This is a genomic window from Geobacillus sp. PLS 41 (assembly GCF_056494105.1).
Genome location: NZ_CM151395.1, coordinates 2,987,113 through 3,101,307 on the forward strand (window position 1 = coordinate 2,987,113; position 114,195 = coordinate 3,101,307).

General features: G+C 53.2%; 108 protein-coding genes, 11 pseudogenes and 2 riboswitches (2 of these 121 cut by a window edge). Of the genes and pseudogenes, 35 read left to right on the plus strand and 84 right to left on the minus strand.

All coding sequences use genetic code 11. From position 1 onward, the window contains the following. The 8 genes from ACVX3G_RS14930 to cyoE form a co-directional block, all read right to left on the minus strand. Positions 1 to 62, minus strand: partial view of an Asp23/Gls24 family envelope stress response protein gene (locus tag ACVX3G_RS14930; protein WP_011230588.1) — the start only. The gene continues 244 nt to the left of window position 1, outside the view; 62 of the gene's 306 nt are visible here — the first part of the coding sequence; it begins with the start codon at positions 60 to 62; its stop codon lies beyond the left edge, outside the window. 93 nt (positions 63 to 155) lie between these two features. Then, entirely contained in the window at positions 156 to 611 is a 456-nt protein-coding gene (locus ACVX3G_RS14935; RefSeq protein WP_011230587.1) for a DUF420 domain-containing protein, read from the minus strand. Between the two features lie 48 nt (positions 612 to 659). Beyond that, complete coding sequence (ctaG, locus tag ACVX3G_RS14940) at positions 660 to 1,562, minus strand: cytochrome c oxidase assembly factor CtaG (RefSeq protein ID WP_011230586.1); 903 nt, start codon at positions 1,560 to 1,562, stop codon at positions 660 to 662. Between the two features lie 102 nt (positions 1,563 to 1,664). Then, positions 1,665 to 1,997, minus strand: coding sequence for a cytochrome c oxidase subunit IVB (ctaF, locus tag ACVX3G_RS14945; RefSeq protein WP_011230585.1), 333 nt, complete (start codon positions 1,995 to 1,997; stop codon positions 1,665 to 1,667). Positions 1,998 to 2,001: 4 nt separating this feature from the next. Continuing rightward, the gene (gene ctaE / locus ACVX3G_RS14950) at positions 2,002 to 2,622 is read right to left on the minus strand and encodes a cytochrome c oxidase subunit III (protein WP_011230584.1); all 621 of its coding nucleotides are present in this window, start codon (positions 2,620 to 2,622) and stop codon (positions 2,002 to 2,004) included. Beyond that, on the minus strand, positions 2,622 to 4,493 hold the full coding sequence (ctaD, locus tag ACVX3G_RS14955) for a cytochrome c oxidase subunit I (protein WP_014195356.1): 1,872 nt from the start codon (positions 4,491 to 4,493) through the stop codon (positions 2,622 to 2,624). The genes ctaE and ctaD overlap by 1 nt, the downstream gene beginning before the upstream one ends. Positions 4,494 to 4,515: 22 nt before the next feature. Then, a complete protein-coding gene (gene coxB / locus ACVX3G_RS14960) occupies positions 4,516 to 5,586 on the minus strand; it encodes a cytochrome c oxidase subunit II (RefSeq protein WP_031205763.1) in 1,071 nt (356 codons plus the stop codon). Between the two features lie 77 nt (positions 5,587 to 5,663). Continuing rightward, positions 5,664 to 6,593: a heme o synthase gene (gene cyoE, locus ACVX3G_RS14965; protein WP_011230581.1), complete on the minus strand. Its 930-nt coding sequence runs from the start codon at positions 6,591 to 6,593 to the stop codon at positions 5,664 to 5,666. Positions 6,594 to 6,973: 380 nt separating this feature from the next. Between cyoE and ACVX3G_RS14970 the strand changes: the two genes are divergently transcribed. Beyond that, positions 6,974 to 7,927 carry a COX15/CtaA family protein gene (locus tag ACVX3G_RS14970; protein ID WP_011230580.1) on the plus strand — a complete coding sequence of 318 codons (954 nt, stop codon included), beginning with the start codon at positions 6,974 to 6,976 and terminating at the stop codon, positions 7,925 to 7,927. A gap of 165 nt (positions 7,928 to 8,092) precedes the next feature. On the opposite strand, the gene pyc is transcribed toward ACVX3G_RS14970, so the two are convergent. The 3 genes from pyc to ACVX3G_RS14985 form a co-directional block, all read right to left on the minus strand. After that, positions 8,093 to 11,536, minus strand: coding sequence for a pyruvate carboxylase (gene pyc / locus ACVX3G_RS14975; protein ID WP_014195352.1), 3,444 nt, complete (start codon positions 11,534 to 11,536; stop codon positions 8,093 to 8,095). Between the two features lie 62 nt (positions 11,537 to 11,598). Beyond that, the gene (gene ftsW / locus ACVX3G_RS14980) at positions 11,599 to 12,810 is read right to left on the minus strand and encodes a putative lipid II flippase FtsW (RefSeq protein ID WP_011230578.1); all 1,212 of its coding nucleotides are present in this window, start codon (positions 12,808 to 12,810) and stop codon (positions 11,599 to 11,601) included. A 125-nt stretch (positions 12,811 to 12,935) separates the two neighbouring features. Beyond that, positions 12,936 to 13,223, minus strand: a complete 288-nt coding sequence (locus ACVX3G_RS14985) for an Fpa/YlaN family protein (RefSeq protein ID WP_011230577.1) — start codon at positions 13,221 to 13,223, stop codon at positions 12,936 to 12,938. A gap of 162 nt (positions 13,224 to 13,385) precedes the next feature. Between ACVX3G_RS14985 and ACVX3G_RS14990 the strand changes: the two genes are divergently transcribed. Beyond that, complete coding sequence (locus tag ACVX3G_RS14990) at positions 13,386 to 13,892, plus strand: molybdopterin-binding protein (RefSeq protein WP_011230576.1); 507 nt, start codon at positions 13,386 to 13,388, stop codon at positions 13,890 to 13,892. 185 nt (positions 13,893 to 14,077) lie between these two features. Here the strand turns inward: ACVX3G_RS14990 and ACVX3G_RS14995 are convergent, their stop codons facing one another. Continuing rightward, complete coding sequence (locus ACVX3G_RS14995) at positions 14,078 to 15,409, minus strand: PhoH family protein (RefSeq protein ID WP_011230575.1); 1,332 nt, start codon at positions 15,407 to 15,409, stop codon at positions 14,078 to 14,080. A gap of 133 nt (positions 15,410 to 15,542) precedes the next feature. Between ACVX3G_RS14995 and ACVX3G_RS15000 the strand changes: the two genes are divergently transcribed. Together ACVX3G_RS15000 and ACVX3G_RS15005 are read left to right on the plus strand one after the other, a co-directional pair. Further along, a complete protein-coding gene (locus ACVX3G_RS15000) occupies positions 15,543 to 16,142 on the plus strand; it encodes a YhcN/YlaJ family sporulation lipoprotein (RefSeq protein ID WP_011230574.1) in 600 nt (199 codons plus the stop codon). Between the two features lie 161 nt (positions 16,143 to 16,303). Then, entirely contained in the window at positions 16,304 to 16,504 is a 201-nt protein-coding gene (locus ACVX3G_RS15005) for a YlaI family protein (protein ID WP_011230573.1), read from the plus strand. 60 nt (positions 16,505 to 16,564) lie between these two features. Here ACVX3G_RS15005 and ACVX3G_RS15010 read toward each other — a convergent pair whose 3' ends face one another. The 3 genes and pseudogenes from ACVX3G_RS15010 to typA all read right to left on the minus strand — a co-directional run. Further along, complete coding sequence (locus ACVX3G_RS15010) at positions 16,565 to 16,846, minus strand: hypothetical protein (RefSeq protein WP_011230572.1); 282 nt, start codon at positions 16,844 to 16,846, stop codon at positions 16,565 to 16,567. Then, positions 16,843 to 17,151 (minus strand): YlaH-like family protein, encoded by a 309-nt coding sequence (locus ACVX3G_RS15015; RefSeq protein WP_014195349.1) that lies wholly within the window; start codon positions 17,149 to 17,151, stop codon positions 16,843 to 16,845. The genes ACVX3G_RS15010 and ACVX3G_RS15015 overlap by 4 nt, the downstream gene beginning before the upstream one ends. A 189-nt stretch (positions 17,152 to 17,340) precedes the next feature. After that, positions 17,341 to 19,085, minus strand: a pseudogene (gene typA, locus ACVX3G_RS15020) (translational GTPase TypA); the annotation flags it as partial. Between the two features lie 521 nt (positions 19,086 to 19,606). Here typA and ACVX3G_RS15025 point away from each other — a divergent pair. Continuing rightward, on the plus strand, positions 19,607 to 19,777 hold the full coding sequence (locus ACVX3G_RS15025) for a DUF5325 family protein (protein WP_014195347.1): 171 nt from the start codon (positions 19,607 to 19,609) through the stop codon (positions 19,775 to 19,777). Between the two features lie 50 nt (positions 19,778 to 19,827). Here the strand turns inward: ACVX3G_RS15025 and ACVX3G_RS15030 are convergent, their stop codons facing one another. The 3 genes from ACVX3G_RS15030 to ACVX3G_RS15040 form a co-directional block, all read right to left on the minus strand. Next, on the minus strand, positions 19,828 to 20,622 hold the full coding sequence (locus tag ACVX3G_RS15030) for an inositol monophosphatase family protein (RefSeq protein ID WP_011230568.1): 795 nt from the start codon (positions 20,620 to 20,622) through the stop codon (positions 19,828 to 19,830). A 105-nt stretch (positions 20,623 to 20,727) separates the two neighbouring features. Next, positions 20,728 to 20,916: a hypothetical protein gene (locus tag ACVX3G_RS15035; protein ID WP_011230567.1), complete on the minus strand. Its 189-nt coding sequence runs from the start codon at positions 20,914 to 20,916 to the stop codon at positions 20,728 to 20,730. 259 nt (positions 20,917 to 21,175) lie between these two features. Continuing rightward, on the minus strand, positions 21,176 to 22,135 hold the full coding sequence (locus ACVX3G_RS15040; protein WP_011230566.1) for an NAD(P)H-dependent flavin oxidoreductase: 960 nt from the start codon (positions 22,133 to 22,135) through the stop codon (positions 21,176 to 21,178). A 157-nt stretch (positions 22,136 to 22,292) separates the two neighbouring features. Here ACVX3G_RS15040 and ACVX3G_RS15045 point away from each other — a divergent pair, with 157 nt between their 5' ends. Beyond that, the gene (locus tag ACVX3G_RS15045; RefSeq protein ID WP_011230565.1) at positions 22,293 to 23,765 is read left to right on the plus strand and encodes an aminotransferase class I/II-fold pyridoxal phosphate-dependent enzyme; all 1,473 of its coding nucleotides are present in this window, start codon (positions 22,293 to 22,295) and stop codon (positions 23,763 to 23,765) included. A 114-nt stretch (positions 23,766 to 23,879) separates the two neighbouring features. On the opposite strand, the gene ACVX3G_RS15050 is transcribed toward ACVX3G_RS15045, so the two are convergent. Further along, positions 23,880 to 24,005 carry a GapA-binding peptide SR1P gene (locus ACVX3G_RS15050; RefSeq protein ID WP_011230564.1) on the minus strand — a complete coding sequence of 42 codons (126 nt, stop codon included), beginning with the start codon at positions 24,003 to 24,005 and terminating at the stop codon, positions 23,880 to 23,882. 197 nt (positions 24,006 to 24,202) lie between these two features. Here ACVX3G_RS15050 and ACVX3G_RS15055 point away from each other — a divergent pair, with 197 nt between their 5' ends. Continuing rightward, a complete protein-coding gene (locus tag ACVX3G_RS15055; RefSeq protein WP_013145895.1) occupies positions 24,203 to 24,583 on the plus strand; it encodes a DUF1885 family protein in 381 nt (126 codons plus the stop codon). A gap of 25 nt (positions 24,584 to 24,608) precedes the next feature. Here the strand turns inward: ACVX3G_RS15055 and ACVX3G_RS15060 are convergent, their stop codons facing one another. The 5 genes from ACVX3G_RS15060 to pdhA all read right to left on the minus strand — a co-directional run bounded on the left by ACVX3G_RS15060 (position 24,609) and on the right by pdhA (position 29,998). Continuing rightward, the gene (locus ACVX3G_RS15060) at positions 24,609 to 24,851 is read right to left on the minus strand and encodes a hypothetical protein (RefSeq protein WP_011230562.1); all 243 of its coding nucleotides are present in this window, start codon (positions 24,849 to 24,851) and stop codon (positions 24,609 to 24,611) included. Between the two features lie 262 nt (positions 24,852 to 25,113). Continuing rightward, positions 25,114 to 26,526 carry a dihydrolipoyl dehydrogenase gene (gene lpdA / locus ACVX3G_RS15065; protein ID WP_011230561.1) on the minus strand — a complete coding sequence of 471 codons (1,413 nt, stop codon included), beginning with the start codon at positions 26,524 to 26,526 and terminating at the stop codon, positions 25,114 to 25,116. A 4-nt stretch (positions 26,527 to 26,530) separates the two neighbouring features. Further along, a complete protein-coding gene (locus ACVX3G_RS15070; protein ID WP_013145897.1) occupies positions 26,531 to 27,835 on the minus strand; it encodes a dihydrolipoamide acetyltransferase family protein in 1,305 nt (434 codons plus the stop codon). Between the two features lie 72 nt (positions 27,836 to 27,907). After that, on the minus strand, positions 27,908 to 28,885 hold the full coding sequence (gene pdhB, locus ACVX3G_RS15075; RefSeq protein WP_011230559.1) for a pyruvate dehydrogenase complex E1 component subunit beta: 978 nt from the start codon (positions 28,883 to 28,885) through the stop codon (positions 27,908 to 27,910). Between the two features lie 3 nt (positions 28,886 to 28,888). Beyond that, positions 28,889 to 29,998: a pyruvate dehydrogenase (acetyl-transferring) E1 component subunit alpha gene (gene pdhA, locus ACVX3G_RS15080; protein WP_014195342.1), complete on the minus strand. Its 1,110-nt coding sequence runs from the start codon at positions 29,996 to 29,998 to the stop codon at positions 28,889 to 28,891. A gap of 527 nt (positions 29,999 to 30,525) precedes the next feature. Between pdhA and def the strand changes: the two genes are divergently transcribed. Beyond that, complete coding sequence (gene def, locus ACVX3G_RS15085) at positions 30,526 to 31,080, plus strand: peptide deformylase (protein WP_014195340.1); 555 nt, start codon at positions 30,526 to 30,528, stop codon at positions 31,078 to 31,080. Between the two features lie 52 nt (positions 31,081 to 31,132). On the opposite strand, the gene ACVX3G_RS15090 is transcribed toward def, so the two are convergent. Next, on the minus strand, positions 31,133 to 31,915 hold the full coding sequence (locus ACVX3G_RS15090) for a Cof-type HAD-IIB family hydrolase (protein ID WP_020278630.1): 783 nt from the start codon (positions 31,913 to 31,915) through the stop codon (positions 31,133 to 31,135). Between the two features lie 176 nt (positions 31,916 to 32,091). On the opposite strand from ACVX3G_RS15090, the gene ACVX3G_RS15095 reads away from it, so the two are divergent. From ACVX3G_RS15095 to rnjA, 3 genes are all read left to right on the plus strand, one after another. Continuing rightward, positions 32,092 to 32,226: a hypothetical protein gene (locus ACVX3G_RS15095; RefSeq protein WP_014195339.1), complete on the plus strand. Its 135-nt coding sequence runs from the start codon at positions 32,092 to 32,094 to the stop codon at positions 32,224 to 32,226. A 146-nt stretch (positions 32,227 to 32,372) separates the two neighbouring features. Further along, on the plus strand, positions 32,373 to 32,588 hold the full coding sequence (locus ACVX3G_RS15100) for a DNA-dependent RNA polymerase subunit epsilon (protein WP_011230554.1): 216 nt from the start codon (positions 32,373 to 32,375) through the stop codon (positions 32,586 to 32,588). After that, positions 32,585 to 34,252, plus strand: a complete 1,668-nt coding sequence (rnjA, locus tag ACVX3G_RS15105; RefSeq protein ID WP_011230553.1) for a ribonuclease J1 — start codon at positions 32,585 to 32,587, stop codon at positions 34,250 to 34,252. Before ACVX3G_RS15100 ends, rnjA begins: the two co-directional genes overlap by 4 nt. Before the next feature lie 71 nt (positions 34,253 to 34,323). On the opposite strand, the gene ACVX3G_RS15110 is transcribed toward rnjA, so the two are convergent. The 9 genes from ACVX3G_RS15110 to fadH all read right to left on the minus strand — a co-directional run bounded on the left by ACVX3G_RS15110 (position 34,324) and on the right by fadH (position 40,941). Next, positions 34,324 to 34,986 carry a potassium channel family protein gene (locus tag ACVX3G_RS15110; RefSeq protein WP_011230552.1) on the minus strand — a complete coding sequence of 221 codons (663 nt, stop codon included), beginning with the start codon at positions 34,984 to 34,986 and terminating at the stop codon, positions 34,324 to 34,326. Between the two features lie 168 nt (positions 34,987 to 35,154). Continuing rightward, positions 35,155 to 35,397: a YkuS family protein gene (locus ACVX3G_RS15115; protein WP_011230551.1), complete on the minus strand. Its 243-nt coding sequence runs from the start codon at positions 35,395 to 35,397 to the stop codon at positions 35,155 to 35,157. A 55-nt stretch (positions 35,398 to 35,452) separates the two neighbouring features. Beyond that, entirely contained in the window at positions 35,453 to 36,586 is a 1,134-nt protein-coding gene (locus ACVX3G_RS15120) for an N-acetyldiaminopimelate deacetylase (protein ID WP_011230550.1), read from the minus strand. A 59-nt stretch (positions 36,587 to 36,645) separates the two neighbouring features. Then, positions 36,646 to 37,356 (minus strand): 2,3,4,5-tetrahydropyridine-2,6-dicarboxylate N-acetyltransferase, encoded by a 711-nt coding sequence (gene dapD / locus ACVX3G_RS15125; RefSeq protein ID WP_011230549.1) that lies wholly within the window; start codon positions 37,354 to 37,356, stop codon positions 36,646 to 36,648. A 196-nt stretch (positions 37,357 to 37,552) separates the two neighbouring features. Then, positions 37,553 to 38,026 (minus strand): cyclic-di-AMP-binding protein CbpB, encoded by a 474-nt coding sequence (gene cbpB, locus ACVX3G_RS15130; RefSeq protein WP_011230548.1) that lies wholly within the window; start codon positions 38,024 to 38,026, stop codon positions 37,553 to 37,555. Positions 38,027 to 38,128: 102 nt separating this feature from the next. Beyond that, on the minus strand, positions 38,129 to 38,332 hold the full coding sequence (gene abbA / locus ACVX3G_RS15135) for an antirepressor AbbA (RefSeq protein WP_013145903.1): 204 nt from the start codon (positions 38,330 to 38,332) through the stop codon (positions 38,129 to 38,131). Between the two features lie 125 nt (positions 38,333 to 38,457). Beyond that, positions 38,458 to 38,691, minus strand: coding sequence for a hypothetical protein (locus tag ACVX3G_RS15140; protein WP_011230546.1), 234 nt, complete (start codon positions 38,689 to 38,691; stop codon positions 38,458 to 38,460). 48 nt (positions 38,692 to 38,739) lie between these two features. Beyond that, positions 38,740 to 39,957 carry an EAL domain-containing protein gene (locus ACVX3G_RS15145; protein WP_025039139.1) on the minus strand — a complete coding sequence of 406 codons (1,218 nt, stop codon included), beginning with the start codon at positions 39,955 to 39,957 and terminating at the stop codon, positions 38,740 to 38,742. Between the two features lie 216 nt (positions 39,958 to 40,173). After that, the gene (gene fadH / locus ACVX3G_RS15150; protein WP_011230544.1) at positions 40,174 to 40,941 is read right to left on the minus strand and encodes a 2,4-dienoyl-CoA reductase; all 768 of its coding nucleotides are present in this window, start codon (positions 40,939 to 40,941) and stop codon (positions 40,174 to 40,176) included. A gap of 143 nt (positions 40,942 to 41,084) precedes the next feature. Between fadH and ACVX3G_RS15155 the strand changes: the two genes are divergently transcribed. Next, positions 41,085 to 41,954: a metallophosphoesterase gene (locus ACVX3G_RS15155; protein ID WP_011230543.1), complete on the plus strand. Its 870-nt coding sequence runs from the start codon at positions 41,085 to 41,087 to the stop codon at positions 41,952 to 41,954. 68 nt (positions 41,955 to 42,022) lie between these two features. Beyond that, positions 42,023 to 42,457 (plus strand): YkyB family protein, encoded by a 435-nt coding sequence (locus ACVX3G_RS15160; protein WP_014195334.1) that lies wholly within the window; start codon positions 42,023 to 42,025, stop codon positions 42,455 to 42,457. 151 nt (positions 42,458 to 42,608) lie between these two features. Here the strand turns inward: ACVX3G_RS15160 and ACVX3G_RS15165 are convergent, their stop codons facing one another. The 5 genes from ACVX3G_RS15165 to corA form a co-directional block, all read right to left on the minus strand. Further along, positions 42,609 to 44,015 carry a glycosyltransferase family 2 protein gene (locus ACVX3G_RS15165; protein WP_033007559.1) on the minus strand — a complete coding sequence of 469 codons (1,407 nt, stop codon included), beginning with the start codon at positions 44,013 to 44,015 and terminating at the stop codon, positions 42,609 to 42,611. Then, positions 44,015 to 45,040 carry a HEAT repeat domain-containing protein gene (locus ACVX3G_RS15170; protein WP_014195332.1) on the minus strand — a complete coding sequence of 342 codons (1,026 nt, stop codon included), beginning with the start codon at positions 45,038 to 45,040 and terminating at the stop codon, positions 44,015 to 44,017. Before ACVX3G_RS15170 ends, ACVX3G_RS15165 begins: the two co-directional genes overlap by 1 nt. Further along, entirely contained in the window at positions 45,037 to 46,665 is a 1,629-nt protein-coding gene (locus ACVX3G_RS15175; protein ID WP_479454553.1) for a diguanylate cyclase, read from the minus strand. Before ACVX3G_RS15175 ends, ACVX3G_RS15170 begins: the two co-directional genes overlap by 4 nt. Positions 46,666 to 46,838: 173 nt before the next feature. Next, positions 46,839 to 47,489 (minus strand): glycoside hydrolase domain-containing protein, encoded by a 651-nt coding sequence (locus ACVX3G_RS15180; protein ID WP_011230538.1) that lies wholly within the window; start codon positions 47,487 to 47,489, stop codon positions 46,839 to 46,841. 76 nt (positions 47,490 to 47,565) lie between these two features. Beyond that, positions 47,566 to 48,564, minus strand: coding sequence for a magnesium/cobalt transporter CorA (gene corA / locus ACVX3G_RS15185; protein ID WP_020278637.1), 999 nt, complete (start codon positions 48,562 to 48,564; stop codon positions 47,566 to 47,568). Between the two features lie 189 nt (positions 48,565 to 48,753). Between corA and ACVX3G_RS15190 the strand changes: the two genes are divergently transcribed. Further along, positions 48,754 to 48,981, plus strand: coding sequence for an IDEAL domain-containing protein (locus ACVX3G_RS15190; protein ID WP_011230536.1), 228 nt, complete (start codon positions 48,754 to 48,756; stop codon positions 48,979 to 48,981). A gap of 155 nt (positions 48,982 to 49,136) precedes the next feature. Further along, positions 49,137 to 50,294, plus strand: a complete 1,158-nt coding sequence (locus ACVX3G_RS15195) for an aminotransferase A (protein ID WP_014195330.1) — start codon at positions 49,137 to 49,139, stop codon at positions 50,292 to 50,294. 300 nt (positions 50,295 to 50,594) lie between these two features. Here the strand turns inward: ACVX3G_RS15195 and ACVX3G_RS15200 are convergent, their stop codons facing one another. The 13 genes and pseudogenes from ACVX3G_RS15200 to ACVX3G_RS15260 all read right to left on the minus strand — a co-directional run bounded on the left by ACVX3G_RS15200 (position 50,595) and on the right by ACVX3G_RS15260 (position 66,871). Next, the gene (locus ACVX3G_RS15200) at positions 50,595 to 51,569 is read right to left on the minus strand and encodes a quinone oxidoreductase family protein (protein ID WP_014195329.1); all 975 of its coding nucleotides are present in this window, start codon (positions 51,567 to 51,569) and stop codon (positions 50,595 to 50,597) included. Then, complete coding sequence (locus tag ACVX3G_RS15205) at positions 51,566 to 52,348, minus strand: 2-phosphosulfolactate phosphatase (RefSeq protein ID WP_014195328.1); 783 nt, start codon at positions 52,346 to 52,348, stop codon at positions 51,566 to 51,568. The genes ACVX3G_RS15200 and ACVX3G_RS15205 overlap by 4 nt, the downstream gene beginning before the upstream one ends. A 9-nt stretch (positions 52,349 to 52,357) precedes the next feature. After that, positions 52,358 to 53,416, minus strand: a complete 1,059-nt coding sequence (locus ACVX3G_RS15210) for a phosphotransferase family protein (RefSeq protein WP_011230532.1) — start codon at positions 53,414 to 53,416, stop codon at positions 52,358 to 52,360. A gap of 97 nt (positions 53,417 to 53,513) precedes the next feature. Beyond that, entirely contained in the window at positions 53,514 to 54,098 is a 585-nt protein-coding gene (locus ACVX3G_RS15215) for a TetR/AcrR family transcriptional regulator (RefSeq protein ID WP_014195326.1), read from the minus strand. 93 nt (positions 54,099 to 54,191) lie between these two features. Continuing rightward, positions 54,192 to 55,811 carry a long-chain-fatty-acid--CoA ligase gene (locus ACVX3G_RS15220; protein WP_014195325.1) on the minus strand — a complete coding sequence of 540 codons (1,620 nt, stop codon included), beginning with the start codon at positions 55,809 to 55,811 and terminating at the stop codon, positions 54,192 to 54,194. A gap of 22 nt (positions 55,812 to 55,833) precedes the next feature. Further along, positions 55,834 to 56,616: an SDR family oxidoreductase gene (locus ACVX3G_RS15225; RefSeq protein ID WP_011230529.1), complete on the minus strand. Its 783-nt coding sequence runs from the start codon at positions 56,614 to 56,616 to the stop codon at positions 55,834 to 55,836. An 18-nt stretch (positions 56,617 to 56,634) separates the two neighbouring features. Next, on the minus strand, positions 56,635 to 57,846 hold the full coding sequence (locus ACVX3G_RS15230; protein ID WP_011230528.1) for an acyl-CoA dehydrogenase: 1,212 nt from the start codon (positions 57,844 to 57,846) through the stop codon (positions 56,635 to 56,637). 174 nt (positions 57,847 to 58,020) lie between these two features. After that, a pseudogene (locus tag ACVX3G_RS15235) lies at positions 58,021 to 58,896 on the minus strand (NAD(P)-dependent oxidoreductase); the annotation flags it as partial. 17 nt (positions 58,897 to 58,913) lie between these two features. Continuing rightward, on the minus strand, positions 58,914 to 59,699 hold the full coding sequence (locus tag ACVX3G_RS15240; protein ID WP_011230526.1) for an SDR family oxidoreductase: 786 nt from the start codon (positions 59,697 to 59,699) through the stop codon (positions 58,914 to 58,916). Positions 59,700 to 59,802: 103 nt separating this feature from the next. Next, positions 59,803 to 60,021, minus strand: a complete 219-nt coding sequence (locus ACVX3G_RS15245) for a hypothetical protein (protein WP_014195324.1) — start codon at positions 60,019 to 60,021, stop codon at positions 59,803 to 59,805. Positions 60,022 to 60,139: 118 nt separating this feature from the next. Beyond that, complete coding sequence (odhB, locus tag ACVX3G_RS15250) at positions 60,140 to 61,408, minus strand: 2-oxoglutarate dehydrogenase complex dihydrolipoyllysine-residue succinyltransferase (RefSeq protein WP_014195323.1); 1,269 nt, start codon at positions 61,406 to 61,408, stop codon at positions 60,140 to 60,142. Between the two features lie 31 nt (positions 61,409 to 61,439). Then, positions 61,440 to 64,292, minus strand: a complete 2,853-nt coding sequence (locus ACVX3G_RS15255; RefSeq protein WP_020278644.1) for a 2-oxoglutarate dehydrogenase E1 component — start codon at positions 64,290 to 64,292, stop codon at positions 61,440 to 61,442. A gap of 602 nt (positions 64,293 to 64,894) precedes the next feature. Next, positions 64,895 to 66,871, minus strand: a complete 1,977-nt coding sequence (locus ACVX3G_RS15260) for a methyl-accepting chemotaxis protein (RefSeq protein ID WP_014195320.1) — start codon at positions 66,869 to 66,871, stop codon at positions 64,895 to 64,897. A gap of 151 nt (positions 66,872 to 67,022) precedes the next feature. Between ACVX3G_RS15260 and ACVX3G_RS15265 the strand changes: the two genes are divergently transcribed. The 3 genes and pseudogenes from ACVX3G_RS15265 to yyaC all read left to right on the plus strand — a co-directional run bounded on the left by ACVX3G_RS15265 (position 67,023) and on the right by yyaC (position 68,609). Further along, a complete protein-coding gene (locus ACVX3G_RS15265) occupies positions 67,023 to 67,220 on the plus strand; it encodes a YbxH family protein (protein ID WP_011230519.1) in 198 nt (65 codons plus the stop codon). A gap of 75 nt (positions 67,221 to 67,295) precedes the next feature. Continuing rightward, positions 67,296 to 67,976: a GNAT family N-acetyltransferase gene (locus tag ACVX3G_RS15270; protein ID WP_020278646.1), complete on the plus strand. Its 681-nt coding sequence runs from the start codon at positions 67,296 to 67,298 to the stop codon at positions 67,974 to 67,976. 80 nt (positions 67,977 to 68,056) lie between these two features. After that, positions 68,057 to 68,609: pseudogene (yyaC, locus tag ACVX3G_RS15275) on the plus strand (spore protease YyaC). An 84-nt stretch (positions 68,610 to 68,693) separates the two neighbouring features. Here the strand turns inward: yyaC and ptsP are convergent. The 4 genes and pseudogenes from ptsP to glcT all read right to left on the minus strand — a co-directional run bounded on the left by ptsP (position 68,694) and on the right by glcT (position 73,895). Next, positions 68,694 to 70,415, minus strand: coding sequence for a phosphoenolpyruvate--protein phosphotransferase (ptsP, locus tag ACVX3G_RS15280; RefSeq protein WP_020278647.1), 1,722 nt, complete (start codon positions 70,413 to 70,415; stop codon positions 68,694 to 68,696). Beyond that, positions 70,415 to 70,681 carry a phosphocarrier protein HPr gene (locus tag ACVX3G_RS15285; protein ID WP_033012410.1) on the minus strand — a complete coding sequence of 89 codons (267 nt, stop codon included), beginning with the start codon at positions 70,679 to 70,681 and terminating at the stop codon, positions 70,415 to 70,417. The genes ptsP and ACVX3G_RS15285 overlap by 1 nt, the downstream gene beginning before the upstream one ends. Before the next feature lie 106 nt (positions 70,682 to 70,787). Further along, positions 70,788 to 72,806, minus strand: a complete 2,019-nt coding sequence (gene ptsG / locus ACVX3G_RS15290; protein ID WP_033012411.1) for a glucose-specific PTS transporter subunit IIBC — start codon at positions 72,804 to 72,806, stop codon at positions 70,788 to 70,790. 232 nt (positions 72,807 to 73,038) lie between these two features. Further along, a pseudogene (gene glcT / locus ACVX3G_RS15295) lies at positions 73,039 to 73,895 on the minus strand (glucose PTS transporter transcription antiterminator GlcT). Positions 73,896 to 74,037: 142 nt separating this feature from the next. On the opposite strand from glcT, the gene ACVX3G_RS15300 reads away from it, so the two are divergent. Next, positions 74,038 to 74,859, plus strand: a complete 822-nt coding sequence (locus ACVX3G_RS15300; protein WP_014195305.1) for an alpha/beta fold hydrolase — start codon at positions 74,038 to 74,040, stop codon at positions 74,857 to 74,859. A gap of 188 nt (positions 74,860 to 75,047) precedes the next feature. On the opposite strand, the gene ACVX3G_RS15305 is transcribed toward ACVX3G_RS15300, so the two are convergent. The 5 genes from ACVX3G_RS15305 to ACVX3G_RS15325 form a co-directional block, all read right to left on the minus strand. Then, positions 75,048 to 76,196, minus strand: coding sequence for a cation:proton antiporter (locus ACVX3G_RS15305; protein WP_014195304.1), 1,149 nt, complete (start codon positions 76,194 to 76,196; stop codon positions 75,048 to 75,050). A 319-nt stretch (positions 76,197 to 76,515) separates the two neighbouring features. Then, positions 76,516 to 77,808, minus strand: a complete 1,293-nt coding sequence (locus tag ACVX3G_RS15310; protein WP_011230487.1) for an ATP-binding protein — start codon at positions 77,806 to 77,808, stop codon at positions 76,516 to 76,518. Between the two features lie 55 nt (positions 77,809 to 77,863). Continuing rightward, positions 77,864 to 78,109 (minus strand): YueH family protein, encoded by a 246-nt coding sequence (locus ACVX3G_RS15315; RefSeq protein ID WP_011230486.1) that lies wholly within the window; start codon positions 78,107 to 78,109, stop codon positions 77,864 to 77,866. Between the two features lie 65 nt (positions 78,110 to 78,174). Then, entirely contained in the window at positions 78,175 to 78,924 is a 750-nt protein-coding gene (locus ACVX3G_RS15320) for an SDR family NAD(P)-dependent oxidoreductase (protein ID WP_014195303.1), read from the minus strand. A gap of 269 nt (positions 78,925 to 79,193) precedes the next feature. Then, positions 79,194 to 79,868, minus strand: a complete 675-nt coding sequence (locus ACVX3G_RS15325) for a hypothetical protein (RefSeq protein WP_014195302.1) — start codon at positions 79,866 to 79,868, stop codon at positions 79,194 to 79,196. A 171-nt stretch (positions 79,869 to 80,039) separates the two neighbouring features. Between ACVX3G_RS15325 and ACVX3G_RS15330 the strand changes: the two genes are divergently transcribed. The 3 genes from ACVX3G_RS15330 to ACVX3G_RS15340 all read left to right on the plus strand — a co-directional run bounded on the left by ACVX3G_RS15330 (position 80,040) and on the right by ACVX3G_RS15340 (position 81,500). Next, entirely contained in the window at positions 80,040 to 80,234 is a 195-nt protein-coding gene (locus ACVX3G_RS15330) for a hypothetical protein (RefSeq protein ID WP_011230483.1), read from the plus strand. Between the two features lie 200 nt (positions 80,235 to 80,434). Next, positions 80,435 to 81,019 carry a cell wall hydrolase gene (locus ACVX3G_RS15335; RefSeq protein ID WP_014195301.1) on the plus strand — a complete coding sequence of 195 codons (585 nt, stop codon included), beginning with the start codon at positions 80,435 to 80,437 and terminating at the stop codon, positions 81,017 to 81,019. Between the two features lie 301 nt (positions 81,020 to 81,320). Then, on the plus strand, positions 81,321 to 81,500 hold the full coding sequence (locus tag ACVX3G_RS15340; protein WP_013145942.1) for a YkvS family protein: 180 nt from the start codon (positions 81,321 to 81,323) through the stop codon (positions 81,498 to 81,500). A gap of 30 nt (positions 81,501 to 81,530) precedes the next feature. Here ACVX3G_RS15340 and ACVX3G_RS15345 read toward each other — a convergent pair whose 3' ends face one another. The 8 genes from ACVX3G_RS15345 to ACVX3G_RS15380 form a co-directional block, all read right to left on the minus strand. Continuing rightward, positions 81,531 to 82,214: an NAD-dependent epimerase/dehydratase family protein gene (locus ACVX3G_RS15345; RefSeq protein WP_014195299.1), complete on the minus strand. Its 684-nt coding sequence runs from the start codon at positions 82,212 to 82,214 to the stop codon at positions 81,531 to 81,533. Between the two features lie 53 nt (positions 82,215 to 82,267). Then, positions 82,268 to 82,765, minus strand: coding sequence for a preQ(1) synthase (gene queF / locus ACVX3G_RS15350; protein ID WP_011230479.1), 498 nt, complete (start codon positions 82,763 to 82,765; stop codon positions 82,268 to 82,270). Between the two features lie 52 nt (positions 82,766 to 82,817). After that, positions 82,818 to 83,552 (minus strand): 7-carboxy-7-deazaguanine synthase QueE, encoded by a 735-nt coding sequence (gene queE, locus ACVX3G_RS15355; RefSeq protein WP_011230478.1) that lies wholly within the window; start codon positions 83,550 to 83,552, stop codon positions 82,818 to 82,820. Then, complete coding sequence (gene queD, locus ACVX3G_RS15360; protein ID WP_011230477.1) at positions 83,552 to 83,989, minus strand: 6-carboxytetrahydropterin synthase QueD; 438 nt, start codon at positions 83,987 to 83,989, stop codon at positions 83,552 to 83,554. Before queD ends, queE begins: the two co-directional genes overlap by 1 nt. Continuing rightward, positions 83,986 to 84,651, minus strand: a complete 666-nt coding sequence (gene queC / locus ACVX3G_RS15365; RefSeq protein WP_025039182.1) for a 7-cyano-7-deazaguanine synthase QueC — start codon at positions 84,649 to 84,651, stop codon at positions 83,986 to 83,988. The genes queD and queC overlap by 4 nt, the downstream gene beginning before the upstream one ends. A 178-nt stretch (positions 84,652 to 84,829) precedes the next feature. Further along, positions 84,830 to 85,942, minus strand: a complete 1,113-nt coding sequence (locus ACVX3G_RS15370; protein WP_014195298.1) for a GerAB/ArcD/ProY family transporter — start codon at positions 85,940 to 85,942, stop codon at positions 84,830 to 84,832. Positions 85,943 to 85,968: 26 nt separating this feature from the next. Further along, positions 85,969 to 87,054: a Ger(x)C family spore germination protein gene (locus ACVX3G_RS15375; RefSeq protein ID WP_033012412.1), complete on the minus strand. Its 1,086-nt coding sequence runs from the start codon at positions 87,052 to 87,054 to the stop codon at positions 85,969 to 85,971. Between the two features lie 11 nt (positions 87,055 to 87,065). Then, entirely contained in the window at positions 87,066 to 88,580 is a 1,515-nt protein-coding gene (locus tag ACVX3G_RS15380; RefSeq protein WP_014195296.1) for a spore germination protein, read from the minus strand. Between the two features lie 140 nt (positions 88,581 to 88,720). Between ACVX3G_RS15380 and ACVX3G_RS15385 the strand changes: the two genes are divergently transcribed. After that, positions 88,721 to 90,331, plus strand: coding sequence for a methyl-accepting chemotaxis protein (locus ACVX3G_RS15385; protein WP_014195295.1), 1,611 nt, complete (start codon positions 88,721 to 88,723; stop codon positions 90,329 to 90,331). A 59-nt stretch (positions 90,332 to 90,390) separates the two neighbouring features. Here the strand turns inward: ACVX3G_RS15385 and ACVX3G_RS15390 are convergent, their stop codons facing one another. Together ACVX3G_RS15390 and ACVX3G_RS15395 are read right to left on the minus strand one after the other, a co-directional pair. Next, the gene (locus tag ACVX3G_RS15390; protein WP_014195294.1) at positions 90,391 to 91,431 is read right to left on the minus strand and encodes a YkvI family membrane protein; all 1,041 of its coding nucleotides are present in this window, start codon (positions 91,429 to 91,431) and stop codon (positions 90,391 to 90,393) included. 107 nt (positions 91,432 to 91,538) lie between these two features. Beyond that, positions 91,539 to 92,285, minus strand: coding sequence for a FixH family protein (locus ACVX3G_RS15395; RefSeq protein WP_025039183.1), 747 nt, complete (start codon positions 92,283 to 92,285; stop codon positions 91,539 to 91,541). A gap of 267 nt (positions 92,286 to 92,552) precedes the next feature. On the opposite strand from ACVX3G_RS15395, the gene ACVX3G_RS15400 reads away from it, so the two are divergent. The 3 genes from ACVX3G_RS15400 (at position 92,553) to hepT (ending at position 95,782) form a co-directional block, all read left to right on the plus strand. After that, positions 92,553 to 94,685, plus strand: coding sequence for an ATP-dependent Clp protease ATP-binding subunit (locus tag ACVX3G_RS15400; protein WP_014195292.1), 2,133 nt, complete (start codon positions 92,553 to 92,555; stop codon positions 94,683 to 94,685). A gap of 280 nt (positions 94,686 to 94,965) precedes the next feature. Beyond that, positions 94,966 to 95,373 (plus strand): type VII toxin-antitoxin system MntA family adenylyltransferase antitoxin, encoded by a 408-nt coding sequence (gene mntA, locus ACVX3G_RS15405; RefSeq protein WP_014195291.1) that lies wholly within the window; start codon positions 94,966 to 94,968, stop codon positions 95,371 to 95,373. Beyond that, positions 95,363 to 95,782 carry a type VII toxin-antitoxin system HepT family RNase toxin gene (hepT, locus tag ACVX3G_RS15410; RefSeq protein WP_014195290.1) on the plus strand — a complete coding sequence of 140 codons (420 nt, stop codon included), beginning with the start codon at positions 95,363 to 95,365 and terminating at the stop codon, positions 95,780 to 95,782. Before mntA ends, hepT begins: the two co-directional genes overlap by 11 nt. 27 nt (positions 95,783 to 95,809) lie before the next feature. On the opposite strand, the gene ACVX3G_RS15415 is transcribed toward hepT, so the two are convergent. The 6 genes and pseudogenes from ACVX3G_RS15415 to ACVX3G_RS15440 all read right to left on the minus strand — a co-directional run bounded on the left by ACVX3G_RS15415 (position 95,810) and on the right by ACVX3G_RS15440 (position 100,922). Next, positions 95,810 to 96,463, minus strand: coding sequence for a TetR/AcrR family transcriptional regulator (locus tag ACVX3G_RS15415; protein WP_014195289.1), 654 nt, complete (start codon positions 96,461 to 96,463; stop codon positions 95,810 to 95,812). Between the two features lie 11 nt (positions 96,464 to 96,474). Next, a pseudogene (locus tag ACVX3G_RS15420) lies at positions 96,475 to 96,945 on the minus strand (ABC transporter permease); the annotation flags it as partial. Beyond that, positions 96,945 to 97,124 (minus strand): annotated as a pseudogene (locus ACVX3G_RS15425) (ATP-binding cassette domain-containing protein); the annotation flags it as partial. The pseudogenes ACVX3G_RS15425 and ACVX3G_RS15420, both read right to left, overlap by 1 nt. Before the next feature lie 24 nt (positions 97,125 to 97,148). Continuing rightward, the gene (locus ACVX3G_RS15430; protein ID WP_014195286.1) at positions 97,149 to 98,354 is read right to left on the minus strand and encodes a YhgE/Pip domain-containing protein; all 1,206 of its coding nucleotides are present in this window, start codon (positions 98,352 to 98,354) and stop codon (positions 97,149 to 97,151) included. Between the two features lie 137 nt (positions 98,355 to 98,491). Beyond that, on the minus strand, positions 98,492 to 99,007 hold the full coding sequence (locus tag ACVX3G_RS15435) for a GNAT family N-acetyltransferase (RefSeq protein ID WP_014195285.1): 516 nt from the start codon (positions 99,005 to 99,007) through the stop codon (positions 98,492 to 98,494). 220 nt (positions 99,008 to 99,227) lie between these two features. Then, on the minus strand, positions 99,228 to 100,922 hold the full coding sequence (locus tag ACVX3G_RS15440) for a M3 family oligoendopeptidase (RefSeq protein WP_021321685.1): 1,695 nt from the start codon (positions 100,920 to 100,922) through the stop codon (positions 99,228 to 99,230). Positions 100,923 to 101,221: 299 nt separating this feature from the next. Between ACVX3G_RS15440 and ACVX3G_RS15445 the strand changes: the two are divergent. The 7 genes and pseudogenes from ACVX3G_RS15445 to ACVX3G_RS15475 form a co-directional block, all read left to right on the plus strand. Further along, positions 101,222 to 101,473: pseudogene (locus tag ACVX3G_RS15445) on the plus strand (transposase); the annotation flags it as partial. Between the two features lie 288 nt (positions 101,474 to 101,761). Continuing rightward, positions 101,762 to 101,942, plus strand: a riboswitch (Lysine riboswitch). Positions 101,943 to 102,018: 76 nt separating this feature from the next. Then, the gene (locus tag ACVX3G_RS15450; protein WP_014195281.1) at positions 102,019 to 103,443 is read left to right on the plus strand and encodes an amino acid permease; all 1,425 of its coding nucleotides are present in this window, start codon (positions 102,019 to 102,021) and stop codon (positions 103,441 to 103,443) included. A 122-nt stretch (positions 103,444 to 103,565) separates the two neighbouring features. Further along, positions 103,566 to 104,870: pseudogene (locus tag ACVX3G_RS15455) on the plus strand (TolB family protein); the annotation flags it as partial. Positions 104,871 to 105,253: 383 nt separating this feature from the next. Next, positions 105,254 to 105,619: pseudogene (locus ACVX3G_RS15460) on the plus strand (prolyl oligopeptidase family serine peptidase); the annotation flags it as partial. Positions 105,620 to 105,788: 169 nt separating this feature from the next. Further along, positions 105,789 to 105,971: pseudogene (locus ACVX3G_RS15465) on the plus strand (IS1634 family transposase); the annotation flags it as partial. A gap of 284 nt (positions 105,972 to 106,255) precedes the next feature. After that, positions 106,256 to 106,627: pseudogene (locus ACVX3G_RS15470) on the plus strand (alpha/beta hydrolase family protein); the annotation flags it as partial. Between the two features lie 18 nt (positions 106,628 to 106,645). After that, positions 106,646 to 107,194, plus strand: coding sequence for a short-chain dehydrogenase (locus tag ACVX3G_RS15475; protein ID WP_014195275.1), 549 nt, complete (start codon positions 106,646 to 106,648; stop codon positions 107,192 to 107,194). 61 nt (positions 107,195 to 107,255) lie between these two features. Here ACVX3G_RS15475 and ACVX3G_RS15480 read toward each other — a convergent pair whose 3' ends face one another. Next, positions 107,256 to 107,822 (minus strand): phosphate propanoyltransferase, encoded by a 567-nt coding sequence (locus tag ACVX3G_RS15480; protein ID WP_021321403.1) that lies wholly within the window; start codon positions 107,820 to 107,822, stop codon positions 107,256 to 107,258. An 89-nt stretch (positions 107,823 to 107,911) separates the two neighbouring features. Next, positions 107,912 to 108,361 carry a MarR family winged helix-turn-helix transcriptional regulator gene (locus tag ACVX3G_RS15485; protein ID WP_014195273.1) on the minus strand — a complete coding sequence of 150 codons (450 nt, stop codon included), beginning with the start codon at positions 108,359 to 108,361 and terminating at the stop codon, positions 107,912 to 107,914. Positions 108,362 to 108,577: 216 nt separating this feature from the next. Here ACVX3G_RS15485 and ACVX3G_RS15490 point away from each other — a divergent pair, with 216 nt between their 5' ends. Beyond that, positions 108,578 to 109,312, plus strand: a complete 735-nt coding sequence (locus ACVX3G_RS15490) for a ZIP family metal transporter (protein WP_014195272.1) — start codon at positions 108,578 to 108,580, stop codon at positions 109,310 to 109,312. Between the two features lie 46 nt (positions 109,313 to 109,358). Here ACVX3G_RS15490 and ACVX3G_RS15495 read toward each other — a convergent pair whose 3' ends face one another. From ACVX3G_RS15495 to ACVX3G_RS15515, 5 genes are all read right to left on the minus strand, one after another. Next, positions 109,359 to 109,901 (minus strand): 1,2-dihydroxy-3-keto-5-methylthiopentene dioxygenase, encoded by a 543-nt coding sequence (locus tag ACVX3G_RS15495; protein WP_011230457.1) that lies wholly within the window; start codon positions 109,899 to 109,901, stop codon positions 109,359 to 109,361. Between the two features lie 34 nt (positions 109,902 to 109,935). Then, entirely contained in the window at positions 109,936 to 110,568 is a 633-nt protein-coding gene (locus tag ACVX3G_RS15500; RefSeq protein ID WP_013145967.1) for a methylthioribulose 1-phosphate dehydratase, read from the minus strand. Further along, on the minus strand, positions 110,565 to 111,227 hold the full coding sequence (gene mtnX, locus ACVX3G_RS15505; protein WP_014195271.1) for a 2-hydroxy-3-keto-5-methylthiopentenyl-1-phosphate phosphatase: 663 nt from the start codon (positions 111,225 to 111,227) through the stop codon (positions 110,565 to 110,567). Before mtnX ends, ACVX3G_RS15500 begins: the two co-directional genes overlap by 4 nt. Beyond that, a complete protein-coding gene (gene mtnW / locus ACVX3G_RS15510) occupies positions 111,224 to 112,465 on the minus strand; it encodes a 2,3-diketo-5-methylthiopentyl-1-phosphate enolase (protein WP_025039214.1) in 1,242 nt (413 codons plus the stop codon). The genes mtnX and mtnW overlap by 4 nt, the downstream gene beginning before the upstream one ends. A 71-nt stretch (positions 112,466 to 112,536) precedes the next feature. Next, a riboswitch (SAM riboswitch) is annotated at positions 112,537 to 112,645 on the minus strand. Between the two features lie 84 nt (positions 112,646 to 112,729). Next, entirely contained in the window at positions 112,730 to 113,917 is a 1,188-nt protein-coding gene (locus tag ACVX3G_RS15515; RefSeq protein WP_025039213.1) for a pyridoxal phosphate-dependent aminotransferase, read from the minus strand. A gap of 97 nt (positions 113,918 to 114,014) precedes the next feature. Between ACVX3G_RS15515 and ACVX3G_RS15520 the strand changes: the two genes are divergently transcribed. Beyond that, positions 114,015 to 114,195, plus strand: partial view of a carbon-nitrogen family hydrolase gene (locus ACVX3G_RS15520; protein WP_014195268.1) — the beginning only. It continues 632 nt past the right edge of the window; 181 of the gene's 813 nt are visible here — the first part of the coding sequence; its start codon is at positions 114,015 to 114,017; its stop codon lies off the right edge, out of view.

Genomic DNA, 114,195 nt, shown 5'->3' on the forward strand with positions numbered 1-114,195 from the left:
ATGACAATTGTCAATAGCGTCGCCTCTACGGCGCTCCGTTTCCGATAGCGAAACGTGTTCACCGCCTTCCCCCCCGCTGCACAAAATCACGTCTATATAGGCGTGTTGTATTCTATGCTATGCAACCGCCGCTGCCCTTGCTCCTTGCCCGCCGGTTAAAAACCGAGCACCGCCTTGATGAGCGACGTCGTTTGGCCCCCTGGATAGAGGACATAAAGCAGCCAATAGACGACGACCCCGGTTGAGGCGCTGCCAAACCAAATGATGCTGGTGATCGGCCCAAGCCGACGATGGCGGGCCCTCTTGTCTTTCAATCCCGTCCAAATCGTGACAAGGCCAAATACGGCGCCAACTGTCGCCAGCACAATATGGAAAATAAGAAACAGCGTATAGTACACTTTGACGTTCTCCGGCCCGCCAAAGCTCGTATTGCCGATAAACAACGTCCGCGACATGTAAATGGTGAAAAACAGCAAAGCAAACACCGCTGCCGTCAGCATCACCTTTTTATGCGCTTCGATCCGCCTGCGGCTGATCAAATACCACCCATAAGCAACAAGCAAAGCGCTGATCACGATGCAGCTCGTGCTGATTGTCGGTAAAACGGCCATCGCTTCTCTCCCTTTCTTCTTTGTTCATCGTTGGCGGCCAACCGCGCTTTACAGTTTGGTCGGCCGCGGCTCCATATCCATGCTTGGCTCTTTCTCCCGCTCCTTCCGATACCATTCGGTGAAGATGAAGAACAGCATCGTCCCGTACACGATTTCCTGGATGATTTTCATCAACACTCCGCCGAGCTGCTGATCATGGAGCGGCGACATCGATAAAAACATTTGCGGCCCGGTCAAATCAAGCGAAGCCAGCGTCCCTTGAGGAACGCATAGAGCCAGCGCGGCCATCCATGCTTTCGGGTCAGTATACGTCGCATAAAGCGGCGTATCGGTAAAAATGATGAGCGCGCAAGCCGGGGTCAACAGCATGCCGTCAGCGAAAATGTAACCCATTTTTTTTAGGCCGGACAACGTTTGCCAATCGGGCAGCTTGTTGACAAGCGGCCACCACATGCAAAACGCGGCAACGAAAATGACCGAGGTAACAAACGCATGCAGCCACATATTCATTTTCACAGCGTCAAAAATGAATGGAACGTGATAAAGCGAAAACAAGCCGTTAAACAGCAGCAACGCCACAATTGGCTTTGTCAACAGCCGAAACACGCGGCGCACTGCTGTGATGCGGAATGCGCGCTCATAAAGCGGCGCCGGAATGCCTAAAATAAAACATTGCGGCACGATCAAATACAGCACTGCCATTTGCACCATATGGGCGGTGAACGTCAAATGGCCCATCAAATCCAACGGAGACCCTTTGCATATATAAAGAAGCGCAATCCCGGTCAAAAAATACGCTTTCTGCTTCTCCGAAACGGCATCACCGAGGCCGAAACGCTGCCGCCATGGCCCGGTGATCCCAATGTACAGCAACGCAACCGCCGCTAACATAAGCAAAAAAAACGGACTCCAAAGGGCAACGGGGCCAAACATTTGCAGCGATTGAAACATACGAATCCCCTCCTGATTTGTCCTTTCCCATTATACTATACGACGCCGCGCCAAGGCTATTGAAAAAGGGGAAACCGGTGCAAAAACCGATTCCCCCTTTTCTTACCACCAAACGACTGTTGTAAACGCCCAAACAAGTAGAAGCATAACCGCCACACCGCCGTAAATAAACATCGCCGGGAATTCGTGGCCTTTATGGCTCATGTGCATGAAATAATACAGCTGAAATGCGACCTGCACGGCGGCTAAAAGCAAAATAAACGGAACGACAAACCAATGGGAAAACTCTTCGTAACCAACGGCGGCGAAGGCAATGAGCGTCAACAAAATCATCAAAACGAATGCAATCATTTGATGGCGCATTTCTTCCGCATTTTTCCGGCGGCGATACGCTAAGTCGATGCGCTCATTTCCTGAATTCGTTTGGTTCGCCATACGTTCACCCCACCATTCCCATCAAGTATACAACGGTAAAAATGAACACCCAGACAACATCGATGAAGTGCCAATAAAGGCTCGCGACGTAAAACTTCGGGGCGTTGTATAAATTCAACCCACGCTTAGCGTTGCGAATCATGAGCGTCAAAATCCAAAGCAACCCGAACGCGACGTGGCTTCCGTGCGTGCCAACGAGCGTGTAGAACGCTGAAGCGAAAGCGCTGGTCGTAAACTTATGGCCTTCATGCACATATTCATTGAACTCGTAAATTTCCAAGCCCAAAAAGCCGGCGCCAAGCAAAACGGTAATGCCAAACCAGAGCTGCATCTTTTTAAAGTCAAAGTTTTTCATATGATAAATGGCATACACGCTCGTCAAGCTGCTGGTTAGCAGCAGCATCGTCGCCATGAACACGACCGGCATTTGGAACAGTTCTTCCGCCGAAGGGCCGCCGTTCGTTTTATCTTTGAGCGCCAAATAGGTGGCGAAGAGAGAGGCGAACAGCACCGTCTCTCCGCCTAAAAAGAGCCAGAAGCCAAGAAACTTATTTTTCCCCTCAAGGGTGGCGCGTTCCGGCGCGGCCGGAAACGTCTCGGCCGTCAATTTTTCCTCTGCATGCATCAGGCGTTCGCCCCCTTCTTCTCAAGTTCAAGCACTTCTTCTTTATGGATGTGGAAGCCGTGATCATCGATCACCGAGCGCAAGAACATCGAACCGAGCGTAATGAGCAGGCCAAGAATGCCGACCGGCAAGCCCCATCCAGCATCGTTATGATACGTAAAGCCGAAGGCGGCGACAAACAGACCGAACGCAATGACAAACGGCAGGAACGACGAATTCGGCATATGGATGTCGCCAAGCGGTTCGGCTGGCGTCAATTCGTTTTTGCCTTCCATTTTTTCGAGCCAGAAAGCGTCCAGCCCGCGGACGAGCGGCAGTTGGGCAAAATTGTACACCGGCGGCGGCGAAGCGATCGCCCATTCGAGCGTGCGGCCGTCGCCCCACGCATCGCCCGCCACTTTTTCTCCTTTTGCGGTTGTAATCACGATGTTAATGAGCAAAATGACCGTGGCGGCCGCCATAAAGAACGCGCCGATCGTACTGATCAAGTTGCCAGTCTCCCATCCTTGATGCGGCAAATACGTAAACACGCGCCGCGGCATCCCTGTCAAACCAAGGAAGTGCTGAATAAAGAACGTTAAATGGAACCCGATAAAGAACAGCCAGAACGTAATTTTGCCGAGCGTTTCATTCAGCATGCGGCCAAACATTTTCGGCCACCAATAATGCGTGCCCGCGAGCAAAGCGAACACAACCCCGCCGACGATGACGTAATGGAAGTGCGCAACGACGAAATAGCTGTCATGGTATTGATAGTCCGCCGCCGCCGACGCCAACATGACCCCGGTCACCCCGCCCATGACGAACGACGGGATGAAGGCGACGGCATAATGCATCGGCGTTGTGAATTTGATGCTTCCGCCCCACATCGTAAACAGCCAGTTGAAAATTTTGACTCCTGTCGGAACGGCGATCGTCATCGTCGCGACGGCAAAGATGGCGTTCGCAATCGGCCCCATCCCGACCGTGAACATATGGTGCGCCCATACCATGAACCCTAAGAAAGCAATAAGCACCGTCGCAAACACCATTGACGAATAACCGAATAGGCGTTTGCGCGAGAACGTCGCGAAAATTTCCGAGAAAATGCCGAACGCCGGCAAGACAAGGATGTATACTTCCGGATGGCCGAACACCCAGAACAAGTGCTCCCAGATGATCGTATTGCCGCCGGCAGCGGGGTTAAAGAAGTTGCCGCCAAACAATCGATCCATCATCATGAAAATCAAGCCGACCGTAAGCGGCGGAAACGCAAACAAGATGAGCGCCGACGTCACAAACGTCGCCCATGTGAACATCGGCATGCGCATAAACGTCATGCCCGGAGCGCGCATGTTGATGATCGTCACAAGAAAGTTAATGGCACCCATGATCGTTCCGAAGCCGGAAATTTGCAGCCCGAGCGTATAAAAGTCGATGCCATGATGCGCTTTTGAGTCAAGCGACAGCGACGCATACGACGTCCAACCAGCGTCCGGTGCGCCGCCTAAAAACCATGAACAGTTCAAAAACAAACCACCGAAGAAAAACATCCAGAATCCAAGAGCGTTCAAAAACGGGAACGCGACGTCGCGCGCGCCGATCTGCAGCGGCACGACTGCGTTCATAAAGGCGAAAACAAGCGGCATCGCAGCCAAGAAAATCATCGTCGTCCCATGCATCGTCAACACTTCGTTATACAACCCGCCGACAAGGAAATCGTTGTTCGGCTTGGCGAGCTGAATGCGGATGAACAACGCCTCGAGACCGCCGAGCAGGAAGAAAAACCCGCCGGCAATCAAGTACAGATGGGCGATTTTTTTATGGTCGACCGTTGTCAAATAATCCCACAAAACGGCGCCAACACCCTTTTTGCGCGCGATTGTACTCACGGTGAAACCTCCTTCTCATGCTTTATTCCACTTTTAAGCTCATCAAATATTTCGTCAATGCATCAATTTGCTCTTCCGTCAAGTGGCCATATGTACCCGCCATTTTATTTCCAGGCTTCACGCTGTTCGGGTCTCTCAGCCATTTTTTCAGATTTTCTTCATTATGCTCCAAAATACCGGCGATTCGTTCGCGATCGCCAAAGTTCGCCAAGTTCGGCGCCGTGCGCGCTTGCACCGGACGCTTGTCCACAGGCGTCACCGCATGGCAGCCAATACAGCTTTTATTGAAAATCGCTTCCCCTTCTTTGGCGACCGGATCGGTGACAACCGGTTTTTTCGCATTTTGCATCTTTTTCACCCAGGCGTCAAATTGGTCGCGCGGCAACGGCCGAACTTTAAAATCCATCAGCGCATGGGACGGACCGCAAAGCTCCGCACATTTGCCGTAAAAGACGCCGCCGGCTTTATCGGTCGCCTTTTGGTCAAAAACAAGCCAAAATTGGTTTTTGTTGTCGGTGTTCGTATCCATTTTGCCGCCGACCGCCGGAATCCAGAACGAATGTTTGACATCCGACGCAATCAAGTTGAAATACACTTTTTCATTCGTCGGCACGACCAAATCTTGGCTCGTGATAATGCCGTAATCCGGATATTCAAACTCCCACCAGTATTGGTTGGCGCGAACATTGACGACAACTGTATCCTTATCTCGTTTTTTGTCGTTCATCGCCTTGACATCGGCCAGTTTAAACGTGGTTGATACCGTCGGCACGGCCAAAATGAGCAAGAGGATGATCGGAATGACAGTCCAGATAATTTCCAGTTTATGGTTCCCTTCCACTTGCTTCGGGATTTTATTTTCTTCCCCCTTGCGCCGCCGGAAGCGGATGACAACGTAAACGAAGATGATCGCCACGACGACAATGACGAGCACCATGATCGATGTGCTCAACAGCATGAGCGAATACTGCATGTCCGCTACTTCACCGGCGGGCTGGAGCGTCGATAAAAACGGTTTGCCGCAACCGGCGAGCAACAGCGCCATCATCCCGAACAGGGAAAATAAGCGCCAGTTACAGAGCCCCTTGTTCATAGCCTAATCAAACCCCTCTTTCTTTGATGGATAAATGTATATAAATTCTTTCACTAAAGAAAGAATTTTATCTTAATTCACCAAAGCGTCGCGATGATCATCGCCACGAACAAAATCGTCAAGTAATTGAGCGAATAGACGAACATCCACTTCGCCCATTTGATGTCATCTTTCATTTTCAAACCTGCCAATCCCAGCAGCAGCCAGCCGACATTGAGCAGCGTGGCCACGATTAAAAATGGAACGCCAAGCGAGAACAAGTAAAACGGCAACGGCAGCAAACATGCCACCCAAACGATGATTTGCCGCTTCGTCATGGCGAATCCATGGACGACCGGCAGCATCGGGATGCCGGCTGCACGGTATTCTTCGCATCGCTTCATCGCCAACGCCAAAAAGTGCGGCGGCTGCCATAAAAACATGATCAAAAACAAGATGAGCGGAACAATATGAAACTCCGGATCGACCGCCGTCCAGCCGATAACCGGCGGCACCGCGCCGGAAATGCTGCCGACAACGGTGTTGATCGTGTAATGGCGCTTCGTCCAAAGGGTGTATAAAAAGACGTACGTCGCCATACCGATCAATCCAACGACGGCAGCCGTAACCGTTGTCATAAGCAGGCCCATCTCGCCGATTGCGACAAGACCAATCCCAAGCCAAAGCACCCGCCGCGGATCCATCGTCCCGGTGACGGTCGGGCGTGCTTTCGTCCGCTCCATATATTGATCAATGTCGCGGTCAATGTAGTTGTTGATGGCGCATGAACCCGCAATGACAAGCGCTGCTCCAAACAGTGTGAAAAAGACAAGATGCAGGTTCTCCAAAAAGTGTTCCCCAGTAAAATAAAACGCCAGCCACATTCCGGCGAACGTCGTAATCAAATTGGAATTGACGATTCCGATTTTCACAACAGACGACAACTCTCTCCAAACTGCCTTGACGCTCACATGCGAGCGATGCCCGGCATCGGCCGCATCCTGGTGCACCGCTTTCAATTCGGCCATGTCTCCTGTTCCTCCTCGCTGCGCCGCTCCTTGCCCGGCCGGCGCCGTGATGTTGCCTGAAATTCTTTCCAACGCCAAATAGCAAAAACGGGCTGTTTCCTCTTTATATTAAATCACATTTTTTCCTCATCATGTGAACTTTTTTTGAATAATTTGTGTCAAATTTTTGAATCCGTATGCCCCAAACGGTTCATTCGCTTGTCCCATTAATATTTCTAGCAAACTTAATCGACTTATTCAATATGCAAACGTCATTTTGTGTTTCCCGGCGCCATCGTGTAAAATAGACTTGGCTTAGCGACACGGTTGGCTGCAATAAAATCCATCACTTTACTAATATGGACAAAATCACAATTTCTCAATACAAGAAGGTGAAGATTTTGCAACGTTCACTGAAATGGTTTGCCTCGGCAACCACGTTGGCAATGTTGTTTGTTTTAATTGGCGGAGCGCTTGTGACCAAAACCGGCTCCGGCATGGGGTGCGGCCGATCATGGCCGCTGTGCAACGGCCAATGGGTGCCGGATCACATTACGCCTGAGCTCATCATCGAGCTGAGCCATCGACTCGTTTCCGGCCTTGCCGGCATCATGGTGCTCATCCTTTCCATCTGGGCATGGAGAGCCATTGGCCATGTGCAGGAGACGAAGTTTTTAGCGGTCATATCGTTTGTCTTTCTCGTCTTGCAAGGGCTGATCGGCGCCGCCGCGGTCGTGTGGGGGCAGTCCGATTTCGTCCTCGCCTTGCATTTCGGCATTTCGCTCATTTCGTTTGCCGCTGTGCTGCTATTGACGCTATTGATTTTTGAAATCGACAAAACGTTTTCCGCCGCTTCGCTTTCGCTTGACGGCAAAATGCGGTTTCATATTTACGGCATCACCATATACTCATACATCGTCGTCTACACCGGAGCGCTCGTGCGCCATACGAACGCCAGCCTCGCTTGTCCGAGCTGGCCGCTTTGCGCGAAAACGCGCCTCCTCCCGGTTCAGTTTCATGAATGGGTGCAGATGGGCCATCGATTGGCCGCTGCTGTCATCATCATTTGGATCGCCGCCGCCGCGATACATGCCGTCCGCCATTACCGCAGGCAGCCGGTCATCTACTACGGATGGCTCATCGCCCTTTTGCTCGTGCTCGCGCAAATGACGACTGGAGCGCTTGTCGTTTTTACGCAGCTGAATTTATACATTGCCTTGGCGCATGCCTTTTTCATTTCCTGCCTGTTCGGTGTGCTCAGCTATTTATTGCTTTTGGCGCTCCGCACCCGCCGCGCGCCGGTAAAAGCCGCCGACCATTCAGCTGGGGAAGCGGCGCCGGCGACGTTGAAATGACGTTCGTCGGTCAGCAAACCAAAAGGGGCTGACCCAAAAGGTTGTCTGTCTTCAAGATAGGCACAACCTATCGTGCAGCAGAAGCAGTCAGCACGTATATAGAGCAACGAAAGAGGGTATCCCGATCCTTTTGGGACACCCTCTTTTTGCGCGCGATGGACAGTTTCATTTGGACAGCTCAATTAGCAAATCCCCCGCTTGAATGGCATCGCCGCTTTTGACGTAAATATCTTTGACAATGCCGGCAAACGGCGCCTGCACCGTCGTTTCCATCTTCATCGCTTCCGTAACCATCAAATGGTCGCCTTTGTCAACTTTTTCCCCTTTCTCCACGAGCACTTTCACAACCGTGCCCGGCATCGTGGCGGCAATGTGGTTCGGATTCGTCCGATCGGCCTTGATGCGCTCAGCGACAGCGGCTTTGATGCTTTCATCGCGGATGATGACTTCGCGCGGCTGGCCGTTCAGCTCGAAGTAAACGACGCGCGTGCCGTCCGCCTGCGGCTGGCCGATGGAGACGAGTTTGACGATGAGCGTTTTCCCGCGCTCAATCTCCACTTCGATCTCTTCGCCGAGGCGCATGCCGTACAGGAACGTCGGTGTATCGAGCACTGAAATATCGCCGTATTTTTCGACCGTTTCGGCATATTCCAAAAACACTTTCGGATAAAGCGCATAGGCAATGGCGTCAAAGTCGGTCACTTCGCGGCCGAGCTTGTCATACAGCTCCCGCTTGATTTGCTCGAAATCAACCGGCTCAAGCAGCTCGCCCGGACGAACGGTGATCGGTTCACGCCCTTTCAAAATAATGCGCTGCAGCTCTTTCGGGAACCCGCCGTGCGGCTGGCCTAAATAGCCTTCGAAAAACTCCACGACCGAGTCTGGGAAATTGAGCGTTTCGCCGCGTTCAAAAATGTCTTGCTCCGTCAAGTTGTTTTGCACCATGTAAAGCGCCATGTCGCCGACAACTTTCGATGATGGCGTCACTTTGACGATGTCGCCGAACAAGTCGTTGACGCGGCGGTACATTTCTTTCACTTCATCCCACCGATCGCCGAGGCCGACCGCTTTCGCCTGCTGCTGCAAGTTGCTGTACTGGCCGCCTGGCATCTCATGCATATATACTTCCGTATGCGGGGCGTTCATACCGCTTTCAAACTCCTGATAAAATTTGCGCACGTCTTCCCAATAGCGGGCCAACTGCTCCAAGCTGTAAATATCGACCTCCGGCGCCCGCTCCGTTCCTTCAAAGGCATAGTAGAGCGTATTGGCGCTCGGCTGCGACGTCAAGCCGGCCATCGAGCTGACGGCGACATCGACGATATCGACGCCGGCTTCGATCGCTTTGGCGTACGTGTAAATGCCGTTGCCGCTCGTATCGTGCGTATGCAAATGGATCGGAATGTCGACCGTTTCCTTGAGCGCGGAAATGAGCACGTACGCCGCCTGCGGCTTCAACAGGCCGGCCATATCCTTAATGCCTAAAATGTGCGCACCGGCTTGCTCGAGCTCTTTCGCCAAGGCTTTGTAATAATCCAAATTGTACTTCGGCCGGTTCGGGTCCAAAATATCGCCTGTATAGCAAATAGCCGCCTCGGCGATTTTGCCGCTTTGCCGGACGGCATCGATCGCCACCGTCATCCCTTTCACCCAGTTTAGGCTGTCGAAAATGCGGAACACATCAATGCCGGCTTGCGCCGATTTTTCAACGAACTCGCGGATGACGTTGTCGGGATAGTTTTTATACCCCACGGCGTTGGCCGAGCGAAGAAGCATCTGGAACAGCACGTTCGGGATGCGCTCGCGCAGCTTGAGCAGCCGGTCCCACGGATCTTCTTTCAAAAAGCGGTACGCCACATCAAACGTCGCCCCGCCCCACATCTCAAGCGAGAATAAGTTGGGCAGCAAACGCGCCGTCGGCTCAGCGATCCGCAACAAGTCGATCGTGCGGACGCGGGTCGCCAACAACGACTGATGAGCGTCACGGAACGTCGTATCGGTCAAGAGCACGCGCGGCTGCTCTTGGATCCAGCGAACAAGCCCTTCAGGTCCGCGTTCATCCAAAATTTGCTTCGTTCCCGCTGGGATCGGTTCCGTTTGGCTCACCTTCGGCACGCGCGGTTTGTCAAACACCGGCTTTTTCTTTTTGCCGATGCCAGGGAAGCCGTTGACCGTCACGGTGCCGATGTACGTAAGCATTTTCGTCCCGCGGTCTTTTCGGCGCGGGAATACAAACAATTCCGGCGTCGTATCGATAAATGACGTATCGTATTCCCCCGACAAAAATTTCGGATGCTGCACGACGTTTTCCAAAAACGGAATGTTCGTTTTAATGCCGCGGATGCGGAATTCGCGCAAGTTGCGCAACATTTTTCTTGCCGCCTGCTCAAACGTCAACGCCCATGTCGACACTTTCACGAGCAGCGAATCGTAATACGGCGTAATGACCGCCCCTTGGAAGCCATTGCCGGCGTCCAAGCGCACGCCAAAACCGCCGCCGGAACGGTACGCCATAATTTTTCCCGTATCCGGCATAAAGTTGTTGAGCGGGTCTTCCGTCGTCACCCGCGACTGAATGGCGTAGCCGTTGATGCGGATGTCCTCCTGCTTGGGAATGCCGACTTCCGGGCTGTGGAGCGAAAATCCGTCGGCGATTAAAATTTGCGACTGGACGATGTCAATCCCGGTGATCATTTCGGTGATCGTATGCTCAACTTGAATGCGCGGATTGACTTCGATGAAATAAAACTCATCTCCGGAGACGAGAAACTCAACCGTGCCAGCGTTGACGTAGCCGACGCTTCTCATGAGCCGGACCGCCGCCTCGCAAATGCGCTCGCGCAGCTCGTCCGACAACGAGACGCTCGGCGCGACTTCCACGACTTTTTGATGGCGGCGCTGCACCGAGCAGTCGCGTTCATAAAGGTGAACGATGTTTCCTTCGTGGTCGCCCAAAATTTGCACTTCAATATGCTTCGGCTTTTCAATCAGCTTTTCGACATAAACGTCATCGCTGCCAAACGCCGCTTTCGCTTCCGACTTAGCCCGCTCAAACGCTTCCTTCACTTCCGACTTTGAGCGGACGATGCGCATGCCCCGGCCGCCGCCGCCAAGCGCCGCTTTAATGATGATCGGGTATCCGTGCGTCTCGGCAAAGCGGACGACATCCTCAAGGCCGCCGACCGGTCCGTCGCTGCCCGGGATGACCGGAATGCCCGCCTTCATGGCCGCATGCCGCGCTTTCACTTTATCGCCGAACATATCCAAATGTTCTTCATTCGGGCCGATGAAAATAATCCCCTCTTCGCGGCACCGTTTGGCAAATTGAATGTTTTCCGACAAAAACCCATATCCCGGGTGGATGGCATCAACATCGTGGGCTTTGGCGATCTCAATGATGCCTTCGATGTCCAAGTACGCTTCGATCGGTTTTTTCCCTTCCCCGACTAAATACGCCTCATCCGCTTTGTAGCGGTGGTACGATCCGGCGTCTTCCTTCGAATAAATCGCCACGGTGCGGATATCAAGCTCCGTGCAGGCGCGGAAAACGCGAATGGCGATCTCTCCGCGGTTGGCTACCAGCACTTTGCGAATTCGTCTTGTCCTCATTCTGTCCCTCCTCCTTTATTTAATAAAAGTATAAAAGTTTTGCCGATTTGTAAATACACTTTCTAAAAAGTCAGACCTCTTTTCTGTTTGCTGACCATCGTTTTTTCCGCTTTTTTATACCGTTGTTCGTACTTTGCAAACATAGAAATGTTCACAAGCAGACCGAGCGAAGCCATGGTCAGGACAAGCGACGTTCCCCCATAGCTGACGAGCGGCAGCGGCACCCCTGTAATCGGAATAAGGCCAACGACCCCACCAACGTTAATGAACGTTTGAAAGCCGATCATGACGGAGATGCCGATCGCAAGCAGGCTCCCAAACGCATCGTGGGAGCGGCGGGCAATCCAAAGCCCGCGCAGCACGATAAACGCCAATAACCCAAGCGTGAACGCTACACCAAATAAGCCGAGCTCTTCGGCGATGACCGCCATAATAAAATCGGTGTGCGACTCTGGCAGGTAGCCGTATTTTTGAATGCCTTTGCCAAGTCCCACTCCTTTCAGCCCGCCAAGCCCGATCGCCAAATACGAATTCACGAGCTGGTAGCCATCGCCGTTTGCGTATTGAAATGGATCCAAAAAGCTGTAAAGACGCGATACCCGTTCAGGAGAAAAAATTTTTTTGCCGGCAACCGGGAGCCAAAACGGTGACAGCACCGTCCCGATCAATGTAAAAAAAAGCAGCTGCTTTAGAAGCAACACGAGGCGCAAACCGGACGAAACAATGATGCACATCGCGATGGCAAACACGATCGCCGCCGTTCCGAAGTCAGGCTGTATGGCAATCAGGAAACAAATCACCAATGTATAATAAATGGGGAACAAATTGCTTTTCGCCGGCTCGGCCAGCCGCTTCCGCTTGTTGGCAAACGCTGCGGCCAAGTATAAAATCAGACCGAGCTTCGCGAGCTCCGCCGGTTGGATCGAAAGCGCCCCGACGCGAAACCAGCTTGTTGCGTTGTTGGCCGTATGGCCGAGAAAAGCGACGGCGATCAGCATCAATGGAGAAGCAAAAAAGACGAGTTTCACCCATCGCTCCGCCCGCCACACTTTATACGGAATCGCCATCATGATGGCGAACGCGATGAATCCGGCAATCAGCCACAGTTTTTGCCGCTCGTAAAAATAGTCGCTTGGCACTTCAAAGCGGATGACAGCGGTGACCATGCTTGAGCTGTACACCATAATCAATCCGAACAACGACAGCATGATGACCGCGGTGATCAGCGGATAATCATAGCACTTCAATACTTTTTTCCATAATTGTCGTTCCATCGTTCCTCTTCCCTGTGAACATGTATGTACTTAAAATCATTCGCAGCGGCGCGCTGTTTTCCTGCCGAAAAACAGAAAAACTCAAACGACGGGAAACCAATCGTTTGAGTTGTTTTATATATCCTTTATCGCACGCGCTTTTTGGCCACGGCCTCGTGCAACGTGGAAAGTTCGCGCTCAAGCCGGTCAAGGAGCGCCTTTCCGTCTTTCGCCTCCACAAGCCCGAGGCGCACCGCAAAATCAATTTCCCGTGACAACCCGAACATTTGCGTGTCAAGCACTTCTTCATACACCGGACATTGCGGCATCGTCAAATGGTCCATTTGCACGCGGATGAGTTGGATGATTTTCTCTGCATCCGCTTGTAAAAGCGCGTACGCCTTCTCCCGATAGCTCATCGATTCGTCCGTCACATCGATCCCTCCGTTCTCTCCCCTATCCTTCTTTACATCTTAACGTGAAACAAGCCATTTTGCAAGTTGAAACCGTTGACAGCAACCGGGCCTGGAACATGACAAGCTCTTTCATTATTATTATACTAAAAACGGTGGGAACATGCAGAGGAGAGGTGTTTCATGAACGATATTATTGTGCTGACAGGAAAGGTGAAGTTTACGATCACGCTTGACCCCGGCGTCTGGATTTTCGACGACCGGAAAGTGGACATGGATGCGTATTTTTCGGAGCCGGCTCCACAGCCGACGGAAGCGGAGCAAGAGGACGAGGAAATCAAAAAGCTGTCGGCATTTTGGGACCGGGAAATTCAAGAGGGCGCGGTTTTTCCGCCGACGTTGAAAACGGAGCGGCGCTTTTTGAAGGAGAAAATCATCACCGGCTCGTTCGGCATGCCGTTCGCCCCATTTTTGCGAAACGCTGAGCCGCATGAAGACGCGTCTGAACTTGTCATTGAGACGGAACATGGAGAAACCGTGATCCCTCTGGAAAAGGCGTACGACCTGATTTTCGCTTTTTCCCAAAACGGAAAACCGTTGCGCGACGACGGTCCGGTGCACATTTATTTTGGCGACGGCTCCAACCGCGAGGCGCCGATTACTCATGTGCGTCGGCTCGTCGTCCGATGACCGGGCGCCCCATGAAGGGGCGGCCCGGTGTTTGAGCTTTTGACGCCTTCAACCGCCTTAAGCGCTTTAACCCCAGATGTTTTCCACAGCGCCCCAGGCGGCGGGCGCCTTTCGAAACGTTCGCGGCGTCGGGCCGCGCGCCTGGCACCCGTTCTTTAACGGCGGATGCTCTGAGGAACGCCTAGCTACAGCAAATCAGCGGCAAGCTGTGCGAGCGCCGAACGCTCCCCTTTGACGAGCCGGATATGGCCGGCGATTTTTTGGTCTTTAAACTTTTCGACGACGTACGTCAACCCGTTGTTATATTCATCCAAATACGGATGGTCGATCTGTTCCGGATCGCCCATTAAAATGATTTTACTTTTCTCCCCAACGCGTGTCAAAATCGTCTTCACTTCATGCTTCGTTAAATTTTGCGCCTCATCAATGATGATAAACTGCTCCGGCAGGCTCCGGCCGCGGATGTACGTGAGCGCCTCCACTTCAATCGAGCTCATGCCGGCTAAAATCGCATCGAGCTCCCCCGGTTTTTTCGTGTTGAACAAGTATTCCAAGTTGTCAAAAATCGGCTGCATCCACGGGCGCAGCTTTTCTTCCTTTTCTCCCGGCAGAAAGCCGAGATCTTTCCCCATCGGCACAATCGGCCGAGCGACGAGCAATTTTTTGTATGTGCGCAAATCTTCCGTTTGCATCAACCCCGCGGCAAGGGCAAGCAACGTCTTGCCCGTTCCGGCTTTGCCGATTAGCGTCACAAGCGGAATGTCGTCGCGCATGAGAAGCTCAAACGCCATCGTCTGCTGCACGTTGCGCGGGCGAATGCCCCATATATGTTCGTGATGGAAGATGAGCTTTTTCACTTTTTTGCCGTTTTGGTCGACAATGCCAATCGCTGACGCCGAGCTGCCAAACGCGTCTTTCATAATGATGAACTGGTTCGGATAAAACGGGTGGTCGGCGATATCAGCGAGCACGAGCTCCCCTTTGTCGTAAAACCGCTGCAGGTGGTCCTTTCCTATGTACAGCTCCAAAAATCCGCTGTAAATATGGTCGACATCAACGACGCGGTCGCTTAAAAAGTCTTCTGCCTGCAGCCCGATGGCATCCGCTTTGACGCGCACGAGCGCATCCTTGCTCACCAAAATGACAGAGCGTCCATCTTCCTTCGCCTGCTCTTCAAGCGATAAATTTTTCGCCACCGCCAGAATGCGGTTGTCATTTGTTTTTTCGACAAAAATTTCTTGCAGTTGATGAAACGAACGATGGTTCAACTCAATGCGAAGCGCCCCTCCGTTTTCAAGCGGAATTTTTTCATGCAGCTTGCCGTTTTCGCGCAGACGGTCGATGAGCTTTGACACTTGGCGGGCATTTCTACCAATTTCATCCATATACCGCTTTTTCGAATCCACTTCCTCAAGCACGACCGCTGGAATGACGACCTCATTATCCTCAAACGCGAAAATCGAATACGGATCTTGCAACAGCACGTTCGTATCGAGCACGTAAATTTTTTTTCCCAAATTCCGCTTCCCCCCATGTGAGTTTTTCACGTTTTTCCGTTGGATGGGAATGGCTGTAATACAACATATGAAAACATGTATAAAGATAGAAGGACATTTGCAAACTAAAGAAAAAAAGTCGAGGTGGCTCATTATGAAGAGAAACTGCTGGCTCGCCGTTTTCTTCCTTCCCCTTTTGATTTTCAGCGGCTGCACGTTTGGAAACGATCATGAAGCGAACGAGTCCAATCGTTCACTCGTGCGCGTCAAAAATACAGTCGATGAACGCATCGAGAATAAATCCGGGCAAGAGATCGCCCGCCGGCTTGCAGAAATCGCCGACCGTGTTCCAAACGTTCACAATGCCGCCGCGCTCGTCGTCGGCAAATATGCCATCGTCGGCATTGACGTCGGCGCCAATATGGATGCCTCGCGCGTCGGCACCATCAAATATTCCGTCGCCGAAGCATTGCAAAAAGATCCGTACGGCGCGAACGCTATTATTGTCGCTGACCCAGATCTTTACACCCGCGTGCGCAACATCGGCCGGCAAATCGATGAGGGGAGGCCGGTGCAAGCGTTCATGAACGAAATCGCCGACATCGTCGGACGAGTGATGCCGGAAGTGCCGAGCGACTTGTTTGAAACGACGCCGAAGCCGACCGAAGAAAATGACGGACAGCTGAACGAACGGGAGGAGCGGCAACTGAACGAACAGCAAAACAAGCAATCGAATGAACATTTAAATCGATAAACGGTTTCTGTGTGGGTTATAATGGAACAGAAAGCGCGGCTCATTTCCGAGGAAAGCGGGAGTGAAATGCATTTGAATCAACAAACGATGGCGGGAAATGTGGTATAATGGGAACGAAAGAACACTCTACCATTTCGCGTTTGGATGTATTGAGGTGAACAATGAGAGTCAAATGCGTGCTTTGCGACCAAATCGATACGATCGACGATGAATCGCCGCTCGCCAAGCGGCTGCGCAACCGCCCGATCCACACGTACATGTGCCGCGAATGCCACGACCGCATCGCCGAAAAAACGAAACAGCGGCTGGCAACAGGAAAGTTCCGCTTCTATCGCGGCCGCCGCGCAGACGATGATTGGTGATCCTGCAAAAAAAAAACGGTGCGGAAGAGCGATCGCTTTTCCGCGCCTTTTTGGTTGTCATCATCCATACTTTTCCGGTTCGGCTTCGATCTGCCGCCACATCGCCTCAGCCAGCTCAAGCGGGAAACACGCCGCCTTTGTTTCCCCGCCGCGCACATATTCGACGATGTATTGCCCATTCGTTTCATCTTTGACGGCGTCTACGGCCGTCACACCAAAGTCGTTTTCCAAGATGGCGCGGAAAAACGAGGCCGTATCGCGCGCCGCCGCATCGTGCGGACGGGCTTTGGCGACGATGTGGATCGTCAGCCAGTTATAAAGGGCATCCTGCACGGATTTCATGACTTTTCTCCCTCTTTCGCCTGCTTCAGGCGCACTTTATAAATGATTAATACGAGGGCGGCGACGGCCAATCCTTCTGCCACCGGCAAAAAGACGGCAAAAAAGGTCAAAACCGTGCAGCCAAGCGCCAGCAAGACGTAAATGATGACGTTTTTCAACAGCGGCAGGCGGCGGGCAAAACCGAGTCGATACACAAGCGCGGCAAGCAACAACACTGTCACATACAATAGCCACATACCTCGCTCGGGATTATCGTGCACCTTATAAAGCGAGGCGAAAAACGTGAGCCGTTCGAGCACATTCACATCATTCCCCTCCCGTTCATCCTAATAGCGCCCTTCTCCAAGGCGTTTTCGATTGTTCGCAAACTAAAGACGCGCGCATGGCGCTTCCGGCTATTTCGCCTGCTCAACCGCTTTCTTTTTCTTCTCCGCCTTTTCACGCTCGCTTTTATTCAAGATTTTTTTGCGCAACCGGATCGAGGCTGGCGTCACTTCACAATATTCATCATCATTCAAATACTCGAGCGCTTCTTCAAGCGTCAACAGACGCGGCTTTTTCATCGTCGCCGTCTGTTCTTTCGTCGATGAACGCATGTTGGTGACATGTTTTTCGCGGCAAATGTTGACGACCAGGTCGTTTTCGCGGTTATGCTCGCCGACGATCATCCCTTCGTACACTTCAGTGCCCGGCTCAACAAAAATGGCGCCGCGATCCTCAAGTTGCATAATGCTGTAAGCCGTCGCCTTTCCGGTTTCCATCGAGACGAGCACCCCTTGGCGGCGGCCGCCGATTGCGCCAGGCTGCACGGGGGCATAATGGTCAAACGAATGGTTTAAAATTCCATATCCGCGCGTCAACGACATAAATTCACTCCGATAGCCGATCAAGCCACGCGACGGCACAAGGAAGACGAGACGCACTTGCCCGTTGTCGCCGTGCACCATATCGACGAGCTCGCCCTTGCGGCTGCCGAGCGACTCCATGATCGCTCCCGTATATTCCTCCGGGATGTCCATGACGACCCGCTCGATCGGCTCGCACGTGACACCGTCAATCTCTTTTAGAATGACTTCCGGCTTCGATACTTGCAGTTCGTATCCTTCGCGGCGCATGCTTTCAATCAAAATCGCCAAATGAAGCTCCCCGCGGCCGGAGACAATCCACGCATCCGGCGACTCGGTCGGCTCAACGCGCAGACTGACATCCGTCTCCAGCTGGGTGCGAAGCCGCTCCTCCAGCTTTCTCGCCGTCACGTATTTGCCTTCGCGCCCCGCAAACGGGCTGTTGTTGACGAGAAACGTCATTTTGAGCGTCGGCTCATCGATGCGAAGCGGCGGCAGCGGCTCTTGATGATCGGGCGGGCAAACCGTTTCACCGACATTGATGTCCTCCATCCCGGCGACCGCGACGATGTCGCCAGCGTGCGCTTCTTCAATCTCAATCCGCTTCAACCCAATAAAACCAAACAGCTTCGTGACACGAAACATCTTGACGGCACCGTCGCGCTTTAAAAGAGCGACTTGCTGGCCTGTTTTCATCGTGCCGCGGAAAATGCGGCCGATGCCGATGCGTCCGACATATTCATTATAGTCGAGCAACGCCACTTGAAACTGCAACGGTTCGTTGCGGTTGTCCGCCGGCGCCGGAATATGCTCGATGATCGTCTCAAACAAGGCGGTCATGTCACCGTCCTGGCGATCCGGATCGAGGCTTGCCGTCCCGCGCAGCGCCGATGTGTACACGACTGGAAACTCGAGCTGCTCCTCAGAAGCACCAAGTTCGATAAACAGGTCGAGCACCTCATCAACGACTTCCGCCGGCCGAGCAAATTCGCGGTCGATTTTGTTGACGACGACGATCGGCACAAGCTGCTGCTCAAGCGCCTTTTTCAGCACAAACCGCGTCTGCGGCATGCAGCCTTCATACGCATCGACGACAAGCAAGACGCCGTCGACAAGGCGCATGATCCGCTCCACTTCCCCCCGAAATCAGCGTGTCCCGGCGTATCCAAAATGTTGATGCGCGTTCCTTTATACAAGACAGCCGTGTTTTTGGCCAAAATCGTAATGCCGCGCTCCCGCTCCAAATCGTTGCGGTCAAGCGCCCGCTCCGCGACTTGTTCGTTTTCGCGGAACGTCCCTGACTGCCGAAGCAGCTGATCAACGAGCGTCGTTTTCCCATGGTCGACGTGAGCGATGATCGCGATATTGCGGAGATCGATTCGTTTGTTCGTCAATGTCGGTCACTCCTGTTCGGCAAACTGCTTGTCTATTATATCACAACCGATAGAAAATCGGCATGTTTTCCTGTACACTAGAAAAAGACGCCCACTTTGCCAGAAAGGAGTCAACCCAGTCAACTACCCCCACTTCGCGAACGCTTGAAGTGGGGGCTTGCCACTCCCCAGAAGTGCAAACGGACTTCGTCCTCCTTCCTTGACTTGGGGTTGCATCAGGGGGCAGGTTGACGACTGCCCAACGACGCAGGTCATGCCTGCATCGTTGCCGATTCTCTCGGTGTGTCTGTTGGCAGTACTTGGCTTCCACACACAACAGACGGACCTACGCTCGATGTTTGACGGTTGCAACGTTTCCTGCAACCAACTCCATACATCGAGTAGCAGCTATTGGAGTGCCTTTATTGAACGGTTTTCTCCACGCCTTTATTCTATCATATAGAAAAGAAAGGGGGAACGCGCATTCCTCTCCCACTTACTCCCTTTGGTCGTTGAAGTGGGAGTCTCCTGCGCGAAATAGGATGAAACGGATCGAGCCTGTACCGCTGTTGCTCGCCATTCTTGCCGTCGCCGCCATCATGGCGATCGGCGTCTTCATCGCCGAGCAAAGTTTGATCGGCATCGCCGCTTCCACGGTCATCTTGATCGCCGCCATGGGCGCCGGGTTCGCCCATAAAAAACGGACGCGTTGAAAAACGGGACAAGCTGGATGCTTGTCCCGTTTTCGCGATTTCGCGCCTCATCAATCGTGAAGATAGCGCCGCAAAATTTCTTCGTGCACCCCAGGTTTCGCAGCAAGCACCGAATTGCGGCCAAGCAGATCCAGCGGCTTCCCGTCAAGGGTCGTCACCATTCCGCCCGCTTCTTCAATCAAAATCATCCCGCCGGCGAAATCCCACGGCGACAGGCGCGGCGAAATGTAGGCGTCCAAACGGCCGGCGGCAACATACGCGAGCTCAAGCGCCGCTGAACCATACGAGCGCGTGCCGCGCGCCTCTTTCGCCAGCCTCATGAGCGGGCGATGGTCGAGGCGCTTGTTTTCCATGAGCCATGTCCCGTTGATGGCAATGATCGACTCCGTCACTGGCGCGGGCTGCAGGAGGCCAAGCGGCTCCCCGTTCAAAAACACCCCTCGCCCTTTTTGCGCCGCATACAGTTCGTCAAACACGACGTCATACACGTAGCCGAGCTGTCCGATGCCATCTTCAAAAATGCCGATCGATACAGCAAAATGGCGCCGCTGATGAACGAAATTCATCGTGCCGTCGATCGGGTCAATCACCCAAACAACGCCGTCCAAGGCATCGATCCGGTCGCCAAATCCTTCTTCCCCCAACAGGCGGTGGCTAGGGAACTGGCGGCGGATGTGCTCGGCGAAAAATTGCTCAATGGCGCGGTCAACGTTCGTCACTAAGTCGTTCGGGTTCTCTTTCGCTTCCACCGTCAGCTGTTTTGCAAACGAGGCGCGGATGCGCTTTCCTGCTTCGTCGATCCATTGCCGGGCGTATCGGTCGATTTCTTCCCATTTTTCTGCCATATTGATTCCTCCTGCCTTCGGTTATGTATAGATCGCAACCGGAACGGGGGCGGACACCGCTCAAGAAAAAAACGAACCGGAAAGATGGTTCGCCTTGAATCAGAATCATACTTGAAGGCGCATCAGTTCTTGGCGCAGCTTTTCAAGCCGCCGTTTGCACTCTTTTTTCTTTTCTTCATCGTTTTCCATCATGGCCTCGTACAGCGTCGCTAATTCGTAATCGAGTTCGAGCCGCAACACCGCCATGCGTTTGTCTCCATCTGGTCGCTTCAGCGAATTGGCGGTTTTTTTCATATTCATCCGCACCCCTTTCCCTATCATCCGCTAAACTTCCGGCGCCCGTCACGAATGTGCTGCTTCATTTTGTTTTATATTATATTATGTGGAAAAAGGGGTGTATGCAACTAATTTGTGCGTTTACCTACCGCGCTTCCGTTGTGGCTCGAATTATACCACAGCGATAATCCAAGGGGAACTATGACCATCAATGATTTCTTGTGTTGACCAGTCGTAGGAAAATGGATAGGAATAACCCATTGTTCCACCTCCACCGTTAGTTTGCCCAACGGCGCCGAATTTGTTCCGCCTCTTCAATCATGCGGGCAAACAACTCAGCGACGGACGGAACGTCGTGAATGAGCCCGATCGCCTGCCCGGCCCAAGCGAATCCTTCGTCCACCTTTCCTTCGTAAATGAAGCGCCGGTTCGCTTCTCCGCTAATATATTCTTTTAAATCATCATACGTACCGCCTTGGCGCTCGATTTCCAATATTTTTTCCGCCCAGGCGTTGGCCAGCACCCGCCCTGGCGCCCCGAGCGACCGTTTAATGATGACCGTATCGTTTTCGGTGGCGTTGAGAATCATTTCTTTATATGCGGGATGAGCATGAACGCATTCTTTCGTGGCGATAAACCGCGTTCCCATCTCAATCCCTTCCGCTCCAAGCGCCAATGCCGCCATCAACCCGCGTCCATCGGCGATGCCGCCCGAGGCGATGACCGGAATCGATACGGAGTCAACGACTTTCGGAATAAGGACGAACGTGCCAGTATCGTATTTGCCGAGATGCCCGCCCCCTTCCTGACCGACGACCATCACCGCATCAGCACCGAGCTCCTCTGCTTTCACTGCCTGGCGGACGGCGGCAACGAGCACGAGCTTTTTCACGTTCGTTCCTTTCAATTGTTCAAAAAACGGCGCTGGATTGCCGCCGGTGACCGAAACGACCGGCACCCCCTCATCAAGCGCTGCTTCAAGCATATGAGCAAACGGGCGGCCGTGCTGGCCAATGGCGAAATTGACGCCGAACGGCCGATCGGTTTTTTCCTTCACCTTGCGGATTTCCTCGCGCAGTTGCTCCGGTCCATCGAGCGACATCGCCGTAATTTGTCCGAGCCCACCGGCGTTCGAGACCGCTGCGGCCAAATCAGCGTACGCCAAGTAAGCGAGTCCCCCTTGAATGATCGGATATGTAATGCCGAGCAGCTCTGTCACCCTCGTTCTCCATTTCATTTCGATAACGCCCCCTTTTTGTTTTGTCTTTCTTTTATTTCTCTCTTGAACCGCTGTTTTCCTTTTTCAGCGTCCATTCATTTCTTCTTTGCAAACGGAAAAATCCATGCTATAATGCACTTGTTTTATCCTCGAGATAAAGAGGTGTGAAAAACCATTGTCGCAACTCGAGACACCATTGTTTACCGGTTTGTTGGAGCATATGAAAAAAAATCCGGTTCAATTTCACATTCCCGGCCATAAAAAAGGGGCCGGCATGGATCCGGAGTTTCGCGCTTTCATCGGAGACAACGCCTTGGCGATTGATTTAATCAACATCAGCCCGCTCGATGACTTGCACCATCCAAAAGGGATGATCAAACGGGCGCAGGAGCTCGCTGCCGAAGCGTTCGGCGCCGATTATACGTTTTTTTCCGTGCAAGGAACGAGCGGCGCCATCATGACGATGGTCATGTCGGTCGCCGGGCCGGGCGATAAAATCATCGTGCCGCGCAACGTCCATAAATCGGTCATGTCGGCCATTGTCTTTTCTGGAGCGACGCCCATTTTCATTCATCCCGAAATCGACAAAGAGCTTGGCATTTCCCATGGCATTACGCCGCAAGCAGTGGAAAAAGCGCTCCGCCAGCACCCGGACGCCAAAGGGGTGCTCGTCATCAACCCGACGTACTTTGGCATTGCCGGCGATTTGAAAAAAATCGTCGATATCGCCCACTCGTACAACGTTCCGGTGCTTGTCGACGAAGCGCACGGCGTGCACATTCATTTTCATGAGGACTTGCCGCTCTCAGCGATGCAAGCGGGCGCCGATATGGCGGCGACAAGCGTCCATAAGCTCGGCGGATCGCTGACGCAAAGCTCGATTTTGAATGTGCGCGAAGGACTCGTCTCCGCGAAACACGTGCAGGCGATTTTAAGCATGCTGACGACGACTTCAACGTCGTACTTGTTGCTCGCTTCGCTTGATGTCGCCCGCAAACAGTTGGCGACGAAAGGGCGTGAACTCATCGACAAAGCCATTCGACTCGCCGACTGGACGCGCCGGCAAATCAACGAGATTCCATATTTGTACTGCGTCGGCGAAGAGATTTTAGGCACGGAAGCAACGTACGACTACGATCCGACAAAGCTCATCATTTCGGTTAAAGAGCTCGGGCTGACCGGCCATGACGTCGAACGGTGGCTGCGCGAAACGTACAACATTGAAGTCGAGCTTTCCGATTTATACAACATTTTGTGCATCATCACCCCGGGCGATACCGAACGGGAGGCGAGCCTGCTCGTTGAAGCGCTCCGCCGCTTGTCGAAGCAGTTCAGCCATCAGGCAGAGAAAGGGATCAAGCCGAAAGTGCTCCTTCCGGACATCCCGGCGCTCGCCTTGACGCCGCGCGATGCGTTTTACGCCGAAACGGAAGTCGTGCCGTTTCACGAATCGGCCGGCCGAATCATCGCCGAATTTGTGATGGTGTATCCGCCTGGCATTCCAATTTTTATTCCAGGCGAAATCATCACGGAAGAAAACTTGAAGTATATTGAGACGAACTTGGCTGCCGGCCTCCCTGTCCAAGGGCCGGAAGACGACACGCTGCAGACGTTGCGTGTCATTAAGGAATATAAACCGATCCGCTGACCGCACAAGCCGGTTTGCCTGGCTTGTGCTTGTTTGCCAAAAATAAACGGCGCGCATGTGACTTGTCGACATGCGCGCCTCTATCCGTTCCTTTCCCCCATCGGTTTGACCGTTTTATTCTTTTTCTCCGCCCTCATTGTCATGCTCGCAGCAATCACATTTCCCATAAAGCGTTGTCACTTTTTCATCTTCGAAATACGCAATCGTCGCATCACACGTTTGACATACGATCGTGCCCATCCCCAAAACCCCTTTGTGATGATAAATTCGCTTGTTGATTTCATAATAATATATCACATTTCAATTGTCAATCCTAATTTGTATATCACATTTAATAAAAAAGAACTTTTTTGAAAACGCCCTTTTTCCATTTATTGTCCGCCAACATATGGTACAATAAGGATAAAGACGCAATGGAAATGGTGGGAGGGGAAGGAATGATGAACACCGATCTAAAGCTGCCTGCGGGGAAAACGATGACCATCGAGGACGTCAAACAGCTGCTCGAGCGCTACCAGATGGCGCTCAAAAAGACAGGGGAACAGCTTGGTTGGGCGTACGAACAGGCCGCCTTCCCGTATACGGTCCGCATACACGAATCCGTTCTCTACTTGCAAGGCGACGGCCGCTTGTACAAAGGGATGGCGATTTCCGTGCGAACAGCTGGAGAAGAGACATTCATTGACATCGCACTGCCGCCGGGGGCGACGCATGGGGATAAAGGGAAGGCCAATGAATTCAGCAAATGGCTGGCGAAAACGCTCGGCGGTGAACTGCACTTGTTCAGCGGCCGGACAATGGTGTTTGGCAGCGCGTAAACAGCGGGCATTCGACCGCTGTTTTTTATTGAACGGCCTGCCAAATGACATGCTGACCGGCAAAGTACACCGCCGCCGTCCCAATCGTCGTCAGCGCCGCCTTGCGCGTCGCCAAGCCGAGCTGGCGGGCCAGCAAAAACGCGATGTACATAAAGATGCACAGCATCAGCCCGCGGAAAAACAGGCGGTCTCTTCCTGACAGCCACTCGATCAATGAGAAACTGCTCCAAATCATCATCTGCATCAAAAATGCAACGTAAGCTTTCATTTCAACTCCATCTCCCGCTTGTTCTTTACCATAACGATATGAAGCGAGAGCGGAAAATAGTATGGGAAATTGGACAAGAAATGGACCAGGCCGCTCCTTCGGACAAAAGACTGTCGACCGGGCGCAGCAACAGGCGAACATACAGCTGTCGCCGCAGATTCATTTCTTTTCTGCCAATCATCTTGCTTCTGGATGATGTTCCCTGCTTATTGCACCGCAGGAAAAAGGTGCCCCGCTGTGTTTGGGGCACCTTCGTTTTCCGTTACTTCGCAATGATATGAATCGGCGTGCCAAGCGCCACTTCCGCCGCTTCCATGGCGATTTCGCCAAGCGTCGGGTGGGCATGAATCGTCAACGCGATATCTTCCGCCGTCATGCCGGCTTCAATGGCCAGCCCAAGCTCGGCGATCATATCCGAGGCGTTCGGGCCGATGATTTGCGCTCCAATCACAACGCCGTCTTCTTTGCGGACGACAAGCTTCAGGAAACCGTCCGTATCGTTGAGTGACAGAGCGCGGCCGTTGGCGGCAAACGGGAATTTCGCCGTAATGACGTCGATGCCTTCCTCTTTCGCCTGTTGTTCAAAGTAGCCGACCGAGGCGCATTCCGGATCGGAGAAGACCACAGCCGGAATGGCGATGTAATCCACTACCGACGGATGGCCGGCGATGGCTTCCGCCGCCACTTTCCCTTCATACGACGCTTTATGAGCAAGCGCCGGGCCTGGAACGATGTCGCCGATGGCGAAAATGTTCGGCACGCTTGTCCGGCATTGTTGGTCCACTTCAATCAAGCCGCGGTTCGTCATTTTGATGCCGATTTGTTCAAGACCAAGTTCATCTGTATTCGGTCGGCGGCCGACCGTCACCAACACATAGTCGGCGTCGATCGTTTTCGTTTCGCCGTTCGCCTCATACGTGACCGTCACGCCGTCTGCACGCTCTTCGGCTCCTTTTGCGAGCGCATTCGTCACAACTTCGACCCCTTTGTTCTTCAGACGGCGCTTAATGATGGACACCATTTGCTTTTCAAAGCCGGATAAAATCTCACCGGCCCCTTCAAGAATCGTCACTTTCGCACCAAAATTGGCGTAAGCCGTACCGAGTTCGATGCCGATGTAGCCGCCGCCGATGACAACGAGCGATTTCGGGATTTCCCCGAGGTTGAGCGCACCGGTCGAGTCGAGAATGCGGCCGGAAAACTTGAAGTTCGGCAGCTCGATCGGACGCGAACCGGTGGCCAGAATCGCGTTTTTAAACGTATACGTCTGCGCGCTATCGCCGTTGACCACGCGCACCGTATTGGCGTCGACGAAGTACGCTTCCCCCTTGACGATGTCGACTTTGTTGCCTTTGAGAAGTCCTTCGACGCCGCCCGTCAATTTTTTGACGATGCTCGCTTTCCATTCTTGCACTTTCGAGAAATCAACCGTGACGTTTTCCGCCTTGATGCCCATCTCTTCGGAATGCTTCGCCTGCTCGTAGCGATGGCTTGCCGAGATAAGCGCCTTGGACGGGATGCAACCGACGTTTAAGCAGACGCCGCCCAAATTTCCTTTTTCCACAATCGTCACTTTTTGGCCGAGCTGTGCGGCGCGGATGGCGGCGACATAGCCGCCAGGGCCGGCGCCAACGACGAGCGTTTCTGTTTCAATTGCAAAATCGCCAACTACCATCGTTTTACGCCTCCATTAATAATAATTCTGGATCGCTTAACAGCTGCTTGATATGGTTGAGCGCTTTTTGCGCCGTCGCTCCGTCGATCATCCGATGGTCAAAGCTCAACGAGAGCGCCAAGACCGGAGCAGCGACAATTTCACCGTCGCGGACGATCGGTTTTTCGGCAATGCGGCCGATGCCAAGAATCGCCACTTCCGGATGGTTGATGACCGGCGTAAACCATTGCCCGCCGGCTGAGCCGATGTTCGTGATCGTGCACGATGCGCCTTTCATTTCGTTTGGCATCAGTTTGCCTTCGCGCGCTTTTTCAGCGAGTTCGTTGATTTCCTTCGCCAGCGCGAAAATCGGCTTCCGGTCGGCATGTTTAATGACCGGCACGAGCAACCCTCGATCCGTATCAGCGGCGATGCCGATGTTGTAGTAATGCTTATGAATAATTTCCTCCGTCGCATCGTCGATCGACGTATTCAGCACCGGATATTCACGCAGCGCGGAAACAAGCGCTTTGACGACATACGGCAAGAACGTCAGCTTGATGCCTTTTTCCGCGGCAATGGCCTTGAATTTTTTTCGGTGAGCAACAAGCTTCGTCACATCGGCTTCGTCCATCAGCGTCACGTGCGGGGCCGTATGTTTCGAATGCACCATGGCCTTGGCGATCGCCCGACGGATGCCGCTCATTTTCTCGCGCGTTTCCGGGAATTCGCCTTCCGGCACAACCGGTTTCGCCGCTGGCGCTTGCGGCGCTGCCTTCTCTTCCGCCGCTTGCGGCGTCGGCTCAGCCGCGGCTTTCGCGCCGCCGGCGAGGAAGGCATCAATATCTTCTTTCAAAATGCGGCCGTTTTTCCCCGTGCCTTGGACGAGGCGGATATCGACGCCTTTTTCACGCGCATATTTGCGCACAGACGGCATCGCGATGACGCGGCGGTTCGGGTCGGCTTCCGCTTCGGCCGCCGGTGCGCTCGGAGCAGCGGTCTCAACCATTTCCTTTTTCGACACCGTTTCCGCTTTTTCCTCTTTTTTCACTTCTTCGTGTTCTTGTCCTTTAAACGTCATGTTTTCATAGCCCGGCGCATCGAGCGTAATGAGCGTTTGCCCGACCGTCGCCACCGTTCCTTCCGGGACGAGAATCTCAAGCACTTTCCCCTTGACAGGAGATGGGATCTCGACGACCGCTTTGTCGTTTTGCACTTCGCACAACACGTCGTCTTCGTTCACTTCATCGCCCGGCTTGACGAACCATTTGACGATCTCGCCTTCGTGAATGCCTTCGCCAATGTCCGGCAGCTTAAATTCAAATGCCACTGTAGGTCGACCTCCTATCGTTTGCCGAAAATGAGCGGGGGAAGGCGCTTCGCTCCCCCGGACTTGTCCACATTAGAAGTTGATCACTTTTTTCGCCGTCTCGATCACGTCTTTAAAGTTCGGCAGCCACACCGATTCTGCTTGAGCGAACGGATAGACGGTATCCGGCGCGGCGACGCGCAATACAGGCGCCTCAAGGCTTAAAATCGCGCGCTCGTTAATTTCAGCAACGACGTTGGCGGCGATGCCGGCTTGCCGTTGTGCTTCTTGAACGACGATGGCGCGGCCCGTTTTTTCGACCGAACCAATGATCGTCTCAATATCGAGCGGCTGCACGGTGCGCAAGTCGACGACTTCGGCAGAAATGCCTTCTTTCTCTAATTCTGCCGCCGCCTTTAACGATTCATGCACCATGGCCCCGTACGCGATAATCGTAATGTCTTTCCCTTCACGCTTAATGTCTGCTTTGCCGATCGGAATTGTGTACTCTCCTTCGGGCACCTCTTGTCGGAACGAACGGTACAGTTTCAAATGCTCAAGGAAAATAACCGGGTCGTTGTCGCGGATCGCCGAGATGAGCAATCCTTTCGCATCATACGGCGTCGACGGGATGACGACTTTCAAGCCCGGCTGTTGGGCGACGAGTCCTTCTAAGCTGTCTGAGTGCAATTCTGGCGTATGGACGCCGCCGCCAAACGGCGAACGAATCGTAATCGGAACATGGTAGCGGCCGCCAGTGCGGTAGCGGATGCGCGCCATTTGTCCGCAAATCGCATCCATCGCCTCATAGACGAACCCGAAAAACTGAATTTCCGGCACTGGGCGAAACCCTTGCAAGGCCAAGCCGATCGCCAAACCGCCGATCCCCGATTCGGCCAGCGGCGTATCAAACACACGTTCTTCGCCAAACTCAGCTTGCAGCCCTTCGGTCACCCGGAATACGCCGCCGTTGACCCCAACGTCTTCGCCAAACACCAGCACGTTCGGATCGTTTCTCATCTCGATGCGCAGCGCATCGGTGATCGCTTGAACCATTGTCATTTGCGCCATGGCTTACTTCGACTCCTTCTCTTTATAAATTTCATACTGCTCTTTTAAGTTCGCCGGCAGCTCTTCGAACATGATGCTGATTAAGTCGGTCACTTTTTGTTTCGGCGTTTCGTCCGCTTTTTTGATCGCTTCCTTGATGTCCTCTTTCGCCTGCTCGATGACGCGGTTTTCTTCCTCTTCGCTCCATAAACCTTTCGCTTCTAAAAACTTGCGGAAGCGGACAAGCGGGTCTTTTTTCGCCCATTCGTTTTCGAGTTCTTTCGAACGATAGCGCGTCGGATCGTCGCCGGACATCGTGTGCGGACCGTAGCGGAAGCAAAGCGTTTCGATGAGCGTCGGCCCTTCGCCGTTAATGGCGCGTTCGCGGGCTGCTTTCACCGCGGCGTAGACCGCAAGCGGATCCATGCCGTCGACTTGAATGCCCGGAATGCCGGCAGCGACCGCTTTTTGCGCCAATGTTTTGGCGATCGTTTGCTTCTCCACTGGCGTCGAGATGGCAAAGCGGTTGTTTTGCACAACAAAGATGGCCGGTGCCTTAAACGCCCCCGCGAAGTTGATCCCTTCATAAAAGTCGCCTTGCGATGTGCCCCCATCGCCGGTATATGTAATGGCCACCGCCTTTTTGCCCCGCATTTTCAAGCCGAGCGCCACGCCGGCCGCTTGAATGTATTGGGCGCCGATGATGATTTGCGGCGGCAAGACGTTGACGCCTTCAGGAATTTGGTTGCCATGAAAGTGGCCGCGCGAGAACAAAAACGCTTGATAAAGCGGAAGCCCGTGCCAAATGATTTGCGGAACGTCGCGATATCCCGGCAAAATGAAATCTTCTTTCTCAAGCGCAAAATGGCTGGCGATTTGGCTCGCTTCTTGCCCGGCGGTCGGCGCGTAAAACCCGAGTCGGCCTTGGCGGTTCAACGAAATGGAGCGCTGGTCGAGTATGCGCGTATACACCATGCGGCGCATCAGCTCTTTCAGCTGCTCATCGCTTAACTCCGGCATCGCCTCTTCGTTGACGATTTCGCCTTCTTCATTCAAAATTTGAAACGTCGGGAACTGCTCGGCTACTTTCTCGAGCTGCTCCGCAAATCGAAACTGGGAGGTTTTCACACCCATGTTATTCACCTCTGCCTTTCATTAGAAATTTTAGAAATGAGAATACATTCGCCCATATACTATTAATGTACCCAAAATGAAAGAGAAATAAAAAACGGCCGCCATCCGGCGCCAACACAAGCAACAAAGGCGCCGAAATCTGTTTCACTATTTTTCAAGACTGAATTAGTACAATATGCATTTGCAAGTTTTAGTTTACACGTTCTTGGATCAACCGTCAACGACTTTGATTTCTCATGTTTTTTCGCTTTATTTTTTGGGTGAAATTGGAATTGGCAATATTCCGCCCACAAACTGTTATATTACATTCCTCACCATCTGTATGAGTTCTGTATTATATTTTCACAAAATATAAAACACACAGTGGCTTGACAAGATAATGAAAACGTTTTCTCGAATTTGTCTTATTGTTTTCCTTATACTCGAATAATATATTCGTGCGGTTGCGTTTTTATTTACGATCGATGCTCATTTTGTTAGACTAAACGATAGACAGCGATGCCAAACGTAGGGAGTGAACGAAGCGAATGATCACGATGAAGGACATCATCAAAGAGGGGCACCCGACATTGCGGAAAATCGCCGAACCCGTTCCGTTGCCGCCTTCAGAGGAAGATAAGCGCATTTTGCAAAGCTTGCTTGACTACGTGAAAATGAGCCAAGACCCGGAGCTGGCAGCTAAATACGGCCTGCGGCCCGGCATTGGCCTTGCCGCCCCGCAAATCAACGTCTCAAAGCGGATGATCGCCGTCCATATCACCGATGAAAACGGGACGCTGTACAGCTACGCCTTGTTCAATCCGAAAATCGTCAGCCATTCCGTCCAGCAATGTTACTTGACGACCGGGGAAGGCTGCCTGTCGGTCGACCGCGACGTGCCAGGGTATGTGCCGCGCTATGCCCGCATCACGGTCACTGGGACGACGATCGACGGCGAAGAAGTCACACTGCGCTTGAAAGGGCTGCCGGCCATCGTCTTCCAACATGAAATCGATCATTTAAACGGCATTATGTTCTATGACCGCATCAACCCCGATGACCCGTTTCAAGTGCCGGACGGGGCGATTCCAATCGGGCGCTAAAAAGCCCGCTGTCAATGGCGAGCGGCCTCGCCGAAAAGGCCAAGGCCGCTTTTTATCGGATGAGCTGCAGCTGTTTCAATCCGTACCAAATGCCTTCCTTATCGACCGGTTTCGTAACGAAGTCGGCGACCCTTTTCACTTCCTCATGGGCGTTGCCCATCGCCACCCCGGTTCCGACGAACGAGAGCATTTCAATGTCATTCAATCCGTCGCCGAACGCGTACACATCCTTCTTATCGATCCCGAGCTTTTCGATCATCATGCGGATGCCTTCCGCCTTCGAGCCCCCTGCCGGCAGCACATCCGTCGAGACGTCATGCCAACGGACGAAGCGAAATTCGGGATAGTTGCGCACATACGGTTCTTCTTCCTCGGCGCGGCAAAACAGAAGCGCTTGATAAATGTCTTTGTTCTCATAATAAAGAGGATCGACAGGCGGGTGGGCGAATTTTAGACTCGCCATGCTGACGTGGATGTGCGGATGGTCGCCGATGCTCGCTCTCATTTTCTCCGCATCCATAAAGACGAGCGGATGGCCGTTTTTGTGGGCTTCCTCTGTCAGCGCCCTGACTTTCTCGCGCCGGAGCGGCTGCTTGTATAACACGTTCCCTTCAAAAACGACGTACTGACCGTTGAAGCTGACGAACGAATCGATGCCAAGCTGTTTGCGCACATGCTCAAACATAAACGGAGCGCGTCCGGTGGCGATGGCGACATAAACGCCCGACTGCTTCAGGCGGCGAACCGCTTCGATCGTTGACAGCGGCAGCTGCTTTTGCTCATCAAGAAGCGTGCCGTCGATGTCGAAAAAGACGATTTTTCTGCCCACGTTCACTTCCCCTTGTTAAAAAATTGTTCATTGTCTACCGTACTGAAAAACGCCCGGAATGTCAACCAAGAGGCACGATCTGTTCCATTTTTACCCATGAAAAACAAACCTCCGCCTACATATCATATATAATAGAACATTTACTTTCGCCGCAAAATGAGTACAATAAAAGGTAAGGAGTGATGAAACATGTTGAAAAAGCTGAAAAAAAAGCTGCTTCAACAGTGGAAAGACCTGCTCCGGAAAAAATTGATCGCCTGACCGTTACAACAACAGCCCTTCCATTCGAAGGGCTTCTTTCCCACTTTGGCGAATAAAGCGGGCAACATTCGTCAAAGATGATGCATATCGTCGGCACATCTCACGCCTGTTTTTTGCTTTTGGCAACAAAATACATGAAAAGAAAGTTACATTCTTATATAATAGATAGAGCAACCATTGTACGATAAGGAGAGATTTCACGATGATTTTCAAAGTGTTTTACCAAGAAAACGCAGACGAGGCGCCCGTGAGAGAAAAAACGAAAACACTCTACATCGAAGCAGAATCAGAGCGGGATGTACGCCGAAAACTCGAAGGCCGTCCGATCAATATTGAGTATATTCAGCCGTTAGAGGGAGCGCATCTAGAATACGAAAAGAAAAGCCCGAACTTTCAAGTATTGGAGATTTCATCATGAAGCTGTTGACAGATCAGCAAGTTGGCGTTTTTGCCCTCGGCGGACTGGGTGAAATTGGAAAAAATACATACGGCGTACAATTCCAAGACGAAATCATTGTCATTGACGCAGGCATTAAGTTTCCGGAAGATGAGCTGCTCGGGATCGACTATGTCATTCCAGACTACTCCTATTTAGTGAAGCACGCGGACAAAGTGAAAGGACTGTTCATCACCCACGGGCACGAAGACCATATCGGCGGCATTCCGTATTTGCTCCGGCAGGTGAACATCCCGATTTACGGCGGCAAATTAGCGCTTGGGCTGATTCGCAATAAGCTTGAGGAACATGGATTGTTGCGCCAAGCGAAACTCATTGAGATTCGCGAAGACGATGTCATCCGCTTTCAAAAAACGGCCGTCACCTTTTTCCGGACGACACACAGCATTCCGGACAGCTACGGTATTGTTGTGAAAACGCCAGTCGGGCAAATCGTTCACACTGGGGATTTTAAATTCGACTTTACGCCGGTCGGCGAGCCGGCCAATTTGACAAAAATGGCCGAAATTGGGAAAGAAGGAGTTCTTTGCCTGCTGTCGGACAGCACGAACAGCGAGATCCCGCATTTTACGATGTCGGAGCGGCGCGTCGGTGAAAGCATTCACGACATTTTCCGCAAGGTGGAAGGACGCATCATTTTCGCCACATTTGCATCAAACATCCACCGTCTCCAACAGGTGACGGAAGCAGCCGTCGCCAACAACCGAAAAATCGCTGTCTTCGGTCGAAGCATGGAAGCGGCGATTGAGATCGGACAAGACCTCGGCTATATCAAATGTCCGAAAGGCACGTTCGTCGACGCGAACGAAATCAACCGCCTGCCGGCCAACCGGGTGACGATTTTATGCACCGGCAGCCAAGGGGAGCCGATGGCCGCCTTGTCGCGCATCGCCAACGGCACGCACCGGCAAATTCAAATCATCCCAGGCGACACGGTCGTCTTTTCCTCATCGCCGATTCCGGGCAACACGGTGAGCGTCAACCGGACAATCAACATGCTGTACCGCGCCGGCGCAGAAGTCATCCATGGCCCGCTCAACGACATCCATACGTCCGGCCACGGTGGGCAGGAAGAACAAAAATTGATGATCCGGCTGATGAAGCCGAAATATTTCATGCCGATCCACGGCGAATACCGCATGCAAAAAATGCACGCCAAGCTCGCCATCGACTGCGGCGTGCCGGAGGAAAACTGCTTTATTATGGACAACGGCGAAGTGCTTGGCATCAGCGACAAAGAAGCGCGCATCGTCGGCAAGATCCCGTCCGGCTCCGTCTACATCGACGGCAGCGGTGTCGGCGACATCGGCAACATCGTCTTGCGCGACCGCCGCATTTTGTCTGAGGAAGGGCTCGTGATTGTCGTCGTCAGCATCAACATGAAAGAGTTCAAAATCGCCGCCGGCCCGGACATTATTTCTCGCGGCTTCGTCTATATGCGTGAGTCCGGTGACTTAATCAGCGAAGCGCAAGTGTTGATCTCCAAGCATCTCGAAAAAGTGCTGGAACGGAAAACGAACCAATGGTCGGAGATCAAAAACGAAATTACGGAAACGCTCGCTCCGTTCTTGTACGAGCGGACGAAACGGCGGCCAATGATTTTGCCGATCATCATGGAAATCTAAAGAAAAAAGGGCGTCCTTGTAAAAGGATGCCCTTTTTCCGTCATCATCATGCACAGGCCGCCTGCCAGCCGTCAACCGACCACTTTTTCCTCAAACCGGTCAATGTCGCTGTCAGCGCCGATGACGACCAACACGTCGCCTTTGCGGATGATTTCCGAGGCGAGCGGGGAGACGATGACGCTTGTTCCACGCTTGATGGCGACGATGTTGATGCCATAGCGGGCGCGGATGTCAAGCTCCAAAAGCGAATGGCCGTCAAGCCGCTCGCTTGCCACGATTTCGACAATGCTGTATTTGTCCGACAGCTCCAGATAATCTAGGACGTTGTTGGAAATCAAGTTGTGGGCGATCCGCTCGCCCATGTCCCGTTCTGGATGCACGATTTGGTCAGCGCCGATTTTTTTCAGCACTTTCTCATGGTAATCGTTCGTTGCCTTGACCGTAATATGGTTGACGCCGAGCTCTTTTAAAATCAGGGTCGTCAAAATGCTCGCCTGGATGTTGTCGCCGATCGCGACAATGACATGGTCGAAGTTGCGGATGCCTAAACTTTTCAGCACGTTTTCATCGGTCGTGTCGCCGACGACGGCGTGCGAAGCGATCGACGCAAATTCGTTTACCCGGTCTTCATCAATATCGATGGCCAATACTTCCATCCCTTGTTCGCTCAGCGTCCGGCAGATGCTGCCGCCAAAGCGCCCGAGGCCGATGACGGCAAACTGTTTCTTTTTCATTGACACTCCTCCATCGTTGATCAAGCATTGTTTCTCCCCTTATTTTAGCAAAAAAGAAAAAGGAACGAAAACGTTCTTCGTTCCTTTTCCACCATTCCTTTACGCTATGCGATTTTGCCATTTCGCCCAAAAGCGGGCTGCCAGCGCACACAGCCCGAACGTTCGTCATCAGCGAAGTTTTTCTTCGACTTTTTGGCAAATCTCTTCTGCGGTGAGCCCGCTCGCTTCAATGACCGGACCGGACGTCACGATGTTGTGAATGCCGGCGATATTGGCGTCCAGGCCGGTAATGACGCAGCAGTCGCAGCCTCTTGCGTCTTGCTCCCCTCGGAGCGGCACAACGTCATATCCTCGCTCTTTCAACGCTTCCTGTACGTCCGTCAACGATGGCTCAACACCAATTTTCGCCATCACAATCCACCTCCTCACACTCATTAATGTGTGTTGCTAGAGGCGGAACTATACTTCATTCTGCGTTTCCTTTCCATGAAAAATAGTCGATTAAAAACGCGATGGCGCGGTCGATCGCTTCCTCGTTCGGAGCCAGTTTTGCATGGTGCAGCCCATATGGTGAGGCGACGCCAAGCCAAAACATAAAACCCGGGATGTCCGCCAGCATATAGCCGAAATCTTCGCCAGTCATCGCTTCTTTGCAACGGATCACATTCACGCCGCCGTGCGCCTTGGCAAACTTCATAAATTCCGCTGTCAGATCCGGATCATTATACACTTCATGGTACATGGCACCGTAATCGATGGATGCTTCACATTCGTATGCGACTTCAATGCCATGCACGATCGCTTCAATCCGCCGCTTCACCTTCTGCATCGCTGCAGTCGACAGCGTCCGAATCGTTCCTTCGAGCCGGGCGTGCTCCGCAATGACGTTCTGCACCGTCCCGCCGGCAATTTTTCCGATCGTAATGACCGCGCTGTCGAGCGGATCGACGTTGCGGGCGACGATCGACTGCAGCTGCGTCACCAATGCGCAGGCGGCGACGACCATGTCATTCGCTAAATGCGGAAACGCCGCGTGGCCACCTTTCCCCTTCAGATCGATAAACAGCTCCGACGTATTGGCAAACAGCAACCCTTCTTTCGTTGCAATCGTGCCGACGGGATATTCCGGCGCAATATGCAAGGCGACGATGATATCCGGCTTCCATTCCCGCATGATGTCGCTTTCTAACATCGGCTTTGCTCCGCCCGGTCCTTCCTCGGCCGGCTGGAATACAAACAGCAAATCGTCTTTCAGTGGATGATGAGCAAAATGAGTGAGCACACCAAGAGCGATGCTCATATGCACATCGTGGCCGCACGCGTGCATGCGCCCTTCATGTTTCGACCGATACGGCAAGCCGGTCTCCTCGCGAATCGGCAGCCCGTCCATATCGGCGCGGTAGCCGATCGTTTTGCGCGGCGATGTTCCGTTGACTTTGACGAAAATCCCCGTTTTCCACGTCCGGACTTGAAGCCGCTCTTGCGGCAGGGACTGGATATAGCGAAGCAAATATTGCTGCGTCTTAAACTCCTGAAACCCAAGCTCCGGAATTTGATGCAAGTCGCGGCGAATGGCGACAAATGGGCTGATTGCAGACATCGTCTCTCCTCCATGGGCAAAAAAGCTGTCCTCGTGTGAAGGGACAGCTTTTATGATGATTATAATTGGCGAAGCTCCTGCTTAATCTCCGTTTTCGCCCGCGTTTGCTCGTCGATCTGCTTAATGACGCGCGCCGGCACACCGGCCACGACCGTATACGGCGGCACGTCTTCGACAACAACGGCGCCGGCAGCCACAACCGCTCCTTTGCCGACCGTGACGCCTTCCAAAATAACGGCATTCGCCCCGACGAGCACATCGTCTTCAATGACGACCGGCTTGGCTGATGGCGGCTCGATCACGCCTGCCAACACCGCGCCGGCGCCGATATGGCAGTTTTTCCCGACCGTCGCCCGGCCGCCGAGCACCGCATTCATGTCGATCATCGTTCCTTCGCCGACGACGGCGCCGATATTGATGACCGCTCCCATCATAATGACGGCGTTGTCGCCGATTTCGACATGGTCGCGGATGATGGCGCCCGGCTCAATGCGCGCCTTGATGCCTTTCAAATCCAGGAGCGGAATGGCCGAGTTGCGGCGGTCGTTCTCGACGACATAGTCCTCGATTTTGTCTTGATTCGCTTCGATTGCCGCTTGAATGTCTTGCCATTCGCCAAACACGACGCCGACGTTGCCCGTGATAAATGTTTTGGCGCTTGAGCCGAAATCGATGCCTTCGAGATCCCCTTTTATGTATACTTTGACTGGTGTCGATTTTTTGCTGTTTTGAATAAAGGAAATGATTTCATTGGCGTCCATCATCTTCATGGGCGATATCCTCCTTTACACCTGTATTCTTTTTTACTTTAGCAAAACAGAGATCATTGTGACAAGCACAAATTCATCGAGCAAAATGCTGTAAATATCTTCTCGAAGGCTTGCACTTGCGGAAGTTGCCACGCAGCTTCCGAACTGATCAGCCAAAGCCAGCTGCTCTTGTTATTGCACACGATTATCTTTCTGCTCATTGTTCAGCCTCTTTTCGGCCTAGCTTCCGGCCGCCATTAGGCCTGTGCAGCTGTTTATTCAGTTGCTTCAGTACTTCCCGTCGAGTGAAAATGCCTGCAAAATATCCGTCGTCATTTTCCACACACACGAACGGATGATTGACAATAAGCCCCACTGCCTTCATCAGGCTGTCGTCAAGCCGCAGGCGCGGAATGTTTCGGTTCATCACTTCTTCGACCTTCATCGTCTCGAGACGTTCAAATTCGATGCGCTCCAATCCTAAAATTGCATCCATCATCATCGTCATGCTGATGAGCCCATGCAGTTTATACGATGTATCGAGAACTGGAATCGCTGAATAGCCGGTTTTCGTCAGGACGAGCAGCGCATGATCCAAATAATTTCCCGGCTGCACATGCGCCACTTTATCCGCCGGAATCAGAAATGGCTTGACAGTCATTTGCATGAATTCATTGTGTTCCCATGTCATGCCGATGTTCCGCCTTTCTTCTGCATCTTCTCCTCTCCACATTGTTATCATACCATAAAAAAGACTATCGCTTCCTGCGATAGCGATAGTGCACAACAATTTTTATCCTTCCTCTTCCTCTGTCAACAGTCGGTCGTATAAACGCAACAGCTGCCGGTACCGGTGTTCATCGACCTCCTTGTCTCCGTTTTCGATATCCGCCAGCTCGGAGCGGATGAGCTCGAGTGCATATTGCTGGCTGAACAAAACGTCAAGCAATAACGCCGCTTCCTCGCCCGACAGCCTTGTCGGCAGCCGCTTCGTCATCTCCATTCCCCCTTTGCCTCTTCCGCTTCCATATATATTCGCCGGCAAAGGAAAAAAGTCGTGGAAAAAAGCGTCATTTGCGGACAGGCAAAAAGGCCACCCATATGAATGGAATGGCCTTTTTTTCAATAATAGCGCAACGCCAAATAACCAATGGCAAAAATGGCGAGCAAGACAGCGAGTACGTAAGCGAGGAACACCGGGTTGCGCAAGTAGGCATGCTCCTCGACCGTTTTCGGAATCGGCCCGTCAAGCTCCCCTTGCCAACGCTGTTGGCGTCCGAGGCGAACCGTATAGACGAACCCAATGACCGCGATCAATACAGAGAGGGCGGATAACACAAAAGTTAACTGTGCCATAAGTTTCACCTCATGTTTACTTTGCCGCAATGAGGCGATTTTATGCAGTCAATAATGGGCGTCATGCTCAAACAAATAGCTGTACGACAAGTCAATAAACAAGTAATGGCGCTCATCGATCGGATACGAATACGTCCGGATCGTTTCCCCTGTTTCAATATCCGTGTATAAATCGGACAAAATCCCTCTTCGGCGCGAGCGCATGCGAATAATGTTTTCCAAAAAATACGGGCGCCAGCTCCAGTTTTTCATATAATATTGCGGCTGAAGCTCCCACCGGCCGCCGCGCTTGAACATATTGCCCGACTGCTGGAAGCCGTCCTCATCACAAACATAAATGCGGAAGCAAACATCGTCGAGCTCGCCGGCCAACAGGGAAATGAGCTCGTTAAAATCGGCGGCTTTTTTGTATTTGCCAAGCAGCGCGCTGATCCGCTGCTGAAACTGCTCAGCAATTTGATACAGCGTTTCAAGCTTTTTCTTTTCCTGCTGGATGAAGCGATGGCACTCTTGGCGGAGCAAGTCTTTCAACAAATCGCGCGGCACAACCTCTGGCGCCGGCTTGGCCAAATAATACCCTTGATAATAGCGGCCGCCATGCCGCCAAGCATACTGAAGCTGAAATGACGTTTCGATGTCCTCATACAGGAGCGTCGCTCCGATTTTGCGCGCCAACAGCGAAATCGAGTGAACGATTTCCTGGTATGCTTGATGAACGGACGTTTTCCGCAATTCACACAAATCGATTTTTAAAATGTCAGGCGACAAGACGCCGATTCGCTCAAGATGAATGCTATGTTCGGCGATGTTGTCGACCGCCACTTTAACGCCGTATGTACGAAGATACGTCAATAAATGGCTGAGCTGATCGACGTCTCCCTTGAAATGCTGCTCGTTGATTTCCAAAACGATGCGGCTTGGCGCCAACCCTTTCGCTTCATAGGAGAGAAGCAGCTGCAAAAACGACTCGCCGCGGTCAAGCATCAGCAAGTTGGCGTCGCGGTTTAAAAAAATGAGCAGCGTTTGATCATCAAGCGACAGAAAATAGTCGAGCGCTTTTTTCGTGATCACATCATCCACTTCGATGCGAAATTCTTCTGGAATGGTTTCATCGTGAAAAAACGGCCCAAGGCTGACCGGCCCTGTTTCCGTTTGAAACCGACCGAGCACTTCATAGCCGACGACCCCATGCTCATCGGCGCTGAAAATCGGTTGATAGTGCGGAATCACTTGCGGCAAGTTGGCCATCACGTCTAATGCATCCATCGTGTTCACCTCATCCCCATCGACCATCTTTGCCTTTATTATAGCATAATTGCCCAATCGTTCCTGACTCGTAAAAAAAGCGGCTCCCCTGACAGCAGGGAATCCGCTTGTGACAAAGGCCGTTGCGTGCAATGAGCCGGTTGCCCGCGATAAATGAAGAAATACCGCCTGCAATCCCTTTTGGGTGAGGACCATCTTGCTTTATGGCAAATTTGATTAAAACGGCCGCCGGTTCAGCCATTGGCCGCCGTCGACTGTGATGCAAGCGCCGTTAATGTAAGCGGCTTCATCCGAAAGCAAAAACGAAGCGACCGCCGCGATTTCTTCCGGCGTCCCGAGCCGCCCGAGCGGCACGCTTTCCAACGTCATCCGCTCCGCTTCCTCTGATTCCCAAAGCCGCTCCGCCCCGCCGGTCCGCTCAATCGGTCCGGGAGCGATCGCATTGACGCGGAAGCCGTACTTTTTCCCCCATTCCACAGCAAGCGTGCGCGTCATTGCCAGCACTCCAGCCTTGGCGCTCGCTGAATGAATGACCCCGGCGCCGGCATGCCAGGCATATGTCGCAACGATGTTGATAATGTTCCCTTTCAAGCCGCGCTGAATCCAGTAGTTGCCGACTTCCCGGCTGCAGTAAAACGTGCCGTTTAACACAATGTTAATGACGCTGTTCCAGCCGTTGATCGACAACTTTTCCGCCGGGCAAATGAAATTGCCAGCCGCGTTGTTGATGAGGGCATCGATGCGGCCGAATTCCGCATCAGTCCGCTCCACCATGTGCGCCACTTGTTCCGGGTTGCGCACATCCATCGGGATCGTAAGCACTTTCCCTCCATCCGGCGCGGCGATTTCCCGCTTGGCCTCTTCGAGCGCCTCGGCCCGCCTTCCCGTAATGACGACGTTGGCCCCATCAGAAACAAACCGCTTCGCCATATATTTCCCCATTCCGCTCGACCCGCCGGTCACAATGATCACTTTTCCGTTCATCCATTTCTCCTCCTATGACTGATTACTCATTCATTTTTATCATATCATAAAATAGTGGAATATTCGAACATCTTAGTCCTCCTATTGTCCTTTTCCCTCTCTTTTCGTTATAATAAAGCTGCTTGTGAAAGGACGGCGAAACGATGCACCATATCGAAACAACCAAACTAAGCCGGCGCGCCTTTTTGAAAAAGCTGGCGCGCACAAGTTTCAGCGCAGCGCTGGCGATGGCAGCCGCCTCTGGATACGCCCGCTGGATTGAGCCAGCCGAGCTGACCGTGACGCACCATGCGCTGTCGCATCCGCTGATCCCAAGGTCGTTTGCCGGCGTCAAGCTGCTGCAGTTCAGTGATCTCCATCTCGGCCATTATTACGGCTTGAAACGCTTTTACCGCATTATCGGCCGCATCAACGAACTCGGGCCCGATCTCGTCGTATTCACAGGTGATCTGCTCCATGAGGCGAACCGGTATCCGCACGTCAACGCGGTCGCTGAGGCGTTGGCTGGCGTCCGTGCTCCTCTTGGAAAATTTTGTATTTACGGAAACCATGATCACGGCGGCTACGGGACAGATATTTACCGTCGATTGATGGAACGAGCCGGGTTCCGCGTTCTCGTCAATGAGCATGCACTCGTCCGGCGCGGCCATGACGCGATCGCTATCGCCGGCAGCGACGATATGATGCTCGGACGCCCGGACTGGTCGAAAATGACGAACGGCATTCCGCGGGCGACATATACGATCGCCCTCGTTCATGAGCCGGACGGTGCCATTGAGGCTCGCCGCTTCCCTATTCACGTTCAACTCTCCGGCCATAGCCACGGCGGGCAAATTCAGTTGCCGTTTATCGGACCGCTCATCACGCCGCCGTTGTCTGAGCGGTATTATGAAGGGTTTTACCACGTCGGCGGACTCTTGTTGTACGTCAACCGCGGCCTTGGCACAACAAGGGTGCCGCTTCGCTTCTTCGCTCCGCCGGAGTTGACCGTTTTTTCGCTTACCCCCGGATAGAAGTAGGACAAACCGGGCAACAACACCGCTTCCTATGTTATAATAGAAAGAAAAAAGGAGACATGCCGATGAAACCGGTGCAATTGACGGTCGACAATATTGCCAAAGCGATTTTTACCGTCAACCGCCATGCCAAAACAGCATTGAACCCTTCGTTTCTTTATCTTCTGAAGAAAAAAGCGATCGAGAAGCTGCTTGAGGAGGGCAAGGCGAAAAAAGTGGGCCTCCATTTTTCCCGCAATCCGAGATACAGCCAACAGCAATCCGACGTGCTTGTCGCCGTCGGCGACTACTACTTCCACATCCCACCGACAAAACAAGATTTCGCCGCCCTTCCGCACCTTGGCTCTCTCAACGATTCATACCGCAACCCTCCAGCTCGGATGCCGCTGTCAGAGGCAAAAGCCATTCTCATCGCCTACACCGGACTGAAGGAAAAGCCGGAACAAAAGCCGAAACGGCTGACAAGACCCGTATTTAAACGGCTCGGCGACCGCTATTAAGCGGACGCCGAGCCGTGACCTGGCTTTTCTCTTTCAATTCATCATGTTTTCGTGAATATTCCTCTTTGGGTTCGATCACGATCACTTGGGGAGACATGCACTGATTCGTCAAGCCGAGGCGCACCCTTTTCGCTCTATTCTCTACCTATGTTTACACCGACACTCCTTTTCGCTTTATGCTCCCCCATTGCTTTTTCCGGCGAACAGCGTCGATCACCCCTTCGCACCGCCACCAAGCGGTAAGCGGACGGTACCAAAATGTCTCAGTCAACGCGAAGAAAAACAGCTTCACCAAATCAGAGATGCTCGGGAACTTCCGCTCAGTCCACTCTTCAAGCAAGACGGCTGCTGCTGATAACAGCGAACCGTACAAAACCGAAACCGTCAGCAAAAGAAGAGCGAATTCGACGTACAAGTTTCCGAGAAATAAGGAGAAAACAACGACAATATAGCCCATCAATTCAACGATCGGACCAAGAAGCTCAATGAACCAAAAATACGGCAGCGAAAGAAGGCCGATTGAGCCATATTTTGGATTGAATAGCATCGATCGATGCATCCATAAGCTTTCCAAAAGCCCGCGATGCCAGCGCCGCCGCTGCCTCCGCAAATCCCCATACGTTTCCGGCGCTTCTGTCCAGCAAACCGGGTCGGGGATATAGATGATTTTTTTCTCCTCGTTTTTTTCGCGCGCCAGTCGATGCAGGCGCACAACGAGTTCCATATCCTCTCCAGCTGTATCCGTATATCCGCCTGCTTCGATCACCCACGGCTTAAAAAAAACGCCGAATGCCCCAGAAACGATGAGCAGCAAGTTATGGCGGCTTAAGCCGAGGCGGCCGAGCAAAAACGCACGCAAATATTCAATTGTCTGCATAATGACAAGCGGCCGCCGCGACAAACCGACCTTGACGATTTCACCGCGTTCAATCCGACAGCCATTGGCGATCCGGACCGTCCCTCCAGAAGCAATGACCTCTCCGTCGGATTCAAGCATCGGTTTCATCACCTTCAAAAACGCGCGCCGCTCAAGAACAGAATCGCCGTCGATGGAGCAAATGTATGGATAGCGGGCGGCGTTGATTCCGGCGTTCAATGCATCGGCTTTCCCGCCGTTTTCTTTATCCAGCACAAACAAATGCGGGTAATCGGGCGACTGGTAAACCGCCTTGATTTCCTTCGCCGCCAGCTGACGGCGAATGACGCGATAGACCGGCTTCAGATGAAAATGATCGATCAACCGCTTAAGTGTCTTGTCAGTCGACCCATCATTAATGACAATGACTTCATACTCCGGGTATTCGATGGCTAGCAGTGAGCGAACCGAACCAACGATGCCGGCTTCCTCATTATAAGCTGGAACAAGAATCGATATCGGTTTTGCGTAGCTGGCATCGAGCAATTCTTCATACGGCTCCCAATCGTCAAGACGACGAGTGCGGCGCAAGTGAATGAAAGCTACCACAAGCAAAAACGTATAAAAGGCGAGAACGACAGCCATATAAATGAGCACGACATGCCCGATAGCCGATAGAAACGCTTGCCCCCCTTCCACCATCACCCCTCCTCTCCAATCCATTGCTTCGCCATGTCACGGGCATAACGGTCCTCCGCTGTGCACGCCGCTTTATGCAGCATCGCCCGGCCGCCCGGCAGGCGCACGATGGAGGCAGCCGCTTCCGAACGAACGGCGAATGAACGGTCGGCCAGCCGCTCATAGAGCAAGGGAAGCAACCGTTCTTCGCGGCATTTTCCGGCGAGACGGACTGCCATCAGCCTCTCTTGCCAATGCGGCGAGCGCAAGTGGCGATCCAGCTTTGTCGCTTCAATCGACACGCCAATTTCTGCCATCGCCTTAAGCGCGCGAACACGAAGCTCCAACTCATCTGATGTCAACAGCTCCAGCAAAAACGATCGCTCCCCTCGTCGGCGGATGCCGATCATATCGATGAACGCGCATTTCCCTGCCCGCGGCAGCTCATCAAATCGCTGTTCCACCTGTCGAAGAAGCCGCTCGCTCATATGGCCAAAAATGACCCGATAGGAAAACTCCGTTAACTTATATTTCGGTTCGAGCACATATGCAATCACTGGGCTGTAATCAAATTGGGCGAAAATGGCCAATAGTTTCGCCGCCTCACCTTTCGTCACCCGGTTGGAGCGATACAGCCGCTCCATCTCCGGCAGCATCGCCTTCACCTGCAAATCCTCGATCAAAAACAGCGCGTTCATCCGCTCGCTCCAATGACGGCTTGACAGCCTTCGATGCAGCCATCCTTGGAAATGCATCTCCGCCAATGTTCGAATTCGCTCCTGCACTTGCTCTCCGTTCAAGAGTGAAGCAAAATGGTCAAGAAGCTCCATCATCGCTTCACGCTCAAGAGGGGAAGCCGGCAAAAGCATCTGTTCCTCCTCGCCGAGCAGATACCGAAGCAACCAAAGCCGATGCCGTTCCTTATAAACTCGCAGCCGGGCTTGGCGCCGGTTTTCCCGCCATTTGCGCACCACGAGATAGAGGAACAAAACGATCAACACCGCAAACAAAGCGATTGCTGCCGTGAAGACGACCAACAGCGCCATCACTCATCCAGCTCCTTCAGCAGCCGGCGCAGCCGCGCCTCAAGTTCAAGCCATTTGAACGGCTTTGTCACATATTCGTCCGCTCCTCGGTTCAGCGCATGGGCAATATCCCGCTCATCTTGGCGCGACGTCAGCATCATCACCTTGTATGGCTTTCGCTCTTGACGGAGGCGGTTCAGCACCTCAAGGCCGTCCATTTTTGGCATCACCCGATCCAAAATGACGACAGATTGCCGCCCGCTTTGATAAAACGGAGATTCGAGAAACGAAAGGCCGTCGCCAAACTCGTAAATGTCTGCTTTCCTCCCCTGCTCATTGACGAGCTTGCGGACAAGATCAGCAATCATCATCCGCACGAGTTCATCGTCGTCTACGATGGCAATCGCCCATCGCCGCCGATCCGTTGATGCTTGGCTTGGGGCCTCATCCGAAGAACCGCTTTTCTCACGCGCCGCCTCTTCGATCCGATTGCCGCCGCCTCGTTTCGCCGCATACAGCGCCTTGTCGGCCAGACGCAGCCAATAGTCAAGCGGCCGATCCGGTTCATCGCACTCAACCAGGCCGGCGGAAAACGTACATGATAGAAGTGCGCCATCCGCCTCGATTTTTTCGGCGGCGAACTGGCGTTGCAGCCGCTCAAGCACTGCACGAGCCTCGCTTTTGGACGTTTTGGCCAGCCAAACGACAAACTCTTCGCCCCCAAAGCGAACGACGGTATCCACTCCACGTGTATGTTGGCGCAAAAAGGCAGCCAGCTTTTGCAATACCGCATCGCCTGCAAGGTGGCCGAAACGGTCATTGACTTGTTTGAAATGGTCCAAATCAAGCAACGCCAAACAGCTTGGCGCTCCGTAACGCTCGAGGTCGCTCCGAAGGCGGGCGTATACCCGCGGCAAATACTTCCGGTTGTACACACCTGTCAATTCGTCAATGAGCACAAGGTCATCGATTTTTCGTTTTTTTTCAATGAGCCGGCGAACGCGAACGAACAGCTCATCTGCCGCTGGGGTGGTGATGACATCATCCGCGCCAAGCTCATAACCTTTCAACCGCCCCTCTTTGCCCTCGTCTCTCCTCACAATGACAACAGGAAGATAGGGGCGCTGTCCGGCGCGCTCAAGCAAAACCGTCAAGTCCGGATTCTCCCACTCTCCCTCCTTCACGCTGACGATGATGCAATCCGGGCTGAGACGAAACATCGACGCGGCCGCCTGCTCAAGGGAGGGAATCGTCGTGAAACGCCATGGCACGGTTTGCAGGGCGCCGCGGACGTAAGCAAAAAACAGGGGATCATTTCCACAGAGGAGAATCGCTGCTTTCGGCCCTTGGCGGTGCGAAGAGGGAATGGTGGCAGAAGCCGCTTCCCCGGCTTCATAGAAGCAGCGAAGGAGAGGAACCATCTCCATCAGCGCCTCCTCCGCTGTCCATTGCCGTTCCGTTTGGCCGTTCAACCGGTGAATGAGCCGCTCTGCTTCAGCAGCGATGTCGCTAAGGCCAATCACCGCCGCCGTCCGGCCGACAGCATTGAAAAATCGGGCCAATTCCACACCGTCAAGCGGCGGTCCCGTCCTCCATCGTTCGTATTGTTCATGGATGCGATCCAACAGTGAGGCGACAGATCGATCCATATTCCCTCTCCTTTCGATCATCGTTCCGTTTTCCCCAACCGACTGACATCCTCCTTTTTTCCTATTACTAATATAATCGATCCAAGCAAAAAAATTAAAAGAAAAGACGCGCAACAGCCAACAATTTCCCAGCCGCATAAAAAAGCCGCTGCCTTTTTTTGCAACGGCTTTGTTCAATACAAAAAGTCCAATAGGCGTCGGTCAGCTAAATTCGTGTCAACCGGGCAGACTTCTGCATCACGCCCGTACTGCCACACCCAGACATTCGCGCTGCAAGGCGGGGCAGCCGGCTGATAGCGCGGCGCTTTCTGCTCTTTCGTCGTTCCCGGCCTTGGTGCGGCGCTCCAAATGACCGCCTGCACCGCCACTTGGTTGTTCCGGCTGACCGCCTCGCAATAGGCAGCGGCGAAATCCCCTTTCGTCGGGTCCGCGTACAGCCCCGGCCGGTATCCGGTCGGATAGAGCGTTTCCACCCAAGCAGCGATCCAAGCGGCATCCACAGCGAAAAAGTCTTCGATGTTGGCAAACAGCAGTTTATTTTTCGGAATGCCGAGCCGCCGCGCATGGAACACCGCGTTGCGCGCCGCCACCTGACCGTTCGCATAGCCGACCGCTTCGCGGAAGGCGTTATAAATCGGCAGCACCTTCACGCCATAGCTGCGGATGCGGGCGATCTCGTCGCGTGTCAACCCTTCGGACACGTTCGGCACTTCCGACAAATAACGGCCCCAAAATTTCGGATAGCCAAGCTCCGTCCGCACGCATTGAAACAGCTGATCCGTTACGGCTTGCGCCGAGTCGACTCCCCAAATTCCTCTTGCCATCGGTTCCCCTCCTTCGCGCTTACGCTGCCGTCATTATGTAATTATATATATGAGGGGAACAGCCCGTTTTATACGGCTACTGGCGGCGCTCCCGCTCCTCCTTCGCCCAGTCGCCTTTCAACAACTGAAACCAGCCGTTGCGCTTAAACCAGACGAACATCGTCATGCCGATCACCGCCATGGCAGCCAATACAACAAAGTATCCGTACTTCCAGTGCAATTCAGGCATATAATCAAAGTTCATCCCATAAATGCCGGCAATAAAGGAGAGCGGCATGAAAATGGTCGTAATGGCTGTAAATGTCATCATAATATTGTTCATTCGATTCGAGTTGAGCGATAAATAGCTGTCGCGGATATCCGCGGTAATTTCTCGGTTTGTCTCAATCATTTCCGACAGCTTCAGCAAATGATCATAAATGTCATGAAAGTACAGCTGCCGTTCTTTCATGCGCTGCAGCCGGTCGGAATGGATGATGCGGTACAACAAGTCGCGCATCGGCACGATCGTTCGGCGCAGCTTCGATAAATCGCCGCGGATGTCAAACACTTTTTCAATAATGTCGTGAATCGGTTCATTGTTCGTATTCTCCTCTAAATCGTTCAGCACGTCTTCAATATGGTAAAGCGGTGGAAAATAATCATCCACAAGCTTGTCGATCAGCCGGTACATGACGTGAAACGGCCCCTGCTGAACATCTTCTTCATGCTTCAATCGCTCCCACACCTCATCGACCGCGTGAATGGCCGACTTATGAAACGAAACGATGAAATTTTGCCCGACAAACAAATCGACTTCCTCAGCCTCCAGCGTCATTCCGGCAATGGCATGAAGCACAACAAACAAGTAGCGGTCATAAAAATCGAGCTTCGGCCGCTGCACATATTCGAGACAGTCTTCAATCGCCAGTGGGTGAAAACGGAAAAAGGAGGCGAGCAGCGCCGATTCCTCATCCGTCGGCTCATGAAAGTCAACCCAATACCATGAGACGTCCGGGCTGTTGACAAGCGTTAAGTCAACATCATACAAAATCTCAAATTCTTTTGTCACGACACACGTGCGAATCATCGCCATCACCTTTGCCTTGTTCTCCTCTTATCATAACCGAAAAACTGTTAAGTCCCAACAAAAAACGGGTATAAAAATCATGTAGAGAAAAAATTGACAAAAAATATTTATCTAAATTTTCTTTACATTAGCATCAAAAACGACGATAATATAAGAAAGGGAACTGTTTCGTTCCCATATGGGAGGGACTGAATCATGTACGAAAAACAATACCCGAATGAAGGCGCCGTTTTGTTCAACCAGCCGGAAGAAAAAAGCAGCTACGGGCCGATGGCCGAACAAGTGCTGAAAGAAGCGATCTTCCAGTTTCAAAGAAAAAAACTGATGGAACAAATTGATGAAGCGCTCGCGGCCGGCAACAAGCCGTTGTTTTTCAAGCTTTCCGCCCAATATAACGACCTGTTGAAAAAATACGGCGCGTAAAAGGAGCGAACAATGTTGGAGTGTGAATCGTCTATGACAGGATGAGCCCATTTCCGTGTGCAGGAACGGTCCGAACGGAAAGGGGCTCATTTTTGTTTTTTCGTTTTTCGGCATGGATGGTACAATAGAGAAAAAAACGGAAAGGTGGACAACACGTGAGACACCTCATTCAGCCACGCGTTCAAGCGATTCAGCTATCAGGCATCCGCCAATTTTTCAATCTCGTCGCCGGACGGCCGGGGCTTGTTTCCTTGACAATCGGCCAGCCGGATTTTCCGACGCCTGATCATGTAAAAGCAGCCGCCCAAGAAGCCATTGCCGCCGACTTCACGACGTATACGGCGAACGCCGGCCTGCTGGAACTGCGCCAGGCGGCTTGCCAATTCGTCGCTGACAAGTACGGCCTTCGCTACACGCCGGACGAAGTCATCGCCACCGTCGGCGCCAGCCAAGCGCTCGATATCGCATTCCGCACGATTTTGGAGGAAGGGACGGAAGTGCTTCTTCCCGCACCCGTCTATCCTGGCTATGAACCGCTCATCCGCCTGTGCGGAGCGAAACCGGTGTACATCGACACAAGGCCAAACGGTTTCCGTCTGTCGGCTGAGCTCATTGCGCCTTATTTGACGGAAAAGACGCGCTGCCTCGTTCTTCCATACCCATCAAATCCAACCGGGACGGCGCTGTCAGCCGAAGAGCTTGAGAACATCGCTTCCCTTTTGAAAGGACGGCCGATTTGGATCGTTTCCGATGAAATTTACAGCGAGCTCGTTTACCACGGACGCCATCACTCGATCGCCGAGTGGCTGCCGGAGCAGACGATCGTCATCAACGGTTTAAGCAAATCGCACTCCATGACCGGTTGGCGCATCGGGTTTGTCTTCGCTCCAGCGTTCGCCGTTGAACAAATGGTGAAAGTGCACCAATACAGCGTCTCGTGCACGTCATCGATCAGCCAAAAAGCGGCGGTGGAGGCGCTGACCGCCGGCAAACACGACGCCGAGGCGATGCGCGCCGCTTACGCCGAACGGCTTGAGTATGCCTATCATCGTCTCACCGCCATGGGGCTGCCGGTTGAGAAGCCGGATGGAGCCTTTTACTTGTTTCCGTCAATCGCCGCCTTTGGCATGTCTTCGTTTGATTTTGCCCTCGATGTCGTCGAAAACGCCGGGGTCGCCCTCGTTCCCGGCAGCGCCTTTTCCGAATACGGTGAAGGCCATGTCCGCCTGTCGTACGCTTATTCGCTCGATGTGCTCAAAGAAGGGCTTGACCGGCTCGAGCGGTATATCCAAACGAAGCGCCGCAGACCGTAACGGTTTTCAAAAATCGTATCGGTTTAGGCCGCCATGCCCCCATAAGAAAAAGGCTGCTTTTCTTTCGACTTTTGTTCACCATTGGCTTTAGGGGAATATACAAGAAAAGGGTGTCCCAAAAGGATCGGGACACCCTCTTTCGTCTCTATATATACGCACTGACCGATTCTTCCGCACTATATTTTGTGTCTACGAATTTTCCTTGTTTTCACTCTCATTTCCGCAATCGATTCTTCCGCACTATATTTTGTGTCTACCCTGAAGGCAGACAGCCTTTTGGGTCAGCCCCCTCTTCTTTACTTATGGCACAAGCAATAGCTTGCCATGCGTTTTCCGCCCCTGCAGCAGCCGATGCACTTCAGAAGCCTGCTCAAGCGGGTAGACGCCGCCGATCATCAGCTTCAGGCTTCCTTCCTGCACCCACGCGAGCAATTCCCGCAAACTTTGTTCGTACAACGCCCGCTTTTTCATGATTTGCGGCAAGAAAAAGCCGATCACTGACCAGTTTTTCGCCATCAGCCGGACTGGATTGAGACGCGTCATTTCCCCGCTCGCCGCCCCATATACGACCAGGCGGCCGAACGGAGCAAGGCAATCGAGCGTCTGATGAAAGACATCGCCGCCCGCCATTTCCAAAGCGACATCGACGCCGCGCCCACCGGTCGCCTCCATCACGTCCGCAGCCCAGCTGTCTTTTGTATAATCAATGGTGACATCAGCGCCAAGCTGTTTGGCGAGCGCTCGTTTTTCCTCCGTGCTTGCCGTGGCGATGACCATTTTGGCGCCGAACCGTTTCGCCAATTGGACGGCAATCGTCCCAACGCCGCCGGCTGCGGCATGAACGAGCACCGTCTCCCCTTCTTCCAAGCGGCCCATCGTTTTGAGAATATGGTAGGCGCTTAGCCCTTGCACCGGCAAGGCCGCCGCCTGCCGGGCATCCATTCCATCCGGAAGCGGCACGACCGCCCGTTCATCGACGGCGACAAACTCAGCGTAGCCGCCGGATTCGATCAACGCGACGACGCGTTGCCCCGGGAGGACCGTTTGCACCTCCGGACCAACTTCACGGACAACGCCGGCCACTTCCGTCCCAGGGATGAACGGAAGCGGCGTCGGCACAACATAGCGGCCTTCCCGTCGGGCTGTATCCGCATAGTTGACGCCGATCGCTTCAGCTTCAATCACGACTTGCCGCCCCGTGGGTTTCGGACGTTCGCCTTCGCAAACACGCAAGACATCCGGTCCACCGTATTCAACGAATTGGACAAATTTCATGGCGATATCCCCTCTTTCGTTACTTTTGTCGACGCCATATTGCGCAGTTCCAGGCCGAACGGCCCCAGCTCAAGTTTTGGAACGGCAGAAAGCGACCCGTGCCGGTTGATGTAGTCGATTTCTTTTTCCAAGCCGTACGCCGTCATCCAACGGCCGACGCGCGAGGCAGACAACACTTCTTTCGCCTTTCCTTCATCTGAATATTGCCGGTAAAAGAACCATGCGGCCGTCGCGCTGTCGGACAGCTCCGCCGCGTTGATCCCTTGCTCGATCAAGCAGTGCACAAAGTAGCCGGCGCCATAAAAGTCTTCTAGGCAAAAACGGCCCGACGAGCCGGAACAAATCACAATGATCGTCTCTTCCTGATGTAAACGGCAAATATGCTCGCTGACCGCCGGGCTGTTCAGCAAGCTCGCCGCGTACACCGCACGGGCTGGCTGAGCTCTGCGAATCGCCACCGTGCCATTGGTCGTCGATAGCACGACTGTTTTCCCTGGACAAACCGTTTGCAAAAACAGCGGCGCCGGCGGATGAAAACCGGCGATCGTCCGCCCTTCGTATTCGCCGACGAGCTCATAGCTGCCCTCTGGCAAGCGAAGCGCGATCTCCTTGGCCTCCTCGGCATCGCGCACCGGGATCACCGAACGAGCGCCGGCAGAGAGAACTGCTGTAATCGACGAGGTGGCAAGCAAAACATCGAACACGACAGCCACCTTTCGATCAGCAAGCGCCATCTCATCAATGTCTTCTTTGCGCAGCACGACATGCACTTTTGTCATCACGCCGCCTCACCGTCCTGTCGCCAGCTGCCATGCATGCTCAATGAGCGCTTCGACAAACTGGCCAAAATGGCGAAACCGCTCATCGTTCGTCTGTCCGCGGCGGTAGCGGTAATAAATTTGCTGGCAAATGACCGCTAATTTAAAGTAGGCAAACGTTAAATAAACGTGTATATCGGACACATCACGGCCGCTTTTTTTGGCATATGCCTCAATAAACTGTTCGCGCGTATAAAAACCGGGACGGACGGTGACCGGCGCGCGGCCAAACCCACTTTTAATGAGTGGAGGATCGTCTTCCTCAATCCAATAACTCATGGCCACCGCCAAATCGGCAAGCGGATCCCCGACCGTCGACATCTCCCAATCAAACAGCCCAACCATTTTGGTGATGTCGTCTTTGGCAAACAAAGCGTTATTCAGCTTAAAATCGTAATGGATTACGGTTGCTTCGCGCTGCGGTGGAATATGAGAAGCGAGCCACTTCATCAGCGCCTCGGCTTCCGGAATATCATCCGTCTTGGCCCGCTCATAGCGCTGGATCCATCCGTGCACTTGCCGTTCCATAAACCCATCCGGCTTTACCATCTGAACGAGGCGTGTGTTCGTATAATCAATTTGATGGATACGGACAAGCGTCTCGACCATCGTCTCGGAAATGCCACGGCAAACCTCCTCCGTCGGAGTGATGCCATCGGGAAAATCACTGTCAATCACGACGCCATGCCGCCGCTCCATGACGAAAAACGGACTGCCGATCACCGATTCGTCTTCACAAAAATAGAATGGTTTCGGGGCGAGCGGGAACAGCGGATGGATTTCAGAAAGCCACGTGCTCTCCCGCTTCATATCGTGCGCTTTCGGCGGCACCGGGCCAAACGGCGGCCGGCGCAGCACCGCCTCCCACTCCCCACAGCGGAGCAAATACGTCAAATTCGACCGGCCGGCGGAAAATTGCTGGATCTCGAGCTCCCCATCCGGCATGTCCGGCAGCACCGTGCGCAAAAACTTGGCCAGCTTCCCTGCCGGCAGTTCTTCCCCCTTGCGCACTGGAATAATCGCTGTCATCTCCCTCTCCCCCTTGGTCAACAATTCAAGCGCGCCATGCCGCCGCACGGGCAGCATCCATCGACACACCTCGGATCAAACTTGTTTGTCTCTCTTTTCACTCGGCTTTCGAGACAGACGGCGCGCTCATGCCATCAAGCAGGATCTCCACCATCTGCTTCGCCACCTCGGCATCGGTCAGCTCGCCGTCCGGACGAAACCATTGGTAGCTCCAATTGGCCGCCCCAAGAACGGTAAGCGTGGCGATCGATGGCGACAAATCGCAGCGCAGTTCACCGTTTTTCATTCCTTCCTCAATTAACGCCTGCAACCGTTGGCGAAACAAATCGCGCTTTTCTTTTACTTTTTGTAAATGCTCCTCACTCAAATGCTTCATTTCACGAAAAAAAATGCGTGCTTCCCGTCCTTGCCGCTCGACATTATGAATGAGCATGAAGATAATGTCATACAGCTTCTCCCGCAACGGGCGCCGTTTATCGCTTATAATGCGCTCCTCTTCGTCAAGCAGCCCTTCAATGTAGCGAAGGTGAATATCCATCAACAGTTCTTCTTTGCTTGTAAAATAGTAATAAAACGTCCCTTTTGTCACCCCGAGGGCGTCAACGATGTCTTGGATCGATGTTTCGCTGAACCCATTTTGTTCAAACAGCTCAATGCTGGCAGCCATAATTTTCTCCTTCATGTTTTTACACCTCTTGCCTAAAATGTAGTCGCTGCCAGCTATTGTACCATAAAACGGCCAAGCCCGCTTTGGGACTTGGCCGAAAGCCCTCTGTTATTGCGGGCGGGACGCCTCTTCACGCAAGGCGCGGCGCAAAATTTTCCCGACGTTCGTCTTCGGCAGTTCGGCACGGAACTCGACAATGCGCGGCACTTTGTACGCCGCTAAGTTTTTTCGGCAATGGGCAAGAATTTCTTCTTCGCTTGCCTGCATTCCATCTTTTAAAACGATAATCGCCTTCACCGTTTCGCCGCGGTACGGATCAGGCACACCAACTGCCGCCGCCTCTTTCACCGCTGGATGTTCGTACAGCACTTCTTCGATTTCACGCGGATAAATGTTATAGCCGCCGGCGATGATCAGATCTTTTTTCCGGTCGACAATCGTCACATACCCTTCCTCGTCAATCGAAGCCAAATCGCCAGTGTACAGCCAACCGTCGCGCAGCGCCGCCGCCGTTTCTTCCGGCATGTTCCAATAGCCTTTCATCACTTGCGGTCCACGGATAATCAGCTCGCCGACTTCGCCTGGCGGCAGCTCTTGCGTGCCAGTCGCCACATCGACGACTTTGTACTCGGTCAGCGGCATGCCGATGCCGACCGTGCCCGGCTTGCGCGCCGCAAACGGCGGATTGCAATGCGTCACTGGCGAGGCTTCGGACAAGCCGTATCCTTCAAGGATAACCGCTCCCGTTTTCGCTTCGAAATCGCGCATCAATTCAAGCGGCATCGGCGCGCTGCCGCTGTTGCACGTTTTAATGCTACTGATGCCGTATTGCTCGACTCCAGGAGTATTTGTAATAGCGACATACATCGTCGGCACGCCTGGAAACACGGTCGGCTGCTTGTCGCGAATCGTCTCCAACACTTCTTTCAGCTCAAAGCGCGGCAGCAAAATGTTTTCCGCTCCTTGGTAAATGGCCAAGTTCATTCCCGACGTCATCGCGAACACGTGGAACAACGGGATGACAGTTAAATATCGCTCTTTCCCGAACTCAAATGTCCCTTTGAAAAATTCGGCGCATTGCAAGACGTTGGCGAAAATGTTGCGATGGGTGAGCATCGCCCCTTTTGAGCGCCCTGTCGTCCCGCCAGTATATTGCAACACAGCGACGTCATGCGCCGGCTCGATCGACACCGGGCGCACAGCTCCGCTTCCTGCAGCAAGAAATTCGTCAAACGTGACATCTCCTTCAGCCAGCGAAACGGATGGCGGCGCTCCGAAGCTGACAGTGATCGCTTGTTTGACGGCTGTCTCCCCTCTGACGGCGGCAAGGCGCGGATAAAGCGGTTCATAAATGACGATCGTCTCGGCGCCGGAGTCTTTGAGCAAATAGGCAAGTTCGCGCTCAACAAGCATCGGGTTCACTTGTGTGACGATCGCGCCCGCCTGCAAAATGCCGTAGTAAGCGATGACATACTGCGGGCAGTTCGGCAGCATAATCGCGACGCGGTCGCCTTTTTGCACCCCAAGCGCCTGCAGGCTTGAGGTGAAACGGTTGACCGCCGCCTCAAGCTCGGCATAGGTGATCGTCTTGTCGTAAAATGTCAGCGCCGGCTGGGAGCCGAATTCCGCCGCTCGTTCATGCAGTACATCGCATACCGTTTTGTCGGGAATATCCATATAGAACGAAATGTGTTCCGGATAAAGAGACAACGCCCGTTTTTCGCTCATTTGCGTTTCCCCCTTTTTTTAATTAAATGCCGGTCGCATGGCTGCCGCCGTCAACGACGAGGAGCGCGCCCGTGACAAAGGCGGACGCCGGGGAAGCGAGAAACAAGACGGCCCCTTTCAAGTCATCTTCGCCGCCAAAGCGGCCGAGCGGCGTATGCTCGAGCACTTTTTTCCCAACGCGTTCAAGAACGACTTTTGACATTTTCGTCGGGAAAAAGCCCGGAGCCACCGCGTTGACGCGAATGCCGTGCTTCCCCCATTTGGCTGCTAGATCCCTCGTAAACGTAATAACCGCCCCTTTGCTCGTGTTGTAGCCGATCGTATTTAAAATGTCCGGGTGCGTGCCGCCAAGGCCAGCGACGGAAGCGATATTGATGATGGAACCGCCTGTTTGTTTGGCGATCATCACCTTGCCGACCGCCTGGCTCATGAGAAACGTGCCGGTAACGTTGACGTTGATCACCTTTTGCCATGCCTCAAGCGGCATTTCCTCGACCGGCGCTCCCCACGTCGCTCCGCTGTTGTTGACTAAAATGTCGATGCCGCCAAACTCTTTGACGGTCGTTTCGACGACATGTTTGACCTCCTCCGGATTCGTCACATCGCACCGCAGCGCCAGCGAACGGACGCCGAGCTGTTCAAGCTTTTCTTTCACTTGCTCGCACGCTTCCACTTTCCGCGAACAAACGACGACGTTCGCCCCGGCTTCGGCAAGACCGACGGCAATTTGCTCGCCGAGCCCGCGCCCACCGCCAGTGACAATGGCGGTTTTCCCCTCGATTTTAAATAAGTCCAACACATGCATACGACCACTTCCTCTCCCTTATTGTTGATATTGCCGCAATTCAAGCTTGGCAACTTGCTCTTTATGCACTTCGTCCGGCCCATCGGCCAGACGGAGCGTGCGCGAGTTCGCCCACATGGCGGCAAGCGGAAAATCGTTGCTCACCCCAGCGGCGCCAAACGCCTGAATGGCACGGTCGATGACCTTCAAAGCGACATTGGGCGCCACCACTTTAATCATCGCAATTTCTTTGCGCGCCGCTTTGTTGCCGACCGTATCCATCATGTACGCCGCCTTTAGCGTCAGCAAGCGCGCCTGCTCGATCTCAATGCGCGACTGGGCGATCCACTCGCGGATGACACCGTGTTCAGCGAGCGGCTTGCCGAACGCCACCCGCGACTGTACGCGCCGGCACATGAGTTCAAGCGCTCGCTCCGCCGCTCCGATGAGGCGCATGCAATGGTGGATCCGTCCCGGGCCAAGCCGGCCTTGAGCGATGGCGAACCCTTTTCCTTCGCCCCAAATGATGTTTTCTTTCGGCACGCGCACATGGTCATACGTAATTTCGGCATGCCCGTGCGGCGCATGGTCAAAGCCGAACACCGGCAGCATCCGTTCGATTTTCACGCCCGGCGTATCAAGCGGAACGATGATCATCGACTGTTGCTCATGTTTTGGCGCATCGGGGTTCGTTTTTCCCATCACGATGGCGACTTTGCAGCGCGGGTCGCCGGCGCCAGACGACCACCATTTCCGTCCGGTGATGACATACTCATCGCCGTCGCGAACGATCGAAGCGCGAATGTTCGTCGCATCGCTCGACGCGACATCCGGCTCCGTCATCGAAAAGCACGAGCGGATTTCTCCGTTCAAGAGCGGGATGAGCCACTTTTTCTTTTGCTCCTCTGTGCCATAGCGGACGAGCACTTCCATATTGCCCGTATCGGGCGCATTGCAGTTGAACACTTCCGGGGCGATGAGCGAGCGGCCCATTATTTCGCAAAGCGGCGCGTACTCCACATTCGTTAATCCCGCGCCGTATTCGCTGTCTGGCAAAAACAAATTCCAAAGCCCTTCTTTTTTCGCCTTTTCCTTCAATTCTTCGATGATCGGCGGCACGCCCGACCATCTCGACTCTTGTGTGTTCAGCTGCTCCTCATACACCCTCTCGTTCGGATAAATGTAATCCTCCATGAAAGCGCTTAATTTTTTGATCAACTCTTTCACTTTTGGTGAATAAGAAAAGTCCATATGCTCCCCTCCCTTTTATACTAACCGGTTGGTATGTTGTTTCTACTTTTACTATACCTCTACAAGAGGAAATATTCAATATTTTTCGATAAATACATCCGAATTTGCGCTTCCCATCTCCCCTGCTTCGCTGAGAAGACAGAGAAGATAAAAAAGGGCGAACAACCGCCCCGATTACGCCTTAACATACCGCTTGTATAGCGCTTGCGTGCCGCTGTTTTCCTCACCGGCTTGCGCCAACTCTTCGTACAGTTGCTTGGCGAGCGCCAGGCCTGGCAGCGGCAAGTTCATCCGCTCGGCTTCCTCAAGCGCAATTTTCATATCTTTAATGAAATGCTTGACGTAAAACCCAGGAGCAAAATCTCCTGACAACATGCGCGGCGCCAAGTTGCTCAGCGACCAGCTGCCGGCTGCCCCTTTGGCGATGCTTTCAAGCACTTTGAATGGATCAAGACCAGCCCGCTTCGCATACGCCATTGCCTCGCACACCCCAATCATGTTCGTCGCGATGGCAATTTGGTTGCACATTTTCGTATGCTGGCCGGCTCCAGCTCCTCCTTGCCGCACGATGTTCGTGCCAAGCCGCTCGAGAATCGGCTTGCACGCCAAAAAGACGTCCTCATCACCGCCGACCATAATCGTCAACGTTCCTTCGCGCGCGCCGATGTCGCCGCCGGACACCGGGGCGTCCAAAGCATGGATGCCCTTTTGCTTGGCCGCCTCGTAAATCGATTGCGCGAGCGTCGGCGTTGACGTCGTCATATCGATGACATATGTTCCCGGCCGCGCATTCTCCAAAATGCCACCCTCGCCGAAATACACTTGCTCGACATCGCGCGGATCGCCAACCATCGTCATGACGACATCCGCCTCCCGCGCCAAATCAGCAACCGTTTCCTTCCAAACCGCTCCTTCTTGAAGCAAGTCTTCCGCCTTTTCTTTTGTGCGTGTATAAGCTAGAAGTGGATAGCCCGCCTTCAGCAAGTGGCGCGCCATGCTTTTCCCCATGACGCCAAGGCCGATGAATCCGATCGTTTTCATCCGGTCTTCCCTCCTGTCGGTTTGCCTTAAATCGCCTTCACCATGCCGCCATCGACAATGAGCGCTTGACCAGTAACGTACGAATTCGCTTCGGACAGCAAGAAGACGACGACATTGGCAAACTCTTCAGGGGTTCCGTAGCGGCCGAGCGGAATGGCGCTTTTCATGCGCGCTTCCATTTCTTCTTTCGTAATGCCGAGTTTCTCGGCATTCACTTTGTCCAAAAAGGCGACGCGCTCCGTCGCGATCCGACCAGGAGCCACCGTATTGATTAAAATGCCATCCGGAGCCAGCTCAACAGCAAGCGTTTTCGTCAGCCCAACGATGCCAGTGCGGAACGTGTTGGATAAAATAAGCCCCGGAATCGGCTCTTTAATCGATGATGAGGCGATGTTGACAATTTTTCCTCCCTTTTTCTTTAAGTAAGGGAGCGCTTCGCGAATGAGGCGAATATAGCTTAACAAATTGAGCTCAAACGCATATTGCCAGTCTTCGTCGCTCACCGTTTCAAACGTTCCCGCCGGAGGGCCGCCGGCGTTGTTGACGAGCAAATCGATCGTCCCAAACGTCTCGACCGTTTTGGCGACAAGCTGGCGAATGTCGTCGGCGTTGGTGACATCTGTGCGCGTATAAGCGACGCGTCCCTTATGTAAACTGTTCAATTCTTCCGCCACTTCGTGCAACTTTTCTTCGTTTCGGCTCGTGATCATCACGTTTGTTCCTTCAAGCACAAGCGCTCGCGCAATCGCCTTGCCAAGCCCTTGGCTCGAGGCAGCGACAAGCGCCGTTTTTCCCGCCAATCCAAGTTCCATCGTCATCCCTCCAACAAAAGAATGGGTGTTAAGTAATTATATTCGCGATCATTCGTCATTTTCCTTCTTTGCGATCAGCGAAAAAAGTGATCCGCTGGGCGGATCACCTCTCTTCGAAAAACGACTGAAACCGTTTCATCCCTTCCTCGACATTAAGGCGGTCAACGTGAAACGGATTCGGATTGGCATCCTTCATCGGATCAGCATCAGTCCGCACCCCAATCGCCTCGGCGCCGTCGGCGGTCGGATCGTTGATGACGCTTTCGCGGGCGCCGTCGCGGTAAAACATGTGCGGGTGATCGTTTCGTCCACGCTCTGGCATCAAATTCCCCCCTTTTTCCGGTAGTGTTCCGTAAGACATGGAAAATCATTCACCGATCAGGGAAAGGCGGGGAAAAAGAAAGAGCCCGCGCATCGCAGGCTCCCCTTTTCCTTCCTAATCAACTTTCAAGCAGCAAATCTTCCGGATTTTCGATCAAGTCTTTCACCGTTTTTAAGAACCCTACGGCCTCTTTGCCATCGATGATGCGGTGGTCGTATGACAAGGCGACGTACATCATGGGACGGTTTTCGATCCGCTCTTCATCGACGGCGACCGGACGCAGTTTGATCGAATGCATCCCTAAAATGCCGACTTGCGGCCCGTTGAGAAGCGGGGTCGACAGAAGCGAACCGAACACACCGCCGTTCGTGATCGTAAACGTGCCGCCTTGCAAATCGGCGAGCGACAACTTGTTGCTGCGCGCTTTCGCTGCCAATTCGGCAATGTCGCGCTCAATTTCGGCGAAGTTTTTCCGGTCGCAGTCGCGCACAACCGGAACGACAAGCCCTTCATCCGTCGATACGGCAACGCCGATATCGTAATATTTTTTCAGCAAAATCTCATCGCCTTGGATCTCCGCGTTGACGTACGGATATTTTTTCAGCGCCGCGACAGCCGCTTTGACGAAAAACGACATAAAGCCAAGGCGGACGTCATGCTCTTCGAAAAATTTATCTTTTTTCCGCTTGCGCAAATCGATGACCGCCGACATGTCAATTTCGTTAAATGTCGTCAACATCGCGGTCGTTTGCGTCACTTCCAGCAGCCGTTTGGCGATCGTTTGCCGACGGCGCGACATTTTTTCGCGGATGACCGGCTTGCCGGCCTCAGCGGCTGGAACGGCGGCCGGCGTCGACGTCGGCGCGGCTTGCGGAGCCGGCTGCGGAGCGGCGGCCGGTTGTGCGGCAAACGAGGCGACGTCTTGTTTGCGCACGCGCCCAAGCGGATCAGCCGTTGGCACTTGCGTCAAGTCGATCCCTTTTTCACGTGCCATTTTCCGGGCGGCCGGAGAGGCGATTGGCCGCTGGCTCGGCGCCTGGGCAACCGCGACTGGCTGCGGCGCTGGCTGTTCATTGCTGTCGGCCGGCGCGACCGTTTCCGTTTCATCGGCTGGCTGCGGAGCAGCTTGCAAAGCGGCAGTCGGTGCTGCCGCTCCTTCGCCGATAATGGCGATCGCTTGGCCAACCGCAACCGTATCGCCTTCATTGGCCAGCAGCTGTTGCAAAACACCCGACTCTTCCGCCATAATTTCCACGTTCACTTTATCCGTTTCAAGCTCGCAAATCGATTCTCCTTTTTCCACGTAGTCGCCCGGTTTTTTCAGCCATTGGGCGATCGTTCCCTCCGTGATGGATTCTGCTAACTCTGGGACTTTGATCTCAGCCACGTTGATGCCCTCCTCAAATGTTCCGTAGTCATCATTCATGCTTCGTCAATGCACAGCGGATGATGCGCTCCTGCTCTTTTCGGTGGACGACCGGATCGCCTTCCGCCGGGCTCGCCCGCCGGCGCCGCCCGATATAGCTGACATCGACACCGTCTGGGGCAACGGCACGCAGGTGCGGCTCCATATACGTCCACGCGCCCATGTTTTTCGGTTCTTCCTGCACCCAGACGAGCTCTTTGACGTTCGGATAGCGGGCGATGATGTCTCTCACTGCTTCTTCCGGGAATGGGTACAGCTCTTCAATGCGCACGATATGCAGCCAGTCAAGACCTTCCATTTTGCCGATTTGTTCCGCCAAATCGATCATCAATTTGCCGGTGCCAAACACGATGCGTTCCACTTTGCCAGCGTCAGCGCCCAATCCCGGCTGTTCCAGCACCGGCGAGAACGCACCGTCAACGAACGCTTCCGCATCCGATGCCGCCAGCGGATGGCGGAGCAAGCTTTTTGGCGTCATGATGATGAGCGGGCGAACTTCTTCCCTTGTCAACAGCGCCGCCTGCCGCCGCAAAATATGGAAATATTGCGCGGCCGTCGATAAGTTGGCAACCGTCCAGTTGTTTTCCGCCGCCAGCTGCAAAAAGCGCTCGACGCGGCCGCTTGAATGTTCAGGGCCTTGCCCTTCGTAGCCGTGCGGCAATAGCATGACAAGCCCGGATTTTTGCCCCCATTTCGCCCGGCCGGATGAAATGAATTGATCAAACATCACTTGCGCCATGTTGGCGAAGTCGCCAAATTGCGCTTCCCAAAGCACGAGCGTCTCCGGCGCGTAAACGTTGTAGCCGTATTCATAGCCGAGCACGGCGGCTTCCGTCAGCGGGCTGTTGTACACGACAAACGACGCTTTGGCGCCGCTGATGTGGTGAAGCGGCACATACTCTTCTCCGGTTTTCACGTCATGGAGCACCAAATGGCGCTGCGCAAACGTGCCGCGCTGCGAATCTTGCCCGGTCAAGCGGATCGGCACGCCGTCTTGCAAAATCGTGGCAAACGCTAAAATTTCCGCGTGCGCCCAATCGACTTTGCCGTTTTGCGCAAACACGCCGCTTCGCCGTTTTAAAATGCGCTCAAGCTTGTTAAAGACGTTGAATCCGTCCGGAAACTGCAGCAATTCTTCATTCACACGATGGAGCACGTCTTTCGCCACGCCCGTTTTCACTGCCGGCAGCCGATCGACGACCGGTTTGGGCGGATCCATGATGAAATCGAGCTCGTCTTCGTTTTTCGGCACCCGTTCGTAGGCGATTTTCAGCCGTTCGGCCACCTCTTGCTCCATTTCGTCGACTTCCCGCTCGGTGATGATCCCTTTTTCCATCAATTTTTGCGCATACAGCTGGCGCACGGTCGGATGTTGGTTGATGATCGCGTACATCGTCGGGTTCGTCGCCATCGGCTCATCCATTTCATTATGACCGAAACGGCGGTAACCGATTAGGTCAATGACAAAGTCTTTTTTAAACCGCTGGCGGTAGGCAAACGCCAAGCATGCGGCCGCCAAACAAGCCTCCGGGTCGTCGGCATTGACGTGCACAATCGGCACCTCAAACCCTTTCGCCATATCGGAAGCATACGTCGTCGAGCGTGAATCGTAACTCTCCGTCGTAAAGCCGATCATGTTATTGGCGATGATATGGATCGTCCCGCCGGTCGTATAGCCGCGCAGCTGGCTTAAGTTGAGCGTTTCCGCGACGATCCCTTGTCCCGGGAACGCGGCATCGCCGTGAATCAAGATGGCAAACGACGCATCAGTATTTTGCACCGGCACTCCTGGTTTTGTCCGATCTTCTTGCGCGGCGCGCGTGTAGCCAAGCACAACCGGATTGACCACTTCGAGATGGCTTGGGTTGTTAGCGAGCGTAATCCGCATCGTATGCGCGCTTTTATTGCGAAGGCGGCGCGCCGCCCCTAAGTGGTATTTGACATCGCCCGTCCACCCGTACGTGATCGCCACTGACCCTTCAGACGGAATGAAATTTTTGCTTTCCGCATGCTGAAACTCGGCGAAAATCATTTCGTACGGCTTGCCGAGCACATGGGCAAGCACATTCAGCCGGCCGCGGTGCGCCATGCCGATGTTGACAGCGTCGATTTCATGTTCGATCGCTTGGCGGACGAGCTCATCCAAAAGCGGCACCATGGAATCAAGCCCTTCGATCGAAAACCGTTTTTGCCCGACATACGTCCGGTGGATGAACTTTTCAAACCCTTCCACTTCCGTCAGGCGGCGCAACAAAGCGACCCGCTCTTTGTTCGCCAAGCTCGGGTAATACGCTCCGGACTCGATTTGCTGAATGAGCCAGTTCCTCTCTTCAAGATTATGTACTTGCGAGAATTCGAACGCGATTTTGTCCGTGTAAATTTTGCGCAAATGCAAGATGGCATCCCAGCCGTTTTTGACATGCGCCGGAGCGTGCGGGCAAAGAAACGCGACCGGAATGCGCTTTAAGTCCTCTTCGGTTAAGTCGTATTCGTCAAGCTCCAAGCGGCGCAGCTTTTTCTCCTTTTTGACAAGCGGATTCGTATCGGCAACCAGATGGCCATAATGGCGAATGCTGTCCGCCAGCTTGACGGCAGCGACAAGCTTGCTGAAAATCGTCGGCGTCTCCGGCAGCCGGAACGTTTGATGCGTTTTGGCTGTTTCGTCATCCGCAGGAGAAACCGGTTCTTCCAAGACCGGCGCCCCCCACTGTTCGAACAATTGTTTCAGTTCCGGGTCGATGCTGTTAGGGTCATCGAGATACTGTTCGTACATTTCGATGACATAACCGAGGTTCGGCCCGTAAAACTGGCTCCACGGTTGAGCGTAGTTCGTCTGTTTTGCCATCGTGAAAAAACCTCCACCTTGTTTTCGCATCGTTCGGGCTGGCAACAGCTATGCATAAAAGTCCTCATTGCGCTGCCAGCATCCCCAAACGTACAGCAAAATAACGGTATAAACGTTTTCACTATTTATTTTAGCACTATCGCTCACTAAAATCGACGAAGAAGCTGAAAAAATTTCACTTATTATCATTGTATGAATAGAAAAAAGATCGTGACTGCACGGCGGCGGAACATTCGCGATTTTAAGCAAACGCCGACCGACATTCATCTCCCGCTTATTTTTGGACTGCACCCTGTACAAAGCGAAAGTGAAAGTCTCCTATTCGAAAATGATTGAACGCTCTCTTGCCTGCGCAAACGTTTAGCGGTGGGAGATTCTTTGGAACAACCGCTCCACGACAGGCTTGCCAGCCAAGCCATCCTCGTGTGTCCCACGGTTCCGTTGTCTTACGAAGACAGCAAGCGAAATCCTTCTTTATTTTGGGCGGCGTTAGGGAACATCCTTGATGCTTCATCCCCCACTTACGCACGCGGAAATGGGAGCCTTCTCGGCTGGAGATGATAAAAAAGGCGCCCCGTTGCCGCTAGGACGCCTTCCATTTTTTATGAAATCTTAAACTTCTCAACCAGTTGTTTCAACTGCCGGCTCATTTCGCTTAACGCCTCCGCCGATTCGGTCACCGTCGAAAGCGCCTGCAACTGATCATCAGCCGAAGCAGCCACTTCTTCCGCCGCTGCCGCTGCTTGTTGGGCGATGGCGGCGATGTTTTGCATCGCCCCGACGACATCGTCTTTGCTCGCGTTCATCCGCTTTGCTTCCTCCATAATCCCAGCGAGCGCTGTTGCCACTTGCTCCATCATGCCAGTGATTTTGACAAATGAATCGCCGGTCGTGTGCACCGCTTCCCGCTGTTCGTCGTACGCCTGCTTGGAGCGGCGGACCGCCTCCATCACCAGCCCGGCTTGCTGCTGGATGGCGGCGATCGTCGCGCGGATCATCTCCGTCGCTTTCGCGGATTGTTCGGCCAGCTTGCGCACCTCATCGGCGACAACGGCAAACCCTTTCCCATGCTCGCCAGCCCGCGCCGCCTCGATGCTGGCGTTTAACGCCAGCAAATTCGTCTGTCCGGAAATGGCCGTGATCGTTTGAATGACACCGTCAATTTCATCCATCTTTTTCACAAGGTCGCTAATGACATTTTCTACAGACTCGAGTTCATTTTTCGCTTCCTCCGATTTTTTCTGCAAAATGTTTAAATGCTCCAAGCCGTCGTAGCTCGCGGTTTTCGTTTCATCGGACAGCGACTCCATGCCAGCCGTCGCATTCGTGACCGCTTCGATTTGCTGCGACAGCGCTGTTGTCCGCTCATTGATCGTATCAAGGCTGCCTGCTTGATCGGTTGTTCCTTTGGCGATTTCGCCGATCGCTTTCGCCACTTGTTCGCTTGTCGCCATCGTTTCCTCTGAGACGGCGCTTAAATGATCAGCCGAGGCGGCCAGCTCGTTGACCGATCGGTTCACTTCGCCGATCAGCGCGCGCATATGATCGATCATCTCGTTAAAATGGCGAGCGAGGCGGCCGATTTCATCTTTGCTGGCGGTGCGCACTTGCACGGTCAAGTCACCGCCCGCCGCCTTTTCGACTTGCTCTTGCAGCGCCACAATCGGCTTGGTGATCGAGCGCGCTAAGAAATAAACGACGACCAAAGCGATGATGAACGCAATCACCGTAATGACAAGCATGGTTGCTCCGAGCGAGCGGCTCATCACTGATAAGTCTTTTTCTTTATAGACGGCGCCGACTTTCCAGCCGAGCTCTGGAATCGTAGTGAAGTAAATCACCCGCCATTCGCCGTCTTGCTCATATTCGTGCATTCCTTTTTCATGCTCGAGCATGTAGCGGACTGTCGCATTGTTCGCCATATTTTTCCCTTTATCTTCCGGATGAACAACCGCCGTTCCCTTCGTGTCAAACAGCACCGGATAGCCGTGATAGCCGACGTCGCTCGCATTGACGATTCTTGTCACCGCATCGAGCGTCATATCGATGCCGATGACCGCAGCAATGCGGCCGTTTTCGCTCACCGCTTTGGCCAACGTCACAACGTGCTTGCCGGTAATCGCATCGACGTACGGTTCGGTCCACACCACTTCATCCGGACGCTTCATCGCTTCTTTATACCACGGGCGGCTCGTCGGATCGTATCCATCCGGGAGCTCTGTCATCGGCGATATGTACATTTTCTTCTGCTCCGTGCCAATATAGATGAATTGCACATTCTCATGCAGGCGCAAAAACGTGCGGAACTGTTTCTCAAGCTGCAGCCACATTTTTTCATCTTGAACCATTTGCAAAGCCAACGGCGATTCACTGAATTGCACTAAGCTATTCTCCTCACTTTGAAAACTGTCGCGAATATCGCCAAGCAGTCCGTCAAGCGCCGTCTGCGCCCGCTGTTTCACGTCAGCATCCACCATCTTCCGCATTTGCACAACCCCAACGAGTTGTGTCGCTGCCAATGAAATCACTAACAATAAAGCCATCAAGACGATCAATTTACTGCGCAATGTCCGGAACACTCTCTATTTCTCCCCTCTGTTTCCTCTTTTTGTCGCACTAATTTTCATTATACAAAGGACGATCGGCCCCCGTCTATAGGAGGACCTTCTTAATTCATACATAACGAATCGACGCACATGAGACAATAAACGAGAGGAAGGTGAATGACAATTGGGCGCCATCGAACACGAAGGATATCGATTTGAGATCGAATACAGCGTCCTGTTGCAAAAAGGGGCGCTGCATGTTTACCGCAACGGCGAATTCATCGATGAAATTGTGTTTCCCTTTCGCGGCGAAAAGCCCGATGAACAGCAAATTGAAGCGCTTGTGAGCGAGTATGTCGAGCAAAAAGCCCGCGGCCGCTAACAGCGGCCGTTTTCTTTTCTTGCCATTTTTTCGAGTTTTCCGTTATGATGAGGGTAAAAAGCAAGGGGGATCGGCATGTACTATAAACGTTTATACGTCTTTGACGGCAACACCCCGCGCGAAGCGGTCATCCGCAACTATACGAAAGACGACTTTGCTGATCTCATCCGCGTGCAGCAAGAAAGTTTTCCGCCCCCGTTTCCATCGGAGTTATGGTGGAACGAACAACAGCTTCACAACCATGTCACTTTGTTTCCCGAAGGAGCGCTTTGCGTCGAAGTCGGCGGGCGCATCGTCGGATCGATGACTGGCTTGATCGTTGACTTTGATCCAGCCCATACCGATCATACATGGGAAGAGATCACCGACGGCGGCTACATCCGCAACCACCGCCCGGATGGCAACACGCTTTATGTCGTCGACATTTGCGTCTCGCCGCCATACCGGAAGCTCGGCCTCGGCAAGTGGCTCATGCAGTCGATGTATGAAGTCGTCGTCCATCTCGGCCTCGACCGGCTGCTCGGCGGCGGGCGGATGCCTGGCTACCATCGACATGCGGCTGAACTATCGCCGGAAGCCTACATCGACAAAGTCGTTGCTGGCGAGCTGAACGATCCGGTCATTACGTTTTTGCTCCGTTGCGGGCGCACCCCGCTGGCGGTCGTTCACAATTATTTGGAAGATGAGGAATCGCGCAACTATGCCGTCCTGATGGAATGGCGCAATCCGTTCAAGCAAAAACAAGGACACAATTGACAGAAACGAAAAAAAGGAATCACCAGCATCGGCCGCGAACTAAGAAAAGGAGAACGACCGACAGAAAGGAATCGCGGCCGATGAAATCGATTTTGTATAGTGATCCGCTTGCTCCTTTGCTTATTCGCAATGAATTGTTTTCCCTGCTGCCAGCGCACATTTCCCGTTTGACCGTCGTTTGCATCGGCAGCAACCGTATCAACGGCGACAGCCTAGGGCCGTTCGTCGGCACGCTGCTTGAAAACGCCTATCCGGATCATCTAACCGTAATCGGCACACTCAGGCAACCTGTCGATGCGACAAACATCCGACGCGTTTCCGAGCAATTGCAAAACGAACACGGAGCATATGTAGTGGCGATCGACAGCATTGTCGGGCCGCAGCCGTTTGTCCATACGATCGCCATCCGCCCTGGCGCCCTTTCCCCCTGGCACTGCGCTTGGCAAATCGCTACCATCGATTGGCGACATCAGCATGATGGGCGTCGTGATGGAAGATACCGCCGATATGAGCGCACTTCCGTACACGAATTTGCACATTGTTTACCAAATGGCGAAAGTCATCGCTTTAGGCCTTTCACTTACGATCCGGCAGCGGTATGGCTATGAATCATCGACACCGCTGTTGGCTTGAACAGAGCGCGGAAACATATGTCTTGCCTTTAAAGGCAAAAAAAGGCGCAGCGGCCGATTCATGCCGCTGCACCTTTCGCTATGATCAAGCCATATGGAACGTTCGTTTGACAAACGACACGACTTCCTCAGCCGTACCAAGCGACAGCACTGTCTCTTTCACGCGGACCGCATCCTCTTTTGACAGCCGCTTCAGCTGGGCGCGCGCCGGCAAAATCGAGGTGGCGCTCATGCTGAACTCATCAAGGCCAAGGGCAAGCAAAATCGGAATGGCGATCGGGTCGCCGGCCATTTCCCCGCACATCCCAACCCATTTCCCTTCGCGGTGAGCGGCGTCAATGACATAGCTGATGAGCCGCAAAATGGCCGGGTTGTACGGTTGATATAGATACGACACCCTCTCATTCATCCGGTCGGCCGCCATCGTATATTGGATCAGGTCGTTCGTTCCGATGCTGAAGAAATCGACTTCTTTCGCAAACTGGTCCGCCATGACGGCAGCCGCCGGAATCTCGACCATCATGCCGACTTCAATTCCATTCGCAACTGGAACCCCTTGGCGGAGGAGCGCTTCTTTTTCTTCGAGTAAAATCGCTTTCGCTTGGCGGAATTCATCGAGCGTCGCAATCATCGGGAACATGATTTTCAAATTGCCGTGCACGCTCGCCCGCAGCAAGGCGCGCAGCTGCGTGCGGAACATGTCTTGCATTTCCAGGCAAAGGCGAATGGCTCGAAACCCTAAAAACGGGTTCATCTCTTTTGGCAAGTGTAAATACGGGAGCTCTTTGTCGCCGCCAATGTCAAGCGTACGCACAACGACCGGCTTGCCATCCATCTTTTCAAGCACCGTTTTGTAGGCCGCAAACTGTTCGTCTTCCGTAGGCAGCTCTGATCGTCCCATGTATAAAAATTCCGTGCGATACAACCCGATCCCTTCCGCCCCGTTGGCTAACGCTCCTTTCACATCGTCCGGCGTGCCGATATTGGCCGCCAGCTCAACGTGCACGCCATCAGCGGTAACCGTCGGTTGATCGACAAGCTTCGCCCATTCCGCTTTTTGCTCCTCATAGCGAGCCCGCTTCTCTTCATAACGCGCAAGCAGCTCCGGGGACGGATTGACGACGACTTGACCGTCAAGTCCATCGACGATGACAATGTCTCCGTTTTGCACTTCCGCCGTAATTGCCTTCGTGCCGACGACAGCCGGGATTTCGAGCGAGCGGGCCATAATGGCCGAATGCGACGTTCGCCCGCCGATGTCGGTGGCAAATCCTTTCACATATTGGCGGTTCAGCTGCGCCGTATCGGATGGCGTCAAATCCTCAGCGATAATGACGACCTCTTCGGAAATGAGGCTCGGATTGGAGATCGTCACACCAAGCAAATGGGCGAGGACGCGCTTCGTCACATCGCGGATATCGGCGGCCCGCTCTTTCATATACTCATTGTCCATGCCTTCAAACATGGAAATGAAAAACGATGCCGTTTCATGGAGCGCATATTCCGCATTCACTTGTTCTGTTTTGATTTTTTCCTTAATCGGGTTCAGCAATTCTGGGTCGTCAAGCACAAGCAAGTGGGCGGCAAAAATGGCGGCTTTGTCTTCGCCAAGCTTTTCCAAGGCATGCTGTTTGATGGCTTCCAGCTCTTCTTTCGCTTTCGCGACCGCCGCCTCAAGCCGCGCAATTTCCGCCTCGACGTCGGCGACCGTCCGTTTTTCGGCCGCCAAATGAGGCGTCTCCAAGCGGTATGCCTTGGCGATGGCGATGCCGCTTGAAGCGGCGATGCCATGAATCGTCTTTTCCATTATTCCGCAAGGCCTTCCTTTGCCAACGTATCGGTTAACGCCGCCATTGCTTCTGCCGCATCGGCCCCTTCTGCCGTGATTTTGATCGTCGCCCCTTTCGGAATTCCTAACGACATGACGCCCATGATCGATTTCAAGTTCACCGTTTTGCCGTTGTGCTCAAGCTGGATTTCGCTGTTGAATTTGCTCGCTGTTTGCACCAAAATCGTCGCCGGACGAGCGTGGATGCCGGAATCAGAAACGACTTTAAACGTTTTTTCTGCCATGTCCATCATTCCCCTTTTCTTCAATTTTTTCTTTGCCATCATATCAAATGCAGGGGCGGGGAGGCAACGGAAAATGCTTGGCCCCGCCCCGCCGCGAATAAGCAGTTTAGCTGAGCGTAACAACAGCGTCTTCTCCTCGAGCAACCGGGCCTTGCTTGTTGACATGAACCGTTTCGCCGGCTTTGAGATTCGTGAAAATCACCGGCGTGACAATCGATGGCGCGTTCTGTTTTACATAATCAAGGTCGACGCGCAAAATCGGCTGCCCTTTTTTCACTTCGTCGCCTTCCTTGACAAGCGCTTCAAACCCTTGGCCGTTCAGCTTCACTGTGTCGATGCCGACGTGGATTAAAATTTCATGCCCGCCGGCCGACTGAATGCCAATGGCGTGCTTCGTCGGAAATACGTTGATGATTTTGCCATCAACCGGAGAGACGACCGTGCCGTCCGTCGGCATGACCGCGAAGCCGTCGCCCATCATTTTTTGCGAAAACACTTGATCAGGCACTTCAGCGAGCGGAACGACCTCTCCTGACATCGGCGAAGCAATCGTTTCGGACTTCGCGGCTTCCGAGGCCGCTGCTTTCGGTTTCTCTTCCGCCCGGGCCGGCGCTTTTCCTTGCATGATGTCTTGAATTTGCCCTTTTAACATATCCGATTTCGGACCGAAAATCGCTTGCACGTTGTTGCCGACTTCAAGCACCCCGGCGGCGCCGAGCGCTTTCAACCGGTCTTTATCGACCCGGCCGATATCATGGACCGAAACGCGCAAACGCGTAATGCATGCGTCCAAATGTTCAATGTTTTCCTTTCCGCCAAGGGCGGCGAGCACTTCGTACGGCAGATCGCCAGCGGCGGCTGCCTCGGCTTTCGGTGCTTCCTCGACCGTTTTTTCCCGGCCCGGCGTCGCCAAATCCCATTTGCGGATCGCAAAGCGGAATCCGAAATAATAAATCACGGCAAACGCCAAGCCGACCGGAATGACAAGCCACCATGCCGTCCGGTTTGGCAGAACGCCAAACAGCAAGAAGTCAATGACCCCGCCGGAGAAGGTCATCCCGATTTTGACGTTCAACAGGTGCATGATCATAAACGACAAGCCGGCAAAGACGCAGTGAATGGCAAACAGCGCCGGGGCGACGAACAAGAACGAAAATTCGATCGGTTCGGTAATCCCGGTCAAAAACGATGTCAACGCGGCCGACCCCATGATGCCGGCAACGACTTTTTTGTTTTCCGGTCGCGCTTCGTGGTAGATCGCGAGCGCCGCTGCCGGGAGACCGAACATCATAAACGGGAATTTCCCGGTCATGAACGTGCCGGCCGTCAGTTCCACGCCGTCTTTCAGCTGCTCGAAAAAGATTTTTTGATCGCCATGGACCACTTGCCCGGCTTTATTGACGTACTCGCCAAATTCAAACCAAAACGGTGCATAGAAAATATGATGCAAACCAAACGGAATGAGCGCCCGTTCGATGACGCCGAAAATGAACGCGGCCAACGTTTTGTTCGCATCGATCATATTGTGCGAAAACGCATTGAGCCCGTGCTGAATCGGCGGCCAAACGAATGTCATGAGAATGCCAAGCACGACTGCGGACGCCGCCGTCACGATCGGCACGAACCGCTTGCCGGCGAAAAAGCCGAGATATTGCGGAAGTTCGATATTGAAGTATTTGTTGTACATGTACGCTGCCAAAATCCCGACGATAATCCCCCCAAAGACGCCGGTTTGCAACGTCGGGATGCCGAGAATGTTGGCGTACGACGGGTCGGCGCCGATCATATCGGAAGTCACGCCCAAGATGACGCTCATCGTCACATTCATAATCAAGTAGCCGATGATCGCCGCCAAGCCCGCGACCCCGTCCCCGCCGGCAAGGCCGATCGCCACACCAACCGCAAACAAGAGCGACAAGTTGGAGAAGACGATGCCGCCTGCTTGCTCCATCACGTTGGAGACGAGCACGACCCAATCGGCTTTTAATGCGGGAATTTTATCCGTGAGCGCCGGGTTTTTCAACGCATTGCCAAGCGCCAACAAAATCCCGGCCGCCGGCAAAATCGCCACCGGCAACATGAGCGCTTTCCCGACCTTTTGCAGCGTGCCAAACGCTCGCTTCATCTTCATAACCTCCTTTAGTTTCCTTTTCTTAAGTTTTACAGCAAACAGCCGATTCATGTACCGAAAATGAAGCGGGCGTTTCCGAGGGAGCCGGCGCAATAAAAAAGGCATGACTAAAGAGAGACAAAAAGAACGCTTACAACAGCGCAAAGATGAATTCGCAGCTGTTGCCGCCTTATTTGCCCTCTTTACTCATGCCTGATCGAGTCAGTAACACGTAAAGCGAGACAACCTATGCAGTTGTATTGTTCTTTTTCTCCGCCAGCCGTTGCAAATGCAACGTCAAATAGACCGCCTCGGCATCGTCCGCCGGCAGATGAAGCGTTTGCTGCATGACTTTGACCAACTTCCATGCTAGATTATAGCATAATGGATACGCTTCCTTCAAGATTTTCGACAAATTTTTTGGTTCTTCGACTTTTTCGCCTTTTTTCATCCGCTCAATCGCATAGCGCAAGTGACGGACAAACCGCAAATAATGAACGCTCTCGCGGTCGATGTCAACGCCAAGCTGTTGCTCGACGATCTTGACAAGATCAGCAATGAGCTGGGAATATCGATTCGCTTCCGACACGCTTTGCTTGGAAATCGCGCTATGAATATGAAGGGCAATAAAGCCTGCCTCTCCTTCAGGCAGCACAATCCCGAGCTTTTGTTCAATCATGCGGGCCACTTCATTGGCAATTTCATATTCCAACGGATACAAGCTTTTCGTCTCAGCCAAAAACGGGTTTTTGACATCCAATCCTTGTTCAAGCCGCTTTAATGTAAAAGCGATATGGTCCGTCAGCGCCACATGGATGTGCTCGTCGAGCGGCGCGCCCACGCGTTGCTGAATATGTTGAACCACCTCGCTCATGAGGCGATGAATTCTTCGCTCAATTCCGGAAGCAGCTTTTTGTATTGCTCTTGTTCGCGTTCGTTTTTCAGAACGAAACATTTTTCCACAGCGCTCTTGGCAATCTCGTCCCCCCGTTTTTTGCCGAAGCCGATTCCTTTGCCGAGCAAAACGACTTCGCCATATGCCGGATGGGAAGCGATTAACACGTTGTTGTTGAGCGTTTTTTCGACGCGAAACGGCTGTTCCATCAGCCTCCCTCCTTTCCGCACCCATCGTCTGCCGCTAGTCTATGCAGACTACATTATAAACCGGATGGGCCATCGCTCTCAATGACGTTTTTTGGATGGGACGCCGCTCTTCTCGACATACTAATGGGAGGGAGGAAAGAATATGCCATACGTATCGATCAACCAACGAGTCCGCCTTTACTATGAGGAAAAAGGAGAAGGAACACCGCTTTTGTTCATCCATCCCCCAGGAATGGGGCATGCCGTTTTTTGCCGCCAAGAACCGCTCGCCCGCCATTTTCGCCTTATTTTGTATGATATGCGTGGAAACGGGCGAAGCAGTTCGTCAGATGCACCGATCACCGTACCGCTGCTTGCCGACGACATTTCCGTATTGCTCCGCGCCCTCGGCGTTCGGCGCGCCATCATTTGCGGCTACTCAAACGGCGGATCCATTGCGCTTGATTTCGCGCTCCGCTATCCCGAGCATGTCGAACAGCTCGTTTTGATCGGCGGGTTTCCGGAAGTGTGCACCCCGCTTTTGTTCAGCGAGTTTTTGCTCGGCATCTCCGCCGCAAAACTTGGGGCCATCCCGCTGCTTGCGGTGGCTCTTGCTTGGGGGCACAAAACGAACTGGCGCGAATGGCAGCTGTTGCGGCGGTACGCCCGGCTGACCCATAAACGGGATTTAAACGCCATGTACCAGGCTGGGCTTGTTTATGGATGCACAAAACAACTGTCTTCCCTCCGCTTGCCCGTGCTCCTTATTTATGGAGCACGCGATCGTTACATCCATCCGTATATCGCTATGTTCCAACGTTATGTGCCGCATGCAGATATTGTGTTTATTGACCAGGCCCGCCATCAAATTCCGACGAAACATAGCAGCGAACTAAACAGCATTTTGCGGGCATACGGCAAGCGGAGCGAAACTGGCCGAAAGGAGGGGATCGCATGTCGAACAAAGGAAGACAAAACAAGGTGAGCCAAGAAGTAGCCAACCCGACCGTCTCCAAGGCGGAGGCAGAAATGGCCAAAGACAGCGTGGATACGGCCAAGCAAGCGAAAAAGAACCGCTCGTAGCGACAGCGAGGCTGCCCTTTTTTGGGGACAGCCCCGCTGTTTTGCCGCTATAGCGCCGGCCATCGGCCCGGCTGCCCACTTCGACGGCGACTAGGCCGTCCGGCGCACCGGATGAAGACGGCTGAAAATCATCTTCAATAACGGCGGCGTCACAACAGTCGTTACCAATACGACGATGATCATGACCGCAAACATGTTCCCATCAAGCAGGCCGGCTTCCAAGCCGATGCCGGCGATGATGAGCGCCACCTCACCGCGCGACACCATGCCAGCGCCGACCGCCAGCGAGCTTCCCCACGAAAATCCGGCCCATTTTGCCCCCAGCGCGGCGCCGACAAGCTTTGTCAAAATCGCGAGCGCACTCCAACCGACAATCAGCGGCCAATGCTCGACGATGCCGGAAAAGTCGGCCGCAACCCCGATGGAGGTAAAAAAGACAGGGACAAACAAAGAATAGGCGATCGTTTCCACTTTCTCAAATACTTCTTCCCGATAGTCCGTAAAACTCGCGCCAAGCCCGGCCATATAGGCGCCGATGATCGCTGCCACCCCCATCGCCTCAGCAAAATAGGCAAATGCAAAACAGATGACCAGCCCGGCCGAGACAACCGCCTCTGTCACACGCAACGGGGCAAACCACTTTAATACGAGCGGGATGGCTTTCCAAGCGAGCAAAATGGCGACGGCAAAAAAAACAGCTTTTTTCAGCACGACCGCACCAAGCTCGACGTCGCCGCCAGTTAGGCTTAATAAAAACGCCAAGGCAATGACGACCAGCACGTCGTCGATGACCGCCGCGCCAAGAATCGCTGATCCTTCCTTCGATTGCAGCTGTCCCATCTCTTTGAGCGCCTGCACGGAAATGCTGACGCTCGTTGCGGACAGCAAAAGTCCGAGGAAAAGAGCCGTGCCGGTTTCCATGCCGAACGCTGCGCCGGCCGCATACCCGGCGAGCAGCGGAACGAGAATGCCAAGCACTCCGACCGCCACAGCAGCTTTTCCAGTGCGCCGAAACTGGTCCATATCCGTCTCAAGGCCGGCGATAAACATAAGCAAAATGACGCCGATTTGACTTAACTCCTGCAAAAGATCCGTATCCTCGATCACACCGAACACGCTCGGGCCAAGCACAATGCCGATGAGCAGCTTGCCGAGCACGGCGGGCTGGCCAAGGCGCACGGCCGCATCACCGGCAAGTTTGGCGGCGAACAAAATGACCGCCAGTTGGGCAATCAACATCCCTTCACACTCCTTCGCTTTAAGTCTCTTTTTCGAATTACGTTTATCATGCGTGGAAGGTTTCACTTTTATCATTTCCCGAATTCAGGCCAAAACGAAACATCTCCCTTAGTTGTCTTACCGCTATCGACGCCGCGCCGGGCCAAGCCGGCAAACAAAGAAGCGTTTCATGTTCCAAACCGCTATGTGCCGACATTGCCTATGGTGATCGGCAAAGCATCGGCCTCTGCCCGCCGTGCAACTCGACTGTCTATCAGCCATCGATTGAGACGTTAGCCAAAAAAAAACAGACATCCTCGCTCTGCGTGGACGCCTGTTGTTATGACAGCGCATTTTGCCGGCCGTTTGCGGCTTTGACGCCGCCGGACGGAAACGTCAAATGAACAGTCGTTCCCTTCCCAACCTCGCTTTCGATCCGCATCGTTCCTTTATGTTCTTGAACGATTTTCATGCTTGTCGTCAGCCCGAGCCCCATTCCTTTTTCTTTCAAAGTGAAAAACGGTTCACCGATTTTCTGCAGCCGCTCTTTCGAAATGCCGACGCCGGTGTCGGCAACATCGACATAGATCTTCCCGTCCCCTTCCGCAACGTGGACGTATAAAATTCCTCCATCAGGCATCGCTTCGACGGCATTTTTCATAACGTTCAACAACACTTGAACAATTTGGTTTTGATCGCCGTACACACAAGCTTTCGGAGCGGTGTTATGGACGGAAATGGAAACGTTGTTCAACGTCGCCTCATGGCCAATCAAGCTGATGACATACGAAATGGCCTCGTCTAGCAAAAACGGCCGATAATCGTGGCTTTGCGGCTTGGCGAGCACCAGCAGCTCGCTGACAATTTGGTTGATGCGGCCGAGTTCACTTAACATAATGCGCATATAATGATCATTCACTTCGCGCGTTTCTTGCATCATCTGAATAAATCCTTTCATGGAGGTGAGCGGATTGCGGATTTCATGGGCAATGCCGGCGGCCAGCTCGCCAAGGACGGACAGCTTTTCTTTTTTCAAGAGCAGCTCCTCGGCAAGCTTTTGCTGGGTAATGTCGCGGCCGATCGTCAACAACCCTTTGCGCGCTCCGTTTTCGTCAAAGAGCGGCACTTTAATGACGTCAAACGTCTTCACTTCCCCATCCGGCGTCGCAAACGACTCCTCGCGGCGCGTCACCTTTCCGCTCTCCCACGCCTCGCGGTCTGATGCAATGCACTGCGCAAACGCTTCTTTAAAAAACGGCACAAGCTCGCCAAGCTCGCGGTCCGTCTTCCCGATATAATCGATCTGTTCGAGGCGGTACAGCCGCCGGCCAAAATCGTTGACGCGCAGCCATCGCCCCTCGCTGTCTTTAAAGCAAACGAAATCTGGCATCGAATTGATGAGCGTAAGCAGCTGCTGTTCATTTTCCTCGGTCTTTTCCAGCTGCTCGCGCTTTTTTAACAGCTGGTACAAAAAAATGGCCGAGAGCAAAATAAACACGGCCCCTTTGGCGGCGCCAAGCGCCATATATACATCGCGGCTGATCGACAGCATATTGAGCAGGGTGTCGGTGGCGACAATCCATAAAATGCTGCCTATGATATATACTGCGATTACTTTTGTTTTGTTGACCACGTTGTCATCGAACCCCTAACATGCAAAGTCGCGGCAGCCACGGTCGCCCTCTAGGCTACATTTCCCGCGCCCAGCCGAGCAACCGCACGGCCAAGAGGGCGGCGCGCTCATGGTCAAGCCGCTTTTTTAGCGATGCCTCAAGCCGCTCGGCCACCGCCTCCGCCTCTTCCTCATAGGCGAACGAAAATGACCACTCAAGCGCCGGAATGGCAATCACGATATATTCTTCTTTTCGATTTTCGTAAATGTAGACATTAGCCGGAGCTTGTCCGTCCATCACCGGCGTTTTGCGGATTTTCATTTTTCCGTCCCACCTTTTCCTTTGAAACCGTCTCCATTTTGTTTATTTTAACAAACGCCCGCTCCCTACTCAATATAAATCATTTTCCTGGTCATTCCCCCGTCGATCACCAAATTTACCCCAGTGATAAAATCGTTTTCCTCATCGCATAAATACAGACAAGCGCGGGCGATATCATCCGGTTTGCCGACGCGGCCGGCCGGGTGCTGCCGGTGGTCAATGTCTCGCAGTTGCCCATAATCGCCCGTTTCAATCCAACCGGGGCTGATGCAATTGACGCGAATGCGATCATCCGCAAACGACACCGCCAGCGCATGGGTCAAAGCGACAAGGCCGCCTTTCGATGCAGCGTACGCCTCGGAATTCGGCTCGGACATGAGCGCCCTTGTCGAGGCAATGTTGACGATTGCTCCGCCTTTTGCATTGCGGCGCATATATTTAGCTGCTTCTCGAGAAGCAAAAAAAGCGCTGCGCAAATTCGTTGACAGCACGTCATCCCACTCCTCAACCGTCAGCTCATACGGCGACTTCCAGCGTGAGACGCCAGCATTGTTGATCAAATAGTCAATGCGGCCGAAGCGGCCGGCAGCTTCTTGTACAAACCGTTCAATATCGTCCACCTTCCGCACATCCGCCGCCACAAAGATCGCCTCGAACCCGTCCGATTGCAATTGCGCGGCGAACGCTTCACCGTTTTGAATATCGCGGTCGATGATCACGACGTTCGCTCCCTGTTTTGCGAATGCTCTAGCGATCGCCTTGCCGATCCCATTCGCTCCACCGGTGACAATGGCTGTTTTCTGTTCTATGCTCATGTGCAATCTCTTCTCCCTTCCTTTGCTCCGTTTGCTTTCGGATGGGATCCAACCGAAAGAGGTAGGCTTTATGCATGGCCTTCCCTCCTACGATAAGGAACGTTTGTTCTATTCATGACCATTTTATACCTTTCGTTCTCTTGATGCAAGAGAAAGGTGGATGAGGAAAGATACCGATTCATCCCCCACTTGCGCTCACGCATGGAAGTGAGGATTTTCTCGGCTCCAGATGTAAAAAAGACCGCCATTCGGCGGTCTTTTTTGGCATCTTACCGATAGGGGCCATACGAGATTGGAAAGCCAGGCGCATACGGGGTTCCTCCGCCATAATATGGAGGCAGCGGCGCAGCGGGATAGCCATAGCCATACGGCATCACCGGGGCATACAGCTGCGGCGCCATCGGTGGATAGTACAGCGGCGCATACGGATGTGCGCCAGGAACGAAACCTGGTGTCGCACCAGCAGCCATTCCAGACAGCGTGCCAGGAACGGCCACGGGAGCCGTGCTGCCAGCCGGGGGAACGTTTTCTGCATACGGGGCCGTCATGCCATACGGAATAGCGGCGTCATCAGGCGTCATCGGCGGCGTGTTTTCTTTCCCACCCATCGGCCAAACGGAAGCATGGGCCATATTCGGCCCGGCTCCTAAACCGAGCGGCGGCGCCGGCAGCATCATATCGGAGCTGTCCGGACTGTCTGGACTGTCAAGATGGACCGGACTGACAAGCGGCGCTGGCGGCGCAACCGGTGGACACCAATAGCCATAAGGCGCTGCCGGCGGATAATACGCCATCGGCATCACTTGAGTCGGCGTCGCTTCATTTGGTGTCGTTGCCGATAGCGGAGCCATCGGCGGCACGTTATTCTCCATCCATCCGGCTTCATTGTCATGGCCGGAAGAGGTTGAAAACGGACCATTCATATACGGATCCCAATGATTCATTGTTCTCTCCCTTTCTTGCTTATATTCTCGGGGCGCGTACCCACCCATATTGTATGTCAGAACAAGCAAAGGGTGTTTGCCCGGCCAAAATATAGGTATTTAACCCAACAGTCGTCTGTGATACGATAAATAACGGTGACGATGCCGAATCAACGCTTGGGGGGACATGCGATGGATGAAGCACTGGCGGCCAAGCAAATCGATGAATTGCGCAACGGAATCATCTCCGAACTGTTGGTGAAAAAAGAGGACTTCCCTGTTTTTCGTGCCGTGCTCGTCAAACAGCCCGACTTCAAACGATTTCGCGGCATCGCCCAGCGCGGCGGCCACGTTATTTACCACTATATGGATGCTCCACGCAGCTAAAAGCTCCTGTTCCCATGGCTTCACACCCGGCTTTCCGTCCTGGAAGCCGGGTGTTTTTGCTCGCGGAGAATTTTCCATCCCTCTCTATGAAACTAGTCATTTCAATGCCTCGCGCGTTTTTTCCATCATTTCGATAATGACTCATCGCGTGATCCTTGTTACTCTAGTAGCGAGTTTGCAAGACAAAAGGAGGGATGTGGATGAAACAAGCAAAAGCATGGGTGACGGCTATGTTGTGCGGCATATTTTTCTTTGCCGGCCATGCCGATGCGGCGATGATCCACACCGTCAAGCGCGGCGATACGCTTTGGAAAATCGCGAAACAATACGGTGTGCCGCTGAAACAACTGCAGCAGACAAACCGCAAAGGCGATTGGCTATATCCTGGTGAAAAACTCGTCATCCCTGATGCCGGCATCACGGCGGCGGAGAAAGATTTGCTCGCTCGCCTCGTCCATGCCGAGGCGAAAGGGGAACCGTACGCCGGGAAAGTGGCCGTGGCAACGGTCGTGCTCAACCGCGTCGACCATCCGGATTTTCCGGATACGATCCGCGCTGTCATTTATGAGCGCTCTGGCGGCCATTATGCATTCACGCCGGTCGCAAACGGATCGATCAACGAACCGGCCGACCGTGAATCATACCGCGCCGTTGAAGAAGCACTTGCTTTTCGCGGTTTAGGAAACGGCTCGCTCTATTTCTATAATCCGAAAACGGCGAAAAGCAAATGGCTGCGCTCGCGTCCAGTGACCGTCGTCATCGGCAACCACGTCTTCGCCAAGTAAAAGAAGGATAGGCTGCCTTAAAAGACCGTTTTCTCCTAAGCGAGGCGCCATATATGGTCTTTTGAGCATATTGGATGCATATATGCACCCATAAGGAAGGTGCCCAAACTCTTTTTCAGGGCACCTTTTTTAAATATTTAGGAAATAAATCTCTTTACTTGCGCATAAAAATAAGGCACACTAGTAAAAAAGCGCCTAATCCCCGCCGACCGGGGAGCGGCGACGGAATCAGGCAAGCCTCGATTCCCGCGGCCGTTCGCTTGAGCGGTCCGTCCATCATTTTGATTAAAGGAGAATGATGATGATCAAAAAAGCGAAAGTCGGAGATATTATCGAATTTAAAAATGGGCTGCGCGGCATTGTGGAGAAGGTGAATGAAAACTCCGTCATCGTGGATTTAACGTATATGGAAAACTACCGTGAACTCGATTTGCAAGAACGGACAGTCGTCAATCATAAAAACTATAAGATCATCGAATAAAAAAGAGGCTGCCAAGAGCCTCTTTTTTGTTTACGAAATGCGGGCGAGTTCATCACATTCATAGATATGGACGCCGCTCGTTGCTGACGCCGCCCGGTAAAACATCGCCAAAGCAAGCTGATGGGCGTCAACCGGCTTATACTTTTTCCATTTGCCGACGAACAAAAACGGAAGACGGCATAACAACCACCCGCCTAACGCTTCGCCAAGGCGGAACTCCCGGCGCTTGCCGACAAGCAGCGACGGACGAAAAATATGGAGCGACGGAATGGAAAGCCGCTGCAACGCCTCTTCCGTCTCTCCTTTGACTCGCTGGTAAAAAAACGGCGAGCACGGGTTGGCGCCGACCGAAGAGACGGTCAAAAAGCTTTTCGCACGGCACTTTTCCGCCAGCGCCGCGGCGCGCAGCGTATATTCATAGTCGACTTGAATGAACTGCTGCTTTGTTTTCGCCTTTTTGCGCGTCGTCCCTAGGCAGCAAAACACATCGTCCACATAAAAATATCGTTCGTACGATTCAAGCCGCGCAAAATCGACGACGACTTGCTGCAGCTTTTCATGTTCCACCGGCAGCGGAGTGCGGACGAAAATCGTCACACAGCGGTACAAATCCGACTGCAGCAACAGCTTCAGCAACTCTCCGCCGACCAAACCGCTCGCTCCAAGCAAAAGAGCTGTTCTTCGCTCCAACGCCAAAACCTCCAAGGCAAACATTCATTGTTCATTATATAGGAGTTGGAGCGAAAAAACTACCTCTTTTTTTATCTCTAGCGGTTGTCGACTTTTTCTGGATACAAGTCATGATTGAGCAGCCGGTATTCCGCCATTTTTTCGTATTTCGTCCCCGGGCGTCCCCAGTTGCAGTACGGATCGATGGAAATGCCGCCGCGCGGGGTGAATTTGCCCCACACTTCGATATAGCGCGGTTCCATAACTTTAATCAAATCGTTCATAATGATGTTGACGCAGTCTTCGTGAAAGTCGCCATGATTGCGGAAGCTGAACAAATACAGCTTCAACGATTTGCTTTCGACGCATTTTTTGTCCGGGATGTAGCTGATGTAAATCGTTGCGAAGTCCGGTTGTCCGGTTTTTGGACACAACGTCGTAAACTCCGGACAATTGAACTTCACGAAATAATCCCGGTCAGGATGTTTGTTGTCAAACACTTCAAGCAGATTGGGATTGTACGTAAACGAATACGTTGTCCCTTGATTGCCAAGCAGCGTCAAGTCTTTCAATTCTTCCTCTTTTCTTCCTGCCATTCGTTCATTCCTCCCTCATTATTCATTGCCGGGCGAATCGCCGCACCCCGCTTTACACGCCGCGCTTGTTTCCCCAAAGAAGCGTGTGCAGCTGCGGCAGGATGTGGACGTCTGCCAGCTCCTCCGAATCGGCGGCTTGTTCCACCAGCCATTCCAACCGACTGAAAAGCTTCGCACGGAGTGCATCCACATCCGAATCGGCCACATCGGCGTTTCCTGCCTGCAAATAAAACGGAACACTTGGGTAGCGGCAGTGCACCTCTTTCGCATACGCCAAATCGGCGTCATCAAAGACGACGACTTTCAAGCTGATGCGCCGCACTCGGCTTTGGTCAGCCTGCAACCGTTCAATGATTTGATCGAGCGCCGCCCAGTCGGTGTCCATCCCCGAGCTTGGCGGCTTCGGGGAAAGAGTGACGTCGTCAATGTCAAGCAGCCAATCCTGCCAACGGCTCCCTTGCGTTTCAACCGCGACCCGCATCCCTTTTTCATGAAGAAGCGCGATGAGCTCCCCAAGAGCCGCAATCAGAAGCGGGTTGCCGCCTGAAATCGTCACGTGGCGGAAGCGGCGGCCGCCAATGGCTTCAAGCCGCCGCCAAATTTCGTCTGCCGTCAGCTGCTCGATCTCGTCTTTTGCTGATCCGTCCCACGTAAACGCCGAATCGCACCAGCGGCAGCGGTAGTCGCAGCCGGCTGTGCGGACGAACATCGTCTTTTGGCCGATCACCATTCCCTCTCCTTGGATGGTCGGACCAAAAATCTCCAACACCGGAATCGTGCGCGCCATTACCGCTCCCCCGCTTTCGGACGGTAGACGACATAACTTGTCGGCGTTTCGCGGACAAACACTTGCAAACATTTCGGCTTGTGCGGCAGCGTATCCAAATAGCGCTGAATCGTTTCATAAATCGTGCGCGCCACCACTTCCGACGTCGGAAACCGATTCGGGTCATGACCGTCAAACCAATCGCTATGGTCGTTGAGCAGCGTATGGTCCAGCTTGCGATGAACGAGCTGTTTTAACGTTTGAAAATTGACTAAAAAACCGCTCTCATCGAGCTCATCGCCGGCGACCGTCACATTGACGATGTACGTGTGGCCGTGCACGTTTGCGCAACTCCCGGCCGCTTCGTGCGGGATGAAATGGGCGGCGGCGATGTGCATATCTTTGTTCAACTCATAGCGGTAATGATGCGCCACCTGCGGATAGAGCTGATGCATCATCGCGACTCCACCTCCGCTTTTTCCCGCAAATATTCATCCAACCCGCGCTTGCGCAGCGCACATGCTGGGCATTCGCCGCAGCCGTCGGCGATGATGCCGTTATAGCACGTCAGCGTCTTCGTGCGAATGAACTCGAGCGCCCCGAGCTCATCAGCGAGCTTCCACGTCTCCGCTTTCGTCAGCCACATGAGCGGCGTATGAATGACAAATTCGTAATCCATCGCTAAATTCAGCGTGACGTTCAATGATTTGATAAACACATCGCGGCAGTCCGGATAGCCGCTGAAATCTGTTTCGCACACTCCAGTCACAATATGGCGCGCGCCCCGCTGTTTGGCGAACACGGCAGCGAATGATAAAAACAATAAATTGCGTCCGTCCACAAACGTCGTCGGCAGCTCGCCTTTCTTTTGTTCAATGGCAATGTCGCGCCGCGTCAAGGCGTTCGGCGCCAACTGCCCGAGAAGCGACAAATCAAGCACTGTATGGCGGACGCCAAGCTCGTCAGCGATCGCTTGAGCGACGTCAATTTCCCGGCGATGGCGCTGGCCGTAGTCAAACGTCACCGCTTCCACTTCACCAAACTGTTTTTTCGCCCAAAACAAACACGTCGTGCTGTCTTGGCCGCCGCTAAAGACGACGACCGCCTTTTCTTCATTCATCTTCATCATGATCAACCTCCTTCTGAATCAGCAGAAGAAGAGGTTTCCAAAACAAAAAAGGCCATACCCCTAGGATACAGCCGTCCCTAGTTTTTTATAGAGGGTTTTGCTAGAAACCTCTCCCGTACAAGCGTACGGAATTGTGATTCTTCTGTTTTCTTTATTTACTATACCATACTTATGGCTTTTGTTGTAGCGCCTTTTTCACTTTTTCCGCCATCCATACGTACACATACAGGAGCGGAACATACACCGCGACAAGATAAAACCCTGCCTTCGCTGTCCATTGCATCAACTGCTCAATGTCTGTCTTCTCTTGGAAAAACAGCGTCCCGACAAACAAGCAAGCGAGCAACACTGGAAGCGAACGGCGCTGCTGAACAGCAAACAGCTGTTTGATCACGCGCGTCGCCGCCCAAATAGAGACCGCGATGATCGGTAACACAACGAGCACATAAATCGAGATGACAATATACTCCATCCGCTCGATAAACGGCACTTCCGGAATTTTGGCCAGCGTCAGCGTCGGCCATGTAATATGCTGGATTTGCTCTTTGTTATAAAACACGATGGAAATGAGGATCAAAACAAAATAAATGAACATCGTAAACGCGTTGGCCGCATGCGCCCACTTTTGCGAGGACGGAGCCTGTTTTAAAAACGGGTAATACATAAGCAGCATTTCAAACCCTAAATATTGCAGCACCATCTCTTTCGATGCTTTTGCCAATTGCCCAAACGAATGGTCGAACACCGGCAATAAGTTCCGGTATTGAGCATACTCAAGCGGAAAGAAAACCATCGGAAAAATCGTCAACAGCGGAATCACCACCCCCCAAACGCATAAGCCGACAACGACGCGAAACCCGCCGGAGACGGCGTAATACGTCATCAGCAAAAACATAAGGCTGAACTGCCACACCCCAATCAACGGGAACACCCATACTTTAATGATTTCAATGTATGATTGAAGCACCATAAACGCCGCCAACGCGTAGTAAAAAAGAAGTCCAAGGCTCAGCACCCCGCCGATCCACCGCCCGAAGTACTGTTCATGAAGCGACACGAGGTCTCCGCCTGATGGCAAATGCGACAGCAGCCGATACATGAGCCAAATCAACACGTGCGCCGACAGCCCGGCCATTAAGACTGCCATCCAGGCATCCTGCCCCGCCTCTTTCATCAGAGGACGCTGAAAATTGAGTGCCCCGACCCCAACTTGCGTAGCGTGAATGACAAAAAACACAAGAAACGGGGAGATGAGAAACCGTTCCTGAATGGCCTGCTTCATCCTAATCCCTCCTCATGTTCCCCGTCTTATTCGCCAATGCCGGTATGGACGATATCCACCGTGACGTGCGGGCGGATGTCTAGATCCGGGTATTCGCGGTAAAACGCGTCGGAATCCCAATGTCTTGTCACGCTGCGAACAAAATCGCCAATGCCGAGCGGGTCAATCCGTTTTTTCTGAAAATAGTGGAATAACCGGCGCATATTATGCTCCAATTCGTTTTGCATCTTTTTCTTCACATCAGCAAACAAATCACCTCCCGGCTGATCGAGCCATGACGGGTAATCCCTCACCGACGCATGGATATGGACGAACACGTCAAGCACATGGCGTCTTCCATCACGCTTCCATTCATATTTCGGCTTCGCCCATAAGTTTTGCAGCATCACCCGATCCTCCCCCTGTTTTCCGCGATTCCCAACCTTCAGCTGGTAGACGCCGTTTTTCGTTTCCCCGAGCAAAATTTTCATTAAAAACGAATCACGCAAACTTACATGCCCGACATATTGGTCATCGCGAAACAACGCGACCCCTTCAAGCTTGACGAAATCTCCTTTTTTCTCAAAATACGGCAAAAAAGGGTCGCTCCCCGGGGAAAAATAGCGATACAAAAACAAGTGCAAATTCGTTTTCGGCAAGTTCATCAACTGCTCGTTCTGCTCCACAAGATTCGGCAAATACAACGTATCGCTCAGCGTCGTTTTCGCCGTGATTTTCAGCAGCTCCTTCGCGCTTTCTTCCGCCACGCCAAGCAGCAAATGGCTGCCGACTTTGTTGTTGCGCGCGAGGCTGTGCGTAATTTGCGTCACCCCCCGCCGAGCAAACTCCTTGCCGAACAAAATCAAGCGCAGCTGCCCTTCCTCAACCGGCAGCGCGGATTTCGATGACAGGCGCGGAATCAAGTCGTAGACCGTCGGCGACGTCGTCGTCAGCATATTCGGCTTTGTCATCGGCCCTTGCTTGAACGTCGGGTACACCGCAGTGCCCGTGTAGCGGCCGTTCTCGAAATCATACCCCATCTGTTGAATAATTTGAATTTCGTCAATCGGCCGCGAACTGACGCAGCCGCCAAGCAACAGCAGCGCACCGACCCATGCGAGCCCACGCCTCATCATGATCCCCCTTACTCATCAATATCGCGTTTTTGCTTCGCCGCATTCGGATCGTAACGAAACCGCGACCGCGGACGAAGAAACATCGGCCGCTCCGCCGTTTCACTGTATGGCGAACGAATGAATGTATCGCGGAAGCTGCGAACACGAAATGGATAAAACGGCAGCAAATACGGATAACCAAACGACTGCAGCCGCCCTAAATGAATGAGCAGTCCACAGACAGCAAAGATGATGCCGATCCCGCCCCAACATGCAGCAAACAAAATAAACGGAAACCGAATGAACCGAATCGTGTTGGACATTTTGAAAATCGGCGTTGTAAACGAAGCGAGCGCCGCCAACGCGACGACAATCAACAAAATCGTACTCGTCAGCCCGGCATCAACGGTTGCTTGCCCGATGACAATCCCACCGACAATTCCGAGCGTTTGTGCGACTTTCGTCGGCAGCCGCGCCCCGGCCTCGCGCAACAGCTCAATCGTAATTTCCAAAAACAGCACCTCGAGCATCGGCGGAAATGGCACGTTCGAGCGGGAATAAATGATCGGGCCGAGCAAGTCTTCGGGAATCATTTCATAATGATACGTCAGCACCGCCACATAAATCGGCGACGCTAACACCGAGAACGCAACGCCGAAAAACCGGATGAGCCGGAAAAACGTGGCGAGCACCCATGGCAAATAATAGTCTTCCGGCGACGTAAAAAAATCGAAAAGAGCGGCGGGGCCAATCACGGCATACGGGGAGCCGTCGCAAAAAATGGCCACCTGCCCCGACACAAGCGCATAAATGGCCCGGTCGATCCGCTCGGTCGAGATAAAAAGAGGAAACGGTGTCCGCGAATTGTCCGCGAGCAGCTGATCCAAAATAGCGTTGTCAAACACGACGTCAAAATGAATGGACTCAAGCCGCTGCGTCACCGTTTGAATGACTTCCGGATTAACGACACCGTCGATGTAGGCGATGATCACTTTCGTTTTCGACATCGAACCGATCGACATTTCCCGAAACACAAGATTTGGCGTCACCACTTGCCGGCGGATGAGATGCAAGTTGACGCCGACATTTTCCACAAATCCGACTTTGGGCCCAACGACGCTGAATTCGTTTTCCGAATCATTGTTTTCCCGAAGCCCCAAATTTTCAGCCGCGGCGCCCATGAGCGCCGCTTTGTTCGGTTGCTCGCGGAATGTAACAGCGACAAACCCTTTCAGCACCTTCTCTTCAATCAGCGCCGTGTCTTCGCTCACTTCAATGCGCTGAATCGGCACGATTTGCTGCAAGTCTTCCAATCGGACGTTCGGATGCTGGGGAATGTCGTTTTGCAAATGGCAAAAAATCCGCTCTTGCAGCACTTGCGGATCAACGAGCGAATCGAAATAGTAAATCGACAGCTCCTTGCCTCCGACAACAAACGACACTTCGACAAAATCGCTCGATTGCCGAAGCTTTTCCCAAAGTTGCGAAAGATTCCTCTGTGCGGGGCGCTTTTTCTTTTTCTTCCAAAACGAGAACCAACCCACGATGATCCCCTCGCCTTTCCGTTTACGGCATAGTCTTCCAATCGATCGATATTTTTATGCATCCCCCTTTCATCCTATTGATTCGACAAAATCTTCTATATATTATTGAAAATAGACAAATAAAAAAAGGAGAATCGTCTATGAACAAATTGACGAAACGGCGCCGGGCAAAACAGGCGTTAAAAAAAGTAACAGCAACGGCGGAAGCACTGCGGCGGTCCATCGACCGAACGCGCCCGCTTGAAGAGCAGCTCGACCGCATCCGCGCCTTGTTGGATGAACAGCTTGGCCATGATGAATATTTTGTTCTTGTCGATGAAAACGGATACGGACTCGTTCATACGAACCGCCTCCGCGAGGGAAGGGTGTTTGCCGACCCGGTCGGGCTGGCTGCCGCCCGCACGAACGAGCCGCTCTTGCAAGTGTACGAACGCGATACAGGCGAAGTGTTGATTGACGCCAGCTGCCCGCTTTGGACGGAGCCGGGCGGAAGGCGGATCAATTTGCGGATGGGGCGGCTCATGCACCGTCCGTATTTGCAATGGGCGTTAGCAAGCATCGCCATCGCGCCCGCAGCCGTTGGGCTGGCCGCTTCCATCGCAGGGGCGCCGCCCGTTTTGGCCGCGCTGTGCGCCGCTGCGGTTGGGCTTGGGCTTGGCGCCGCCTGGCATCGGGCCATTGCCGCCCAGCTTCGCCATTGGTACAGCGTCACCCGCACTGTCTCCTCGGGTCAATTGCGGACAGAAGTGAAAACGACGGGAAAACGGGATGAATTTCATCAAATCGCCTACGAAATCAACAAAATGATTCTCGGCATCCGCACGATCATCAATGAGCTTGGCAAAGCGGCCAAAACGGTGCATGATGTCAGCCATGAGCAACAAATGGAAATGCGCCGCCTCTCTGAATCGTTTGACGAAATCGCCGCTGCTGTTGAAACGTTCCGCGAAGGGGCGAAACAACAAACGACCGCTGTCGAACAAGCGGGTGACGTCATCGGGCAGATGGTGGAACGCGTGCAACTCATGCGGGCCGCCGTTGAACGCGTCGTACGGCAAGCGGGCGACGCTTGGTCGTCAGCAGCAGAAGGCATCCGCCTCATTGAGGAAACGAAAACAAACATGGACGCGATGCAGCGCGGCATCGGCGAAATGACTGCCCTCATCGACAAAGCAGCCAATGAAGCAGCGCGCGTTCATGAGATGATCGCCGCCATTCGCACGATCGCCAAACAAACGAACTTGCTCGCCCTAAACGCCTCGATCGAAGCGGCGCGGGCCGGTGAAGCGGGCCGCGGTTTTTCGATCGTCGCCGAAGAAGTCCGAAAGCTCGCTGAAGATACAAACGCGTTCGCCGCTGAAATTTTTGCTTCGCTCGACGCCATGACGAACGCGCTCAAAGAAACGGTGCAAGCTGTACAAGGAAGCGGCCTCCGCGTTGAAACAACGAAAGACTCTCTTTGGAAAACAGGGGAAACGTTCACATCGTTTCAAGGCATGTTCGCCCAACTGAACGACTTGCTTCAGCAAAACGAAGCGTATGTTAACGCCATCACCGCCGATGGCGAGCAGCTCGGCGGACTGATGGAAGACGTACGCACCGTCGCCGCCGATTTTTCAAATATGGTGCAAGAAACGGCGGCGGGGCTTGAGCAACAGACGCTCGCCCTTCACCAGTTGGCGCGGGAAGCCGACACGTTGGCTGCAGCAGCGCGCGATTTAGAAAAAATGATCGCCCGCTTCCACTCATAACGAAACGAAGCCCTTTCGTCCCCCTTCACCAAAAAACTTTGGGGAACGAAAGGGCTCATTTACCGGCGCGGCAGCTGCCGGCGCCAAAGAAGCCACAACAGCACAAGACTCATATAACCAAACAGCGGATAGATGAATGACAGCAGCTCCCCGTAATGAAACGGGCTGACCGCCGCAAACAGCAAAACGAGCAGCACGCCCAGCCATTTCCCGCCAAGCGGCGCCCAAACGCGCACTTGGCGTGCAAGTCCAAACATGCCGCCGATGACCGATGTAAAAATTTCTCCGTAAATGACGACGACATAAAGCCAATACAACACAGTAAAAAACGTATGAACGACTTCGGCCATTGGAATATCATAATCGTCCTTGTGTGGAAACGACAGCAGCACCATATGGTTCAACAGCAGCAAAACCGTCAACACCATTCCGCCTAACATCGCTCCGCGCCTCACCGCTCGCTCATCGGTCGCTTCGCGGGCGATGGGGACAAGCACCGCTTGGGCCATCGCCAAGTTAAAGGCCGCATAGGAAAACGGGGACAACATCGCCTTGAGGGAATAGTCCACCGCAGCCATGTCCGGACGGCACAAATCGCCAGCCACGATTGTTTTCACAAAGGCGATGGCGCTGAACAGCACCATCATCGGCGCGACAAACACGTTGACGCCAAACAGCCCTTTGCGGTCAAACAACATGACAAGAAGCGCCAACCCGAGCGTCAGCGCGACGCCTGCCTGCCGTGTCCAGCCGAGCTGCTCTTCAAACACGGCACCCGCCCCGGCGATCATCACCGCCGTCACCCCCGCGATCATCGCCGTCATCACAAGCGTCACAAACGGACTCAACATTCTTCCGAACAAATAGCGATTCAATTCATCATAGGACGCGGCTCCAATGCGGCGCGCCATCACCATTAGGCGCGCGCCGCCCCATGTGAACAAAACGCCGCTGACCGCCACCCCGATCGTCCCAGCCATTCCGTAGCGGGTAAAAAATTCAATAATTTCCCTGCCAGTCGCAAATCCCGCTCCAATCACCGTGCCGACGTAAACAGCGGCGATTTGCCATGCTTCCGACCATTCCGCTTTCTTCTTCACTGACTGCCCTCTCCTTCTCCTTGTCCGTTGCTTTACTTCCATATATATGTCCGCAGCGGACAAGAAAGACGAGTAGAAAAAAAGGATGCCTCCCTCGGCATCCTTCGTTACTGAACCGTCACTTGTTCGACTTGATGTTCGTGCAGCCCGCCGCTTCCTTCGACGTGCACTTTCACCGAATACGTTCCTTTGTTGGCAAACGTGGCCATTGCTTCGTATTCGCCGTTTCCTTTTTCATCTGCATCCACAAATTCATGCTTATTGTCCGCCTGCCAAATCTCAAAGCGAACGGTGGCGTTCGTAAACGGCTTCCCATCTTTGGTGAGGTGAACGGTCAATGCCGCCGGTTTTCCGGCTTCGAACGAACGGGACGACAGCGAAATGGCGACGGCGCCATGATGATTTTCTTCAGCACTGCCTTGGGAATTTTCGCGCGCACCGTCGGCCGTCGCCGCCTGTTCCGGGTTGCCGGCGACAATATCTTTTTTCGGCATGTTATGCATATCGCGCGCCGTCACATGGGCGACGACCGAATATGTTCCCGCTTGGGTAAATGTTTTTTCCACCGAGTAGCGGCCATCGCCGTCATGCTTCGCTTCAAGCATTTCCCGCTCGCTGCTTCCGTGTTTCCATACTTCAAACTTGACTTCGCTCGCATCGTCCACTTTTTCACCGCCGTACGTCACGACGCAGGCGAGCTTGGTCGGTTTGTTCAAATCGATGTGATCCGGAACATCCATTTTCACTTCAAGCACGGCCGGCGTCTCGGCTTGCTTGTTGTGATTTGTACAAGCAGCCATGATCATCATCCCCAAAAGTACAACAGCAAACGCGAAACCAACATGTCTTCTCATCTTCACCTTTCTCCTTTTTCCTTCAAATTCATGATCATCGTCAGCACCAAAGACGGAGTCTTTTCCGCCTCTTTTTCTGTTTTTCACTTTATCATAGCTTTGCCGCACCTACATTAGTATTCACCATTTTTTCAAAAACATTTCATCGTTATCACAATTTTTTTGTACAAAACACTTGAAAGTCAAAAAAGGTCAAAGTATAATAAAGTCAGAAAGTCAAAGAAAGTCAAAGTCAAATCCCGAATAAGAGAAAAGGGGGTATGTCTCATGCTATGCCAAGCATGCCAACAACGTGAAGCAACAGTGTTTGTCAACTTGCAATGGAACGGGGAAAAACAACAACTTCACCTGTGCCATGAATGCTATGAAAAGCAAAAACAACAACTGTCCATTCCGATGAACTTCGGCTTTTCACCGTTTTCCTTTGATGACTTCTTTACTAGCCCGTTCACAGCCGCCAACGCCGGAATGAGCGCGCCGAAAACGATGGCGAAGCGCCCGCAAAGCCATGGCGGTGGATTTTTGGATCAATTCGGCCGCAACTTGACGCAAATGGCGAAAGCGGGCTTGATCGATCCGGTCATCGGCCGCGACAAAGAAATCGCCCGCGTGATCGAAATTTTAAACCGCCGCAACAAAAACAACCCGGTGTTGATCGGGGAGCCGGGTGTCGGGAAAACAGCCATCGTTGAAGGGCTCGCGCTGAAAATCGCCGAAGGGCAAGTGCCAGAAAAACTGTTGAACAAAGAAGTGTACTTGCTTGACGTCGCTTCGCTTGTTGCCAACACCGGCATCCGCGGCCAGTTTGAAGAGCGGATGAAACGGCTCATCGCCGAATTGCAAGAGCGGAAAAACATCATCTTGTTCATTGACGAAATCCACCTGCTCGTCGGCGCTGGCGCCGCTGAAGGCTCGATGGACGCCGGCAATATTTTAAAACCGGCGCTCGCCCGCGGGGAACTGCAAGTCGTTGGGGCGACGACACTCAAAGAATACCGGCAAATTGAAAAAGACGCGGCTCTTGAGCGCCGCTTCCAACCGGTCATCGTCCACGAGCCGACCGTTGAGGAAGCGATCGCCATCTTAAAAGGCATTCAGCCAAAATATGAACAATTCCATCATGTCCGCTATACGGACGAGGCGATCGAAGCGTGCGTGAAATTGTCGCACCGCTACATTCAAGACCGCTTCCTCCCGGACAAGGCGATCGACTTGTTGGATGAGGCCGGCTCGAAAGCGAACTTGCGCCTCGGCCCGACCGATGAAAAGCAACTGCAAGAGCGATTGATCCAAATCGCGAAAGAAAAAGAACAAGCGGCGAAAGAGGAAAACTATGAACTGGCGGCGAAACTGCGCGCTGAAGAGCTGAAGCTTGAGAAACAACTCGAGCAAGGCGTCACCCAAGAACGCCCAACAGTCGATGTGGCGGACATCGAGCAAATCATTGCCGAGAAAACCGGCATCCCGGTCGGCAAACTGCAAGCCGATGAAAAAGAAAAAATGAAACATCTCGAAGAAAACTTGGCGAAAAAAGTGATCGGCCAAGCGGAAGCGGTGAAAAAAGTCGCCAAGGCGATCCGCCGCAGCCGCGCCGGCTTGAAAGCGAAACACCGCCCGATCGGTTCGTTCTTGTTTGTCGGCCCGACCGGCGTCGGGAAAACGGAGCTCGCCAAAACGCTCGCTGAAGAGCTGTTTGGCACAAAAGACGCCATGATTCGCCTCGATATGAGCGAATACATGGAGAAACATTCGGTCTCGAAGCTGATCGGTTCGCCGCCGGGCTATGTCGGCTTTGAAGAAGCCGGCCAGCTGACAGAAAAAGTGCGCCGCAATCCGTACAGCATCATCTTGCTCGACGAGATTGAAAAAGCGCACCCGGATGTACAGCACATCTTCCTGCAAATTTTGGAAGACGGCCGCTTAACCGACAGCCAAGGCCGCACCGTCAGCTTCAAAGACACCGTCATCATCGCGACAAGCAACGCCGGTGTGACCGACAAAAAAATCACCGTCGGCTTTGAAAAAGAGGGCAACAGACAAACAAGCGTCCTTGACTCGCTCAGTGCCTACTTCAAGCCGGAATTTTTGAACCGCTTCGACGCCATCATCGAGTTTAAGCCGCTCGAAAAAGCGCACTTGCTTGAGATCGTCGACCTGATGCTCGCCGATGTCAAAGCGGCGATGCGCGAACAAGGCATTGAACTCGAGGTGACCGAAGCGGCGAAAGAAAAACTGGCCGAACTCGGCTACCATCCGGCCTTCGGCGCCCGCCCGCTCCGCCGCGTCATCCAAGAGCAAGTCGAAGACAACATCGCCGACTGCCTGCTTGACGCGGATCAATCGGTGCGTGCGATCCGTATCGATGTCAAGGACAATGCCATTGTGGCGGAAATCGCCTAATTGTGGCTTAACGACCAACGCGCACACCTATATCATCCATCACCCGAATGACTCGAACATCGCCCCATCCCGTTTTCGGGGTGAGGAAGTGTTTTAGGGAAGAGCAGCAAAAAGAGCCGCCCCGAAGTTTGTATGTAAGGAGGAAATGAATCAATCAGCCCCTGCTTCTTTCGCTCAGAGGGATTGGCGCATCATCGCCATCCCTTTTTCTTTTTCCATCTTTTCGCCAAGAACAATAAGATTTTGCTATAATGAAGAAAAACGCAAGGGGGCATCGCGATTGCCAAACGAAATGGAGACGATCATCATTCAGACGCTCCGCCCGGCTCTTCACCCGTTCGTCATCTACCTGTTCGGTTCAGCCGCCCGTGGGACGCTGCGCCCAGACAGCGATGTCGACATCGCCTTTGTCAGCGACGGCGAACCGCATGATCCGTATGAGCTGTTTCGGCTCGCCGGGGAGTTGGCTGACAAGTTAGGGCGAGATGTCGATCTTGTCGATTTGCGCCAAGCCAGCACCGTGTTTCAAGCGCAAGTCGTCTCGACGGGAAAAGCCATTGATTGCCGCGACGAGCGGAAACGGGCTGAGTTCGAAATGAAAACATTGAAAATGTATGTGAAACTAAACGAAGAGAGAGCACCGGTGTTAAAACAAATTACGGAAAGCGGGAGCATATATGAAAAGTGATGTCATTTTAAACAAGATCAGCGTGATCGAACGCTGCCTGAAACGAATTCGTGAAGAATATAACGGCGATCCAAAAAATTTACAAAATTACACAAAACAAGATTCGATCGTTCTGAATTTACAGCGGGCGTGCGAGGCATGCATCGATTTGGCCATGCATATTGTGGCCGAGCAGAAATTCGGATTGCCGCAGCATAGCCGCGATGCATTCGCTCTCCTCGAAGAACATGGGGTCATCTCCCCTTCCATAAGCAAAAAGATGAAGGCGATGGTCGGATTCCGCAACATCGCCGTTCACGACTATCAACAACTGAACCTTGGCATCTTGCAAGCCATCGTCGAACACCATCTTGATGATTTCAAACAATTTACGAAAGCCATCCTCGATTATGCTAAGAAAAACAGCTAGGCCGGCTTCAGTGCGGAAGCCGGCCGGTTAGCGCCGCAGACCGTTCATCAACACGTGAATCGTCCGCTCCATCTCCGCCTCATCGTCCCAATGGTGGTCAGGCAAAAGGAGAAAGCGGGCGGCCAAAAAGCCGGCGAGCGATGTGATCGTCAGGCGGATGACGGAATCGACCGGCAGCTCGGCCAACTCACCTTTTTCTTGAAAATGGCGGACAATGCGGGCGAATTTTGGATACACGTGCTCGGTAAACACGCGTTGAAAGCACTGTTTAATCTCGGAATGAAAGGCAACCTCCTGCCAAAGCACGCGAATCGCTGGCAAATACTTTTTCACAAAGGCGTAGCGATTGGAAAACACCGCGCGCAAAAACTGTTCGTACGTCTCATATTCGTTGTCAAACACTTCACGGACAAACTCTTTCGCCAAAAACGGGGCGACGGACTGAAACAATGTCGGCGTGACGATCGCCAACAATAAGTCTTTTTTCGTCTTATAGTGGCGGAAGATCGTGCCTTCCGCCACCCCGGCCTTTTTGGCGATTTCACTCGTGGAAGTCGCCGCATAGCCTTTTTCGGCAAACATTTCCACTGCGGCTTCCAAAATTTTCAGCTGCTTTTCACTGAACTGCTCTTCCTTGCCGCCGATTTGCAGCAGCTCTTGAATCCATGGATGCTCACTCATGACTCTACTCCTTACAGCTTGCGGTATTTTTTCAGCGCTACTACATTTAATAGCATAAACAGCAACGTAAAGCCAAGCAGCACGTACACATCCACGGCGATGGCGCCAAAGCCCTCTCCCCGCACCATAATATCGCGCAGCGCATCCGCCCCGTAGGTGAGCGGCATGATGACGCTCAGCGAGCGAAGCCATTCTTCCATCGTGTCAAGATTGAACAAGCCGGAGAAAAACACTTGCGGCACGACGACAAGCGGGATAAACTGCACCATTTGCAGCTCGTTGTTGGCGAACGCCGACAGCAGCATCCCAAGCGCCAGCGCTGTCATCGCCAGCAAAAACGTAATGAGCAGCACATACCAAAACGAACCTTCCATCATCATGTCCAACACATCAATGGCAAACCATGAAATTAAGCTCGCTTGAATCGTGGTAAACAATCCGAACCCGATCATGTAGCCAACGCCCATTTCCCAGCGCCGAATTCACTCGCTTGATCAATGCCGGCGATCATGCGCACCAACGTCGTCTTGCCCGCCCCCGACGGGCCGAGCAGGCCGAATATTTCCCCCGTCTGGACTTCCAACGACACATCGTCGATGACTACTTTTTTTCCAAACCGCTTGGAAACACGCTCGACTTGAATAGGTGGATGAGTGCGCATTGTTCATTCCCCCTTTACACCTCATCATGACGTCACCAGTTTGCCGGATTCCTCCGATTCCTGAACCATACGTTTCTTGAATGCCGAAACGATGACGAGAACAACCCCGACAAACGCCAGCCAACATAAGACGGAAACGGGTTCGTTCCATTGAAATGTCGGATCAAAGAAAAAGAGTTCCCGAAGCCCCTCGACCATGAAGCGCTGCGGCAGCCATGAATAAACCCAATCGCGGTAAAATGATGTCATCAATTCCGGCGCCATGGGAAGCAGTGGAGCGCCGAAGAACAAAAGAAGAATAAAAATCAGGATCCCTTTTAACCCAATCCAAGCGAACACGGCGCTTTCAATGGCAAAAAAGCTAAAAAAGGCAAGGGAAACAAACAGCGCCATATCTATAAATGAAGGGATATGAAATCCGATCGCATCCGCCATCCCGATAAGTCCAAATCCTGCGATCAGCGCCAGCAGCAGCCCAACAACCGTTTTCATCACCTGTGCAGCTAGCTTCTCGCGTCGATGGGCAAACGCGCGTCGATCCATCGCTAAATGTAGCAGCGCCGCTGCAGCGAGGCTTGCCATCCAAATCGGCTGAACGAACGAAACAGGCGCATTGCCGTTGGCGCTGTGTGTGCCGACCGCGTGAATGACGGCCGTCTCTTTCTCAACAGGCGAGGCGAGAAGAGCAGCCTGTTCAACCGTCACCATTCCCCCTTTTTTAGACATCGCTTGCAACAATTGTTGGCGCACGTTGGCATTGATATGGTCCGCCGCTTGATTCAAGATTTGCTGCACGATGGCAGACGCTGCGGCATTCATTCCTTGATTGACGACGATTTTCACTTTTGGGGCAGAAGGACGGGGCGTCTGCAGGGACGCTACTTTCTTGCTGAAATCTTTTGGAATGATGAGAGCGCCATAATAGTGTTGCTTATCCATTCCTTTTTTCGCTTTGTTCTCGCTGTCAACTTGCATCCAATCAATTGGGGGTTGATCCTTTCCAGCTGCATTCGATTTCGCCATGTTTTGGATGGCTTGTTCAATGTTCTTCCCCATGTTGATCGGGGGCTGATTCGGCAATTGCACCCCTTCGTCCTCGTTGACAAACGCAACGGGAAGCTTTTGCGGCTTCGGATGCACGGTTGGAACAAGAACAAGAGAGAAAATCAATACTACAATGGCCACCATGACAGGCGACAAGGCCACCCACTTACTTCTCAAAATGCTCATGCACCTTTCCTCCTTCTTGAAATAAAATAGTGAGTAATCACTCACAAAAAGTATAAAACAGGACAAACGTGTTTTTAAAGTGAGTAATCACTCGCAAAACAAATTTTTTGAGCTGCCGAACTGTCGGCAGCCCCTTCCTAGTTCATCGTTTGAATGTCTTGCCAGCCGTAGCACCACTCCGATAACACTGTTCCGCCGATTTCCACCCTTTCCTCGGCCAGTTTTTCACCGCCAAGCCGTTCGTAAAAACCGCGCGACGGATTGGCGGCAAGCACCCAGACGACGAGCGAATGAATGCCTTTTTGCGCCAAGTCGCGGGCCAAGGCTTGCACAAGCCGCCGTCCCCATCCTTTTCCTTGGGCCTCTTTGAGCAAATACACCGCGTACAGCTCCCCGTCATACTTCGCTATCGGACCGTCGGATGCTCGATTTCGTCCGCCGGAGACGAATCCAACGACGCGTCCGTTTTCCTCGGCGACAAACACGGAATGGTCCGATTGGCTGAGCACCTTCTCCCATAACGTTTGTTTTTCTCCCACTGCCAACGTCTCCAAGTACGCGTCCGGCACGATGCCGCTGTACGTCGTCTTCCAACTTTCGACGTGGACCGAAGCGATGGCCAGTGCGTCGACCCATGTGGCTTTACGGATCATCGTTTTCCCCCTTTTCCCCAGTTTGATAGAAGTTTTCAAATTGAACGCTCTCCCACCTACGCTTGAGCTTTGAGGTGAGAGATTGTTGGAAACACCCGCCCCACAGCAGGCTGTCAACCAAGCCATCCCCGCCCAACACGTGGAAGTGGGGGTCTTCTCGGCGCGAGATGATAAAGAAAAGCAGGGCGGTGCTGTTCCCGCCCGCCTTCTTTGCTTCTTTTTACAAGGCTTTGTCATCGACGCTGTCCAACCACCGCTCGATATGGCCGACGACCGAAGCGACCGCCCCGTCAGCAAACGGCGACTTTAGGTTGGCGCTTTTGACGAGCTCAGTAAACGGCCGGCTGCCGCCCAATCGGCAAAGCGCCACATAGTCGCGCCAGGCTGATTCCCGGTCTTCCTGCGCCCGCTTCCAAAACTGGAACGCGCACACTTGCGCCAATGTATAATCAATGTAATAAAACGGATCGGTGTAAATATGCCCTTGCCGCTGCCAAAACCCGCCGCGCTCAAGGTAGTCATGGCCGGCATAGTCTCTTGTCGGCAAATACGCTTTTTCGATGCTGCGCCAGACACTCTTCCGCTCCGCTGGCGTCATATCCGGGTTCTCGTAGACCGCGTGCTGAAATTCATCGACCGCCACGCCGTACGGCAAAAACAAGAGCGCGTCGCTCAAATGGGCGAACCGGTATTTGTCGGCGTCGTCGGCGAAAAACAGCTCCATCCACGGCCAGGTGAAAAACTCCATGCTCATCGAATGGATTTCACACGCCTCAAGCGTCGGCCAGTTGTATTCCGGAATGTCGTAATGACGGCTTTCATACACTTGGAACGCATGTCCGGCTTCATGGGTCAATACGTCAATGTCGCCGGATGTGCCGGTAAAGTTCGAGAAAATAAACGGCGCCTTGTAATCATCGATATACGTGCAATAGCCGCCGCCCGCCTTCCCTTTTTTGGCGACGAGGTCCATCAATTCGTGTTCGACCATATAGCGGAAAAACTCGCCGGTTTCCGGCGACAGCTCTTCATACATGCGCCGGCCGTTGTCAACAATCCAAGCGGCGTCCCCTTTTGGCGCCGGGTTGCCGGTTGGAAACATAAACGGTTCGTCGTAATAGTAGAGCTTCTCGACCTTGATGCGCTGCCGCTGGCGCTCGCGCAGCTTGGACGCGAGCGGGACGATGTGCGTTTTTACCTGCTGGCGATAGCCTGCAACCATGTCGGCATTGTAATCGGTCCGTCCTAAACGGGCATAGCCGAGCTCAACAAAGTTTTGGAACCCAAGCTTCCGGGCGATCGCTGTGCGGACGTGGACGAGCTCATCATACAGCTCATCGAGCTCTTTTTCGTGGTCCGTGAAAAACGAAAACCGCGCTTCGCTCGCCCGTTGGCGCATCGTGCGGTCCGGCGACTCGACAAACGGCTGCAGCTGGGCGAGCGTCCGCTCCTCTCCTTCAAACATGATTTTCGCCGATGCAATGAGCTTCGTATATTCGCTGGCCAGCTTGTTTTCTTTTTGCAAGTCTTCGACAACCGCCGGCGCGTATGTTTTCAGTTGCGTTTCCGCCAACGCAAACAGCTGTTTTCCCCACACTTGTTCCAATTCAGCGCGGAACGGCGAGGAAACAAGCGCGCGGTAATAATCGTTGACGAGCCCCTTGACGACCGGCTCGGTTTCATCGAAAAAGTCCTGTTCTTGTTTATAAAATTCATCGTTTGTATCAATCGTATGGCGGATGTGGCAAAGGTTCGCCATCGTGCTGTAGCGGCGGCGCAGTGCATTGATCCGCTTCATCGCCTCGTGCTGCAAGGCGGCGCTCCCGGCACGGCGGAACGAATCAAGCGCTTCTTGAAACGATGCTTGCAATTGAGCGATGTCCGGCCGCTCGTAACGAAATTCGGAAAACTTCATGCTCTGTCCCTTCTTTCCTTTCATTTTTACATTTTTTCATCACTCAGCCGACCTACTGTTTATTCGCCATGAATCCTCAAAATCCTTCTCGATTTCCTATTCTCTGGGTTCATCACCACAAATTATACTAATCATTTCACTCATATTTCGCAACCTTTGCATAATATATAAAAAACCACCCATATATGCGCATAAAAAGGCTCTTCACCAAAATTTTGCGCTTTCTCTTTTCCATCGGTCCATCAGGCGCGTTGGAAATCTTTATCTGAGAGAGCGTGCAAACGTTCCGAAAGAATGTGCAAAATCTGGAACAATTGGAGGCTTGGATTCATCGTTATTCGTTTTGTTCTTGTTCAGTTGTGCGAGCCATCGCAAAATCACTCGTCAAACGAACAGACGAAATCATATCATGCATTTTATCGTCTTATTCGAATGGGAAAATGGAGGAAACGAATAACAAGATTAAGCGGATCAAACGTCGGGGATACGGATACAGAAATATCCAACGTTTTGCATTTCGGGTTCGGTTAGAAACAGCTAACATACTTTAATGGCTAGTGCAAGTACATCTTTTAGTTTTTAGTGATGAACCATTCTCTGAACAAATTTCCATTTTATTTCCTCATAGAAAAAGAAGGCAACTATCATGATCTTGATCTTCGCAACCATTTCTATTTTTCAAAAACAAATCATATTCCCATTCGCGCCCTCTTCCCCCTAGAAATAGCGGCCATGGATTGGGAATCTCGTCCCATCTTCTGTATTTCCCAAAAACATATTGACGATTTTTGTCGAATCAGGTAAGATAGTGTCGGCAACCATATACCCCCTCTCCACTTCAATGGGATAGAGGTTGCGGTGAACAAAAGTAGCGCTGCCGAGGCTCGGAGCGGTCCATGACGCAGCGGGAAAGGGTTCACCGCCGAAGTTTGCGGCGCGCTCCGGCGGCGCAAGCTGGGCCTGCGGCCGAACAGGCGCAGGACTGCCATCGCCCTTGGGCGATGGAGCGCTATCGCCATTCAGTTGGATGCGAATCGATCATGCACCCGCTGAAAAGGCGCGGGTGCTTTCTTTTTTCGAAAGGAGCGTTTTGACCTTGGATCAGCAACGAAAACTTGGCATTTGGGTGTTAACCGCGCTTGTCGTGGGCAATATGGTCGGATCCGGCATTTTTATGCTGCCGCGCTCGTTGGCGGAGGCGGCGAGCCCCATCGGCGTCATGTTCGCCTGGCTGCTGACCGGAGCCGGTGTCCTCATGACGGCGCTTGTGTTTGGCAACTTGGCAATCCGCAAGCCCGACTTAGGCGGCGGTCCGCAAATTTACGCGAAGGAGCTGTTTCCGAAAGGTTCGAACTTGTCGATTTTATCCGGCTTTATGTCATCATGGGGCTACTGGGTCGGCAACTTTGCCGGCAACGTCGCGATCATTACAACATTTGCAAGCTACTTGTCGACGTTTTTCCCGGTGCTGACAAGCGGCCAAACGGTGTTCACCGCCGGGTCGTTCACCTTGAAGCTTGGGAACTTGTTGACGTTTCTCGTCTGCACGGCGCTCCTTTGGGGGATGCATATCATCATTTTGCGCGGTGTAGAAGGCGCTGGCAAGCTGAATTTTGTCGCCACCGCGGCCAAAGTGCTTGGCTTTTTCCTATTTATCGTCATCGCCTTGTTTGCCTTTGACAAAGCGGTCATCGGCCCGCTTGATGCCCCTCGCTATGACGGGAACGGACAGCCGATCGGTTTGCTTGGACAAATCAACAACGCCGCTTTATCGACACTCTGGGCGTTTGTCGGCGTTGAATCGGCGATGGTGTTCGCTTCCCGCGCGCGCAAACAAGCGGACGTAAAACGGGCGACGATCGCCGGCCTGCTCATCGCCTTAGCCATTTACATCGGCATCAGCTTTTTGGTGATGGGCGTCTTGCCGCAACGCGAACTGATTCAATCGGAAAAACCGCTCGTGGACGCCATCAATGCCATCGTCGGACCGGCGGGCGGCTACGTGTTGGCTGGCCTTGGGCTGATCAGCTTGCTTGGCTCGACGCTCGGCTGGATCTTGTTGAGCGCCGAAGTGCCGTACCAGGCGGCGAAACAAGGGATGTTTTTGCCGGTTTTTTTGAAGGAAAACAGAAAAGGGGCACCGAGCTTCTCGCTCACATTGTCAAACGCGCTGGCGCAATTGTTCATTTTCTCGACCATTTCCAACTCGATGGCAACAGCGTTTGACTTCGTCATTTACATCGCCACGCTCGCTTATCTCGTTCCATATTTGATTGCTTCCGTCTTCCAGCTGAAGCTCACGCTCACGGGGGAAACGTATGCGGCAGGACGGGAGCGGCTCGCTGACGGCATCGTTGCGGCGCTGGCAACATTGTATTCCGTCTGGGTCGTCATCGCCGGGACGGCGGATATGAAAACGTTCCTGCTGGGCGTTGCCTTGCTGGCAAGCGGCGTGATCTTCTACCCGCAGGTGAAAAAGGCAGCGCAGCAGGCAAATGAAAAACAAAAACTGTCGGCATAGCTAAAAAACGGACGCCTATCGTTTGGGCGTTCGTTTTTTTCTGTTTTGGGGCAGGATCTTTTCTTTCGTAAGACGAAATATACAAGATGGTTCCATTTTTGAAGGAAAGAGAGGTCTTGCTGATGAACAACAACGAGCACCTGACGAAACGCCGCGGCATGACGGCGGAAGATTTGCTTCGCCTCCGCTCGGTGCGCGACCCGCACTACGCGCCGGACGGAACGCGCGTCGTGTTTGTGGAAAAATCGATCGACGAAGAAAACCAATACCGCTCCCATCTATCTATGTGGACGGAAGACGGCGCCGTCCGTCCATGGACGTTCGGGCGCTGTCGCGACACGAAGCCGCGCTTTTCCCCGGACGGCGAAACGATCGCCTTTTTGTCTGACCGCTCGGGGCGTGTGCAGCTTTGGCTGCTGCCTGCCAATGGCGGCGAAGCGCGCCAGCTGACGTTTTTCAAAAACGGCGTGCGCGATTACGTCTGGTCGCCGGATGGAACGTTTCTCATCGCCCTAACGACGCTTGGCGATGATGAAACGATTGAAGACCGCGAAGAACCGGAAAAGGCAGAAGTGAAGCGAACCGACCTGAAACCGCGCGTTGTCGAGCGGCTGTATTACAAATCGGATGCGGCTGGTTTTCTTGACGGCAAACGGGCGGTGCTCGCGCGCATCGATGTGCTGTCAGGAAAAATCGAAGCGTTGACGGGCCGCGAGGAAGAAATCGGTTCGTTTGCCGTTTCGCCAAACGGACGGACGCTCGCCTTTGTCGCCAACCGAAACGAGGATCCGGACACCACCTTTACCCGCGACATCATTTTGCTCGATCTCGAGAAAAAAACAGAAACGAACTTGACGAACGGCTGCGGCGCGTTCGCTTCACTCGCCTGGTCGCCGGACGGAATGAAGCTCGCGGCCATCGGCCATGATTTGGCTTATCTTGGGGCGACGCTTCACCAGCTTTACGTCTTTGAGCCGGAACGTGGAACGAAGCGGGTGTTGACCGCCGACTGGGACGTCCATCTCGGTGACACCATGGTCGGCGACATGCACGCTGATGCGAAAGGCCCGGGCCCGATTTGGGCGAGCGACGGAAGCGGCCTGTATGTCACCGCCTCAGAGCGCGGACGCGTCAAGGCATATTTCGTCTCGCTCGCCGGCCCGATCGTTCCAGTGGTCGAAGGAGATTTTCATCTATACGGATTCACCGTCCATCCGAATGGACGGCAAGCCGTCGCCGCCATCAGCTCGCCTACGTCCGTTGGCGATTTATATGCGGTCTCGCTTGCCGATGGAACGAAAACACGGCTTACGCGTGCCAATGAAGCGCTTGAACATGAAGTGGCCTTCGCCGCTGCCGAACCGTTTACGTATCGATCGGCGGACGGTTTGGAGATTCAAGGCTGGATCGTCAACTACCCCCACTTAGCTAACGCTTGAAGTGGGGGCTTGCAACTCCCCAGAAGTACAAGCGGACTTCGTCCTCCTTCCTTGACTTGGGGTTGCATCAGGGCAGGTTGACAACTACCCAACGACGCAGGTCATGCCTGCATCGTTACCGATTCTCTCGGTGTGTCTGTTGGCAGTACTTGGCTTCCACACACAACAGACGGATCTACGCTCGATGTTTTACGGTTACAACGTTTCCTGTAACCAACTCCATACATCGAGTAGCAGTTATTGGAGTGCCTTTATTAAACGGTTTTCTCCACGCCTTTATTATATCATACACAAAAGAAAAGGGGAACGCGCATTCCTCTCCCACTTACTCCCTTTGGTCGTTGAAGTGGGAGTCTCCTGCGCGAAATAGGATGAAACCGCCTGAGCTTGACGAAGGGGAAAAGGCGCCGCTTGTCGTCGAAATTCACGGCGGGCCGCATGCGATGTATGGATTTACGTTTTTCCATGAATTGCAGCTGCTCGCTTCATCCGGTTATGCCGTGCTGTTTACGAACCCGCGCGGCAGCCACGGATACGGCCAGTCGTTTGTCAATGCGGTGCGCGGCGACTATGGCGGCATGGATTATGAAGACATTATGGCTGGCGTCGACGCCGCCATCAGCAAGTTCGACTTTATTGACAAAGAACGGCTTGGCGTCACCGGCGGCAGCTACGGCGGATTTATGACGAACTGGATCGTTGGGCATACCGACCGATTCAAAGCGGCTGTCACTCAACCCCGAGTTCGACAGTTTTGAGGCCATTTTAGGCAAATGCAAATGGTCAAAATGCTGTAATATCAAGGATTTCACGATGTGAATCCTAGAAAAAAACGCTGAATTTCATAGGCACACGACTTGACAAATTAACCTTTTAAAATAGCCAAATATCGTTTATAATATAGGCATGTACATGCGGAAAGTAACACGCAAAAATAAAGATGGAACGATCGTGGCGTATCTCCAGCTTGCTCATAATGAATGGGATCCAAAGGCCAAATAGGCGAAAGCGAAGGTGATGGATTCGTTCGGTCGCGAAGATGAAGTGGATCGCGCCGTCTTGGAGCGTCTGGCCAAAAGCATTTCGCGATCCTTTCTCCTGACTCATGAATCGTGGCCGAAAGTAAGGGACGAATGCGAGCGTCTTATGCTTGGACATTTTTCTTCAAAAACGGAGACCTTGATCAACGAACCGAGCTGACGGCCAAACAAGCGCAACTCTTTGCGGCTCTAGGGCTGGAACCTCCTCCGAAGATCCTAGGCATCCATCATCGCCCCTAGATACACGCCCGAAGTGTGCTCAAATGCCTCCCGTCCCTTTTGTATCAAGGGTCGAGAGGCATTTTGTTTGCCTAGTCACTGTCGAACTCGGGTCAACGTTCGATTTCCAACTGGCTCAGCTTCTCTGGCGTGAGCGACATCGGCTACTTTTTCACGAAATGGGAAGTCGGCTGCGACGTTTGGGAAGACGCTGAGCGGCTTTGGCATCATTCGCCGCTCAAATACGTCAAACACATGCGCACACCGCTGTTGATTTTGCACAGCGAACGCGATTACCGCTGCCCGATTGAGCAGGCGGAGCAGCTGTTTGTCGCCTTAAAGCAGCTCGGGCGGGAAACAAAGCTCGTCCGCTTTCCGGACGCCAACCACGATTTGTCGCGCACCGGCAACCCTGCTCTTCGGCTTGAGCGTCTTCGCCATATCGTCGACTGGTTTGACCGCTATTTGAAAGGAGCATCGCATTAATCCGAAAGGAGAAACACCATGCACGCACTCGTCATCGGTGGGACAGGCATGTTAACCGACGTGTCGCTTTGGCTCGTGCGAGAAGGGTACCATGTATCCATCGTCGCCCGGAACAGGGAACGGATGGAACGGCTCATCGCCCGCGCCGCACATCTGGAGGCCATTACCCCGCTTTTGGTCGATTATCGCGATCATGATGTACTATGTTCCTTGATTCACCAAACAATCAATGAAAACAGAGCCTTCGACCTTGTTGTCGCATGGGTGCACAGCGACGGGAAACAGGCGTTTCCGGCCATCATCCGGGAAAATAGCAGACATCCCGGTCCTTGGCGTCTGTTCCACGTGCTCGGCAGCCGGGCCCATCCGGCCGAGGCAAAGCGGGAACTCCGTTTGTCTTCCGCTTGCCTGTACCGGCAAATTCAGCTTGGCTTCGTGATCGAAGAGCACAGCACGCGTTGGCTCACCCATCAAGAAATCAGCAGCGGCGTCATTGACGCCATTCGGCGTGATGCGCCGTTTCATCTTGTCGGCACACTAGCATCAGAGAAGAAGCGGCCGCATTAATGGGAAGCGCCCTCTCGTTTGTACCGAGAGGGCGCTTTGTCCGCCTTTGGCGCGGATGGTTTCACGATGGAAGCAGTTCGACATAATCGCCCGTTTTCAAGCCGGCCGCGTTCGCTTCATCGGTGTCAATGTGCATATCTAATGCAAAATCTTCGCTGACGCGGACGATCACTTCGTCAAAAATGAGCGCCCGCTCCCCTTGCGTTTTCACTTTCACAACTTGTTTATCGCGGACGCCAAACGTCTCGGCATCTTTCGGCGTCATATGAATGTGGCGCTTGGCAATGATCACCCCTTTGTCGACGGTCACCGTCCCCTTCGGTCCGTGAATCGTAATGCCTGGCGTTCCGTCAATATCGCCGGATAAGCGGATCGGGGGCGCGACGCCGAGCTTGAAGCTGTCGGTTTTCGAAATTTCAAGCTGGGTGAGCGAACGGACCGGTCCGAGGACGCGGACGTTTTCAATTTTCCCTTTCGGCCCTTCGACCGTCACCGTTTCCTTGGCGGCGAACTGGCCAGGCTGCGACAACGGCTTGAGCACCGTCAGCTCGGCGCCTTCGCCAAACAGCGCCGCCATGTGTTCTTTTGATAAATGAATGTGGCGATTCGATACCCCTACTGGAACCATCAATGGTGATCTCTCCTTTTTTGCTGGCTATGGTATGTTCTTTATATAACGTATCCATTTCCGGCAAAATTAAAGAGGCCGACCTCGCGTCAGCCCCTTGTTTTTGCCCCATATCCTAATTTTTTCAGCAGCGCAATCGCCTGCTCTTTTTCTGCCGCCGTCAGCGCCGAAACCGTTTCGTGAATTTTTTCCGCATGCTCGGGAAATACGCGTTCAATAAACCGCCGCCCCTCTTCTGTAATGGACGCGTACGTGACGCGCCGGTCCTTTTCGCAGGCGCGGCGGACGATCAATCCTTTGTTTTCCAGTTTGTCAATGACGTAGGTGATGCTCCCGCTCGCCAGCAAAATTTTTTCGCCAATTTGCTGGAGCGGCTGATCCCCTTTATGGTATAACAATTCTAACACGGCAAATTCGGTCGGATTGACCCCGAATGAGTGGATTGATTTGTTCACTTGGTCGCTTACGGCGCGGTAAGCCCGCGACAATACGATAAACAACTTTAGCGATTGCTCGAGTTCTTGCTCTTTTTGTTCCATGCCATCCAACCCTTTGCATTTAACCATTTCTTACTTGCATTATACTTGAACAGCAAACAGGCAGGCAACCGTTTTTGCCAGGCGCTGGTCCATTTTTCTCGCCAGCGGCCGTTCCTTTCGCTATGATAATTTTGTTATAGGGCAGCGCTTGGGCGATTGTCACATTTGTGGAAACGGCGCATATGAAAAAATAAAGGCTGATGAAGGGGGAATTGGATGAACGGGGTATTGACCGGCAGTGTGCTGTCCGCCTTATCGACCGGACTTGGCGCTGTGCCGATTTTGTTTATGGCCAAATCGCTCACCCACCGCTGGCGCGATGTGCTCCTCGCGTTTTCAGCCGGCATTATGATGGCGGCCTCGATGACAAGTCTTATTCCCGAGGCCCTGCGGTCCGGCGGTTTTGAGGCGCTCGCCATCGGATTGGCGGCGGGGGTGCTCGTGTTAACGTTGCTTGAGATGACCGTCCCCCATATCGACTTGGAGCATACGAAAAGCGGCTTGCAATTCGACGAAAAGGCGATGCTCATCATCGCCGCCATTGCGATGCACAATCTCCCCGAAGGGCTGTCAGTCGGGGTGAGCTACGCCTCAGACGGCGCTTCGCAAATCGGCAATTTGATCGCATTGGCCATCGGCTTGCAAAACGCGCCGGAAGGATTTTTGGTCGCCTTGTTTTTAGTCAATCAGCAGATTGGCCGCTTTAAAGCGTTTGTCATTGCCACGTTAACCGGCGCGGTCGAAATTGTGACGTCTTTGCTCGGCTTTTATTTAACCTCTCTCTTCCGCGGCCTCGTTCCATACGGGTTGGCGTTTGCCGCCGGGGCGATGCTGTTTATCATTTACAAAGAGCTCATTCCCGAAAGCCATGGCGATGGAAATGAACGGACATCGACGTACGCGTTTATTGTCGGCATTTTGTTTATGATTTTTCTAACACAATCGTTTTAACGAAAACAACCCCGCTGCCTGTATATAAGCAGCGGGGCGTTCATTGTTATTGGACGGCTTCCTCTTTTTCTTCATATGGATGAGCGACCCAGCCGGACGGGTCGATAAACAAGCGCACCGCAACGACCCGACGGTCATCCATGAGCGTAAAGTAATGCGGATTCCCTTCCGGCACGGAAATGACGTCGCCGGCTTCAAGCTCTACATCAAAATAGCCGGTTTCTTTGTCGCCTTTGATGATGAAAATGCCATGGCCGGCCGTAATGGCGCGCACTTCATCTTCCGTATGGATGTGCACTTGTTCAAATTTTTTCAGCAACTCATCCAAGTTCGGCGTCGCGTCGGACAGAGCGACGATATCCCACGTTTTGTAGCCGCGGCGCGCCGCTAAATCTTCAATTTCGTCTTTGAACGTCGCTAAAATTTCATTTTTTTCTTCATCTGTCAGAACATATTTATCGCGCAAATGCTCCGGCAGTTTCGTGATGTCCCAATGTTCATACAACACCCCTTGACTGTTCAAAAACGCGCGCACATTGTCTTCTCCTTCAATCACTTGGCCCGTTTTTCTCACTTTGATGACTGCCATTGTTCACATCCTCCTTTGGAAAAATGTATATGGATTAGCCAACCGGCAGGCCGGCCCGCTGCAAAAGCAGCCGCTTCACCTGCCAGCGGAACAAAAACTCCCATGCCTCCAAATGTTTTTTCGCTTCAAACGCTGTACGCCCCCAGACCGTGATGCCATGGTTTTGGATCAACACGGCGCCGGCGTCGCCATGGATATAGTTCGCAAACTCCCGAGCGAGCGTTGGAATGTCGGCGTAATTGTCAATGATCGGGATGCGCACGGCGGCATTTTCTTCCCAAATGCCGAACGCCTTGATGATTTCCTGGCCGGAAAAGACCGCTTCCCCGTTTTGCGCATACAGTTCAGAAATCAAGTTGTTGTCGACCGTATGAACGTGCAAGACGCAGCCGGCATTCGTCCGTCCGTAAATTTCCGCGTGCAAGAGCGTCTCGGCCGAGGGCTTCAAGTTTGTTTCCTCCGCCGGTTTTCCGGCGGCGTCAACGAGCAGAAAATCCTCATCCGTTTGCTTCCGCTTATCCTTGCCGCTCGCTGTCACCAAAAACGTCAATGGGTCGTCCGTCACCTTGATCGACAAATTGCCGCTTGTCGCGAAAAACCAGTCGCGGGCGGCGAGCTCAGCTTTCACTTCCGCGAGCTCGTTCCACTTTTTCACGACAATGCTCATACGATCACCTCCATTCGCTGCAACGCATCAATCACGTCAAAAAACGTTGCAAACGGCGCATGCGGCAAGCCGAGCTCTTGGCATTTTTGGAGCAGAAAATCGCGCGCCATCACGTAATCCGCTTGCTTCGCCACCGCTAAATCCGTAATCGAATCGCCAATGACGACATGGTATCCGTCCGGGCGGGCAAGCTTGCGAAGGAGCGATGGCTTGCAGCAGCCGCAGCCGTTTTGGCACTCACCGTCGCACGCATGCGGCCATGTGATGCGGATCGTCTCACCGCTGAAATCGGAGCCGTTGCAAAAAATGCGCTCCGGTTCAATGAGCCCTTCAAGCAGCGGATAGACAAAAAAGTCGATGCCGCCGCTGACGATATAAAGCGGAATGCCTCGCTCTTTCGTAAACGCGACAAACTCTCGGAATCCCGCGCGCAACCGAGCGGTGCGCCGCAGGAAATCCACAATTTCATCCTTCAACGTGGACGGAAGGAGGGAAAACATCTTCCCCACTCCTTCCTGAACGGAAATGCGCTCAGCGAGAATGTCGTCTTTTAACGCCTCCCACTCCGGCGGGGCGAACTGTTTCATAATAGCGATGATGTTGTCGTTTTCCGTAATGGTGCCGTCAAAATCACAAAAGAGAACGAGCTGTTTCGTCATGCTTCCACCTCAACGACGCCCCAGCGGTCGATCGCTTTTTGCAGCGCTTCGTTTTCTGCAGCCGCCGCACGAAGCGGACGGCCGGCCAACACCGCGTCGATCGCCGCGCGAAACGCCTTTCCGCCGCCGATCGCCCCGTCCGGATGGCCGTGAATGCCGCCGCCGGCGTTGACGATGGTGTCAAGGCCGAAATCGCGGATGATGAGCGGCACCAATCCCGGGTGAATGCCGGCCGACGGCACCGGAAACGCCCGGGCAAACGGCTCTTGGTCGTCGGTGAGCGCCCTTGCGATGCCAAGCGCCTGCTCACGCTCCAAGGCCACGCTGCCATACGGCGACGGGAACAGGACAAAGTCGGCGCCGGCGAGCCGCAAAAGCTTTCCAAGCCAAAGCGAAGGCGCCACCCCATAAAATTCAGACGGCGTAACAGCGCCGCTGAACGCCGGGTGAGCCATAATCGGCACCACAATCTCCTCATCCTCGCGCAACGCCTGCAACACGTCAAGCCCATAAGCGAAGACGTTAAACAACAGCACATCAGCGCCAAGCTCGGCGGCTCGTTTCGCTTTGTCCTTTAACGCAAACGTTTTGCCGGTCAAGTTGACGGCATACAACGTCCGCTTGCCTGTTTGTTCGTACACTTCCTGAAGCGCCGCCTTGCCCTCGGTGATCCGCTTTTCAAACGGAAGAAGTTCGCTGTCAAACAAAATTTCATCGTCTTTGACCAGGTCAACGCCGCCGAGCGCCTGTTTTTTCAATTCCGACGTCAAGTACGCCAAATCGCGGCCGATCATGCCTTTAAAAATGCTCATCAACAGTGGGCGGTTATGCACCCCGACTCGGTCGCGAATGCCGTCGATGCCAAAGCGCGGCCCAGGAAACTGTCGCTTCCATTCATCCGGAAACTCTAAATCAAGCAGCCGCACTTCACCGTCGAGCGACAGCTTGCCGAACGTCGTGACCAACAATGCCGGCAAATCGGCGCTGAAGTTGACTGTCGGGTAGGCGATTTTGACGATCGCCCGCTTCAGCCGCTTGCCGAAATAGGCGTTTACCCGCTCGCTTTCGCCAAGCTCGTCAATAGCGACGACTTCCCCTTTATGTTTGCGAAGCTGCTCCTGCTCCAACGCCGGCAAGTCGGTCCACGTGCCGATCGTCAAGCCGAGCGCGATCCCTTCCGCCTTTTTCCGAATGTCTGTTTCATCATGAAGCAAATACGTTGCCATCACTGCACTCATCGTTCATCCCTCTCAATCTCGAAATAAAAACGCCTCTTCATAAGAAGAGGCGTCACTCATCCATGGCGCTCTTCTTATCTCTCAGCGTTTCCGCTGCAAGAATTAGCACCGTGCTTGGCGCGCGCCAAGCCGGTTGCCGGGCTTCATTGGGCTCGTCCCTCCGCCTGCTCTTGATAAGAAAGCCTGCTCGTTTATGCACTTGTCAAACAATTGGCAAATTTACTTTGAATTATGACATCGCCGATTGGCGTTGTCAATCATTTTTCAAAAATTTTTTTCGAACAATCCAAGGCGGCCGATCCGCTCCGCCGCTTCGCGAAGCCGCGCTTCATCGGTCAACAATCCAACGCGCACATACCCTTCGCCGTGTTTTCCAAAACCGATGCCTGGGGCGACGGCGACGTGCGCCCGCTCAAGCAACAGATCGGCAAATTCGGCGGATGATGCGCCTTTTGGCAACGGAAGCCAGGCGAAAAATGATCCAGACGGCGCCGGCGCTTCCCAGCCGATCGCGCAGAGCGCAGCGATGAACGCATTGCGGCGCGCCTCATACAATGCGACCAACTCCGTGACACAATCTTGCGGACCAAGGAGCGCCGCGGCGGCCGCTTCCTGGATGGCGCCGAACAAGCTGACATACAAATGATCCTGCAAAAGCTCAAGCGCCCGAATGATCCGCTCGTTGCCGACGGCAAACGCCACACGCCAGCCGGCCATATTGTATGTTTTCGAAAACGTATAAATTTCGACGCCGACGTCTTTCGCCCCATCGGCTTCCAGGAAGCTGACCGGTTTCCGGCCGTCAAAGCCGATCGCCCCATAAGCGAAATCGTGCACGACGGCAATGCCGTGCTTGGCGGCAAACGCCACCGTCTCCGCGAAAAATTCCTTTGTCGCCGTCGCACCGGTCGGATTGTTCGGATAGTTTAAAAACATGAGCTTCGCTCGGTCGGCGACCGACTCCGGAATGGCTTCGTAATCCGGTAAGAATCCGTTTTCCGAAGAAAGCGGCATCATCTCCATCCGCGCGCGGGCAAGCGCGATCCCCGACCAATAGTCCGGATAGCCCGGGTCCGGGACAAGCACCACATCGCCCGGGTTGACGAGGCAAAGCGGCAGCTCGACAAGCCCGGCCTTGCCGCCGAACAAAATGGCGACTTCGCGGTCTGGATCGACGTTCACCCCGTATTCACGCGCGTAAAACGCGGCAATGGCTTCTTTCAAAAAGAAGTAGCCTTGAAATGGCGAATATTTATGGTATTTCGGATTGGCCGCCGCCCGCTGCATCGCCTCGACGATATGCTTTGGCGTCGGCTGATCCGGGTTGCCTTGCCCTAAATTGATCACGTCGCATCCGGCCTTGATTTTCTCCCCGACTTTTGCGACAAGCGAGGCGAAAAATTGCTTTGGCAGCTGCTCAAGCAGCTCGGAAAAAGGAATTTCCATCGTCATCGCCCACACCTTCTTAAAAAATTCTTGAAATTCTAGTGCAACATCATATATCGTAAAAAGCAAAATGTAAAGCAAAATTTTTTCGAGGTGAAAACTCATGACGATCCGCATCGCCTGCCTCCAGCTTGATATTGCATTTGGCGATCCAGCAAAAAACGAACAGCAAGCCGAACAGGCCGTGGAATCCGCTGCCAAAGACGGCGCTGACATCATCGTGCTGCCAGAGTTATGGACGACCGGCTACGATTTGACGCGCCTGGATGAAATTGCCGACGAAG

Bases quoted from the DNA above. Each gene is read 5' to 3' on its own strand.
- ACVX3G_RS14935 (WP_011230587.1), bottom strand. From the start codon at position 611: ATGGCCGTTTTACCGACAATCAGCACGAGCTGCATCGTGATCAGCGCT.
- ctaG (WP_011230586.1), bottom strand. From the start codon at position 1,562: ATGTTTCAATCGCTGCAAATGTTTGGCCCCGTTGCCCTTTGGAGTCCG.
- ctaF (WP_011230585.1), bottom strand. From the start codon at position 1,997: ATGGCGAACCAAACGAATTCAGGAAATGAGCGCATCGACTTAGCGTAT.
- ctaE (WP_011230584.1), bottom strand. From the start codon at position 2,622: ATGCATGCAGAGGAAAAATTGACGGCCGAGACGTTTCCGGCCGCGCCG.
- coxB (WP_031205763.1), bottom strand. From the start codon at position 5,586: ATGAACAAGGGGCTCTGTAACTGGCGCTTATTTTCCCTGTTCGGGATG.
- cyoE (WP_011230581.1), bottom strand. From the start codon at position 6,593: ATGGCCGAATTGAAAGCGGTGCACCAGGATGCGGCCGATGCCGGGCAT.
- pyc (WP_014195352.1), bottom strand. From the start codon at position 11,536: ATGAGGACAAGACGAATTCGCAAAGTGCTGGTAGCCAACCGCGGAGAG.
- ftsW (WP_011230578.1), bottom strand. From the start codon at position 12,810: ATGGAACGACAATTATGGAAAAAAGTATTGAAGTGCTATGATTATCCG.
- ACVX3G_RS14990 (WP_011230576.1), top strand. From the start codon at position 13,386: ATGAACGATATTATTGTGCTGACAGGAAAGGTGAAGTTTACGATCACG.
- ACVX3G_RS15000 (WP_011230574.1), top strand. From the start codon at position 15,543: ATGAAGAGAAACTGCTGGCTCGCCGTTTTCTTCCTTCCCCTTTTGATT.
- ACVX3G_RS15005 (WP_011230573.1), top strand. From the start codon at position 16,304: ATGAGAGTCAAATGCGTGCTTTGCGACCAAATCGATACGATCGACGAT.
- ACVX3G_RS15010 (WP_011230572.1), bottom strand. From the start codon at position 16,846: ATGAAATCCGTGCAGGATGCCCTTTATAACTGGCTGACGATCCACATC.
- ACVX3G_RS15025 (WP_014195347.1), top strand. From the start codon at position 19,607: ATGAAACGGATCGAGCCTGTACCGCTGTTGCTCGCCATTCTTGCCGTC.
- ACVX3G_RS15030 (WP_011230568.1), bottom strand. From the start codon at position 20,622: ATGGCAGAAAAATGGGAAGAAATCGACCGATACGCCCGGCAATGGATC.
- ACVX3G_RS15035 (WP_011230567.1), bottom strand. From the start codon at position 20,916: ATGAAAAAAACCGCCAATTCGCTGAAGCGACCAGATGGAGACAAACGC.
- ACVX3G_RS15040 (WP_011230566.1), bottom strand. From the start codon at position 22,135: ATGAAATGGAGAACGAGGGTGACAGAGCTGCTCGGCATTACATATCCG.
- ACVX3G_RS15050 (WP_011230564.1), bottom strand. From the start codon at position 24,005: ATGGGCACGATCGTATGTCAAACGTGTGATGCGACGATTGCGTATTTC.
- ACVX3G_RS15055 (WP_013145895.1), top strand. From the start codon at position 24,203: ATGATGAACACCGATCTAAAGCTGCCTGCGGGGAAAACGATGACCATC.
- ACVX3G_RS15060 (WP_011230562.1), bottom strand. From the start codon at position 24,851: ATGAAAGCTTACGTTGCATTTTTGATGCAGATGATGATTTGGAGCAGT.
- lpdA (WP_011230561.1), bottom strand. From the start codon at position 26,526: ATGGTAGTTGGCGATTTTGCAATTGAAACAGAAACGCTCGTCGTTGGC.
- pdhB (WP_011230559.1), bottom strand. From the start codon at position 28,885: ATGGCGCAAATGACAATGGTTCAAGCGATCACCGATGCGCTGCGCATC.
- pdhA (WP_014195342.1), bottom strand. From the start codon at position 29,998: ATGGGTGTGAAAACCTCCCAGTTTCGATTTGCGGAGCAGCTCGAGAAA.
- def (WP_014195340.1), top strand. From the start codon at position 30,526: ATGATCACGATGAAGGACATCATCAAAGAGGGGCACCCGACATTGCGG.
- ACVX3G_RS15095 (WP_014195339.1), top strand. From the start codon at position 32,092: ATGAAACATGTTGAAAAAGCTGAAAAAAAAGCTGCTTCAACAGTGGAA.
- ACVX3G_RS15100 (WP_011230554.1), top strand. From the start codon at position 32,373: ATGATTTTCAAAGTGTTTTACCAAGAAAACGCAGACGAGGCGCCCGTG.
- rnjA (WP_011230553.1), top strand. From the start codon at position 32,585: ATGAAGCTGTTGACAGATCAGCAAGTTGGCGTTTTTGCCCTCGGCGGA.
- ACVX3G_RS15110 (WP_011230552.1), bottom strand. From the start codon at position 34,986: ATGAAAAAGAAACAGTTTGCCGTCATCGGCCTCGGGCGCTTTGGCGGC.
- ACVX3G_RS15115 (WP_011230551.1), bottom strand. From the start codon at position 35,397: ATGGCGAAAATTGGTGTTGAGCCATCGTTGACGGACGTACAGGAAGCG.
- ACVX3G_RS15120 (WP_011230550.1), bottom strand. From the start codon at position 36,586: ATGTCTGCAATCAGCCCATTTGTCGCCATTCGCCGCGACTTGCATCAA.
- dapD (WP_011230549.1), bottom strand. From the start codon at position 37,356: ATGAAGATGATGGACGCCAATGAAATCATTTCCTTTATTCAAAACAGC.
- cbpB (WP_011230548.1), bottom strand. From the start codon at position 38,026: ATGACATGGGAACACAATGAATTCATGCAAATGACTGTCAAGCCATTT.
- abbA (WP_013145903.1), bottom strand. From the start codon at position 38,332: ATGACGAAGCGGCTGCCGACAAGGCTGTCGGGCGAGGAAGCGGCGTTA.
- ACVX3G_RS15140 (WP_011230546.1), bottom strand. From the start codon at position 38,691: ATGGCACAGTTAACTTTTGTGTTATCCGCCCTCTCTGTATTGATCGCG.
- ACVX3G_RS15145 (WP_025039139.1), bottom strand. From the start codon at position 39,957: ATGGATGCATTAGACGTGATGGCCAACTTGCCGCAAGTGATTCCGCAC.
- fadH (WP_011230544.1), bottom strand. From the start codon at position 40,941: ATGAACGGAAAAGTGATCATTGTGACCGGCGGGTCGAGCGGAATGGGG.
- ACVX3G_RS15155 (WP_011230543.1), top strand. From the start codon at position 41,085: ATGCACCATATCGAAACAACCAAACTAAGCCGGCGCGCCTTTTTGAAA.
- ACVX3G_RS15160 (WP_014195334.1), top strand. From the start codon at position 42,023: ATGAAACCGGTGCAATTGACGGTCGACAATATTGCCAAAGCGATTTTT.
- ACVX3G_RS15165 (WP_033007559.1), bottom strand. From the start codon at position 44,015: ATGGTGGAAGGGGGGCAAGCGTTTCTATCGGCTATCGGGCATGTCGTG.
- ACVX3G_RS15175 (WP_479454553.1), bottom strand. From the start codon at position 46,665: ATGGATCGATCTGTCGCCTCACTGTTGGATCGCATCCATGAACAATAC.
- ACVX3G_RS15180 (WP_011230538.1), bottom strand. From the start codon at position 47,489: ATGGCAAGAGGAATTTGGGGAGTCGACTCGGCGCAAGCCGTAACGGAT.
- corA (WP_020278637.1), bottom strand. From the start codon at position 48,564: ATGGCGATGATTCGCACGTGTGTCGTGACAAAAGAATTTGAGATTTTG.
- ACVX3G_RS15190 (WP_011230536.1), top strand. From the start codon at position 48,754: ATGTACGAAAAACAATACCCGAATGAAGGCGCCGTTTTGTTCAACCAG.
- ACVX3G_RS15200 (WP_014195329.1), bottom strand. From the start codon at position 51,569: ATGAAATTTGTCCAATTCGTTGAATACGGTGGACCGGATGTCTTGCGT.
- ACVX3G_RS15205 (WP_014195328.1), bottom strand. From the start codon at position 52,348: ATGACAAAAGTGCATGTCGTGCTGCGCAAAGAAGACATTGATGAGATG.
- ACVX3G_RS15210 (WP_011230532.1), bottom strand. From the start codon at position 53,416: ATGACAGCGATTATTCCAGTGCGCAAGGGGGAAGAACTGCCGGCAGGG.
- ACVX3G_RS15215 (WP_014195326.1), bottom strand. From the start codon at position 54,098: ATGAAGGAGAAAATTATGGCTGCCAGCATTGAGCTGTTTGAACAAAAT.
- ACVX3G_RS15220 (WP_014195325.1), bottom strand. From the start codon at position 55,811: ATGAGCGAAAAACGGGCGTTGTCTCTTTATCCGGAACACATTTCGTTC.
- ACVX3G_RS15225 (WP_011230529.1), bottom strand. From the start codon at position 56,616: ATGCATGTGTTGGACTTATTTAAAATCGAGGGGAAAACCGCCATTGTC.
- ACVX3G_RS15230 (WP_011230528.1), bottom strand. From the start codon at position 57,846: ATGGACTTTTCTTATTCACCAAAAGTGAAAGAGTTGATCAAAAAATTA.
- ACVX3G_RS15240 (WP_011230526.1), bottom strand. From the start codon at position 59,699: ATGGAACTTGGATTGGCGGGAAAAACGGCGCTTGTCGCTGCCTCGAGC.
- ACVX3G_RS15245 (WP_014195324.1), bottom strand. From the start codon at position 60,021: ATGCCAGAGCGTGGACGAAACGATCACCCGCACATGTTTTACCGCGAC.
- ACVX3G_RS15255 (WP_020278644.1), bottom strand. From the start codon at position 64,292: ATGGCAAAACAGACGAACTACGCTCAACCGTGGAGCCAGTTTTACGGG.
- ACVX3G_RS15270 (WP_020278646.1), top strand. From the start codon at position 67,296: ATGTACTATAAACGTTTATACGTCTTTGACGGCAACACCCCGCGCGAA.
- ptsP (WP_020278647.1), bottom strand. From the start codon at position 70,415: ATGGAAAAGACGATTCATGGCATCGCCGCTTCAAGCGGCATCGCCATC.
- ACVX3G_RS15285 (WP_033012410.1), bottom strand. From the start codon at position 70,681: ATGGCAGAAAAAACGTTTAAAGTCGTTTCTGATTCCGGCATCCACGCT.
- ptsG (WP_033012411.1), bottom strand. From the start codon at position 72,806: ATGAAGCGAGCGTTTGGCACGCTGCAAAAGGTCGGGAAAGCGCTCATG.
- ACVX3G_RS15300 (WP_014195305.1), top strand. From the start codon at position 74,038: ATGCCATACGTATCGATCAACCAACGAGTCCGCCTTTACTATGAGGAA.
- ACVX3G_RS15305 (WP_014195304.1), bottom strand. From the start codon at position 76,196: ATGTTGATTGCCCAACTGGCGGTCATTTTGTTCGCCGCCAAACTTGCC.
- ACVX3G_RS15315 (WP_011230486.1), bottom strand. From the start codon at position 78,109: ATGAAAATCCGCAAAACGCCGGTGATGGACGGACAAGCTCCGGCTAAT.
- ACVX3G_RS15320 (WP_014195303.1), bottom strand. From the start codon at position 78,924: ATGAGCATAGAACAGAAAACAGCCATTGTCACCGGTGGAGCGAATGGG.
- ACVX3G_RS15325 (WP_014195302.1), bottom strand. From the start codon at position 79,868: ATGAATCATTGGGATCCGTATATGAATGGTCCGTTTTCAACCTCTTCC.
- ACVX3G_RS15330 (WP_011230483.1), top strand. From the start codon at position 80,040: ATGGATGAAGCACTGGCGGCCAAGCAAATCGATGAATTGCGCAACGGA.
- ACVX3G_RS15335 (WP_014195301.1), top strand. From the start codon at position 80,435: ATGAAACAAGCAAAAGCATGGGTGACGGCTATGTTGTGCGGCATATTT.
- ACVX3G_RS15340 (WP_013145942.1), top strand. From the start codon at position 81,321: ATGATCAAAAAAGCGAAAGTCGGAGATATTATCGAATTTAAAAATGGG.
- ACVX3G_RS15345 (WP_014195299.1), bottom strand. From the start codon at position 82,214: ATGTTTGCCTTGGAGGTTTTGGCGTTGGAGCGAAGAACAGCTCTTTTG.
- queF (WP_011230479.1), bottom strand. From the start codon at position 82,765: ATGGCAGGAAGAAAAGAGGAAGAATTGAAAGACTTGACGCTGCTTGGC.
- queE (WP_011230478.1), bottom strand. From the start codon at position 83,552: ATGGCGCGCACGATTCCGGTGTTGGAGATTTTTGGTCCGACCATCCAA.
- queD (WP_011230477.1), bottom strand. From the start codon at position 83,989: ATGATGCATCAGCTCTATCCGCAGGTGGCGCATCATTACCGCTATGAG.
- queC (WP_025039182.1), bottom strand. From the start codon at position 84,651: ATGAATGAAGAAAAGGCGGTCGTCGTCTTTAGCGGCGGCCAAGACAGC.
- ACVX3G_RS15370 (WP_014195298.1), bottom strand. From the start codon at position 85,942: ATGAAGCAGGCCATTCAGGAACGGTTTCTCATCTCCCCGTTTCTTGTG.
- ACVX3G_RS15375 (WP_033012412.1), bottom strand. From the start codon at position 87,054: ATGAGGCGTGGGCTCGCATGGGTCGGTGCGCTGCTGTTGCTTGGCGGC.
- ACVX3G_RS15385 (WP_014195295.1), top strand. From the start codon at position 88,721: ATGAACAAATTGACGAAACGGCGCCGGGCAAAACAGGCGTTAAAAAAA.
- ACVX3G_RS15395 (WP_025039183.1), bottom strand. From the start codon at position 92,285: ATGAGAAGACATGTTGGTTTCGCGTTTGCTGTTGTACTTTTGGGGATG.
- ACVX3G_RS15400 (WP_014195292.1), top strand. From the start codon at position 92,553: ATGCTATGCCAAGCATGCCAACAACGTGAAGCAACAGTGTTTGTCAAC.
- hepT (WP_014195290.1), top strand. From the start codon at position 95,363: ATGAAAAGTGATGTCATTTTAAACAAGATCAGCGTGATCGAACGCTGC.
- ACVX3G_RS15415 (WP_014195289.1), bottom strand. From the start codon at position 96,463: ATGAGTGAGCATCCATGGATTCAAGAGCTGCTGCAAATCGGCGGCAAG.
- ACVX3G_RS15430 (WP_014195286.1), bottom strand. From the start codon at position 98,354: ATGAGCATTTTGAGAAGTAAGTGGGTGGCCTTGTCGCCTGTCATGGTG.
- ACVX3G_RS15435 (WP_014195285.1), bottom strand. From the start codon at position 99,007: ATGATCCGTAAAGCCACATGGGTCGACGCACTGGCCATCGCTTCGGTC.
- ACVX3G_RS15440 (WP_021321685.1), bottom strand. From the start codon at position 100,922: ATGAAGTTTTCCGAATTTCGTTACGAGCGGCCGGACATCGCTCAATTG.
- ACVX3G_RS15475 (WP_014195275.1), top strand. From the start codon at position 106,646: ATGCACGCACTCGTCATCGGTGGGACAGGCATGTTAACCGACGTGTCG.
- ACVX3G_RS15480 (WP_021321403.1), bottom strand. From the start codon at position 107,822: ATGGTTCCAGTAGGGGTATCGAATCGCCACATTCATTTATCAAAAGAA.
- ACVX3G_RS15485 (WP_014195273.1), bottom strand. From the start codon at position 108,361: ATGGAACAAAAAGAGCAAGAACTCGAGCAATCGCTAAAGTTGTTTATC.
- ACVX3G_RS15490 (WP_014195272.1), top strand. From the start codon at position 108,578: ATGAACGGGGTATTGACCGGCAGTGTGCTGTCCGCCTTATCGACCGGA.
- ACVX3G_RS15495 (WP_011230457.1), bottom strand. From the start codon at position 109,901: ATGGCAGTCATCAAAGTGAGAAAAACGGGCCAAGTGATTGAAGGAGAA.
- ACVX3G_RS15500 (WP_013145967.1), bottom strand. From the start codon at position 110,568: ATGAGCATTGTCGTGAAAAAGTGGAACGAGCTCGCGGAAGTGAAAGCT.
- mtnX (WP_014195271.1), bottom strand. From the start codon at position 111,227: ATGACGAAACAGCTCGTTCTCTTTTGTGATTTTGACGGCACCATTACG.
- mtnW (WP_025039214.1), bottom strand. From the start codon at position 112,465: ATGAGTGCAGTGATGGCAACGTATTTGCTTCATGATGAAACAGACATT.
- ACVX3G_RS15515 (WP_025039213.1), bottom strand. From the start codon at position 113,917: ATGACGATGGAAATTCCTTTTTCCGAGCTGCTTGAGCAGCTGCCAAAG.